Source organism: Burkholderia sp. JPY481 (assembly GCF_038900515.1).
Classification (GTDB): Bacteria; Pseudomonadota; Gammaproteobacteria; order Burkholderiales; family Burkholderiaceae; genus Paraburkholderia; species Paraburkholderia youngii.
Genome location: NZ_JAYMRT010000001.1, coordinates 1036078 through 1149418, shown reverse-complemented (window position 1 = coordinate 1149418; position 113341 = coordinate 1036078). Strand labels below are relative to the sequence as shown.

103 protein-coding genes, 1 tRNA gene, 1 other RNA gene and 1 riboswitch (1 of these 106 cut by a window edge) are annotated in these 113341 nt (G+C 65.3%); of the genes, 61 read left to right on the top strand and 44 right to left on the bottom strand.

Annotation, left to right across the window (positions count from 1 at the left end; genetic code table 11):
- Nucleotides 1-168 precede the first annotated feature (168 nt).
- Entirely contained in the window at nt 169-1317 is a 1149-nt protein-coding gene (locus tag VSR82_RS05260; RefSeq protein ID WP_429458308.1) for an exonuclease domain-containing protein, read from the top strand.
- A 38-nt stretch (nt 1318-1355) separates the two neighbouring features.
- Here VSR82_RS05260 and VSR82_RS05255 read toward each other — a convergent pair whose 3' ends face one another.
- Both VSR82_RS05255 and VSR82_RS05250 read right to left on the bottom strand, forming a co-directional pair.
- Nucleotides 1356-1952: a chorismate mutase gene (locus tag VSR82_RS05255; protein WP_368584927.1), complete on the bottom strand. Its 597-nt coding sequence runs from the start codon at nt 1950-1952 to the stop codon at nt 1356-1358.
- Nucleotides 1953-2236: 284 nt separating this feature from the next.
- A complete protein-coding gene (locus tag VSR82_RS05250; protein ID WP_008921206.1) occupies nt 2237-2386 on the bottom strand; it encodes a hypothetical protein in 150 nt (49 codons plus the stop codon).
- A 665-nt stretch (nt 2387-3051) separates the two neighbouring features.
- Here VSR82_RS05250 and VSR82_RS05245 point away from each other — a divergent pair.
- Nucleotides 3052-3249, top strand: coding sequence for a hypothetical protein (locus VSR82_RS05245; RefSeq protein ID WP_368584926.1), 198 nt, complete (start codon nt 3052-3054; stop codon nt 3247-3249).
- Between the two features lie 217 nt (nt 3250-3466).
- Here the strand turns inward: VSR82_RS05245 and VSR82_RS05240 are convergent.
- From VSR82_RS05240 to pepN, 5 genes are all read right to left on the bottom strand, one after another.
- A tRNA-Thr gene (locus tag VSR82_RS05240) sits at nt 3467-3542 on the bottom strand.
- A gap of 73 nt (nt 3543-3615) precedes the next feature.
- Nucleotides 3616-4632 carry a class 1 fructose-bisphosphatase gene (locus tag VSR82_RS05235; protein ID WP_176381236.1) on the bottom strand — a complete coding sequence of 339 codons (1017 nt, stop codon included), beginning with the start codon at nt 4630-4632 and terminating at the stop codon, nt 3616-3618.
- Between the two features lie 86 nt (nt 4633-4718).
- Complete coding sequence (locus VSR82_RS05230; protein WP_368584909.1) at nt 4719-5171, bottom strand: HigA family addiction module antitoxin; 453 nt, start codon at nt 5169-5171, stop codon at nt 4719-4721.
- A 15-nt stretch (nt 5172-5186) separates the two neighbouring features.
- On the bottom strand, nt 5187-5468 hold the full coding sequence (locus VSR82_RS05225; protein ID WP_429458311.1) for a type II toxin-antitoxin system RelE/ParE family toxin: 282 nt from the start codon (nt 5466-5468) through the stop codon (nt 5187-5189).
- A 205-nt stretch (nt 5469-5673) separates the two neighbouring features.
- Nucleotides 5674-8370 (bottom strand): aminopeptidase N, encoded by a 2697-nt coding sequence (gene pepN / locus VSR82_RS05220; protein WP_429458313.1) that lies wholly within the window; start codon nt 8368-8370, stop codon nt 5674-5676.
- A gap of 323 nt (nt 8371-8693) precedes the next feature.
- On the opposite strand from pepN, the gene VSR82_RS05215 reads away from it, so the two are divergent.
- A complete protein-coding gene (locus tag VSR82_RS05215) occupies nt 8694-9383 on the top strand; it encodes a DUF4136 domain-containing protein (RefSeq protein WP_498857511.1) in 690 nt (229 codons plus the stop codon).
- Nucleotide 9384: 1 nt separating this feature from the next.
- On the opposite strand, the gene VSR82_RS05210 is transcribed toward VSR82_RS05215, so the two are convergent.
- On the bottom strand, nt 9385-9957 hold the full coding sequence (locus tag VSR82_RS05210; protein ID WP_368584905.1) for a TMEM165/GDT1 family protein: 573 nt from the start codon (nt 9955-9957) through the stop codon (nt 9385-9387).
- 10 nt (nt 9958-9967) lie between these two features.
- A riboswitch (yybP-ykoY riboswitch) is annotated at nt 9968-10181 on the bottom strand.
- A gap of 496 nt (nt 10182-10677) precedes the next feature.
- Between VSR82_RS05210 and VSR82_RS05205 the strand changes: the two genes are divergently transcribed.
- Genes VSR82_RS05205 through VSR82_RS05125 form a run of 17 tightly spaced genes read left to right on the top strand, consistent with a single transcriptional unit; the run spans nt 10678 to nt 28148 of the window.
- A complete protein-coding gene (locus tag VSR82_RS05205; protein WP_429458316.1) occupies nt 10678-11403 on the top strand; it encodes a beta-ketoacyl synthase chain length factor in 726 nt (241 codons plus the stop codon).
- On the top strand, nt 11387-12181 hold the full coding sequence (locus VSR82_RS05200; RefSeq protein ID WP_410851915.1) for a 1-acyl-sn-glycerol-3-phosphate acyltransferase: 795 nt from the start codon (nt 11387-11389) through the stop codon (nt 12179-12181). Before VSR82_RS05205 ends, VSR82_RS05200 begins: the two co-directional genes overlap by 17 nt.
- On the top strand, nt 12156-12461 hold the full coding sequence (locus VSR82_RS05195) for a phosphopantetheine-binding protein (RefSeq protein ID WP_176105339.1): 306 nt from the start codon (nt 12156-12158) through the stop codon (nt 12459-12461). Before VSR82_RS05200 ends, VSR82_RS05195 begins: the two co-directional genes overlap by 26 nt.
- Entirely contained in the window at nt 12458-12709 is a 252-nt protein-coding gene (locus VSR82_RS05190; RefSeq protein WP_013090186.1) for an acyl carrier protein, read from the top strand. Before VSR82_RS05195 ends, VSR82_RS05190 begins: the two co-directional genes overlap by 4 nt.
- The gene (locus VSR82_RS05185; protein ID WP_429458318.1) at nt 12709-13377 is read left to right on the top strand and encodes a COG4648 family protein; all 669 of its coding nucleotides are present in this window, start codon (nt 12709-12711) and stop codon (nt 13375-13377) included. Before VSR82_RS05190 ends, VSR82_RS05185 begins: the two co-directional genes overlap by 1 nt.
- The gene (locus VSR82_RS05180) at nt 13377-15074 is read left to right on the top strand and encodes an ApeI family dehydratase (RefSeq protein WP_498857510.1); all 1698 of its coding nucleotides are present in this window, start codon (nt 13377-13379) and stop codon (nt 15072-15074) included. The genes VSR82_RS05185 and VSR82_RS05180 overlap by 1 nt, the downstream gene beginning before the upstream one ends.
- Complete coding sequence (locus VSR82_RS05175; RefSeq protein WP_429458322.1) at nt 15074-16810, top strand: glycosyltransferase family 2 protein; 1737 nt, start codon at nt 15074-15076, stop codon at nt 16808-16810. The genes VSR82_RS05180 and VSR82_RS05175 overlap by 1 nt, the downstream gene beginning before the upstream one ends.
- Nucleotides 16797-18416 carry an HAL/PAL/TAL family ammonia-lyase gene (locus VSR82_RS05170; RefSeq protein ID WP_429458324.1) on the top strand — a complete coding sequence of 540 codons (1620 nt, stop codon included), beginning with the start codon at nt 16797-16799 and terminating at the stop codon, nt 18414-18416. Before VSR82_RS05175 ends, VSR82_RS05170 begins: the two co-directional genes overlap by 14 nt.
- Complete coding sequence (locus VSR82_RS05165) at nt 18413-18853, top strand: acyl-CoA thioesterase (protein WP_368584899.1); 441 nt, start codon at nt 18413-18415, stop codon at nt 18851-18853. The genes VSR82_RS05170 and VSR82_RS05165 overlap by 4 nt, the downstream gene beginning before the upstream one ends.
- Nucleotides 18841-19524, top strand: a complete 684-nt coding sequence (locus tag VSR82_RS05160; protein WP_429458326.1) for a LolA family protein — start codon at nt 18841-18843, stop codon at nt 19522-19524. Before VSR82_RS05165 ends, VSR82_RS05160 begins: the two co-directional genes overlap by 13 nt.
- On the top strand, nt 19524-22007 hold the full coding sequence (locus VSR82_RS05155) for an MMPL family transporter (RefSeq protein ID WP_429458327.1): 2484 nt from the start codon (nt 19524-19526) through the stop codon (nt 22005-22007). The genes VSR82_RS05160 and VSR82_RS05155 overlap by 1 nt, the downstream gene beginning before the upstream one ends.
- Nucleotides 22004-23188 carry a beta-ketoacyl-[acyl-carrier-protein] synthase family protein gene (locus VSR82_RS05150; protein ID WP_429458328.1) on the top strand — a complete coding sequence of 395 codons (1185 nt, stop codon included), beginning with the start codon at nt 22004-22006 and terminating at the stop codon, nt 23186-23188. Before VSR82_RS05155 ends, VSR82_RS05150 begins: the two co-directional genes overlap by 4 nt.
- 5 nt (nt 23189-23193) lie before the next feature.
- Nucleotides 23194-23682 (top strand): hotdog family protein, encoded by a 489-nt coding sequence (locus VSR82_RS05145; RefSeq protein WP_368584895.1) that lies wholly within the window; start codon nt 23194-23196, stop codon nt 23680-23682.
- Nucleotides 23679-24404 (top strand): 3-ketoacyl-ACP reductase FabG2, encoded by a 726-nt coding sequence (locus tag VSR82_RS05140; RefSeq protein WP_013090176.1) that lies wholly within the window; start codon nt 23679-23681, stop codon nt 24402-24404. Before VSR82_RS05145 ends, VSR82_RS05140 begins: the two co-directional genes overlap by 4 nt.
- On the top strand, nt 24404-25630 hold the full coding sequence (locus VSR82_RS05135; protein WP_429458331.1) for a beta-ketoacyl-ACP synthase: 1227 nt from the start codon (nt 24404-24406) through the stop codon (nt 25628-25630). The genes VSR82_RS05140 and VSR82_RS05135 overlap by 1 nt, the downstream gene beginning before the upstream one ends.
- A complete protein-coding gene (locus tag VSR82_RS05130; protein ID WP_429458333.1) occupies nt 25627-26907 on the top strand; it encodes a beta-ketoacyl-[acyl-carrier-protein] synthase family protein in 1281 nt (426 codons plus the stop codon). The genes VSR82_RS05135 and VSR82_RS05130 overlap by 4 nt, the downstream gene beginning before the upstream one ends.
- On the top strand, nt 26904-28148 hold the full coding sequence (locus VSR82_RS05125) for an NAD(P)/FAD-dependent oxidoreductase (RefSeq protein ID WP_498857509.1): 1245 nt from the start codon (nt 26904-26906) through the stop codon (nt 28146-28148). Before VSR82_RS05130 ends, VSR82_RS05125 begins: the two co-directional genes overlap by 4 nt.
- A 35-nt stretch (nt 28149-28183) precedes the next feature.
- On the opposite strand, the gene guaD is transcribed toward VSR82_RS05125, so the two are convergent.
- From guaD to VSR82_RS05090, 7 genes are all read right to left on the bottom strand, one after another.
- Nucleotides 28184-29548: a guanine deaminase gene (gene guaD, locus VSR82_RS05120; protein WP_368584890.1), complete on the bottom strand. Its 1365-nt coding sequence runs from the start codon at nt 29546-29548 to the stop codon at nt 28184-28186.
- 145 nt (nt 29549-29693) lie between these two features.
- Entirely contained in the window at nt 29694-30743 is a 1050-nt protein-coding gene (locus VSR82_RS05115; RefSeq protein WP_429458337.1) for an adenosine deaminase, read from the bottom strand.
- 48 nt (nt 30744-30791) lie between these two features.
- Nucleotides 30792-31808: a xanthine dehydrogenase accessory protein XdhC gene (xdhC, locus tag VSR82_RS05110; protein WP_429458339.1), complete on the bottom strand. Its 1017-nt coding sequence runs from the start codon at nt 31806-31808 to the stop codon at nt 30792-30794.
- Nucleotides 31789-34278, bottom strand: coding sequence for a xanthine dehydrogenase molybdopterin binding subunit (gene xdhB / locus VSR82_RS05105; protein ID WP_429458341.1), 2490 nt, complete (start codon nt 34276-34278; stop codon nt 31789-31791). Before xdhB ends, xdhC begins: the two co-directional genes overlap by 20 nt.
- Nucleotides 34278-35816: a xanthine dehydrogenase small subunit gene (gene xdhA / locus VSR82_RS05100; protein WP_368586801.1), complete on the bottom strand. Its 1539-nt coding sequence runs from the start codon at nt 35814-35816 to the stop codon at nt 34278-34280. The genes xdhB and xdhA overlap by 1 nt, the downstream gene beginning before the upstream one ends.
- A 321-nt stretch (nt 35817-36137) precedes the next feature.
- Nucleotides 36138-36647 carry a disulfide bond formation protein B gene (locus tag VSR82_RS05095; protein WP_368586800.1) on the bottom strand — a complete coding sequence of 170 codons (510 nt, stop codon included), beginning with the start codon at nt 36645-36647 and terminating at the stop codon, nt 36138-36140.
- Between the two features lie 94 nt (nt 36648-36741).
- Entirely contained in the window at nt 36742-38121 is a 1380-nt protein-coding gene (locus tag VSR82_RS05090; RefSeq protein ID WP_429458344.1) for an amidase, read from the bottom strand.
- 208 nt (nt 38122-38329) lie between these two features.
- Here VSR82_RS05090 and VSR82_RS05085 point away from each other — a divergent pair, with 208 nt between their 5' ends.
- The gene (locus VSR82_RS05085) at nt 38330-40087 is read left to right on the top strand and encodes a cation:proton antiporter (RefSeq protein ID WP_368586798.1); all 1758 of its coding nucleotides are present in this window, start codon (nt 38330-38332) and stop codon (nt 40085-40087) included.
- A gap of 127 nt (nt 40088-40214) precedes the next feature.
- Nucleotides 40215-41666, top strand: coding sequence for a gamma-glutamyl-gamma-aminobutyrate hydrolase family protein (locus tag VSR82_RS05080; protein ID WP_429458346.1), 1452 nt, complete (start codon nt 40215-40217; stop codon nt 41664-41666).
- A 77-nt stretch (nt 41667-41743) separates the two neighbouring features.
- Here the strand turns inward: VSR82_RS05080 and VSR82_RS05075 are convergent, their stop codons facing one another.
- Nucleotides 41744-42721, bottom strand: a complete 978-nt coding sequence (locus tag VSR82_RS05075) for a hypothetical protein (RefSeq protein ID WP_429458348.1) — start codon at nt 42719-42721, stop codon at nt 41744-41746.
- 175 nt (nt 42722-42896) lie between these two features.
- Nucleotides 42897-43421, bottom strand: coding sequence for a GNAT family N-acetyltransferase (locus VSR82_RS05070; RefSeq protein ID WP_368586795.1), 525 nt, complete (start codon nt 43419-43421; stop codon nt 42897-42899).
- Nucleotides 43422-43748: 327 nt separating this feature from the next.
- Between VSR82_RS05070 and VSR82_RS05065 the strand changes: the two genes are divergently transcribed.
- Nucleotides 43749-45050, top strand: coding sequence for an MFS transporter (locus VSR82_RS05065; RefSeq protein WP_429458350.1), 1302 nt, complete (start codon nt 43749-43751; stop codon nt 45048-45050).
- An 81-nt stretch (nt 45051-45131) separates the two neighbouring features.
- Here VSR82_RS05065 and VSR82_RS05060 read toward each other — a convergent pair whose 3' ends face one another.
- Entirely contained in the window at nt 45132-46979 is a 1848-nt protein-coding gene (locus VSR82_RS05060) for a tetratricopeptide repeat protein (protein ID WP_429458352.1), read from the bottom strand.
- A 189-nt stretch (nt 46980-47168) separates the two neighbouring features.
- Between VSR82_RS05060 and VSR82_RS05055 the strand changes: the two genes are divergently transcribed.
- The gene (locus tag VSR82_RS05055) at nt 47169-48863 is read left to right on the top strand and encodes an FAD-dependent monooxygenase (RefSeq protein WP_410849624.1); all 1695 of its coding nucleotides are present in this window, start codon (nt 47169-47171) and stop codon (nt 48861-48863) included.
- 85 nt (nt 48864-48948) lie between these two features.
- On the opposite strand, the gene VSR82_RS05050 is transcribed toward VSR82_RS05055, so the two are convergent.
- From VSR82_RS05050 to VSR82_RS05035, 4 genes are read right to left on the bottom strand one after another with little or no spacing between them, the layout of a single operon-like run.
- Entirely contained in the window at nt 48949-49203 is a 255-nt protein-coding gene (locus tag VSR82_RS05050) for a formate dehydrogenase subunit delta (protein ID WP_368586791.1), read from the bottom strand.
- Between the two features lie 8 nt (nt 49204-49211).
- The gene (fdhF, locus tag VSR82_RS05045) at nt 49212-52190 is read right to left on the bottom strand and encodes a formate dehydrogenase subunit alpha (protein WP_368586790.1); all 2979 of its coding nucleotides are present in this window, start codon (nt 52188-52190) and stop codon (nt 49212-49214) included.
- Nucleotides 52191-52205: 15 nt separating this feature from the next.
- Nucleotides 52206-53780, bottom strand: a complete 1575-nt coding sequence (locus tag VSR82_RS05040) for a formate dehydrogenase beta subunit (RefSeq protein WP_429458357.1) — start codon at nt 53778-53780, stop codon at nt 52206-52208.
- The gene (locus VSR82_RS05035) at nt 53777-54262 is read right to left on the bottom strand and encodes an NAD(P)H-dependent oxidoreductase subunit E (RefSeq protein WP_368586788.1); all 486 of its coding nucleotides are present in this window, start codon (nt 54260-54262) and stop codon (nt 53777-53779) included. The genes VSR82_RS05040 and VSR82_RS05035 overlap by 4 nt, the downstream gene beginning before the upstream one ends.
- Nucleotides 54263-54397: 135 nt before the next feature.
- Here VSR82_RS05035 and VSR82_RS05030 point away from each other — a divergent pair, with 135 nt between their 5' ends.
- Together VSR82_RS05030 and VSR82_RS05025 are read left to right on the top strand one after the other, a co-directional pair.
- Entirely contained in the window at nt 54398-55477 is a 1080-nt protein-coding gene (locus tag VSR82_RS05030; protein WP_368586787.1) for a substrate-binding domain-containing protein, read from the top strand.
- A 131-nt stretch (nt 55478-55608) separates the two neighbouring features.
- Nucleotides 55609-55875 carry a hypothetical protein gene (locus tag VSR82_RS05025; RefSeq protein WP_368586786.1) on the top strand — a complete coding sequence of 89 codons (267 nt, stop codon included), beginning with the start codon at nt 55609-55611 and terminating at the stop codon, nt 55873-55875.
- A 115-nt stretch (nt 55876-55990) separates the two neighbouring features.
- Here the strand turns inward: VSR82_RS05025 and VSR82_RS05020 are convergent, their stop codons facing one another.
- The 5 genes from VSR82_RS05020 to ompA form a co-directional block, all read right to left on the bottom strand.
- Entirely contained in the window at nt 55991-56359 is a 369-nt protein-coding gene (locus VSR82_RS05020) for a COG4315 family predicted lipoprotein (RefSeq protein WP_429458361.1), read from the bottom strand.
- A 189-nt stretch (nt 56360-56548) separates the two neighbouring features.
- Nucleotides 56549-56918, bottom strand: a transfer-messenger RNA (tmRNA) gene (gene ssrA, locus VSR82_RS05015).
- Between the two features lie 87 nt (nt 56919-57005).
- The gene (gene gph, locus VSR82_RS05010; protein WP_184011034.1) at nt 57006-57719 is read right to left on the bottom strand and encodes a phosphoglycolate phosphatase; all 714 of its coding nucleotides are present in this window, start codon (nt 57717-57719) and stop codon (nt 57006-57008) included.
- A 41-nt stretch (nt 57720-57760) separates the two neighbouring features.
- Nucleotides 57761-58459, bottom strand: coding sequence for a bifunctional 2-polyprenyl-6-hydroxyphenol methylase/3-demethylubiquinol 3-O-methyltransferase UbiG (gene ubiG, locus VSR82_RS05005; protein WP_368586784.1), 699 nt, complete (start codon nt 58457-58459; stop codon nt 57761-57763).
- Nucleotides 58460-58693: 234 nt separating this feature from the next.
- Entirely contained in the window at nt 58694-59341 is a 648-nt protein-coding gene (ompA, locus tag VSR82_RS05000) for an outer membrane protein OmpA (RefSeq protein ID WP_026228725.1), read from the bottom strand.
- Nucleotides 59342-59815: 474 nt separating this feature from the next.
- Between ompA and gyrA the strand changes: the two genes are divergently transcribed.
- The 17 genes from gyrA (at nt 59816) to cysM (ending at nt 79135) form a co-directional block, all read left to right on the top strand.
- Nucleotides 59816-62446: a DNA gyrase subunit A gene (gene gyrA, locus VSR82_RS04995; protein ID WP_368586783.1), complete on the top strand. Its 2631-nt coding sequence runs from the start codon at nt 59816-59818 to the stop codon at nt 62444-62446.
- Between the two features lie 124 nt (nt 62447-62570).
- Nucleotides 62571-63176, top strand: coding sequence for a DUF2059 domain-containing protein (locus VSR82_RS04990; protein ID WP_176105377.1), 606 nt, complete (start codon nt 62571-62573; stop codon nt 63174-63176).
- Between the two features lie 206 nt (nt 63177-63382).
- Nucleotides 63383-64465 carry a 3-phosphoserine/phosphohydroxythreonine transaminase gene (gene serC, locus VSR82_RS04985; protein WP_429458364.1) on the top strand — a complete coding sequence of 361 codons (1083 nt, stop codon included), beginning with the start codon at nt 63383-63385 and terminating at the stop codon, nt 64463-64465.
- A 63-nt stretch (nt 64466-64528) separates the two neighbouring features.
- Nucleotides 64529-65608 carry a prephenate dehydratase gene (gene pheA, locus VSR82_RS04980; RefSeq protein ID WP_429458366.1) on the top strand — a complete coding sequence of 360 codons (1080 nt, stop codon included), beginning with the start codon at nt 64529-64531 and terminating at the stop codon, nt 65606-65608.
- Nucleotides 65609-65689: 81 nt separating this feature from the next.
- A complete protein-coding gene (hisC, locus tag VSR82_RS04975) occupies nt 65690-66811 on the top strand; it encodes a histidinol-phosphate transaminase (protein WP_429458368.1) in 1122 nt (373 codons plus the stop codon).
- Between the two features lie 61 nt (nt 66812-66872).
- The gene (locus tag VSR82_RS04970) at nt 66873-67814 is read left to right on the top strand and encodes a prephenate dehydrogenase (RefSeq protein WP_429458370.1); all 942 of its coding nucleotides are present in this window, start codon (nt 66873-66875) and stop codon (nt 67812-67814) included.
- An 18-nt stretch (nt 67815-67832) separates the two neighbouring features.
- The gene (gene aroA, locus VSR82_RS04965) at nt 67833-69137 is read left to right on the top strand and encodes a 3-phosphoshikimate 1-carboxyvinyltransferase (protein WP_429458372.1); all 1305 of its coding nucleotides are present in this window, start codon (nt 67833-67835) and stop codon (nt 69135-69137) included.
- 45 nt (nt 69138-69182) lie between these two features.
- Entirely contained in the window at nt 69183-69869 is a 687-nt protein-coding gene (cmk, locus tag VSR82_RS04960) for a (d)CMP kinase (protein WP_368586777.1), read from the top strand.
- 162 nt (nt 69870-70031) lie between these two features.
- Nucleotides 70032-71765: a 30S ribosomal protein S1 gene (rpsA, locus tag VSR82_RS04955; protein ID WP_008921410.1), complete on the top strand. Its 1734-nt coding sequence runs from the start codon at nt 70032-70034 to the stop codon at nt 71763-71765.
- A 21-nt stretch (nt 71766-71786) separates the two neighbouring features.
- Nucleotides 71787-72110 (top strand): integration host factor subunit beta, encoded by a 324-nt coding sequence (locus VSR82_RS04950; protein ID WP_006050255.1) that lies wholly within the window; start codon nt 71787-71789, stop codon nt 72108-72110.
- Nucleotides 72111-72408: 298 nt separating this feature from the next.
- Nucleotides 72409-72702 (top strand): LapA family protein, encoded by a 294-nt coding sequence (locus tag VSR82_RS04945; RefSeq protein WP_368586776.1) that lies wholly within the window; start codon nt 72409-72411, stop codon nt 72700-72702.
- Between the two features lie 70 nt (nt 72703-72772).
- Nucleotides 72773-73948: a lipopolysaccharide assembly protein LapB gene (gene lapB, locus VSR82_RS04940; RefSeq protein ID WP_368586775.1), complete on the top strand. Its 1176-nt coding sequence runs from the start codon at nt 72773-72775 to the stop codon at nt 73946-73948.
- A gap of 126 nt (nt 73949-74074) precedes the next feature.
- Complete coding sequence (locus tag VSR82_RS04935) at nt 74075-75478, top strand: UDP-glucose dehydrogenase family protein (RefSeq protein ID WP_410849616.1); 1404 nt, start codon at nt 74075-74077, stop codon at nt 75476-75478.
- Complete coding sequence (rfaE1, locus tag VSR82_RS04930) at nt 75444-76451, top strand: D-glycero-beta-D-manno-heptose-7-phosphate kinase (RefSeq protein ID WP_429458375.1); 1008 nt, start codon at nt 75444-75446, stop codon at nt 76449-76451. Before VSR82_RS04935 ends, rfaE1 begins: the two co-directional genes overlap by 35 nt.
- A gap of 97 nt (nt 76452-76548) precedes the next feature.
- On the top strand, nt 76549-77541 hold the full coding sequence (gene rfaD, locus VSR82_RS04925) for an ADP-glyceromanno-heptose 6-epimerase (protein ID WP_176369271.1): 993 nt from the start codon (nt 76549-76551) through the stop codon (nt 77539-77541).
- 78 nt (nt 77542-77619) lie between these two features.
- Nucleotides 77620-77994 carry a ComEA family DNA-binding protein gene (locus VSR82_RS04920; RefSeq protein ID WP_410849613.1) on the top strand — a complete coding sequence of 125 codons (375 nt, stop codon included), beginning with the start codon at nt 77620-77622 and terminating at the stop codon, nt 77992-77994.
- Nucleotides 77995-78232: 238 nt separating this feature from the next.
- Nucleotides 78233-79135 (top strand): cysteine synthase CysM, encoded by a 903-nt coding sequence (gene cysM, locus VSR82_RS04915; RefSeq protein WP_368586771.1) that lies wholly within the window; start codon nt 78233-78235, stop codon nt 79133-79135.
- Nucleotides 79136-79247: 112 nt separating this feature from the next.
- Here the strand turns inward: cysM and mltB are convergent, their stop codons facing one another.
- Nucleotides 79248-80426: a lytic murein transglycosylase B gene (mltB, locus tag VSR82_RS04910; RefSeq protein WP_429461840.1), complete on the bottom strand. Its 1179-nt coding sequence runs from the start codon at nt 80424-80426 to the stop codon at nt 79248-79250.
- Nucleotides 80427-80760: 334 nt separating this feature from the next.
- Here mltB and VSR82_RS04905 point away from each other — a divergent pair, with 334 nt between their 5' ends.
- Entirely contained in the window at nt 80761-81684 is a 924-nt protein-coding gene (locus VSR82_RS04905) for a histone deacetylase family protein (RefSeq protein ID WP_410849611.1), read from the top strand.
- 3 nt (nt 81685-81687) lie between these two features.
- Nucleotides 81688-82497, top strand: coding sequence for an enoyl-CoA hydratase (locus tag VSR82_RS04900; protein WP_368586768.1), 810 nt, complete (start codon nt 81688-81690; stop codon nt 82495-82497).
- A 27-nt stretch (nt 82498-82524) separates the two neighbouring features.
- Here VSR82_RS04900 and VSR82_RS04895 read toward each other — a convergent pair whose 3' ends face one another.
- Nucleotides 82525-83430 (bottom strand): alpha/beta hydrolase, encoded by a 906-nt coding sequence (locus VSR82_RS04895; protein WP_368586767.1) that lies wholly within the window; start codon nt 83428-83430, stop codon nt 82525-82527.
- 238 nt (nt 83431-83668) lie between these two features.
- Between VSR82_RS04895 and VSR82_RS04890 the strand changes: the two genes are divergently transcribed.
- From VSR82_RS04890 to VSR82_RS04865, 6 genes are all read left to right on the top strand, one after another.
- Nucleotides 83669-84703 carry a methionine ABC transporter ATP-binding protein gene (locus VSR82_RS04890; RefSeq protein ID WP_429458382.1) on the top strand — a complete coding sequence of 345 codons (1035 nt, stop codon included), beginning with the start codon at nt 83669-83671 and terminating at the stop codon, nt 84701-84703.
- Nucleotides 84693-85346 (top strand): methionine ABC transporter permease, encoded by a 654-nt coding sequence (locus VSR82_RS04885; RefSeq protein ID WP_008924321.1) that lies wholly within the window; start codon nt 84693-84695, stop codon nt 85344-85346. The genes VSR82_RS04890 and VSR82_RS04885 overlap by 11 nt, the downstream gene beginning before the upstream one ends.
- Before the next feature lie 48 nt (nt 85347-85394).
- A complete protein-coding gene (locus VSR82_RS04880) occupies nt 85395-86192 on the top strand; it encodes a MetQ/NlpA family ABC transporter substrate-binding protein (protein WP_368586765.1) in 798 nt (265 codons plus the stop codon).
- A 236-nt stretch (nt 86193-86428) separates the two neighbouring features.
- Entirely contained in the window at nt 86429-87178 is a 750-nt protein-coding gene (locus VSR82_RS04875; protein ID WP_368624095.1) for an electron transfer flavoprotein subunit beta/FixA family protein, read from the top strand.
- A 13-nt stretch (nt 87179-87191) separates the two neighbouring features.
- Nucleotides 87192-88139 (top strand): electron transfer flavoprotein subunit alpha/FixB family protein, encoded by a 948-nt coding sequence (locus VSR82_RS04870; RefSeq protein ID WP_368624094.1) that lies wholly within the window; start codon nt 87192-87194, stop codon nt 88137-88139.
- Between the two features lie 97 nt (nt 88140-88236).
- Nucleotides 88237-90027: an acyl-CoA dehydrogenase gene (locus tag VSR82_RS04865; protein ID WP_429458387.1), complete on the top strand. Its 1791-nt coding sequence runs from the start codon at nt 88237-88239 to the stop codon at nt 90025-90027.
- Nucleotides 90028-90167: 140 nt separating this feature from the next.
- Here the strand turns inward: VSR82_RS04865 and VSR82_RS04860 are convergent, their stop codons facing one another.
- The gene (locus VSR82_RS04860) at nt 90168-91454 is read right to left on the bottom strand and encodes a D-amino acid dehydrogenase (RefSeq protein ID WP_368586585.1); all 1287 of its coding nucleotides are present in this window, start codon (nt 91452-91454) and stop codon (nt 90168-90170) included.
- A gap of 180 nt (nt 91455-91634) precedes the next feature.
- On the opposite strand from VSR82_RS04860, the gene VSR82_RS04855 reads away from it, so the two are divergent.
- Nucleotides 91635-92123: an Lrp/AsnC ligand binding domain-containing protein gene (locus VSR82_RS04855; RefSeq protein WP_013090122.1), complete on the top strand. Its 489-nt coding sequence runs from the start codon at nt 91635-91637 to the stop codon at nt 92121-92123.
- Nucleotides 92124-92267: 144 nt separating this feature from the next.
- On the top strand, nt 92268-93419 hold the full coding sequence (locus VSR82_RS04850; protein ID WP_429458390.1) for a PA0069 family radical SAM protein: 1152 nt from the start codon (nt 92268-92270) through the stop codon (nt 93417-93419).
- A 35-nt stretch (nt 93420-93454) separates the two neighbouring features.
- Here the strand turns inward: VSR82_RS04850 and VSR82_RS04845 are convergent, their stop codons facing one another.
- The gene (locus VSR82_RS04845; protein WP_429458392.1) at nt 93455-93922 is read right to left on the bottom strand and encodes a TM2 domain-containing protein; all 468 of its coding nucleotides are present in this window, start codon (nt 93920-93922) and stop codon (nt 93455-93457) included.
- A 197-nt stretch (nt 93923-94119) separates the two neighbouring features.
- Nucleotides 94120-95304, bottom strand: coding sequence for a PQQ-dependent sugar dehydrogenase (locus VSR82_RS04840; RefSeq protein WP_429458394.1), 1185 nt, complete (start codon nt 95302-95304; stop codon nt 94120-94122).
- Between the two features lie 171 nt (nt 95305-95475).
- Here VSR82_RS04840 and rpsP point away from each other — a divergent pair, with 171 nt between their 5' ends.
- The 6 genes from rpsP (at nt 95476) to VSR82_RS04810 (ending at nt 99859) form a co-directional block, all read left to right on the top strand.
- On the top strand, nt 95476-95730 hold the full coding sequence (gene rpsP / locus VSR82_RS04835) for a 30S ribosomal protein S16 (RefSeq protein ID WP_013090118.1): 255 nt from the start codon (nt 95476-95478) through the stop codon (nt 95728-95730).
- 134 nt (nt 95731-95864) lie between these two features.
- On the top strand, nt 95865-96599 hold the full coding sequence (gene rimM / locus VSR82_RS04830) for a ribosome maturation factor RimM (protein ID WP_429458396.1): 735 nt from the start codon (nt 95865-95867) through the stop codon (nt 96597-96599).
- Nucleotides 96600-96624: 25 nt separating this feature from the next.
- Complete coding sequence (gene trmD, locus VSR82_RS04825; protein WP_429458397.1) at nt 96625-97392, top strand: tRNA (guanosine(37)-N1)-methyltransferase TrmD; 768 nt, start codon at nt 96625-96627, stop codon at nt 97390-97392.
- A gap of 146 nt (nt 97393-97538) precedes the next feature.
- Nucleotides 97539-97925, top strand: coding sequence for a 50S ribosomal protein L19 (gene rplS / locus VSR82_RS04820; RefSeq protein WP_167050256.1), 387 nt, complete (start codon nt 97539-97541; stop codon nt 97923-97925).
- Nucleotides 97926-98012: 87 nt separating this feature from the next.
- Nucleotides 98013-98771 carry an NUDIX hydrolase gene (locus tag VSR82_RS04815; RefSeq protein ID WP_429458398.1) on the top strand — a complete coding sequence of 253 codons (759 nt, stop codon included), beginning with the start codon at nt 98013-98015 and terminating at the stop codon, nt 98769-98771.
- A gap of 149 nt (nt 98772-98920) precedes the next feature.
- The gene (locus tag VSR82_RS04810; protein WP_368586578.1) at nt 98921-99859 is read left to right on the top strand and encodes a CobD/CbiB family protein; all 939 of its coding nucleotides are present in this window, start codon (nt 98921-98923) and stop codon (nt 99857-99859) included.
- A 72-nt stretch (nt 99860-99931) separates the two neighbouring features.
- On the opposite strand, the gene VSR82_RS04805 is transcribed toward VSR82_RS04810, so the two are convergent.
- From VSR82_RS04805 to VSR82_RS04795, 3 genes are read right to left on the bottom strand one after another with little or no spacing between them, the layout of a single operon-like run.
- On the bottom strand, nt 99932-100252 hold the full coding sequence (locus VSR82_RS04805) for a putative signal transducing protein (RefSeq protein ID WP_176380308.1): 321 nt from the start codon (nt 100250-100252) through the stop codon (nt 99932-99934).
- 1 nt (nt 100253) lies between these two features.
- Complete coding sequence (gene rsgA, locus VSR82_RS04800) at nt 100254-101243, bottom strand: ribosome small subunit-dependent GTPase A (RefSeq protein WP_368586577.1); 990 nt, start codon at nt 101241-101243, stop codon at nt 100254-100256.
- A complete protein-coding gene (locus VSR82_RS04795; protein ID WP_410849598.1) occupies nt 101240-102499 on the bottom strand; it encodes a M48 family metallopeptidase in 1260 nt (419 codons plus the stop codon). Before VSR82_RS04795 ends, rsgA begins: the two co-directional genes overlap by 4 nt.
- A gap of 227 nt (nt 102500-102726) precedes the next feature.
- On the opposite strand from VSR82_RS04795, the gene orn reads away from it, so the two are divergent.
- Nucleotides 102727-103338 carry an oligoribonuclease gene (gene orn, locus VSR82_RS04790; protein WP_368586575.1) on the top strand — a complete coding sequence of 204 codons (612 nt, stop codon included), beginning with the start codon at nt 102727-102729 and terminating at the stop codon, nt 103336-103338.
- Nucleotides 103339-103376: 38 nt separating this feature from the next.
- Here the strand turns inward: orn and mog are convergent, their stop codons facing one another.
- Nucleotides 103377-104018: a molybdopterin adenylyltransferase gene (gene mog / locus VSR82_RS04785; RefSeq protein ID WP_429458402.1), complete on the bottom strand. Its 642-nt coding sequence runs from the start codon at nt 104016-104018 to the stop codon at nt 103377-103379.
- Complete coding sequence (gene yjgA, locus VSR82_RS04780) at nt 103999-104607, bottom strand: ribosome biogenesis factor YjgA (protein ID WP_429458404.1); 609 nt, start codon at nt 104605-104607, stop codon at nt 103999-104001. The genes mog and yjgA overlap by 20 nt, the downstream gene beginning before the upstream one ends.
- Before the next feature lie 151 nt (nt 104608-104758).
- Here yjgA and pmbA point away from each other — a divergent pair, with 151 nt between their 5' ends.
- Complete coding sequence (gene pmbA / locus VSR82_RS04775) at nt 104759-106129, top strand: metalloprotease PmbA (protein ID WP_498857508.1); 1371 nt, start codon at nt 104759-104761, stop codon at nt 106127-106129.
- A 99-nt stretch (nt 106130-106228) separates the two neighbouring features.
- Here pmbA and VSR82_RS04770 read toward each other — a convergent pair whose 3' ends face one another.
- The 7 genes from VSR82_RS04770 to VSR82_RS04740 all read right to left on the bottom strand — a co-directional run.
- Nucleotides 106229-106729, bottom strand: coding sequence for a dihydrofolate reductase (locus VSR82_RS04770; RefSeq protein WP_410849595.1), 501 nt, complete (start codon nt 106727-106729; stop codon nt 106229-106231).
- A 93-nt stretch (nt 106730-106822) separates the two neighbouring features.
- Nucleotides 106823-108337 (bottom strand): sigma 54-interacting transcriptional regulator, encoded by a 1515-nt coding sequence (locus VSR82_RS04765; RefSeq protein ID WP_429458408.1) that lies wholly within the window; start codon nt 108335-108337, stop codon nt 106823-106825.
- Between the two features lie 24 nt (nt 108338-108361).
- On the bottom strand, nt 108362-109813 hold the full coding sequence (locus VSR82_RS04760) for a hypothetical protein (protein ID WP_429458410.1): 1452 nt from the start codon (nt 109811-109813) through the stop codon (nt 108362-108364).
- Nucleotides 109814-109907: 94 nt separating this feature from the next.
- On the bottom strand, nt 109908-110717 hold the full coding sequence (locus tag VSR82_RS04755; RefSeq protein ID WP_410849592.1) for a peptidase C39: 810 nt from the start codon (nt 110715-110717) through the stop codon (nt 109908-109910).
- A 7-nt stretch (nt 110718-110724) separates the two neighbouring features.
- Nucleotides 110725-111438 (bottom strand): C39 family peptidase, encoded by a 714-nt coding sequence (locus tag VSR82_RS04750; protein ID WP_410849591.1) that lies wholly within the window; start codon nt 111436-111438, stop codon nt 110725-110727.
- A gap of 105 nt (nt 111439-111543) precedes the next feature.
- Nucleotides 111544-112935: a FapB/FapC family functional amyloid domain-containing protein gene (locus VSR82_RS04745; RefSeq protein WP_498857507.1), complete on the bottom strand. Its 1392-nt coding sequence runs from the start codon at nt 112933-112935 to the stop codon at nt 111544-111546.
- Between the two features lie 25 nt (nt 112936-112960).
- Nucleotides 112961-113341: the 3' portion of a FapB/FapC family functional amyloid domain-containing protein gene (locus VSR82_RS04740; protein WP_410849589.1), read on the bottom strand. The gene runs 297 nt beyond the window's last position; only the last 381 of its 678 coding nucleotides appear in the window; its start codon lies off the right edge, out of view — the gene reads right to left on this strand; its stop codon occupies nt 112961-112963.

The following is a 113341-nucleotide window of genomic DNA, read 5'->3' as shown; positions in this document are numbered from 1 at the left end:
ACGGATTGGCTACTGCCGGATTATTGGTTTAAGCGTCCGCGGAATATCTGCGCAAATTGAGGGTCCCTGTCGACGCAGTTTCTGCCTGCGGACGGCGCACAGTGTGGATGCGCACCGTCCAGCTGGTGCATACTTGCCGCAAATTCACGCATCCGAATCTCTTGCCCCATGTCTGAACTGCTTTCGCCGGAACCGGCACTCGATGCACCCATCGTTTTCGTCGACCTCGAGACGACCGGCGGCTCGACGAGCGAGCACCGCATTACCGAGGTTGGCGTCGTCGAAGTCGGGCCGGCCGGCGTATCGCGGTGGAGCAGCCTGATCAACCCGCAGCAGCCCATTCCGTCGTTCATCCAGCAACTGACCGGCATCACGAACGATATGGTGCGCGGCGCACCTACGTTCGAGTCGATCGCGCCTGCGCTGTTCGAGCGCCTGAACGGCAAGCTGTTCGTCGCGCACAACGCGAGTTTCGATCGCGGATTTTTACGCGGCGAATTTCGTCGCGCCGGAATTGCGTTCGATCCGGACGTGCTTTGCACGGTACGGCTGTCGCGCGCGCTGTTTCCCGGCGAAAAGCGCCATGGTCTCGACGCGCTCGTCGAACGTCATGCGCTGGTGCCGTCCGACCGTCACCGCGCGCTCGCCGACGCCGATCTGATCTGGCAGTTCTGGCAGCGTCTACCGACGCTCGTACCGCTCGACGCGCTGCGTGCGCAGATCGAGCGCACCACGCGTCGCTACCGGCTCGCCGGCGACATCACCGAAGACCTGCTCGACACCGCGCCGGCAGGCTGTGGCGTGTATGCGTTCTATGGCGAAGGCGATGCGCCGCTGTATGTCGGCCGCAGCGTGCGCGTGCGTCAGCGGCTGCGCTCGCATCTCACCGGCGAGCGGCGTTCGTCGAAGGATATGCGGCTTGCGCAGCTGGTGCGGCGCGTCGAATGGCGCGCGACGGGCGGCGAACTCGGCGCGATGCTCGCGGAGGCGCAGTGGATCGCGACGCTGCGGCCGGGCCACAACCGTTTGCCGCGCGTGACGAAGAGCGATCCCGCGAGCGCTCCCTGGCCGTTCGACGGGCCGATCGTGTTCGAGGAGCGTGAGGACGCACAGCGCGTCTTTCACGTGGTCGATCGCTGGCGTTACCTCGGGCACGCGCCGTCGCTCGTGCAGGCGGGGCAACTGCATGCGTCGACGCTGGCGGGGGCGTTCGAATTGTCGACGTACCGTATCCTGCAAAGCCACCTGGCGCGTGGTCTGCGCGTGATGCCGTTGAGTGTGCCGCGTGACGCGCCCGAGTCGAGCATCGTCCTGTGACGCCTATGCAGTGTGCGCTCGCCGCAGCGTTGCCGGAATCAGCCGGTCGCGCCGACTCCACCGGTCTCGCACACGTGACCTAGCGCGCGCGTCATCGCGCTGGAATGCGCGGAGTCATAGCGCGTCAGCGTTTTCCAGTTAGCCAGCGATTGCGCGACGCGCGACGGACAATCGTCCGCGGCGCGCAGCGGCTGCACGCGCGCCAGGCTCGCCATCAACGATTGCGTCAGCTTGTCGAGTTGCGGTCGCGTGCTGGTTGCGAGATCGGGCGCGGGACCTTGCGGCGGCTGGGTGCTGCGCCATTTCGCGAAGAGCGCGTTCTGCACGTCTTTGCTCGCATCGATCTGATCCCGGAAGAACGCGCGGGCGAACGCCGGATCGACGTTTGCCGCCGCGGCGCGCTTTTCGACTTCGGCGAGCAGCGCGTTTTCGCGCGGCGTATCGGTGATCGGCTGATGGTTCGCCCACTTCCAGCGCGCGACCGGCTCCGCGAGCGCGAGACGCTGCGAAACCAGTGCGATCAGGTTCGTGAGCGCGGTGTCGTCACCATCGGCGAGGGCAGGGGCGGGCGAGAAAGCGACGGTGGCGGCGATGGCGAGCGCGCATGACGCGCCGAAGCGATGCAAACGATTCATGAGGTGGACGTGGCCGGGCGGCCGTTGACGGAAAAACCAAAAGAATAAATGATGCCCGGCAAACGGCGCACGTCGGGCCGCTTTACACAAGTTGACGGAGAGGTAATTGGGCGCGGGAAGGGCGCGCGTATTCGTACGCTCGAGCCGTGCGGCCCAGCGTAGCTGCTCTGATCAGGCGAGCAAACCCAGCGTCCTGACGGAGGCGTCGGACGCGTAATGACGGCGCGAAAATTCGCCGCGCATGAAATCAACGGGCGCGAATGCTGCGCCGCGCCAGTGGTCCGTTACTTCGGATCGCACGACTTGCGTTGTTCGTCGAAGAAAGCGCGAACATGCTCGGGAAGTTCGGCTCCCAAAAACTCGACGGCCACAGGTTCCGGATCCGGGTAAAAAACTTTGTCCGGGGTCGGAATCTTCGGTGGTTTGGCATCCATGATCTTTCTCCTTTGCGAACCGATTATCGGCCTCGTTCCCCGCATCGCACCAGTGTCCGATGCGCGTCATACATACTCTGTTGCTTTAACGGCACAAGCCGACACATCAGCAGAGGGATTGAATAAAATTTATCGTCTAACTATCGGTTGGGTTTCGCGATCTGCTTGATCCGCTTAATTGCCAGCGCCAAATCGTCCCAATCCCGGCTCCCTCCGCCATTCCCTTTCGCGCCTTGCCCCACCTGCGTTTGAGCACGACCGATCGATATTTCCGTGCACTGGATTTGACGTTCTTTGTGAATAACACGTGACAAATTTGTGCGTTGCCGCATTGGCAGGATTTTCGCGTTTGTGAACTGGACGTTCGTAATTTGCGGATTGCGTAACTGTCTGCCTAATACCTAGTAAACGGCACATTCCGCGCCGCGTTGACCGGACAAAACACTGTTTAAGGAATTTGTCGTTAATTAAATGCTGACAGTGGGTTGGCAAACCCATTCCCGGATTGCTGTGACAAAAGGACTGCATTTGGCGACAAGTCGAACGGAGCCCGTCGCGCCTCCTATGATGGAAGCGACTACCGATGAATCGACGTGCGTTGGCAGACGGACGCGCGACGCGCCGAGCGGATCATGACGTTCTGCATGTTTGGGAGAGAGGTCGCAATGGAAAACGCTGTGTACTGGGACGGACGTCAGGTTGGCATCGAGTGCGCCGGCAGGATCTTGTGGTTTGCGTCGGCACCCGCGCAAGCGATAGCCGCATACGGCGCGTCCGAGCAGCCGACCCCACGGGCCGATGCCGTCGTTGCGCGCAACCTTGCGATGCAACGGTCGTACGACCCGCTCCGCGTTCCAGACTAGGCTGGAACGCGCACACCGCACGCGAGAACGTGCTGCTCGTCCAATGGATCTCGAGAACGCGCTGAACTGGCTCTTCGTGTCGTAGTCGATCAGTGCCGAACGGCATTGCTTGCTACAGGCTGTTTCGGCTCGTCAAGGCGGCAGACCGGCAATGTTTCGCGCGACGGCAAAACAAAAAGCCCAGTCATGAGGACTGGGCTTTTTGCTTGAAACTTGATGGTGCCGGAAAGAGGAATCGAACCCCCGACCTTCGCATTACGAATGCGCTGCTCTACCGTCTGAGCTATTCCGGCATCAGGAGAAACGAGATTATAGGGACTACTTCAGTGACTTGGCAAGCCCCTTGATGCATTTTTTCTTTCGAGATCACTTCTTCGCTTCGAGGTGATAGCGAGTCACGCGATCGACCTCATTCTTCGAGCCGAGGAACACCGCGACGCGCTCGTGCAGGCTCTTTGGCTGGACGTCGAGAATACGCTTCTCGCCGTTGGTTGCGGCGCCGCCCGCCTGCTCGACGATGAACGCCATCGGATTGGCTTCGTACATCAGACGCAGCTTGCCCGGCTTGTCCGGCGTGCGCTTGTCGGCCGGGTACATGAAGATGCCGCCGCGATTCAGGATGCGATGCACGTCGGCGACCATCGATGCGATCCAGCGCATGTTGAAGTCAGCCTGCCGCGAACCTTCCTTGCCCGCTTTCAGTTCGCCGATGTATTGCTGAACCGGCGGATACCAGTGGCGTTCGTTCGAGGCGTTGATCGCGTACTCGCGGGTTTCGACGGGAATACGCATGTCGCTTTGCGTGAGCACCCACGAGCCGAGCTCGCGATCGAGCGTAAAGCAGTTCACACCGTTACCGGTGGTCAGCACGAGCACCGTTTGCGGGCCGTACACCGCATAGCCCGCGGCGACCTGCTCCGTGCCCGGCTGCAGAAACGATTGCTCGGTGGCCTGGTGGCCGTCCGGGCAGCGTAGCACCGAGAAGATCGTGCCGATCGACACGTTGACGTCGATGTTCGACGAGCCGTCGAGCGGATCGAACACGAGCAGATATTCGCCCTTCGGATAGTTGGCCGGAATCGGGAAGAACTGTTCCATTTCCTCGGAGGCCATGCCCGCGAGGTTGCCGCCCCATTCGTTCGCCTCGAGCAGAATTTCGTTCGACAGGATGTCGAGCTTCTTCTGCACTTCGCCCTGAACGTTTTCGCTGCCCGCCGAGCCGAGGGCATCGCCGAGCGCGCCTTTGCTGACGTGGTAGCTGATCGCCTTGCACGCGCGCGCAACGACTTCGATCAACAGGCGCAGATCGGCGGGCAGGTTGTTGGTTTCACGCTGCTGCTCGATCAGGTACTTCGTGAGAGTGGTACGACGTTGCAAAGACATTGCTGTACTCCGGGAAGGCTAGAAGAATGATGGGATTTTAACCGCTCGTGTGTGTCGGCTCCGTGCTTTTGGCCGCACGGCCGCCTTCAGGTCTTGCGGCGCGTCCTGGCCGAGATGTTGCCGCTGACGCTGGCCGCGAGCGCCGCGGCCCGCGCGTGCCCGGCGGGCACGCTGGGCAGCTTCGGGCGCTCGGCGCGCGGCATCGGTTCGATTTCCCGTTCGATCTGCTCGCCGGCGGCGGCGGTGGCGACGCGCAGATCGTAGGCGATTTGCAGATTGAGCCAGAACTGCGCGCTCGCGCCGAAGTAGCGCTCGAGCCGCAGCGCGGTATCGGCGGAAATGGCGCGGCGGCCGCGCACGACGTCGTTGATGCGTGGCGCCGGCACCCGCAATGCAAGCGCGAGCGCATTGACGGACATGCCGAGCGGCTCGAGGAACTCGCTGCGCAGAATTTCGCCAGGATGGATCTCGTCAATGGCCGCGCCCATATCGATGTCGGAGAAATCGATGTTCTTCAGCGCGGAGCGTTTGATGACCATGTCGGTCTCCAGTAGTCAGTGATAGTCGACGATCTCGACATTCAGCGCGTCCTCGCCGACGAAATGAAAACAGATGCGCCACTGCGCATTGATGCGGATGCTCCACTGCCCACAGCGCTGGCCCTGCAAGGCTTCGAGCCGGTTTCCGGGCGGCGCGTGCAAATTTGCGATCGAGCTCGCGGCGTCGATTATCAGCAGCTTGCGATGCGCTAGCGCCTGGATCGAGCGCGGCAACGTATGCACGAACCTGCCCTGGAAAATTCTTGCGGTGGCCTTGTCTGCGAATGTCGTGATCATCGAAGCGTATAACGCATTGCGTTAAATGTAAACCATTAAACGTGTGCGTATACTTTCTCCCCGCCGAGGTCCGATGAACAGTCGGCCAAATGGCTAACGGCGTGCCACGACCGGGTGAGCGCAGCCCATCAACGAAAAAGCTGCGCGAAAAAAAGCCGGCAACGCGTGCCGGCTTTCCGATGCGACTCGAGAACTCAGCGAGGCATCACGCCAACGCCTTCTCGACGATTTCGCGCACGTCGCGCGACTTGACCTGCGCGGCCACTTTCTCGAGCGCCGCACGCATGCTGTCGCGCAGCGCTGGCGTGAAGCGTCGCCACAGCTCGAGCGAACGCGCGAGGCGCGCGGCCACCTGCGGATTGAGCGCGTCGAGCGCGATCACCTGCTCGGCCCAGAATGCGTAGCCGGAGCCATCTGCCGCGTGGAACTGCGCGGGGTTCGCCGCGCAGAAGCTGAAAATCAGCGAACGTGCCCGGTTCGGGTTCTTCAGGTTGAAGGCCGGATGCGTCATCAGCTTGCGCACCGTATCGATCACCGGATGCTGTGCGCCGCCGCGCTGCGTGGCCTGCAACGCGAACCATTTGTCGATGACGAGCGGCTCTTTCTCGAAGCGTCGATAGAAGTCGTCGAGCGCGTGCTGCGCCTCGGGGCTGCCGCCTTGCGGCGCGGCCGCGTTGAGCAGCGCCGACAGCGCGGCCGCGCGGTCGGTCATGTTGTTCGCGGTTTCATATTGCGCGGAGGCAAGGCGTACGGCGTCCGCGGAATCGTCGAGCTCGGTCAGATACGACAGCGCGAGATTCTTCAGCGCGCGATGACCGGCGGCCTCCGGCGTCGCCTCATAGACGCCCGGCGTGCGATGCTGCTCGTAGACCTTGAGCCAGTCGTCACGCAGCGCATTGGCGAGGCGCTTGCGCACGAACTGCCGTGCCGCGTGCACCGCGGCCGGGTTCGACTCGGCCATCTGCTCGGCCAGATACGCTTCGGACGGCAGCATCAGCGCGAGTTCACGGAATGCCGGCGACAGCGTCTCGTCGGTCAGAACGCGCGCGAACGCGGCGACCACCGAGTCGTCGAGCTGCAGCGCCGCGCCCGTGGCCGCGCGCGTGGCCAGCGCGAGCAGCTCGCGGGTGGCGAGCCGCTGGCCGGCCTCCCAGCGGTTGAACGGATCGCTGTCGTGCGCGAGCAGGAACGCGAGCTGTTCGGCCGTGTAGTCGTATTCGACGATCACAGGTGCCGAGAAATTGCGCAGCAGCGACGGCAGCGGTTCCTGCCCGACGTTGACGAACGTGAAGGTCTGCTCGGTCTGCGCGAATTCCAGCACGCGCGTGGTCGAATCCGACGCCTTTGCCTCGCCGTCGAGCTGCAGCGGCAGATCGCGGCCGTCGTTGCCGATCAGACCGATCGCGAACGGAATCAGCAGCGGACCCTTCTGCGTTTCGCGCGCGGCGGGCACCGCGTCGCCGTAGCCTTGGCGCAGCGTCACGCTGTAGCGCTGCTGCGCGTCGTCGTAGCGCGTGCGCACCGACACGCGCGGCGTGCCGGCCTGGCTATACCAGCGCTCGAATTGCGCGAGGTCGCGGCCGTTCGCGTCGGCGAGCGCGTGACGGAAGTCGTCGCAGGTCACGGCCTGGCCGTCGTGACGCTTGAAGTACAGGTCCATGCCCTTGCGAAAGCCGTCGCGGCCGAACAGCGTCTGATACATCCGCACGACTTCCGAGCCTTTCTCGTATACGGTCATCGTGTAGAAGTTGTTGATCTCGACGTAGCTCTCCGGGCGCACCGGATGCGCCATCGGACCCGCGTCCTCGGCGAACTGCATCTGGCGCAGCACCCGCACGTCCTCGATGCGCTTGGTCGCGCGCGCGGCTTCGTCGCTGGCGCCGCCTGCCATGTCGGCCGAAAACTCCTGGTCGCGGAACACGGTCAGGCCTTCCTTCAGGCTCAGCTGGAACCAGTCGCGGCAGGTCACGCGGTTGCCGGTCCAGTTGTGGAAGTACTCGTGGCCGACCACCGCCTCGATGTTCGCGAAGTCGGTATCGGTGGCCGTTTCGGGATTCGCGAGCACGTACTTCGTGTTGAAGATGTTGAGCCCCTTGTTCTCCATCGCGCCCATGTTGAAGTCGCTGACCGCGACGATCATGAAGCGGTCCAGATCGAGTTCGAGCCCGAAGCGCTCTTCGTCCCAGCGGATCGAGTGGATCAGCGAATCCATCGCGTGACGGGTCTTGTCGAGATCATGCGGCTCGACCCACACTTGCAGCAGCTTTTCCTTGCCCGAGCCGGTCTTCACGCGTTCTTCGAGCGCGACGAGCTTGCCCGCGACGAGCGCGAACAGATAGCTCGGCTTCTTGAACGGATCTTCCCAGCGCGCGAAATGACGGCCGTCGGGCAGCTCGCCTTCTTCGAGCAGATTGCCGTTCGACAGCAGCACCGGATAGTCCGCCTTGCTCGCGCGCAGCGTGACCGTGAAGCTCGCCATTACGTCAGGGCGGTCGAGGAAGTAGGTGATGCGGCGAAAGCCTTCGGCTTCGCACTGCGTGAAGAAGTTGCCGCTCGACACGTACAGCCCCGACAGCGTGGTGTTTTCCGCGGGATTGCAGATGCTCGTGAGAGTCAGCTCGAAGCTGTCCGGCACGTTGTCGAGCAGCAGGCCGTGCTCGTGCGGATGCGCGTTCGCAAACGGCTTGCCGTCGATTTCGGCGCTGACGAACTCCAGCTGCTCACCCATCAGTTCGAGATGCGCGGCACGCGACGCATCCGGGTTGCGGCGCACGCGCATCGTGTTCCTGACGACCGTGCGTTCGGGGACCAGATCGAACTCGAGCGCGACGGTGTCGATCAGGAAGGCGGGCGGCGCGTAATCGGCGCGGCGGATCACATTGGGCGTTGCGGTATCGGCCATGGTGTTCTTTGGTGGTGTACTCGAGCGGTCGAGCGCGCAAACGGCGCGCGAGCCGGGCTTGGTCGACTCATTGTACAAAGCCTCGGGCAATCGTGCGGAGGGGAAGGGGGCCCAGTTTCGGCGCCGGGCAGCGCGTCCGGTTTCGACGGGCAGGGCAAGAACCTTTTGCTGGCTGCCGAGGTCAGCGTAATATCGGGCGCCGCGCGTGGCGGAGACCCGGCAGCGTCAGCCGGCGAGCGCTTCGCGCGACGGAATAATCGCGGCTGAAGCAGAGTTTTAACCGAAGCAGAATAGATGCAATCAGAGGCATCACGAGGCAGACCATGAATTTCGATCGATGGACCCGCCACGTCGCGTTGCTGTTCGTCGCGCTGAGCGTGCTGCTGTCCGGCTGCACGACCTACGTGACGACACAGGTCACGGCGTTCTCCGACTGGACCGGCAGCGACTCAACCCGCACCTATGCGTTCACGCGCCACGAGGATCAGAAGAACAATCTCGAACTGAGCGCCTACGAGCGGATCGTCGCAAACGAGCTCGCCGTGCACGCGTTCCGCGAAGTCCCTCACGACGACGCGCGTTATCTCGTGGAGCTCGCCTATGGCATCCGCTCGGATGTCGTGACCGTCGCGCAGCCGGTCTACTACAACCCGTGGCCCGGCCCTTACTGGGGCCGGCCGTTCGATCCGTGGGGTCCGTGGGGGCCGTTCCCGGCGACATACGTGAACCAGAGCTACCCGGTGTACACGCATCTGCTCGGCATCCGGATCACCGAGCGTGCGAGCGGCCGGGAGGTCTACAACGTGACGGCGCGCAATTTCGGCGAGGAGTCGTCGCTGGTGCGGGCGATGCCTTATCTGGCGCGTAGCGCGCTGGCGGACTTCCCGCTGGCCAACGGCGCCGTGCATACCGTGAAGATCCCGCTCGGCGGCGGCGCGGCTGCGAACGAAGTGTCTCTGCCAGCGGCGCCGCCGCCCGCAGGTCCGGCGCCGGCGCCGAAGCCGGCGCAGTAGCTCAGACCCCGACCCCGAACAAGGCCATTGCGCCCAGCACGACGAACATCACCGCGGCGATGCCGTGCACGAGCTTGGTCGGCAGACGATGCGCGAAGCGGTCGCCGAGCAGGATCGCCGGCACGTTCGCGATCATCATGCCGAGCGTCGTGCCGGCCACCACGCCGAAGAAATCGTGAAAGCGCGCGGCGAGGGCGACCGTCGCGATCTGCGTCTTGTCGCCCATCTCGGCAAGGAAGAACGTGACGACCGTGGCGCCGAACACGCCGAAGTGCGTGCGGTTCGTGTTGGCTTCCTCATCTTCGAGCTTGTCTGGCACCAGAATCCACAGCCCCATGCCGATGAACGACGCCGCCAGCGCCCAGCGCATGACGGTCGGCGTCAGCATCGAGCCGAGCCACGCGCCGAGCGCGCCGGCGCCTGCGTGATTGATCAGCGTCGCCGCGAGCACGCCGAGAATAATCGGCATCGGCTTGCGATAGCGCGCGGCGAGCACGAGCGACAGCAGTTGAGTCTTGTCGCCGATTTCGGCGAGCGCGACCGCGCCGGTCGAAATGAGAAAAGCTTGATTCACGTTGAATGGATTCCTCGGGCCGAAGATGAACGAGCGACGACCCACGACACGCCGGGCCCTGTTGCGGCGCGTGTGGATCATCGGTCTCGCCAGGCCAGAGGCTGCGACTGCCATGGCCGTGCTGGCCAAGTGTGTTGACAGGCGCCCCCGCGAGCCACACGTGCGACGCACCGGCGAAGCGGTGCGGACGTGCCGCGGGGCGGCTACTCCCCAATGAGGGGCGGAGTATAGCAGGCGCCGCAGCATCGTTGTGACGAATGTTATTCGGGCGCCGACGACGCGGCGGGGGTGTTTTCGCTCTACGACGTATTGCGCGAAAGACCAATGAAAGGTTTTTTGCTCGCTTCTGTCGGCGTTGGCACGCCAGCGCCGACGCGCGAAAACGGCCTTCCGGTGCGTCGCCGCGGCCGGCTGCGTCAAATCGTCTAACAATGTGTTGCGCGGCAGGCGCGGATACAGATGGATACGTCTTTCCTCGACGATTTGCTTCAAAATACCCGGCACTATTCGGCCACAAAAGGAGCTCGATCCGCCATCCACCGCACCGATTGTCAGGGGCGCCTGACAAATCAGGCCCGATCGCCGGTGCTGCATTCCCATGCCAGCAGACCGGTCGATCCCGGCTGGAACCCCCCGATCCGCGCGGCGCCGCTCGCTGTGACGGCTCTGTATTCCGTCAGGCGCTCGAGCCCCTTTCCCGTTTCTACGCGCGAACACCATATGCCCGATCTGCACTGGACCATTCCGGTCGGTCGCTGGTCTAGCTGGCCGGCTACCTCGCCTGCCGCACCCGATGTCGGCTTTATCGAGCCGATCGTGCGGCGGCGTCTCAGCACGCTGTCCAAGGTCGCGCTCAAGGTCGCGCACGACTGCGTCGCGCAGGAACCCGCGCGCGTGGTTTTCGCGTCGCGGCACGGGGAATTGCGGCGCACCACCGACATCCTGCGCAGCATCAGCGCGGGCGAACCGGTGTCGCCGACTGCTTTCAGTCTGTCGGTGCTGAACGCGATGACCGGCGTGTTCGGGATCGCGCGCGGCGACCGCTCGGCCGCGAGCGCGGTATCGGCTGGTGCGCAGACGCTCGGCTATGCGCTGCTCGAAGCGTACGCGCAATTCGCGGCACAACCGGACGTGCCGGTGCTGCTCGTCTATGCCGACGAACCGGCCGATCTCGCGTACGGCACGATCGAAGACGAAGTGCACGGCGGCGCGATCGCGGTGTTGCTCGACAAGGATGCGGCTGCAGGGCACGTTGTTTGCTCCCTGACCCGCACCGACGAAGCGGTGGCCGGGCAACCCGGCGAGCGGCGAACCGCACCGAGCGGCGCCACGAGCTTTCCGACCCAGAGCCAGGCGCTGCTGCACTGCCTCGAAACCGGCCAGCCCGCACGCTGGCAGCGCGCCGGCGCGCTGTGGCACTGGAGGTGGGATGAGCGCGCGGCTTGATTACGCGTGGCGTTTTTGCGCGACCGGCCTCGCCTTCGTCGCGTTCGGCGTGTGCGGCGTGCTGTTTTCGGTGCTCGTGTTTCCGCTCGCGTGGTTGTGGCCGCATCGCGCGTCCCGGCAGCGTGTCGTGACCGTCGTGATTCACCGGTTTTTCCGCGCGCTCGTCGCGGTGCTGCGGGGCCTCGGCGTGATGGAACTCGAAGTATCCGGGGCCGAGGCGTTGCGCGCGGGCGGACCGGCGATCGTCGTCGCGAATCACCCGACTTACCTCGACGTGATGGTCCTGCTGTCGCTGACGCCGCGCGCATGCTGTGTCGTCAAGCACGCGCATTGGCAAAACCCGTGTTTCTGGGGCATCGTGCGCGCGGCCGAATACGTGAGCAACGCGGACGCGATTGCGCTCGTCGAGGCGGGAGCCAGGCAGCTCGCGGCCGGTTACACGATGATCATTTTTCCCGAAGGCACGCGCAGCCCCGCGCCGAACCGGCTTCACGCGTTTTCGCGCGGTTTCGCGCACATGGCGCTGAAGGCCGGTGCGCCGATCGTGCCGGTGTTGATGGATTGCGATCCGCCCGCGTTCACGCGGCAGATGCGCTGGTACCACGTGCCGGCGCGCGCTTTCCGGATGCGCGTGAACGTGCTCGCGCCGCTTGGCGTCGCCGAGCTGGCCGCGCACGACACCACCGCGGCCATCGCGGCGCGCAGCGTGACGAATGCCGTAGAAGCCCACATTACCCAGCACCTGTTCGATTATGGATTCTTTAAAACTGGAAATTAAAAAGCTTCTGATCGAAGCCCTCGATCTCGAAGACCTGAGCCCCGCCGATATCGACGACGATGCCCCGTTGTTCGGTTCCGACGGCATCGGTCTCGATTCGATCGACGCGCTCGAAATCGGCATCGTGCTGCGCAAACAATACCAACTGACCATCGCGGCGAACGACGAACGTACCCGCGAGCACTTTCGCTCGATCAATACGCTCGCCGCGCTGGTCGCGAGCCAGCGCGAAGCGGCGCACGCTGCGAACGAAACCGCAAGGAAGGGGATTGAATCGTGACCGAGACTGAGATTCTCGAGCGCATCCGCGCGATCTTTCAGGAAAACTTCGCGATCGAGCCGCAGCGCGTGACGCCCGACGCTCATCTGTTCGAAGACCTCGATCTCGACAGCATCGACGCGGTCGATCTCGCGATCAAGCTGCAGGAGATGACCGGCCGCCGCATCAAGCCGGAGAACTTCAAATCCGTGCGCACGGTCGGCGACGTGATCGGCGCGGTCGAATCGCTGCTCGCGGCGCAAGGCTGATGCGGGCCGCGCACTCGCGCATGCAGATGCCGGAGCCACCTCACGCCGCAAGCGGGTCCGGCGCGCGGCCTCGCTGGAGCAGGACCGTCGTGCTGGTGCTGCTGAAACTCGCTTACCCCGTGCTGATCCTGTGTGCCTGGCGCTGGGATGCGCCGCGTCTGGTCGGCGGCATGCTGCTCGTGACCTTGTGGCTGCAGCGCTGGGCCGGCGGCGGTCCGCTCGCGATTCCGCTGCGGCAGCTTTCCAGACTCGACTGGAGCGTGGTGGCGATGCTGAGTTGCGCGTCGGCGACGATCGTCGTCACCGATAGCGAACTGCTGCTGCGCTTCTATCCGTTGCTCGTCAATCTCGGTTTGCTGATCGCGTTCGGCGCGACGCTCGTGCGCGGGCCGTCGATGATCGAAAAATTCGCGCGCCTCGGCAGTCCCGATCTGCCGCCCGGTGCGGTGCACTATACGCGGCGCGTGACCCAGGTGTGGTGCGCGTTCTTCGTGCTGAACGGCGCGTTCTCCGCCTATACCGCGCTCTATTGGAGCCGCGCGGCCTGGTCGCTGTACAACGGCGCGATCGCCTATGTACTGATCGGCGTGCTGCTGGCGGGCGAATACGTGTGGCGACGCCTGTTCGTGCTGCCGCGCGCCGCGCGCGCGGATTCGGAGTCGGCCTGATGATCGCGTTGCATGATCTGTTGTCGGCCGATGCCGCGCTCGCAACGCCCGCCGCACCGGTGTGCCGCGACGGCGCCGTGCTGCTCGATCGCGCGGCGTTTCGCGCGCGCGTCGCTGGCTTGATCGAACTCGTGCAAACGCACGACTCGCGGCGCTGTGCGCTTTGTATCGACGATCCGTTCGAGTTCGCGTGCGCGTTGTTCGCGCTGTTCGCGTGCGGCAAGGAGCCGGTGATTCCTGCCAGTGCAACGCCGGGCTACCTTGCCGATCTCGCTGACGCGTACGACTTCCTGCTGACGGATGCGGATCTGCCGCCGTTCGTCGCAGAGACGCATGCCGTCACGGCCAACACCGCGCTACCGATCGACCCCCGCGCGCCGCTGACGCTCTACACATCCGGCAGCAGCGGCGCGCCGAAGCCGATCCGCAAGGCGCTCGCGCAATTCAACGCCGAAGTCCACACGCTCGAACAGCAGTGGGGCGCATTGCTCGGCGACGCGACGATGCTCGCGAGCGTGCCGCATCACCACATCTACGGTCTGCTGTTTCGCGTGTTGTGGCCGCTCGCGGCGGGCCGCGCGTTCGATCGCGCAATCGGCACGGAGCCGCTGCAGCTGCAGGCGCGCATCGCGCAATGCGGCGCGACGGCGGTCGTGTCGACGCCCGCGCAACTGTCGCGCTGGCCCGCGTTGCCGGGCTTCGCCGCGCTCGCGCCCGCGCCGCGCGCGTTCTTTTCGTCGGGCGGCCCGCTCGCGGCCGACGCCGCGCAGGCCTATGCGGCGAGCTACGGCGCGGCGCCGCTCGAAATCTACGGCAGCACGGAAACCGGCGGAATCGCGTGGCGGCGTCAGGATCAGGGCGACGCGTGGCAGCCGGTCGCCGGCGCCGAGGTGCGCCGCGACGACGACGGCGCGCTGTGCGTGCGCTCGCCGCATCTCGATCACGACGGCTGGCATCGTACGGGCGATCGCATCGCGTTCGACGCCGATGGGCGCTTCCGCTTGCAAGGGCGCCTCGACCGCGTGCTGAAGCTCGGCGGCAAGCGCGTGTCGCTGCCGGAGCTGGAGGCGCGTCTCGCGTTGCATCCCTATGTCGCGCAGGCGGCGCTGGTGCCGCTCCAAGGCGCGACGCGCGAACGGGTCGGCGCAGTGGTCGCGCTGACCGAAGCGGGCGGCGCGACATTGCGTGATGAAGGCCGCGTCGCGCTCGCGAAAACACTGCGCCGGCATCTGGCCGATTACTTCGATGCGGTCGTGCTGCCGCGTCACTGGCGTTTTCGAGTGAGCCTGCCATTCGACGCGCGCGGCAAGCTGCCTGGGAGCGCGGTCGCGGCCGCGTTCGCGCCGCTCGCCGAGGGTATGGAAGTGCTGGCCGAAACGCGCGTCGGCAACACGCTGCACTTTGTGCTGCGAGTGCCGCCGTCGCTCCAGCATCTCAGCGGCCACTTCCCGGGCCTGCCGATTCTGCCGGGCGTCGTGCAGGTGGACTGGGCGGCGCGGCTCGCGGCCGGGCATTGGCCGCGGGTGCGCGCGGTGGCGTCGGTCGATCGGCTGAAGTTCATGGCGCCGGTGTTGCCCGGTGCGGTGCTCGAGCTCACGCTCGCCTACGATGCCGCGCGCCGGCGCGTGCAGTTCGCGTACCGGCTCGACGGTCGCGAATGCGCGTCGGGCGTGCTCGTGCATCGGGAGGACGCGTGATGAAGTTCGCGCCCTGCATCGTCATTCCGATCTACAACCACAAGGACGCGATCGGCGCGACCGTCGCCAATCTCGCGGTGCACGGCTTGCCGATCTTCGTCGTCGATGACGGCAGCGACGAGCCGACCCAGCAGGTACTCGCCGCGCTCGCGCTGCGATACGCGCAGCAGATGACGCTGCTGCGTCTGCCCGAAAACGGCGGCAAGGGCGCGGCGGTGATGGCGGGCCTGCGCGCGGCGCGCGCCGCGGGCTACACGCACGCGCTGCAGATCGACGCCGACGGCCAGCACGACGCGACCGACGTGCCGCGCTTTCTCGATGCCGCGCGCGCCGAACCCGACGCGGTGATTCTCGGCCGTCCCGTGTACGACGACAGCGTGCCGAAGGCACGTCTGTACGGCCGCTATCTGACCCACGTATGGGTGTGGATCGAGACGCTGTCGCTGACGATCCGCGATTCGATGTGCGGCTTTCGTCTGTATCCGCTCGCGCTCGCATGCGAGCTGATCGACAGCGTCCGGCTGCCGACACGCATGGACTTCGACATCGAGATCCTCGTGCGACTGCACTGGCGGCGCGCCGCGTTCCGCTCGATCCCGACGCGCGTGACCTACGCGGCCGACGGCGTGTCGCATTTCGACGTGCTGTGGGACAACGTGCGCATCAGCCGCAGCCATACGCGGCTCGTGTTCGGCATGCTGTGTCGTCTGCCGCTGCTGCTCGCGCACAAGCTGATGCCGCGCCGCGGCGCGCTCGCCGACACAGCGGACGAACCCGCCGGCGATCCCCGGCCCGAAGCGTGGTGGCGCATCGCCGAACGCGGCAGCCGCCTCGGCATGAGCCTGCTCGCGCTGAGCTGCAAGCTGTTCGGCCGCCGCTTCACCGCACTGTGGCTGCATCCGGTCGTCGCGTATTTTCTGCTGACCGGCCGCGCCGCGCGCGCCGCATCGGCCAACTACTTCGCGCATCTGAACGCGGTCGCGCCGTCGGCGAATACGCCGCGCCCGGGGTGGCTCTCCGCGTATCGCCATATGCTCGCGTTCGCGCAATCGGGCTTCGACAAGCTCGCCGCATGGACCGGCCGCGTCGACGACACCGACGTCACGTTCGACGATGCCGCGGCATTCGAAGCCTTGATCGCGAGCGGCAAGGGCGCGCTCGTAATCGGCGCACACCTCGGCAATCTGGAGATGATGCGTGCGCTCGCAATCCGCGGCGATCACGCGAAGGTCACGGCGGTCGTCTACACCGAACATGCGCGGCGCTTCAACGAGGTGCTGGCGGCGTCGAATCGCGAGTTCGCGCGGCATCTGCTCGAAGTCGGCGACTTCGGTCCCGAGACCGCGGTGCTGATGCAGCAGCGCATCGATGCGGGCGAGCTGCTGGTGATCGTCGGCGACCGGGTGCCGGCGCGCGAGGCGGGGCGCACCACCGACGCGCAATTTCTCGGCGCGAGCGCGCCGTTCGCGCAAGGGCCCTACGTGCTCGCGCATGCGCTCGGCTGTCCGGTCTACCTGTTCTTCTGCCTGAAGGAACGCGACGGCTATCGCATGTACTTCGAACCGTTCGCCGAGCGCATCGAGCTGCCGCGCCGCGAACGCGCGCAGCATCTGGCCGCGTGGGCGCAACGCTACGCGCTGCGCCTCGAACACTATTGCCGCAAGGCCCCATATCAATGGTTCAACTTCTTCGATTTCTGGGCCGGCTCCGAGCGAGGCGCGAATGGCCGATCATGATCTGAACGATGTGCGATCCGCACCCGTTGTAGCGAATGCCGCTTGCGCTGGCGACTGCGCGCCGGTCGTCGTCGGTGCGCGCCGACTGACGATCGAAGAGGTCGTCGCGATTGCGCGGCAGCGCGCGTGCGTCGCGCTGAGCGACGACCCCGCATGGCGTGCGCGCATCGAGCGCGGCGCGGCGTTCCTGCGTCGCCAGTTGGCCGCCGGCGCGACCGTGTACGGCGTCAACACCGGTTATGGCGACGCCTGCGTGGTCGACGTGCCGATGGCGCTCGTCGAGGCATTGCCGCTGCAACTGACGCGTTATCACGGCTGCGGCATGGGCGCGTATCTCGACGATGCGCAAACCCTCGCCGTGATCGCCGCACGTCTGAATTCGCTCGCGTATGGCTTTTCGGGCGTGCGCACGGCGCTGCTCGAACGCCTCGCGGCGTTGATCAATCATCGCGTGTTGCCGCGCATTCCGTCCGAGGGCTCGGTCGGCGCGAGCGGCGATCTGACGCCGCTGTCGTACGTGGCGGCGGCGCTCGCGGGCGAGCGCGACGTGCAGTACGCCGGCGCGTTGCGCGCGGCGCGCGACGTGTGGGCCGAGCTGGGTGTCGAGCCGCTGACGCTCGCGCCGAAGGAAGGCCTCGCGCTGATGAACGGCACCGCCGTGATGACGGGTCTCGCGTGTCTCGCGGTAGCGCGCGCGGAGCACCTGACGCGGCTGGTCGCCCGTCTGACCGCGCTGGCGACCGTCGCGCTCGACGGCCGCGCCGCGCACTTCGACGCGACGCTATTCGATGTGAAGCCGCACGCGGGCCAGGCCGAAGCGGCCGCGTGGATCCGCGCCGATCTGGCCGGCCGCGCCGACACGCCCGGGCATCGTCTGCAGGACCGCTATTCGATTCGCTGCGCGCCGCATGTGATCGGCGTCGCGCGCGATGCGCTCGGCTGGGTGCGCCGCGACGTCGAAAACGAGCTGAACAGTGCGAACGACAATCCGCTCATCGATCCCGACAACGAACGCATCTTGCACGGCGGCAACTTCTATGGCGGCCATATCGCGTTCGCGATGGATGCGCTGAAGGTCGCCGTCGCCAATCTGGCGGATCTGATGGACCGGCAGCTCGCGCTGCTGGTCGATGTCAACTTCAACAATGGCTTGCCGCGCAATCTGTCGGGCGCGGCGCCCGAACGCGCGGCGATCAATCACGGTTTCAAGGCCGTGCAGATTTCATCGTCCGCCTGGAGCGCCGAGGCGCTGAAGAACACGATGCCCGCGAGCGTGTTCTCGCGCTCGACCGAAGCGCACAATCAGGACAAGGTCAGCATGGGCACGATCGCCGCGCGCGACTGCCTGCGCGTGCTCGAATTGAGCGAGCAGGTCGCCGCCGCGCACACGCTCGCGACGGTGCAGGCCGTGCGTTTGCGCTTGCGCATCGATAGCGCGACGCCGCTGCCCGCGCCGCTGCGCGCATTCATCGACGAGATAGGCGCGCATTCGCCCTTCGTCGACGAGGACCGCGCGCTCGAAGGCGAGCTGCGCGCGCTGACCGCGCGCATTGCCGCGTGCGAACTGCTGGACATGATCGACGATCAGGAAGGAGTCAAGCTATGAGCGAGCCCGCGAAAACGCAGCACGTGCTCGCCGCGAGCGCGACCGTCGAAGTGCCGTTTCACGACGTCGACGCGATGAACGTGTGCTGGCACGGCAATTATCTGAAGTACTTCGAGTTGGGCCGCGCGGCGCTGTTGCGCGCGTTCGACTACGACTATCGCCAGATGCGGGCGTCCGGCTATCTGTGGCCGATCGTCGAGGCGCATCTGAAGTACGTGCGGGCCGCCGTGTACGGACAGAAGCTCGAAGTGCGCGCGCAACTGCTCGAATACGAAAACCGCCTGAAAATAGGCTATGAAATCGTCGATTGCGAATCGGGTGCGCGGCTCACGAAGGGCTATACGATCCAGGTCGCCGTCGATGCCGCCACCGAGGAATTGCAGTTCGTGTCGCCGCAGGTCGTATTCGACAAGCTGGAGCGCGTATGGGGACGATGAACCGACGTGCGTCCGTGTCGCGGATCGCGGGCGTGATCGGCATGATCGGCGCGCTGTGCGTGCCCGGATGGGCAGCACCGGCGCATGCGGCAACGGCTAACACTGCGCCGGCCAACGCCGCGCTCGTCTCACAGATCGCCGCGCATCTCGCGCAGCCCAAGGGCGTGCGCTCGCAATTCACGCAGACGCAGACGCTCGCCGCGATGAAGCAGCCGCTCGTCAGCAACGGCACGTTGCTGTTCTTCCGCGAGCGCGGCGTGATCTGGCAAATCGACACGCCGTACAAGGCCACCTACGTGATCACCGACGCCGGTGTCGCGCAGGTCGACGCCAGCGGCCGACGTGTGAGCACACATGGCGCACAGGGCACGCGCGGCGTCGCGCAGGTGTCGAAGATGATGCGTGCGATGCTCGGCGGCGATCTGTCGGCGCTGTACTCGCAGTTCGACGTCAGCGCCGAAGGCAGCGTCGCGCAATGGCGCATGCGCCTCACGCCGAATCAACCGCAGCTCGCGCAATCGATCAAAGGCCTCGACATGAGCGGCGGCGATTATCTGCAAAGCCTGCGCATCACGCTCGCGAACGGCGACGTGACGAAGCTCGAGTTCGCGAACAGCACGGCCGTCGCCGAGCCGACGCCGGACGAGCGCAGCCTGTTCGGAGCGCCGTGATGGAGATGCCGCAGCAGCGAGCCGCGAAACGCGCATGGGGCGTGCGCACCGCTTGGCTCGTGCTCGCGCTGCTGGCGGCGCTGTATTGCGGCTGGCGCTTCGCCGGACCGTCACCGCTCGAAACCAATCTGCTCGCGCTGCTGCCCGCGACCGAAGCGGACCCGGTCGCCGAAAAAGCGGTCGACACGCTCGCGAGCGCGCTCGGCGATCGCACCGTGCTGCTCGTCACGAGCCGCGACGATGCGCACGCGAAAGCGGCCGCGAAGCAACTGGGTGCGTCGTTGCGAAAGAGCGGCGCATTTGCGTCGGTGACGGCCGAACTGCCGCCGTTCGACCTGTCGCAGATCGCGGCGCTGTATCTGCCGTACCGCTTCGGCCTGCTCGCGCCGGCCGATCGCACCGCACTCGCGAGCGCCAGCGCGACGACGCTGCACGACATGCTCGCGCAGCGCATCTACAGCCCATTGCAAGGCGGCCTCAGCACGCAACTCGCCGACGATCCGTTCGGCTGGCTCGAACGCTGGCTCGGCGATTTGCCGCTCGCGACCACGAATCTCGAAGTCGAGGACAACCTGCTGGTGTCGCATCGTCACGACGCGCAAGGCGACACCACCGGCGTGCTGATCATCGCGACGCTGCCGGGCTCCGCTTATGAAACGAAGACGCAGCGCGCGGTGCACGCGGCGCTCGCCGACGCGGAAAATACGTTGCGCCGGGCGTTCCCCGATGTATCGGTCGCGCGCACCGGCGCCGTGTTCTACGCCGAGGCCGCGCGCAGCGCTGCCGAACGCGAGGTGCACGTGATCGGCATCGCGTCGCTATGCGGCATCGCGCTGCTGATGATGTGGGTTTTTCGCTCGCCGCGTCTGTTGCTGCTCGGCTTCGTCTCGACCGCGCTCGGCATCGTCTGCGCGCTCGCGGCGACGCTGCTGATCTTCGGCAAGCTGCATCTGTTGACGCTCGTGTTCGGCGCGAGCCTGATCGGCGAGGCCGTCGACTATTCGATCCAGTATTTCGTCGTTTATCTCGGCGCGGGCCGCGACTGGGATGCGCGGCGCGGCGCGCGCAGCGTGCGGCCCGCGCTGAGCGTGGCGCTGGCGACGAGCCTGCTCGGCTACGCGATCCTGATGTGGGTGCCGTTCCCCGCGTTGAAGCAGATCGCGTGCTTCGCGATGGTGGGCATCACGACCGCGTTCGCGTCGGTGCTGTGGCTGCTGCCCGCGCTGCTCGCGCGCGCGCCGAAGCGCAGCCCGCGACGCGTGTTCGCGGGCGCGGCGCGGCTGCTTGCGCGCTGGCAGCATGCGCTCGGCGGCAAGCGTGCGCCGCTGGTCGCCGCGCTGCTGCTGATCGCGTCGGCGCCCGGCTGGCTGCGTCTGACCAGCGACGACGACATCCATCTGCTGATCCAACGCGATGCGTCGCTGGCCGCGCAGGAAGATACGGTGCGCGCAGCGGTCGGCGTCGATAACAGCGCGCAGTTTTTCGTCGTACGCGGCGCGACCCAGGAAGCGGTGCTGCAACGCGCCGAAGCGCTCGGCGCGAAGCTCGATGCGCTGAACGGCACCGCGGATAGCGTCGGCGGCTATCAGTCGATCGCGCAGTTCGTGCCGTCCGCGCAACGTCAGAACGAAGATCGCGCGCTGCTTGCACAGCATGTGTTCGACGACACGGCCGCGTTGCGCGCGACGCTGCTGCAAGCGGGCTTCAAGGACGAAGTCGCCGAGGCGTGGCTCGCCGGCTTCGCTCAGCCGCCCGCGCCGCTGACCGTCGAGCGCTGGCTCGCGGCGCCTTGGTCGCAGCCGTATCGGCATTTGTGGCTCGGCGCGGTGGGATCGAACGACGCGAACCAGGCGCATGAAACAAGCTATGCGGCCGTCGTGATCCCGCAAGGCGTGACGCCGCGCAACGAGCCCGCGCTGATCGCGCTCGCTCAAGGCCTGCCCGGCGTCGTGTTCGTCGACAAGGCCGCGAGCGTATCGAAGCTGTTCGGCGCGTATCGCGTGGATAGCGGCTGGTGGCTCGGCGGCGCGCTCGTGCTCGTGTGCGCGCTGCTGATGCTGCGCTACGGGGCGCGCGGCGGTATCGCCACGACCTTGCCCGTGTTGTTCGCGGTCGGCGTCGCACTGGCGGTGTTCGGCTATGCGGGCGTGCCGCTCAATCTGTTCAACTGGCTCGCGCTGATGCTGGTGCTCGGCGTCGGCGCAAACTATGCGGTGTTCCTGCGCGAAGGCTGCGCGCGCGCGGACGCGGATCTCGGCGCGGTGTGGACCGGCGTGCTGCTGTCGGCGGCGACCACGTTGTTGTCGTTCGGCATGCTCGGCGTCAGTGCGATGCCCGCGCTCCGGAGTTTCGGCACCACGCTCGCGCTCGGCATCGCGGTTGCCGTGTTGCTCGCGCCTATCGGCATGCCATCGGCGCAGTCATCGGCGCAGTCATCGAATAAGTCATCGGGCAAGTCATCGGAATCACGGAGGGCGGGATGAAAGCGCCAACAGTCTATTTGCACGCGCTCGGCATGATCAACGCGCTCGGTGGCGACGTCGAACAGATCGTGCCGGCGCTCGCTGCCGCGAATTCGCCCGGCATGGGCAACGTGCATACCGGCATCGGCGACGCGTTCGTCGGCAGTGTGCTCGCGCCGCTCGAACTCGCGCCGCGGGCCGATCTCGCGCGCTACGACTGCCGCAACAACCGGCTGCTGCTCACGGCGCTCGCGCAGATCGCGCCCGCGATCGAAGCCGCGCGCGAGCGCTACGGCCCGGAGCGCATCGGCGTCGTGCTCGGCACCAGCACGTCGGGCATCGAAGCGGCCGAAACCGCGTTCGTCTATCACGCCCGGGCCGGCGAGCTGCCAGAGAGCTTCAACTACCGGCAGATGGAAATCGGCACGGCCGCGCCATTCGCGGCCGCCGCGCTCGGCGTGCAGGGACCGGCGTTTACGATTTCGACCGCGTGCACGTCAAGCGCGAAGGCGTTCGCGTCGGCGCGTCGGCTGCTGCAATTGCGGCTGTGCGATGCGGTCGTCGTCGGTGGTGTCGATTCGCTATGCGAATTGACGGTGCAGGGCTTTGCGTCGCTCGAATCGACCAGCAGCGCGCGCACCAATCCGATGAGCCGTAATCGCCGCGGCATCAACGTCGGCGAGGGCGCGGCCGTGTTCCTGATGAGCCGCGACGAAGCGGCGGTGCGGCTCGCGGGCGTCGGCGAATCGAGCGACGCGCATCATATTTCGGCGCCGGACCCGCAGGGCGTCGGCGGCGAACTCGCGCTTCGCGACGCGCTCGCGGACGCGGGCGTCGCGCCGTCGGCGGTCGGCTATGTGAATCTGCACGCGACCGCCACGCAGAAGAACGACGAAATGGAAGCGCATCTGATGGCGCGGGTCTTTCCGGACGGGGTCGCCGCGAGCGGCACCAAGCCGCTGACCGGCCATCAGCTCGGCGCGGCCGGCGCGACCGAACTCGGCTTCGCGTGGCTCACGCTCGCGCATGAGAACGCGACGCTGCCGCCGCATCTGTGGGACGGCGAAGCCGATCCCGCGCTGCCCGCGCTCGATCTCGTCGCCGGCGCGCGCCATCTGCCGCGCGGCACGGGCACGCAGTACGCGATGAGCAATTCGTTCGCGTTCGGCGGCAGCAATGTCAGCCTGATCCTCGCCCGGTAAAGCGCATGACCACTCCGCCACTCACCGTCGAGCAACTCGTGCGTCAGCCGATCGAGGCGATCATCCCGCATCGCGGCAGCATGCTGCTGCTCGATGCGATCGACACGTTCGCCGACACCACGTTGAGCGCGTTCGCCCGCGTCGATCCGCACGCATGGTATGCCGACGCCGCCGGCGCGATGCCCGCGTGGATCGGCATCGAGCTGATGGCGCAGGCGATCGCCGCGCACATCGCGCTCGTCGCGATGCGCGGCGGCGGCCATGCGCGTCACGGTGTGCTGCTCGGTTCGCGCAGCTATCAGGCGTTGCAGCCGGTGTTCCGAAGCGGCGCGCGCTTGCACGTTCACGTGAGCGAACTACTGCGCAGCGACGCAGGTCACAGCGCCTACGAATGCACGATCGACGACGGCGACGCGCGCTGCGCCGAAGCCGCGATCAAGGTGTATCAACCGCCCGATTTCCAGTCATTCATCGAAGGGAGTATCAGTACATGAGCCGGCGAGTTCTCGTTACCGGCGCAAGCCGCGGCATCGGCCGGGCGATTGCGTACAAGTTGGCCGCCGACGGTTTCGCCGTGACCGTGCATTGCCGCACCGGACGCAGCGAAGCCGACGCGGTCGCGACGGGCATCGCCGCGCAGGGCGGCACGGCGCGCGTGCTGCAATTCGACGTGCGCGAGCGCGCCGCGTGCCGCGAGGCGCTCGAAGCCGACGTCGCCGCGCACGGTCCGTACTACGGCATCGTGTGCAGCGCGGGGGTCACGCGCGACGCGGCGTTTCCGGCGCTCACCGAGGAAGACTGGGACGTCGTGATCGAAACCGGCCTCGATGCGTTCTACAACGTCGTGCATCCGCTGACGATGCCGATGGTGCGCGCGCGCCAAGGCGGCCGCATCGTCACGATCGCGTCGGTGTCGGGCGTGATGGGCAATCGCGGCCAGGTCAACTACAGCGCGGCGAAGGCGGGGCTGATCGGCGCGACCAAGGCGCTCGCGGTCGAACTGGCGTCGCGCAATATCACCGTCAATTGCGTCGCGCCGGGGCTGATCGAAACCGGCATGCTCGAACAGGTTACGGTCGACCACGCGCTGAAGACCGTACCGATGAACCGCGTCGGCCAGCCGGCGGAGGTCGCGTCGGTGGTGAGCTTTCTGATGTCGGATGGCGCGTCGTACGTGACGCGCCAGGTGATCGGCGTGAACGGCGGGATGGTCTGATGAAGCGCGTCGTCATCACCGGCATGGGTGGCGTGACCGCGTTCGGCGATAACTGGGACGCGGTCGAAGCGCGCCTGAAGCGCGGCGAGAACGCGGTGCGCCGCATGCCCGAGTGGGACTACTTCGAGTCGCTGCATACGCGCCTCGCGTGTCCGCTGCCCGGGTTCACGACCCCCGCGCATTACCCGCGCAAGAAGGTGCGCTCGATGGGCCCGGTGTCGCTGTACTCGGTGCGCGCGAGCGAACTCGCGCTCGCCGATGCAGGCCTCGCCGATGACACGACCATCGCCGACGGCCGCATGGGCGTCGCGTACGGTTCGTCGTCGGGCTCGGTGCAGCCGATCCGCGCGTTCGGCACGATGCTCGAAACCGGCTCGATGAACAACGTCACGTCGAACAGCTACGTGCAGATGATGCCGCACACGACGGCCGTCAACGTGAGCCTGTTCTGGGACCTCAAAGGCCGCATCATCCCGACTTCGTGCGCGTGCGCGTCGGGCAGCCAGGCGATCGGCTATGCGTACGAGGCGATCCAGTCCGGCAAGCAGACGCTGATGCTCGCGGGCGGCGCGGAAGAGTTGTCGGGTCCGGCAGTCGCCGTGTTCGACACGCTGTACGCGACCAGCACGCGTAACGACGAGCCGCATCTGACGCCGCGTCCGTTCGATGCCGCGCGCGATGGTCTCGTGGTCGGCGAGGGCGCGGCGACGCTGGTGCTGGAAGAGTACGAGCACGCAGTGGCGCGCGGCGCGCGGATTCATGCCGAGGTTGTCGGCTTCGGCTGCAACTCGGACGGCGCGCACATGACGCAACCGACCGCCGACACGATGGCGCTCGCGATGCGGCTCGCGCTGCGCGACGCGCGATTGCCGCCCGAGGCGATTGCCTATGTGAACGCGCACGGTACGTCGACCGATCGCGGCGACATCGCCGAAAGCCACGCGACCGCGCAGACCTTCGGCGCGCGCATGCCGATCAGCTCGCTGAAAAGCTATGTCGGCCATACGCTCGGCGCGTGCGGCGCGATCGAGGCGTGGTGGACGATCGAGATGATGAAGCGCAACTGGTACGTGCCGACGCTAAATCTCGACCACGTCGATCCGGCTTGCGCGCCGCTCGATTACATCGTCGGCGGCGCGCGCGAGATCGACGCCGAGTATGTGATGAGCAACAACTTCGCGTTCGGCGGCATCAACACGTCGCTGATTTTCCGGCGCGTTCGATGAGCGGCGGCTTGCAACGTGTGGTCGTGACCGGCATGGGCATCGTGTCGTGTCTCGGCAATACGCTCGACGAGGTCTGCGCGGCGTTGCGCGCGGGTCGCTCGCGCATCGAGCGTATCGACGCGTGGCGCGAGCGCGGATTTGCATCGCAGGTTGCCGGCGTCGCGTCGGTCGCGCAGGAGACGCCGTTCGAGCGCAAGCTCGATCGCTTCATGGGCGACACCGCGCGTTTCGCGTGCCACGCGGCGCGGCGCGCGATCGACGATGCGGGGCTCGACCTCGCTTCGTTGCAGTCGCCGCGTGCTGGAGTCGTGATCGGCTCGGGCGTCGGCACGCTCGCGAGCTACGACGCGGCACTCGCGATCGCGCAAACGCGCGGCGTCGACAAGGCGCCGCCGTACACGGTGCCGCACGCAATGAGCAGCACCGCGTCGGCGAACGTCGCGCAGATGTTCGGGCTCGAAGGCGTCAGCTATTCGCCGTCGTCGGCATGCACGACGTCGGCGCTCGCGATCGGTCAGGCGATGCAACTGATCCAGACCGGCCGCCAGCAGATCGTGCTCGCAGGCGGCAGCGAAGCGCTGCACGACAACACGACGCTGATGTTCGACGCGATGGGGGCGTTGTCGCGCCGCTTCAACGACACGCCGCTGAGCGCATCGCGTCCGTACGACACGCAGCGCGACGGCTTCGTGATCGCATCGGGCGGCGGCGTGCTGGTGCTCGAAGCGCTCGATCATGCGCTCGCACGCGGCGCGCGCATCTACGCGGAGCTGACGGGCTTCGGCGATTGCACCGATCGCGCGGGCATGGTCGCGCCGCGTGCGGCCGGCATCGCGCGTGCGATGCGCGGCGCGCTCGCGCAGGCGGGGCGGCGTCCCGACTACGTGAACACGCATGCGCCGTCGACGCCGCTCGGCGATGTCGAAGAACTGCACGCGTTGCGCGACGTGTTCGATGCATCGGCGCAAGGGGTGCCCGCGTTTTCGTCGACCAAGGGCATGACAGGACATTCGATCGGCGCGTGCGGCGCGCACGAAGCGATCTATACGCTGCTGATGATGCGCGACGGCTTTATCACCGGCACCGCGCTGGTCGATACGCCCGAGCCGCAAGTGCGCGACATGCCGCTCGTGCGCGTCACGCGCGACGCGCGCATCGACACGGCGATGTCGGTTTCATTCGGGTTCGGCGGCAGTTGCGCGAGCCTGATGTTCGAAGCATGGCGCGGCGCGCATACGGCGCGGCCGCCCATGCAAACCGTTGGAGGAGTGATTTGAACAGCGATTCTTCAAAGCCGACCGTGGTCGACGTTGCGATCATCGGCGCGGGTCCGGCCGGCGCGGTAGCTGCGGCGCTATTGCGCAAGACGGGCCGCTCGGTGCTGGTGCTGGAGCGGCAGCATTTTCCGCGCTTCTCGATCGGCGAGAGCCTGTTGCCGCAAAGCATGGCGTACCTCGAAGAGGCCGGCATGCTGCAGGCCGTCGTCGAGGCGGGTTTCCAGTACAAGAACGGCGCGCACTTTGTATATCGCGACCAGACCTCGTCGTTCGACTTCCGCGACAAGCATTCGCCTGGCTGGGGCACCACGTACCAGGTCGAACGCGCGCTGTTCGACGACGTGCTGATTCGCTGCGCGGCCGCGCAGGGCGCCGACGTGCGCTTCGGCCACACGGTGAGCGCAGTGCAGACTGGCGCGGCGCCTCTGCTCGACGTCGTCGATGAAGCGGGGCACACGTATCAGATCGAAGCGCGTTTCGTGCTCGATGCGAGCGGCTTCGGGCGCGTGCTGCCGCGCCTGCTGAAGCTGGAGACCCCGACGCGCATGCCGACGCGCGCCGCATTGTTCACACACGTGTGCGACGGCCTTGCGCTCGACGACATCGATCGCAACAAGATCTGCATCGCGACGCATCCCGAGCGTCGCGACGTGTGGTTCTGGATGATTCCGCTCGCGGGCGGCCGTTCGTCGGTGGGATGTGTGGCCGAGGCGAGTTTTCTCGACGTGCCGGAAGGAGAGCGCGAGGTGGCGCTGCGCGCGCTGATCCAGCAGGAGCCGACGCTGAACCGGCTGATCGGGCAGGCGTCGTTCCTGATGCCGGTACGGAGAATCGGCGGCTACGCGGCGAACGTCGCGAGTCTGCACGGGCCGGGCTATGCGCTGCTCGGCAATGCGGGCGAGTTTCTCGATCCAGTGTTTTCGTCGGGGGTGACGATCGCGCTGCGCTCCGCGCATCTGGCGGCGCGCGCGCTGAACCGGCAGCTCGACGGCGAGACGGTGGACTGGTCAGCCGCTTACGACGTGCCGTTGCGCAAGGGCATCGACACCTTCCGCGCGTTCGTCGAGCGCTGGTACACGGGCGAGCTGCAGGACATCATCTACTACCCGGAGCAGGTGACGCCGATCCGTCGGATGATCTGCGCGGTGCTCGCCGGTTATGCGTGGGACGAGTCGAATCCGTATGTCGCCGACCCGGTGCGGCGGCTCAACGCGTTGCACGAGGTGTGCAAGGCGGGCTGAGGCGCGCAGCGATCCGAGCCGCCTAGGTCAAATGCTCAAGCCGCGATCTTCGCGCGCCCCGGTACGTGCTGGCGCGCGTCGTCGCGGCGATGCACGCGCTTGCCGGCCGCATACGTTTCGTACACCGCGCGATCGTCGCCGAGCAGCGCGAACGCGAACAACAACTCCTCGAGCGATTCGCGCCGCGCGGTGCGGCGCGCGAGCAGCGGCGTCGCTTGCGGGTCGAGCACGACGAAGTCCGCTTCTGAGCCGTCCCGCAGCGTGCCAACCTTGTCGCCGAGATCGAGCGCATCTGCCGCGCCGGCGGTCGCCAGATAGAACATCCGCGTCGCGGTCAGATGATGGCCGCCGAGGCGCGCAACCTTGTGCGCTTCGTTCATCGTCTGCAGCATCGAGAACGACGTACCGCCGCCGACGTCGGTCGCGAGCGCGATCGGCATGCCGGCCGAGTCGGCCTTCTCGAAGTCGAACAGCCCGCTGCCGAGGAACAGGTTCGACGTCGGGCAGTGCGACGCCAGCGCGCCGGTTTGCGCCATGCGTTTGCGGTCCTCGTCGTCGAGGTAGATGCAATGGCCGTACACCGCGCGACGGCGCAACAGCCCGTAGTGATCGTAAATGTCGAGATAGCTGCGGTGGCCGGGGAACAGCTCGGCGACCCATTTCACTTCGTCGGTGTTTTCCGCGACGTGGCTCTGGATGAATACGTCCGGATGCAGTCGCGCGAGCGCGCCGCAGGCTTCGAGCTGCGCTTCGGTCGAGGTCGGCGCGAAGCGCGGCGTCAGCGCGTACATCTGACGGCCGCGGTTGTGCCAGCGGCCGATCAGCTCGGCGCTGTCGTCGTAGCCCGATTGCGCGGTGTCGCGCAGGAACTCCGGGCAGTGGCGGTCCATCAGCACCTTGCCCGCGACCATGCGCAGATTGCGTGCTTCGCTCTCGGCGAACAGGGCATCGGCGGATTCCTTGTGCACCGTGCAGTACACGAGCGCGGTCGTCGTGCCGCAGGCGAGCAGTTCGTCGACGAAAAAGCTCGCGGTGTCGCGCGCGTGGTCGATGTCGGCGAAGCGGCGCTCGGTCGGGAACGTGTACGTATCGAGCCACGGCAGCAGACCCGGCGCCGGCGACGCGATCATGTCGGTCTGCGGATAGTGGATGTGCGTATCGATGAAGCCCGGCACGATCAGCTTGTCGCGCCGCTCCACGATCTGCGTGCCGGGCGCGAGCCGCGACGCGAGCGCCGCGTACGCGTCCGCTGCGACGACGCGGCCGTCTTCGACGATCAACAGACCGTCCTCGTGAAAGACAGCGGCGTTCGGCGCGTGCGCCGGATCGCCGTTGAAGGTCAACAGCGGCGCACGGAATGCAGTTTGTGCCGCTTGCGTGGTATGAGCCGATTCAGTCATGGAAAAGCTGTCTCCGAATGTTGAAAGCTGGGCGGCGCAGGCAGCGGTTGCCCCGTTCGGGGTCTTACCGATCCCCGAACGAAGCGAATCCGCTGGCCGCCGACGTCAGTCGAGGCCGGTCAGTTGAAATCCATTGACGCGCGGCTTACTGCCGCCAGTGCGCGTCTAGCTTAGCGATCAGCATCGCGCGTTCCTCGGGCGTCACGAACGACGCCTCGAAGCCGTTGCGGATGATCGTGTAGACCTCGGCGTCGTCGAGCTTCAGCGCGTCGATCGTCGCCAGATAGTTCGCGTTCACGTAGCCGCCGAAATAGGCCGGATCGTCGGAATTGACGGTCACCGCGACGCCGCGATCGAGCAGGTCCTTCAGCGTGTGCTTGGTCAGGTCGTCGAACACGCACAGCTTCAGATTAGACAGCGGGCACACGGTGAGCGCGACGCGCGTGTCGGCGAGGCGCGTGACGAGCGCCGGGTCCTCGATGCTGCGCACGCCGTGATCGACGCGATCGACCTTCAGCACGTCGAGCGCTTCGTAGATGTAGGACGGCGGGCCTTCCTCGCCCGCATGCGCGACGAGCTTCAGACCGAGCGCGCGCGCCTTCGCGAACACGCGCTCGAACTTCGACGGCGGATGACCGCGCTCCGACGAATCGAGGCCCACGCCGATCAGCCGATGCTTGTACTGTTCGAACAGGGGCAGCGCTTCGTCGAAGGTGGCGAGCGCATCGTCCTCGGACAGATGGCGCAGGAAACACAGGATCAGCTTGCTCGTGATGCCGCGCTTCTCCGCGTCGGCGAGCGCGCGTTCGATGCCGGCCACCACCGTTGCGATCCGCACGCCGCGCTCGGTGTGCGTCTGCGGGTCGAAGAAGATTTCGCTATGCACGACGTTGTCGGCGACGCAGCGCTCGACGTAGGCCATCGTCATGTCGTAGAAGTCCTGCTCGTGCAGCAGCACGCTCGCGCCCGCGTAGTAGATGTCGAGGAACGATTGCAGATCGGTGAACGCATAGGCGGCGCGCAAGGCTTCCACCGAGTCGTACGCGAGCTTCACGCCGTTGCGCTGCGCGAGCGCGAAAATCAGCTCGGGTTCGAGCGAGCCTTCGATGTGGATATGCAGCTCGGCCTTCGGTGCGCGCGCGGTTTTGTCGGCGAGCGCAACGACGGAAGCGGGGGTAGCGGTTGTCGTATTCATGGTGATTTGGAATTGTGTAATGGGGTAGTGAGCGGCGCGGCTCGCGAATCAGACCGCCTGCGTCGCGTGGCGCGCGCCCGCGTTCGCCTCGACCGCCTGCAACACCTGCGCGGCCGCCGAGATCGCGATGACCTCGGGCGACTTGTCGACGATGCCGTCGACGCCGAGCGGACACTTCATCCGCGCGATCCGCGCCGGATCGATGCCGTGCGCCGCTAGCCGGTGCTCGAACTGCTTGCGCTTGGTGTGCGAGCCGATCATGCCGAAGAACGCGAAGTCGCCGCGCCGCAGGATGCGCTGGGCGAGGTCGAGATCGCGCGCGTGGTTGTGCGTCATCACGATGAAGTACGTGTTCGGCGCGGCCTGATCGATCGCTTCGTCGGGGGCGTCGTTCGCGTCGATCGTCACGTTCGGCGCGTGCAGAGTATCGAGCGGCGGAAACTGCGCGTCGCGCTCGTCGACCCAGCGCACCGAGCAGGGCAGCGTCGCGAGCACGCGCACGAGCGCCGCGCCGACGTGGCCGGCGCCGAACAGCACGACTGCGAATTCGCCCGGCGCGATGGTTTCGGTCAAGAGCGCGCTGCTGTCGTCGAAACCGGCGCCGTCCCACAGCAGGCAGTCGGCGGCGTCGATGCCGGGCTCGGGCTCGGACAGCATCACCGCATCCGGCGCGGGGCCGAATGATACGCTACGCACCGTCGATTGCCCCGCCGCGAGGCGCTTGGCGAGCGACGCGAGCCAGCCGAGATCGCCGACGTCGAGCCGCTCGAATGCGAGGATCACCGCGCCGCCGCAGCACTGCCCGAGGCTCGGCCCCAGCGCGAAGCGTTCGAGCCGCCGCATGTGCGGTGCGCGCATGCCGTCGCGCAGCACCTGGCGCGCGGTCTCGATCGCCTTCCATTCGAGGTGGCCGCCGCCGATCGTATGCTTGGCCGCGTCGCGCGTGACGATCATCTTCGTGCCGGCTTCGCGCGGCGCCGAACCTTCGACGCGCGCGACCGTCACCAGCACGGCGGCGTCGCCATGTGCGAGCAGATGTTGCAGGTCAGTGAGCCAGGCTTGCATCCGGCGATTCTCCTTGCGGGGCCGCGTCGGGTGTCGGCGCGGCGGGTGGCGTGGGGGTGTCGGCGCCGTCGGGATGCGCGGCGGCTGCGGTCGGATCTGCGTGCTGCGAAGCGTTCGACGCACTCAACGCATCCAGCGCGTCGAGTATCGCCTCGGGCGTCGCCGGCGCACGCAATGGCGGAGCATGTCGTGCGCCCGGCACCGCGGCTGCGATCGCGTCGCGAATCGCAAGAAACACCGAGAACGGCAGCAGCAACGGCGGCTCGCCGACGGCCTTCGAGCGGAATACGGTCGGCTCGGCATTGCTGTTGTCGTAGAGCCGCACGTGGAATGCGGCGGGCGTATCGCTGACCGCGGGAATCTTGTACGTCGACGGCGCGTGCGTCATCAGGCGGCCGTCGCGGTTCCACCACAGCTCTTCGGTGGTGAGCCAGCCCATGCCCTGAATGAAGCCGCCTTCGATCTGGCCGAGATCGATCGCCGGATTGATCGATTGGCCCGCGTCGTGCAACACGTCGGCGCGCACGAGCTTCCATTCGCCGGTCAGCGTATCGACGACGACCTCCGATACCGCCGCGCCATACGCAAAGTAATAGAACGGATGACCGGTCAGCGTCTTCGCATCCCAATGCACTTTCGGGGTCGCATAGAAGCCGTCCGACCACAACTGCACGCGCGCGAGATACGCGGCGTTGACGAGCTGTTCGAACGGCAGTGCACCGCCGTTCACCGCTACGCTGCCGCGCGCGAACTGCACGTCGTTTGCGTCGCCGCCGAGCTGGCGCGCTGCGACTTCGGCGAGGCGGGCGCGGATCGTCTGCGCGGCGGCAACGGCTGCCATGCCGTTCAGATCGCTGCCGGTGGAAGCCGCGGTCGCGGAGGTGTTGGCGATTTTCGACGTATCCGTCGCGGTCACCCGGACGCGCGATAGCGGCAAGCCGAACTGATTCGCGACCACTTGCGCGACTTTCGTGTTGAGCCCCTGGCCCATCTCAGTGCCGCCGTGATTGACGAGCACGGAGCCGTCCTTGTACACGTGCACGAGCGCGCCGGCCTGATTCAGGAACGGCACGTTGAACGAGATGCCGAACTTGACCGGCGAAAACGCGAGGCCGCGTTTGAGTACGGGACTCTTCGCATTGAATTCGGCGAGCGCCGCGCGCCGCGCGCGGTAGTCGCTCGAATCGAGCAGCGCGTCGGTCAGCGGCGCGATGATGTTGTCTTCGACGCGCTGTCCGTATGGCGTCGTATCGCGTTCGCCGACGCCGTAGTAATTCGCGAGCCGCACGTCGAGCGGATCTAGCCGCAACTCGCGCGCGATGCCGTCGAGCAGCACCTCCATCACGAGCGCGCCCTGTGGTCCGCCGAAGCCGCGAAACGCGGTGTTCGACTGCGTATTGGTCTTGCAGCACAGTGCGACGATATCGACGTCGGGCAGGGAGTACGCGTTGTCGAAGTGGCATACCGCGCGCGTCGCGACCGCGCCGGACAGATCCGCCGAATAGCCGGCGCGCAGCGCGATTTCGACGCGTACGCCAAGCAGGCGGCCTTGATCGTCGAAACCCGCGTCGTATTCGTAGACCGCGTCGTGGCGCTTGCCGGTGATCAGGAAGTCGTCGTCGCGATCGGCGCGCAGCTTGACCGGCCGACGCAAGCGTTGCGCCGCGAGCGCGGCCACGCACGCGAATAGCGCCGATTGCGATTCCTTGCCGCCGAAACCGCCGCCCATGCGCCGGCATTCGCACACGACGTTATGCGCGGGCCAGTCGAGCATATGCGCGACCACTTGCTGCATTTCGCTCGGATGCTGCGTCGAACTGTAGACGAGCAAGCCGTCCATCTCCTTGGGCACCGCATAGGCGATCTGGCCTTCGAGATAGAACTGCTCCTGGCCGCCGACCTCGAACGTGCCGGCGAGCCGATGCGGCGCGGCGGCGATCTTCGCGTCCGGATCGCCGCGCCGCAGATGCAGCGGCGGCAGCACGAACTGCTTCGCGGCTTTGGCATCGGCGGCGGTGAGGATCGCGTCGAGCGGCTCGTAGCGGATCACGTCGTCGCTTTTCGCGAGCGCGGCCGCGCGGCGGGCGAGTTCGTGAGTTTCGGCGATCACCGCGAAGACGGGCTGGCCGAGGTACAGCACTTCGCCGTCGGCGAGGATCGGGTCGTCGTGCAGCACCGGGCCGCAATTATTTTCGCCGGGGATGTCGTCGGCGCTCAGCACCGCGATCACGCCGGGCGCGTTTCTGACCGCGTCGAGATCCATCGACACGATCCGCGCATGCGCATGGCGCGACAGGCCGAGCGCCGCGTGCAGCGTGCCGTGCAGCTCGGCGATATCGTCGGTGTAAGTCGCTTCGCCGCTCACGTGCAGCGCGGCGGATTCGTGCGGTAGCGGCACGCCGATCGACGCGTCGTCGCGATGCTCGGCACGCTCACCCGCGCGTTCGATAAAGGCATCGGTGCGGTTCATCACGGCGACTCCTTCGCGACGGTTGCGTCGGGCTCGAACGCGAACGCGTTGACGTCGCACAGCGCGAGCGGCGCGTCGTCGCGCGTTTCGAGGTAGAAGCGCCACAGCAGATTGCGCGCGACCTTCAGCCGATACGCGCTCGACGCGCGCATGTCGGTGAGCGGCTGGTAATCGGCGGCGAGCGCGTCCATCGCGCGGCGGGCCGTCTCATCGTTCCACGCCGCGCCGTCGAGCACGGCTTCGGCATGCGCGGCGCGCTTCGGTGTCGCCGCCATGCCGCCGAACGCGACGCGGGCCGCGCGGATCGTGCCGTCTTGCGCGACGTGCAACGCAAACGCCGCGCACACCGCCGAGATGTCCTGGTCGTAACGCTTCGCCACCTTATAGGTGCGAAACCGCAGTGCGCCGGCCGGACGCGGCACGCGCAGCGCGCTGACGAATTCACCGGCCGCGAGCGCGGTCTTCTGATAGCCGAGGTAGAACGCATCGAGCGGCAGCGTGCGGGTCGTGCGATCGCGGCGCAGCTCGACCTCGGCGCCGAGCGCGAGCAGTGCCGGCATCGAATCGCCGATCGGCGAGCCGTTCGCGACGTTGCCACCGAGCGTGCCCGCATTGCGGATCGGCAGCGATGCGAAGCGGGTCCATAGTTCGGCGAGCTCGGGATAGTCGGCGGTGAGCGCCGCGTACGCGTCTTCGAGCGAGACCGCCGCGCCGATGGTCAGCGTTTGCGCGTCGCGCGCGATCGTTTTCAACTCGGCGACGTTGCCGATGTACAGCAGGTCGCCGAGATCGCGAAACTGCTTGGTGACCCACAAGCCGACGTCGGTGCTGCCCGCGACGATGCGCGCGTCCGGATGCTGCGCGCGCAGCGTCGCGAACGCGTCGGGCGTGAGCGGGGCGTGGAAGGTGGGTGAGCCGAATGTGGCGCCACGGCTGTCGGGCGCGCTGTATTCGAACGTGTCTTTGCGTTGCAGCGTGCGCAGCGTGGCGGCGATCGCATCGCGATCGAGCGAGACGCGCGGATGCTGCGCGTAGTCGAACATCTTCTGCGCGGCATCGATGATCGGCCGGTAGCCGGTGCAGCGGCACAGATTGCCGGACAGCGCGGCGTCGATTTCGTCGCGGGTCGGCAGGCCGGCGCTGGCGGGCTGGTTTTCGTAGAGCGCCCACATCGACATCACGAAGCCGGGCGTGCAGAAGCCGCATTGCGAACCGTGACAGTCGACTAGCGCCTGCTGCACCGGATGCAGCGCGCCGTTCGCGGCGCGCAGGTCTTCGACGGTGAAGAGGGCGCGGCCGTCGAGCGTCGGCAGGAACTGGATGCAGGCGTTGATCGCCTTCAGCGCGAGTTCGCCGCGCGCGTCGAGTTCGCCGATCACGACCGTGCACGCGCCGCAGTCGCCTTCCGCGCAGCCTTCCTTGGTGCCGGTGCAGCGTAAGTCCTCGCGCAGGTGCTGCAGCACGGTGCGCGTCGCCGGAACGCCCGCGACCTCGCGGACGGACCCCTGGTGATAGAAGCGGATGGTTTGCGTTGTCATGGCGAATCGGAAGACAGTGCGGACCGGGCGCGCGTTACGCATGGGGTCGCAAAAGCCGGCCTCGCGCACGTAGATCGCCATCCATACCCGAAGATAGCACTACGCCGGCTCGAAAATATTTCCCGCGTCGCATGAAGCTCATGCGGCGGCGATCATGATCCTGGTACGATTCGCGCGGCAGCGAGAAGTTGCGCGCGCGGGGCGGCGGGCGACCACAATGGTGCGCGATCGGTGAACATCACGCAGAAAAAAACGCCGGACTTCGGTGGCCCGAGCATGGGCGACACGAAGTCCGGCGTCATAGGCAAAGCGGATCGGTCGTCAGGACACCCGATGGCGATTGCGTACCAGGCTCAGCATCAGCGCGGCGAACGCGACGATAAACGCGACCCCCGACCACATCGGCAGCGTGAGCCCGAGAATCGGCGGATACGCGGTTTCGCACAGGCCCGCCACCTTGAACACGCTCGGCAGCCAGTGGGCGGGCGGCAGGCTGTCGACGATCGGCTGCAGCGCGTCGAAGCCGCAGCTGAAGCCAGGATTCGCCTGGATATACACATGGCGCGCGGCGGTGGCGATGCCGGCGAGCGCCGACAGCGCAGCCATCACTTCGAGCAGGCGCACGCCGCGCCAGTTCTTGAAGCGCGCGCCGAGGAACGCGAAGATCGCGATCAGCAGAAAGAAATAGCGCTGGATGATGCACAGCGGGCACGGGTCTTCGCGCAGGCCGAACTGCAGGTACAGCGCACCGCCTACGAGGGCGAGACAGATCAGGCCGAGCAGATTCAGCAGGGTGCGCTCGCGGCGCAGCATCGCGGAGTCGTTAGTCATGGATCTTCGATTGGTCTGGAGACGATAGAGCGGGTGCCGGCGATTCTAGCGCGAACGCCTTTCGCGCCGCTTATCGCCTGACGATTGCCGCGCTTTAACGGATCGCGTTCAACACCGCCTCGGCCGCGCGGCCGATTGCAAGCAGCGCGTCGTCGGCGTGCGGCGCGCCCGCCAGCATCAGGCCGACCGGCGCGTCGCCGCGCAGATGGCACGGCAGCGACAGCGCGCAGCTATCGAGGAAGTTGAACGCGCTCGGGTTGCGCAGGATCAGCGCGTTAGTGTGGCCGAACGTGTCGTCGTCGTGCAGCAGGTCGGCGAGGCGCGGCGGCACGACCGGCGCCGTCGGCGCGACGACCGCGTCGAAACGCTGCCACAGCGTGCGCGCGGCTTCATCGAGCATCGCGGCGCGCTCGGCGAGCAAGTCCAGGTAGTCGACCGCGGTGGCCGGCTGTCCTTTCATGATGCGCACGAGCACGCGCGGGTCGTACTGCTCGCGATGCCTGTCGAGCAGCGGGCGATGCCACGCATATGCCTCGATCGGCGAAAAGCCGAAGCGGTTGATTTCCGGCAGGCGGTCGAGCGGGGCGAAGCGCACCTCGCTGACGATCGCGCCAGCCGCCTCCAGGTGTTTGAGCGCGGTGTCGATCGCGCGCGCGACTTCGGGCTCGACGCCGTCGGTCACGAAATTGGTCAGCACGCCGAGGCGCACGCCTTCGAGCGGCCGCGCGGCCGGGATGCGTGGCTCGAGCCCGGCGAGCATCCGGTCGACCAGCGCGCAGCAGGCGACCGATACGCCGATCGGCCCGAACGAATCGAGCGTCGACGACAGCGGCACGCCGCCTTGCTTCGGGATGCGCGCGGCGGTCGGCTTGAAGCCGGTCAGCCCGCATAGCGCGGCCGGAATGCGGATCGAGCCGCCGGTGTCGGTGCCGAGCGCGACCGCGGCCATCCCGTCGGCGACCGACGCCGCCGCGCCCGACGACGAGCCGCCCGAAACCCGCTCGTCGCCCTTCACCCCGCGCCGGTACGGCGACAACGGATGGCCGTAGTGCGGATTCAGTCCGAGCCCGGAAAACGCGAACTCGCTCATGTTGGTGCGCCCGACGATCACCGCGCCGGCCCGCTTCAGCCGCGCAACCGCGACCGCGTCGGCTTTCGCGGGTGGCGCATCGGCGAGCACGACCGAACCCGCGCGGGTCCGCTGGCCTTCGATGTCGAACAGGTCCTTGACCGATACCGGAATCCCGGCGAGCGGCGACAGCACGGTGCCGGCCGCGCGCAGGCGGTCGTGCGCGTCGGCGGCGGCGCGCGCGGCATCGGCGTCGACGTGCATGAAGACGGCGGCGCCCTGGCCGGCAGGATCGGCGATTCGCTCGAGCGCGGTTTCGACGAGCGCACGGCTGGTGGTGCGGCCGGCGGCGAGATCGGCGGCGAGCTGGGCAAGCGGCGGGAACGGGGGGAAGTCAGTGGCCATGATGTCGGTAGAGATCCAGTTGAGCGCGGCTCGGGCGCGTGAGCGGGGCGGTGTCGAGCCAACGGAAAGGTCCGTCCGCATTGTAGAGCAAGGTTTTGCGGCCGAGCGGCCTGCTAGGGCCGGCGCGGCGCGCGAATTCGCCAAAAACATCGCCGGCCCGTTTGTTACACTGCGCCTTCCGAGATTACCGTTTGTAAGGAAAGCGCTCATGCACCATGGCATTGGCTTCATCCAGGATCTGGCCGTCGTGATGGCGCTGGCGGGCGTCGTCACCGTGCTGTTCCATCGCCTGAAGCAGCCGGTGGTGCTCGGCTATATCGTGGCCGGCGTGATCATCGGACCGTACACGCCGCCGTTCCAGCTGATCCATGACGAACAGACGATTCAGACGCTCGGCGAGCTGGGCGTCGTGTTCCTGATGTTTTCGCTGGGCCTCGAATTCAGCCTGCGCAAGCTGTTCAAGGTCGGCGCGACCGCGATCGTCGCCGCGCTGTCCGAGATCGTGCTGATGCTGTGGATCGGCTACGCGATCGGCAATGCATTCGGCTGGAGCCCGATGGATTCGCTGTTCCTCGGCGCAATCCTCGCGATCTCGTCGACGACGATCATCGTGAAGGCACTGTCCGACCTCGGACTTAAACGCGAAAGCTTCGCGCAACTCGTGTTCGGCATTCTGATCGTCGAGGACATTCTCGGCATCGCGATGCTCGTGCTGCTGACCGGCATCGCGCAGACCGGGCAGTTGTCGGCCGGGCTCGCGGCCGTCACGCTCGGCAAGCTGCTGCTGTTCATGACGGTGTCGCTGCTGGTCGGCGTGCTGCTCGTGCCGCGCGCGCTGAACTACGTCGCGCGCACCGGCAGCAGCGAGATGATGCTCGTGTCCGTGCTCGGCTTCTGCTTCGGCTTCTGTCTGCTGGTCGTCAAGCTCGATTACAGCATCGCGCTCGGCGCGTTTCTGATCGGCGCGATCATGGCGGAGTCGCGCCATCTGCATCGGATCGAGCATCTGATCGCGCCGCTGCGCGACGCGTTTTCCGCGATCTTCTTCGTGACGATCGGACTGATGCTGAACCCGGCCGTGATACTCGACTATGGATGGCCGATCGCCGTGATCACGCTCGCGGTGATCGTCGGCAAGATCGTGTCGTGCGGGCTCGGCGCGTTTCTGTCGGGGCAGGACGGGCGCACGTCGATGCGCGTCGGCATGACCGTGTCGCAGATCGGCGAGTTCTCGTTCATCATCGCGACGCTCGGCTTGACGTTGAAGGTGACGAGCGGGTTTCTGTATCCGATCGCGGTCGCCGTGTCGGCGTTGACCACGCTGACGACACCCTATCTGATCCGCGTCGCCGATCCGCTGACGCGTCGCATCGCCAACGCGATGCCCGCCACCTTATCCAACGCGTTCGGCATGTACGGGCAATGGCTGCGCAGTTTGATCGCGGCGCGCGGCGAGCCGACGCTGATCAGCATGACGCGGCGCATCGTATTGCAGATCGCGGTGAATCTCGCGCTCGTCGCGGCGATTTTCCTCGTCGTGTCGTATAGCGCGCCGCATAGCGGCCGGCTGCTCGCGCACTGGCTCGACGAGGAGCCCTTGCAACGCGTCGTGCAGTGGAGTGTCGCGCTGCTGGTGTCGCTGCCGTTCCTCGTGGCCGTGTATCGCAAGACCAAGTCGCTCGCGCTGCTGCTCGCCGAAGTCAGCGTGCAGCAGACTACCGCAGGGCGCTTCACCAGCGCGTTGCGTCACGCGATCGCCGATCTCGTGCCGATTGTGTCGATGATCGGCGTGTTTCTGCTGGTGGCGGCGTTGTCTGGCAGCATCCTGCCGCCGACGGGCCTGCTCGTCGCGGTGCTCGTGTGCGCCGCGCTGCTGCTCACGCTCGTGTGGCGATGGTGCGTGAAGATTCACGCGTCGATGCAGATCGCGTTGCGGGAGACTTTCGACGAGCGGCCAGACCCTTGATTCAGAGGGTTTGTGTAAGGCCTCGCAACAATGTGAGTAATTGTTTGCGGGTTTGCCGGGCCTGCTGCACTGACGGATAATCAGGGCATATTCATTCGTTCGCGCGGAAGGCGCCCGTCCGACAGTCATGAGCGACAAACCCGAAAACGCCGGCACGACCGGCAGTCCACAGCCGAGCTCGCCCGCGCCGAGCGGCACGCCGGCGGCACCGGCCCCCTCGCTTCCTCCGTCGCATGAAGATGCCACCCAGTCGGCCGCCAAAGATACGAGTCCGGCCGCCGAGGAGGCGACCGCGCGGTCGTCGACCGACGATCCGATCAGCGCATCGTCAGTCACTCGCGAAGATCCGCGCACGGCGCGGCTGCGCGACGCGGTGGAGGCACGCAGCGCCGCCGCCGAATCGACCGCGCGCCAGGAAGCCGCGGTGCACGAGCGCGAAGCGCGGCGCGCCGGTAAGCATGCCGGCGGCGCGACCCCGGTGAAACCCGAGCCAGCCGTCAAACCGACGCCAGCCGCCGGCGCGCCCCAAGTGGGTGGCGGCCTCAGCGCCGCGGACGTCGCCACCGACGGCGAAATCGCCACCGAGGAAGCCGCCGCGCCCGCGGCGCGGGCGCCCGGCTCGCCGCCGCCCGGATTCGGCGCGGCACCCGATTTCAGCGCCACCAATCCGCCGCCGCCCAATGCGCTTCCGCCGTCGCCGCCGCGTTATCTGAAGCAGAGCGATTCGGCGTGGAGTGTGTTCGGCCGTATCATCGCGGCGCGCGCGCGGCAGCTGTTCGATCGCGCGGGACAGCGGATCACGCAGCGCACGCTGCGCATCGGCGTGTCGGCGCGCATCTTCCACCCGGAACCGGGCGCGAAGGGCTTGCGCGGCAAGACGCTGCAGTATCTGGAGGAGTCGATCGCGCACTGGGTGATGTCGCGCGACGTGCTGGTGTTCATGATCCCGACCGTCGGTCATCAGGGCATGCTGCACCCGAGCAACATCCGTCTGCGCGACTACGCGAAGCATCTCGACGGCCTGCTGCTGCAAGGCGGCGCCGACGTGTCGCCGCAGACCTATGCGGAAACTGCGACGAGCCACGAATGGCCCGGTGACCGCGTGCGCGACATGTACGAGCTCGAACTGCTGCACGAGTTCGTCGAATCGGGCAAGCCGGTGCTCGGCGTGTGCCGCGGTTGCCAACTGATCAACGTCGCGTTCGGCGGCACGCTGTACCAGGACATCGCGACCGATGTGCCTACCGCGAACGCCCACGTCAACGAGAACTACGATCAGCACCGGCACGGCGTGCATTTTCCCGATGGCTCGACGCTGCTGAACATGTTCCCCGGCCGCCGCGACGCGATCGTCAACTCGATCCACCATCAGGCGGTGAAGACGCTGGGCCGCGATCTGAATATCGAGGCGGTGTCGGCGTCGGACGGCATCATCGAGGCCGTGCGCTATCGGCGCGCGCCGTTCGTGATGGGCGTGCAGTGGCATCCGGAGTTTCATCGCGCGGGCGGGCCGGAGCTGCTCGATTGCACGCCGCTGCTCGATACGTTCCTGCGGGTCGCGCGGGAGACGCGGTTTTAAGCAGGGCGGGTTCGCGTTGGCCCGACGGGGCCATCCCATCCATCTGACGCACTGCCACGCTATATGGCAGGCGGCGATCATTGCGCGAATTGTTCCGGGATTTCGGTGACGCGTCTCTGCGATATGTGATTCATCCACTCGGTGCTGTCCGCCGGCCGATTGTTCGACACGGTGGAGCGCGGCAGGGTCGCGGCGTCGCGTGAAGACATCATCGCGAAGGTCGTCACATCAGCGTATTCGTCCTCGCCGAACCGGGTTCGAACGCGCGCTTCATGCGATGACTCATTCGCGGCACGGCGATTTACCGAAAGCGGATGCGTTTGCGCGTGAAGCGCACGACGCGCACGATGCGCAGGTGACGAGTGAATCGCATCACGCGGCGTGCGCACATGTCGCGTGGTGGTGCGCTCAGGCAATGCCGCTATGCGCGCGGGGGCGGCGGCCACGTCGACAGGTAATGGTGGAAGCAAAGGCGCCGCTGTGACGGCCTCGGCAATCACCGGCGCATCACGACGCGGCATCAAAGCTTGCGCCGACTTCAGCATGCCAGATGCGATGTGCTGCGGCGGCAGAGGCTGATCGACGATCCACCACACTAGCGCCGCGACACAGCCGATTACCCCGGCACTCGCCGCGACCGTACGTCGATTCCACACTGAGCGCCGCTGCGCGATTCGCGGCGAGCGGGCCTTGAGCGCAATACGCATTGGACCCTGAGGCACCTTCCGTTGCATAGCGGGACGCGCCACCGTCGCCGTATGCGCCGCTTCCGCGGCGTGCTGCGTGGCGTCCGCGACAGGCGCCTCGGCCGGACGTTTCACGCCGCTCAGCGCGCCGTCGATCGACACCCTCTGCCCATACGACAGCAACGGCTGATCCCTGATGCAGACGGTGCGCAGCAGCGCGGCATACAGCGAATCGAATCCGGCTCGCCAGCACTGAGTGTCCGGCAGCAACGCCCAATCGCGGCCGAACGGTTCGGACAGTTGATTGAGCGGACGGAGAGGGGGAAGGGCGAATGCGCCTTCGATCGAGGTGAGCGGCGTGCTGGTCATCGGTTTCTTCCGGTGCCTCGTGACAAGGACGACCGGTGAGGCAGTGACGGAATCTGTATGGGACCGATGAAGCCATCGGCGACAGAAAATCGTGCCTCGAAACTACCTTGTCCAACCTTCAGATGACTCCGAAAACGGGGACATCACAGGCTGCACGCACACTCGACTTCTATGTTCAGGGCTTCAACCGGTACACGTAGCGCAGCGCGGTGATATCGACGCCGCCCATATGGTCGGGCTCTGCGCCGACCAACTGCCAGCCGTGCCGCTCGTAAAAGCCGATCGCCGCCGTATTGCCTTCGAGCACGTACAGATATAGCTGGGCCTCGCCTTGCGCGCGGGTCCAGTCAACGGCTGCGTGCATCAGCGTTTTGCCGACGCCAATGCCCTGATAACCGGGCAGTGCATGCAGGTTGTCGAGCAGCACGCCCCATGCGGACTCGGGCTGTCGCTCGACACACACGAAGCCGATCGGCTCGCCGGCCAATTCGGCGATCAGCACGATGCGGCGCTCGCTGCCCGGCGCGCCGAGACGCGCTTCCCAATAGGCGGCGCGCTCGCGCGTGACTTCGCCATCGAGGAACGCGTCGGGCAACAGACCGCGATAGGTCGCCTGCCAGCTGGCGCTGTGGATCGACGCGATCAGCGCGGCGTCCTCGAGCGTGGCGGGGCGCAGGGAAAGAGCAGGGGTGGTTTGCATCGGAGTAGTCAACTGAATGGCCTCGCGCGGACAGTCTACCGCCGCCCGCCGGAGTCGCGCGTAAGCAAACTGTATGCGTTTCGCGTCGATCTTATCAGCAGTAACATTACGTGGCATCGGCCCCGCATCAAGCTCAGCGTTTACCCTCACCCCGGATGAACGCCGTGGGCAGCAGAATGCGGCGCCCCCGGGCGCGCTTCGCAAATCGATAACCGCGTGTCCGCCTGTGGGATCCGCTTGCCAATCGCAGTGGATCGTTCCAACTGCCCGCTCGTCACCGTCCACGTCGATCCGTGCGACTGGGCGGCGGGCCTCTCCGAGACCGTCATGTCTACCGCGACCCACGCCGCTTCCAAAACCGAAGAATCCAAGGTCAAGACAGTGTTCCGCGTCGTCAGCGGCAACTTTCTTGAGATGTACGACTTCATGGTCTACGGCTATTACGCTTCCGCGATCGCCAAGACCTACTTCCCGAGCGGCAGCGATTTCGCGTCGCTGATGCTGTCGCTGTCCGTGTTCGGCGCGGGCTTCCTGATGCGTCCACTCGGTGCGATCGTGCTCGGCGCCTACATCGACCATCACGGCCGTCGCAAAGGCCTGATCCTCACGCTGAGCCTGATGGCGCTCGGCACGCTGACGGTCGCGACGATACCGGGCTACGCGACCATCGGGCTCGTGGCGCCCGTGCTCGTGCTGTTCGGGCGACTGCTGCAAGGTTTCTCGGCTGGCGCCGAGCTCGGCGGCGTGTCGGTGTATCTGTCGGAGATCGCGACGAAGGGCAACAAGGGCTTTTATTGCTCGTGGCAGTCGGGCAGCCAGCAGGTCGCGGTGGTATTCGCCGCGCTGATCGGCGTGATGCTCAACAAGATTCTGCCCGCCGACCAGATGTTCGCGTGGGGCTGGCGCGTGCCGTTCCTGATCGGCTGTCTGATCGTGCCGTTCCTGTTCATCATCCGCCGCTCGCTGCAGGAGACCGAGGAGTTCGCGGCGCGCAAGCATCGTCCGGGCATGGGCGAGATCCTGAAGTCGATGGCCGCGAACTATTCCGTAGTGCTGGGCGGCATGGGCATGGTCGTCATGACGACCGTGTCGTTTTACATGATCACGGCTTACACGCCGACCTTTGGCAAGGAGGTGCTGAAGCTGACGGCCATCGACGCGCTGGTCGTCACCGTCTGCGTCGGTATCTCGAATCTGATCTGGCTGCCGGTGTCCGGCGCGTTGTCGGATCGCATCGGCCGCCGTCCGGTGCTGCTTGCGTTCACGATCCTGACGATCCTCACCGCGTATCCGGCGCTGCAATGGCTCGTCGCCGAACCGTCGTTCGCGCGTCTGTTGGTCGTGCAGCTGTGGCTGTCGTTCCTGTACGGCTGCTACAACGGCGCGATGGTCGTCGCGCTGACCGAAGTGATGCCGGTCGAAGTGCGGACCGCCGGCTTCTCGCTCGCGTACAGTCTCGCGACGACGATCGGCGGCTTCACGCCGGCCATCGCCACGCTGCTGATCCACGTGACCAACAACAAGGCGGCGCCGGGCCTGGTTCTAGGCGTGGCGGCGATCTGCGGTCTGCTCGCGACGCTGTTCCTGTATCGCACGCCGGAGTCGCGGAATCAGTATCGGGCGGCCTGACGGGTTCGCTTCGTGTTCTGAGAACAGAAAACCCCGCGAAAGCGGGGTTTTCTGTTTTTGCTGGCGGCGCGTGGTCCGTCGCTAGCCGTGCCGCAATTCCTTGGCGACCGCCTCGACGACTTGATCCCACGCGCCCGGCCGCGGCTGACGCACCAGCGTCGCGCCCGGATACCACGGGCTGCGCGTGTCGCCGTCGAACCAGCGCCAGTCGGCGGCGAACGGCAGCATCAGCCACAGCGGCTTGCGCAGCGCGCCGGCGAGGTGCGCGATCGACGTGTCGATCGACACCACCGCGTCGAGCCGCTCGACGATCGCCGCGGTATCCGCAAAGTCGCCGATGCGTTGGTCGAAGCGATGGATCGCGGCCGCGCGCGGATGCGCATCGAGCGCGGCGCGTTCGTCGTCGGACAGATCGGGCTGCAGCACGATCCAGTCGATGCCGTGGAGCGCGAACAGCGGCTCCAGCGCGGCGAGCGGCATCGTGCGGGTTTCGTTGCGCTGGATGCGCCCAGACCAGGCGAGCCCGATCTTGCGCTTCGCCTGACCGCCGAGCGAGCCGCGCCATTTGCGGCGATAGGCCGGCGGCACGCTCAGATAGGGCGTGCGTGCTTCGATCGTGTCGTAGCGCGTGCCGAGCGCGAGCGGCAGGCTCAGCAGCGGAATTTGCAGATCGGCGGCGGGACGCGGCTGGCCCTGCGCGATCAGCGAGACGCGCCATGCCTGCGCGACGGGCGCGAGCAGCGGCACCAGCTGCGGCTGCACTTCGAGCACGACGCGCGCGGCGCGTTGTGTGGCGAGCGGCACGAAGCGCACGAACTGCAGCGTGTCGCCGAAACCCTGTTCGGCATGGATCAGCAGCGTGTACTCGTCGATCGGCTCGCCGTGCCAGCGCGGCAGCGTCTGGATCGCCGGTTGCGCGACGGTTTGCAGCCGCCATTCGTATTCGGGCAGACCGCGCTCGAAGTCGCGCATCGCGAGCCACGCGAGCGCACGGTTCATATGCGCGGACGGGAGGTCGGGGCGCAGCCGCAACGCCTGATCGAGCGCGCGCACCGCGGCAGCGTGCGCGCCGAGCGCCTGGTGCGCGGTGCCGAGCGCGAGCCACGCGAGCGCGAATTGCGGATCGAGCCCGACCGCGCGCTCCAGATACGGCAACGCCTGTTCGGCCCGGCCGAGCGCCGCGAGTGCGTTGCCCATGCCGTAGATCGCGGGCGGCAGGTTCGGCTGCAGCCGCAGCGCCGCTTCGAATGACGCGACTGCCTGCGCATGTCGGCCGGTCGCATCGAACGTGTTCGCGAGGTTGAAGTGCGCGGCGACGAAGCGCGGCTCGGCGGCCAGCGCGGCCTCGAAGCAGGGCACCGCCTCGTCCGGCCGATCGAGCGCGTTCAGCGACATGCCCATGTTGTTCAGCGCGCCCGCGTGACCGGGGCGCAGTTCGAGCGCGCGCCGGAACGACGCGATCGCGTCCGCGTGACGCCCGAGCGCGTGCAGCGCATTGCCGAGATTGTTGTGCGACGACGCGTCGTCCGGCTGCAGGCGCAGCGAGCGTTCGAACGCATCGGCGGCGTCTTCGTGACGGCCCAGCGACGCGTAGGCGTTGCCGAGGTTGTAGTGCGCCATCGGGAACGTCGGTGCGAGCGTCAGCGCGTTGCGGAACTGCTCGATCGCGGCGTCGATCTGGCCGAGCGCCTTCAGCGCATTGCCGAGGTTCAGCTGCAGCGCCGCGTCTTCGGGGCGCAGGTCGACCGCGCGCCTCACGAGCGCCGCGGCTTCGGCGTGCTGGCCCTGCTGGTGGCGCAGCACGCCGAGCAGATGCAGCGCATCGACATGGCTGGGGTCGTGGTCGAGCGTGGCGCGGTAGCCGCGTTCGGCGTCGTCGAGGCGGCCGTCACGATGCGCCGCGAACGCGCGGTCAAATACAGGTTGCATGACGGGGAGGGCATTCGGATCAATCAGACTGGGCCGCATTTTCCCATACTTGCGCAAGGGGCCCCGATTTGCGCGGCTCGCGGGCGCCTCTGGAGCGACGGGGCGTCCCCTCCGCGATTGATGCAGCGCACCGCTGTGCGCGAGAGCGGCGGCGTACACTAGAACGCAATGTTGCCTCCGGAGTTCCGCATGGACGCTGCCGCCTACGACGCGTCGCCGGTGCTGATCGTCGGGGCCGGTCCCACCGGACTTGCCGCAGCGATGAGTCTCGCGCGTGCTCACATCCCCGTGCGTCTGATCGACAAGGCGCCGCAGCCGAACCCTTATTCGCGCGCGATCGGCATTCAGGCACGCACGCTCGAGCTGCTCGAGCAGCATCGGCTGATCGAGCCGTTTCTCGAACTCGGCCATCGCGCGCGCGTCGCGAATCTGTTTTCGAACGGCATGCGGCTTGCGCAGCTCGATTTTGACGCGCTGCACACGCGCTATCCCTATCTGCTGTTTCTCGACCAGTCGGTGACCGAGCGGCTTCTGACCGAGCATCTTGCGACGCTCGGCGTGAAGGTCGAGCGCGGCGTCGAACTGATGGCGTTCATGCAGGGCTCAGCGAGCATTCAGGCGACCTTGCGCCGCGCGGACGGCCGGACGGAAGGCATGCGCCCGTCATATATGATCGCGGCCGACGGCGCGCATAGTTCGATTCGCCATCGCCTCGGGCTGAATTTCGAGGGCAAGACCTTCGAGCAGACCTTCCTGCTCGCCGACCTGCACGCGGAAACCGACTGGCCCGACGACGAATTCCATATCTTCGCGTCGGGCGACGGTCTCGTCGCGCTGTTCCCGATGGGCCACGGCCGTCATCGACTGATCGCCGATCACGCGGTCGAGCCGTCCGGCAGCGCCGCGCCGCCGGCCACACCCGCAGCGCCGTCGCTAGAACAATGCAAGGCGCTGATCGCGCGGCGCGTGCGCGAGCGCGTCGACGTGTCGGATCTCGCGTGGTCGGCGTATTTCCACGTGAACAGCCGGATGGTCGATCGGCTACGCGTAGGCCGCATCTTCCTCGCCGGCGATGCCGCGCACGTGCACAGCCCCGCGGCCGCGCAAGGCATGAACACCGGCATCCAGGAAGCGCTCAATCTCGGCTGGAAGCTCGCGCGCGTGGTCGGCGGCGCGGCGCCGGATCGCCTGCTCGACACGTACCACGCGGAACGGCATCCGATCGAGCGCGAGGTGCTGCGCCAGACCGGGTTCATCACGCAGATGGCCGAGGCCGATCACGGTCCGCTGAAGCTGCTGCGCGAGCGCGTGATGCCGGTACTGGCCGCGCTCGGCCCGCTGCGCGATGCCGCGCGCGCGACGATCAGCGAGCTGTCGATCCAGTACCGGCGCAGTCCGCTCACGCTCGAACGCGTGCTCGACGGCGGCCCGCGCGCGGGCGAGCGCGCGCCGGATGCGCTGGTGCATGTCGTCGACGGTCCGCTCGGGCGCGCGCCGGGCGTCGGCTGCATTTTCGATCTGCACGATCCGGCGTTCTTCTCGCTGTTTCTGCTGGTGCCGCCGCTGCCCGTCGACGGCACGCCGCTCGATCCGGCTGCGAAGCATGCGGCGCCGCCGGACCCGGAGCTGGAAAAGCTCGCCGCCGAGGTCGAGCGGCTGCTGCCGAACGCGGTGCGGATCTGGCGCGTCACCGATACGACCGGCGACCGCGGCCCGGCGCTGTCCGAATCGTATGGGCGCACGCGGCCGTCGTTTTATCTGGTGCGGCCCGACGGCTATATCAGCGCGCGCGGACGCACCGGCTCGGACCTGCACGGTCTCGTACGGCACTGCGAGGCGTGGTTTGCGGTGGGGGGAGAGATCCACGAGCAGGCGACGCTGTGATCAGGGTCGCCTGTTGCGCGGCGCGGGCGCGGCAGCGGATCGCGCCGCCGCGCCACGGTGGGGTGGTTGAGGAAATGGCCTGAGCCTAAGCCGCCGACGCCTGGGCCGGCGTCAACTTCTCGCGATACCTGACGATCGCCTCGCGCGTGAAGTTCGTTAGCGCGATGTCATAGGTGTCCGGCGCTTCGTCGAGCGTTGCGAGCAGCGCGCGCCGCATGCGCGGCTCCCAGAAGCGGCGGATGTGTTCGGCGACGCCGCTCAGCGCTTCCTCATGGTCGGGCATCGACTCGAAGAAGTCGCCGATCCGGTTCGCCATGTCGATCAGATTCCGATTGTCCATCGCTCGCCTCACTTGCCCGCGGTAACGGCCGCGGCCGAATCGGCCTGCTCGCGCCGCTTGAGCAGTTCGAGCTGTTCGCTACTGAAGCGCGAATAGTCCTTCTGCCATTGCGACGGCTGCTCGACCGGCATCACCTGCACCGCGGTCACTTTGTATTCGGGGCAGTTGGTCGCCCAGTCGGAGCTGTCGGTCGTGATCACGTTCGCGCCCGATTCGGGGAAGTGGAACGTCGTATAGACGACGCCCGGCTGCATCCGCTCCGTCACCTTCGCGCGCAACACGGTCTGCCCCGCGCGCGATTCGATGCCGACCCAGTCGCCGGTCTTGATCCCGCGTTCCTCCGCATCGTCCGGATGCAGTTCGAGCCGGTCTTCGTCATGCCAGAGCGAGTTGTCGGTGCGGCGCGTCTGCGCGCCGACGTTGTACTGCGTCAGGATGCGCCCGGTCGTCAGCAGCAGCGGATACTTGCGCGTGACCTTCTCCGGCGATGCGATGAACTTCGTGATCACGAACCTGCCCTTGCCGCGCACGAAGGTACCGACGTGCATCGTCGGCGTGCCGTCGGGCGCGTCCTCGTTGCACGGCCACTGGATGCTGCCCATTTCGTCGATCTTCTGGAACGACACGCCGTGGAAGGTCGGCGTGAGCCGTGCGATTTCGTCCATGATCTCGGACGGATGCGTGTAGTCCATCTCGTAGCCGAGCGCGCGCGACAGCAGCTGCGTGACTTCCCAGTCCGCGTAACCGCCGAGCGGCGGCATCACCTTGCGCACGCGCGAGATGCGGCGCTCGGCGTTGGTGAACGTGCCGTCCTTTTCGAGGAACGACGAGCCCGGCAGCAGCACGTGGGCGTACTTGGCGGTCTCGTTCAGGAAGATGTCCTGCACCACGATGCATTCCATCGACGACAGCGCCGCCGCCACATGATGCGTGTTCGGGTCCGACTGCACGATGTCCTCGCCCTGGCAGTACAGGCCCTTGAAGGTGCCGTGCAGCGCGGCGTCGAACATGTTCGGAATGCGCAGGCCCGGTTCCGGTTGCAGCGTGACGTTCCAGGCGTTTTCGAACTGCGTGCGCACGAGCGGATCGCCGATGTGCCGATAGCCGGGCAGCTCGTGCGGGAACGAGCCCATGTCGCAAGAGCCCTGCACGTTGTTCTGGCCGCGCAGCGGATTCACGCCGACACCTTCGCGGCCGATGTTGCCGGTCGCCATCGCGAGGTTCGCGATGCCGATCACCATCGTCGAGCCTTGCGCGTGTTCGGTGACGCCCAGGCCGTAGTAGATCGCGGCGTTGCCGCCGGTCGCGTAAATGCGGGCGGCTTCGCGTACTTGTTGTGCGGGCACGCCGGTTGCCGCTTCGGTCGCTTCGGGCGAGTTCTCAGGCAGCGCGACGAAATCGCGCCACTGCTCGAACGCGCGCGTTTCGCAGCGCTCGGCGATGAACGCTTCGTCGAGCAGGCCTTCGGTGACGATCACATGCGCGAGCGCGTTGACGATCGCGACGTTGGTGCCGGGCCGCAATTGCAGATGGTGCGACGCCTTCACGTGCGGCGTATCGACGATATCGATGCGGCGCGGATCGACGACGATCAGCTTTGCGCCCTCGCGCACGCGGCGCTTCAGCCGCGAGCCGAACACCGGGTGGCCGTCGGTCGGATTTGCGCCGATCACCATGATGACGTCGGCCTTATCGACCGATGCGAACGTCTGCGTGCCGGCCGATTCGCCGATCGTCGTCTTCAGGCCGTAGCCGGTCGGCGAATGGCAGACGCGCGCGCAGGTGTCGACGTTGTTGTTGCCGAATGCGGCGCGCACGAGCTTCTGCACGAGGTACGTTTCTTCGTTCGTGCAGCGCGACGACGTGATGCCGCCGATCGAATCGCGCCCATGCTTCGCCTGGATACGGCGGAACTCCGATGCCGCGTACGAGATCGCTTCGTCCCAGCTGACTTCGCGCCACGGGTCGGTGATCTTCGCGCGGATCATCGGCTTGGTGATGCGGTCCTTGTGCGTCGCGTAGCCCCACGCGAAGCGGCCCTTCACGCACGCATGGCCTTCGTTGGCCTGGCCGTTCTTGTGCGGCACCATCCGCACGACCTGGTTGCCTTTCATCTCGGCCTTGAACGAGCAGCCGACGCCGCAATACGCGCAGGTGGTGACGACCGAGTGCTCAGGCTGGCCGAGCATCACGACGGTCTTTTCCTGAAGGGTCGCGGTCGGGCACGCGGCCACGCACGCGCCGCACGACACGCACTCCGATTCCATGAACGGCTGGTTCTCGCTCGCCGCGACGCGCGATTCGAAGCCGCGTCCGGTGATCGTCAGCGCGAACGTGCCCTGGGTTTCCTCGCACGCGCGCACGCAGCGATTGCAGACGATGCACTTCGACGGGTCGTACGTGAAGTACGGATTCGATTCGTCCTTCTTGTCCTTCAGGTGATTCTCGCCGTCGAAGCCGTAGCGCACTTCGCGCAGGCCGGTCACGCCCGCCATGTCCTGCAGTTCGCAGTCGCCGTTGGCGGGGCAGGTCAGGCAATCGAGCGGATGGTCGGAGATGTACAGTTCCATCACGTTGCGACGCAGCGTCTGCAGACGGTCGGTCTGCGTGCGCACCTTCATGCCGGCTTCGACCGGCGTCGTGCACGAGGCCGGATAGCCGCGCCGTCCTTCGATTTCGACCAGACACAGACGGCATGAGCCGAACGGCTCGAGCGAATCGGTCGCGCACAGCTTCGGCACGTTGACGCCGGCTTCGGCCGCCGCGCGCATCACCGACGTGCCGGCGGGTACGGTCACCGCCTGGCCGTCGATTTCGAGCGTCACGTCGACGTCCGAGTGACGGGCGGGGGTGCCGTAGTCGGTGTCGTCGGCGAATGGGTTGGCGGCGCGTGCCATGGCTTGCGACTTGCACGCGCAGTTGCCTGAGCCGCAGCCGCCCCCCTCGGGGAGTTCCTTCAGGGAGCGGGAGTTGAACTGATCGGACATAGTGAACTCCTGGTGTCAGGCCGCGGCCGCTTTGGTGGCGTGGTCGGCAGTGGGATCGGCGGCGAGACCGAAGTCTTCTGGGAAATGATCGAGCGCGGACAGCACCGGGAACGGCGTCATGCCGCCCATCGCGCACAGCGAACCGGACACCATCGTATCGCACAGATCGCGCAGCAATTGCACCTGACGCGTCGACGTATCGCCGTTACGGATCCGCGCGATCACCTCGACGCCGCGCGTCGAGCCGATGCGGCACGGTGTGCATTTGCCGCACGATTCGAGCGCGCAGAAGTGCATCGCGTATTGCGCGAGCTCGGCAAGGTTCGACGTGTCGTCATGCACGACGAGACCGCCGTGGCCGATCACCGCGCCGACTGCCGCGTACGCTTCGTAGTCCATCGGGATGTCCCACTGGCTTTCCGGCAAATAGGTGCCGAGCGGACCGCCGACCTGCACCGCGCGCGCCGGCCGGCCACTCGCGGTGCCGCCGCCGAAGTCGTCGAGCAGTTGGCGCAATGTCACGCCGAACGCGAGTTCGACGAGGCCGCCTCGCTTGATGTTGCCGGCCAGTTGGAACGGCAGTGTGCCGCGCGAGCGGCCCATGCCGAAGTCCTTATAGAACGCCGCGCCGCGCGCGAAGATGATCGGCACCGTGGCGAGCGTGATCACGTTGTTGATCACGGTGGGCTGGCCGTAGAGACCCACGAGGGCGGGCACCGGTGGCTTCGCGCGGACGATGCCGCGCTTGCCTTCGAGCGATTCCAGCATCGCGGTTTCTTCGCCGCACACATACGAGCCCGCGCCTTTCGCAACGAACAGCTCGAAGCGCTGCCCGCTCGAAAGCACGCTGTCGCCGAGCCAGCCGGCTGTGCGCGCGCGGGCGATGGCCGCTTCGAGCGTCGCGATCGAGTGCGGGTATTCGCTGCGCACGTAGATATAGCCGACGGTCGCGCCAGTCACGACACCCGCGATGATCATGCCTTCGATCAGCCCGTACGGATCGCTTTCCATCACCAGACGATCGGAGAAGGTGCCCGAGTCACCTTCGTCGGCATTGCAGACCACGTACTTCTGCGCAGCCTTTGCGCCGCGCACCGTGCGCCACTTGATGCCTGCGGGGAAGGCCGCGCCGCCGCGGCCGCGCAGGCCGGATTGGATCAACTCTTCGCAGGCGGCATCGCCGTCGGTTTGCAGCGCGTTGCGTAGGCCTTCGAGGCCGCCGTGCGCGATGTAGTCGTCGATGGACAGCGGGTCGGTGATGCCGATCCGCGCGAAGGTCAGCCGCTGCTGCTTCTTCAGATACGGAATCTCGTCGACCACGCCGACGCGTCGCGCATGCTCGCCGCCATCGACGAAGCCCGCGTCGAACAACGCAGCGACGTCTTCCACGTCGACATTCGCATAGCCGATGCGGCCTTCGGGCGTCGCGACTTCGACCAGCGGTTCGAGCCACAGCAACCCGCGTGAACCGTTGCGGATCAGTTCGATCGCGATGCCGCGGCGCGCGGCTTCGCTGGCGATGGCTTCGGCCAGCGCATCGGCGCCGAGCGCGAGCGCCGACGAATCTCGCGGAACATAGATGCGCGTCATGCCGGCACCTCCACGCGTTTGCTGGCTGCGGCGAGCAGCGCGTCGAATTTCTGTGGCGTAACGCGTGCGTGCAGCGTGCCGTTGAGCATCATCGCCGGCGACAGCGCGCATTGGCCGAGGCAGTACACCGATTCGAGCTCTACCGTTGCGCCGTCATGGTGACCCGCGTCGAAGCGGCAACCCGTGTGCGCCTCGATGTGCTGGGCGAGCGCCTCGGTGCCCATGCTGCGGCATGCTTCGGCGCGGCACAGCTGTACCGTGACGGGCGCGGCCGGCGTGGTGCGAAAGTGATGGTAGTAGGTGATGACGCCGTGCACTTCCGCGCGCGACAGGTTCAACGCGCGGGCGAGCGGTCCGACTGCGGCGGGTGGCACAAAGCCGAGTTCGTCCTGGATCGCGTGCAGGATCGTCATCAGTGTGCGGCCCGGTTGCGCGTGTCGTTGCACGAGCTGATCCGGCGCCGTGGCGAGAGAATCGTCCAAAGTGGGGGCTCCTCCAAAGCGATATATGCACTTGTTATTCATAATACGTGCACGTATGCTTCGCTTATTCGATGTGGTATAGCCGAAAGATAGGCGGGCCAACCGGCGCGCGCAATAGGAAACAGTCAAACATATATGGTCAGGATCGAATGTCAGGTCGAGCTGGTCGTGAAGGGTGCGGACGGCCGCGAGGCCAGCCTGTCCGACGTGGTGCCGTTACTCGCGCTTGTCGATGAATCTGGCAGCATTGCCCAGGCCGCGGCGCTTAAGGGTTTGTCCTACCGGCACGCGTGGGGTTTGCTGCGCAGCATCGAGGAGCGGCTTGGCGGTCCGCTGATCGCAAAAGAGCGTGGGCGCGGCTCGGTTTTGTCCGACCTCGGACACGCGGTGCTGCGTGGACAACGGCTCTGCGGTGAGCGGCTCGACGGCAATCTGCAGGCGCTCGCGAGCGAAGTGGCGAGCGATCTGAACCGCTGGCTCGCGCCCCCCACCGATAACGTGCGCATCCACGCGTCGCACGGTTATGCGGTGGCCGCGCTCGTGACGGCACTGGTCGCCAACGATCTGCCGGTCGAGATCAAGTACCGCGACGGCGCCGACGCGGTCAGCGCGCTCGCGCGCGGCGAGTGCGATCTGGCGGGCTTTCACCTGCCGCTCGGCGAGTTTCGCGCGGTGTGCGCCGATACCTACCGGCGCTGGCTCGATCCGCAACGCCACGTGCTCGTGCATCTGACCCGGCGCAAGCAAGGACTCTTCATCGGCAAGGGCAATCCCAAGGGAATCGGCGGGCTCGGCGATCTGGCGCGCGACGACATCCGTTTCGTCAACCGCCAACCGGGCTCGGGTACGCGGATGCTGCTCGATCTTTCGTTGCGACAGATCGGGGTGGACCCGGACCGCGTGAACGGCTATGCGTCGACCGAGCTGACGCACTCCGCGATCGCGGCGTTCGTCGCGAGCGGCATGGCCGACATAGGCTTCGGCGTGCAGCCCGCCGCGCATCATTTCGGGCTCGACTTCATTCCGATCGTCGACGAGGACTATTACTTCGCATGCGACCGCGCGCACCTGTCACGCGCACCGCTCGCGACGGTGATCAATCTGTTGCGCGGCAGCGCGTTTCACCATCGTGTCGAGCAGCTCGCCGGCTACGATCCGTGCGACTGCGGCAGGCTCGTCGATCTGGACGAGGGACTCGGCGGCGCGCTAGCTTAATGGTGGGCGTAAGAGCCCGTAATCAGAAACGCGATGGCGCTCGGCGCCCGCTGCTGCGCGGCAAGCCGGTTTCGGCTACTCTCTTGGCTTCGTATCCGCTCTAACCCCGCGGCAAGCCGCGCCGAACCAACATGAAAGCTCTTTTCCACGCATGTGCCGCCGCTGTCGCGGCTGGTGTGCTCTGTGCCACCGTCTCCGTCGCTTACGCGCAAAACTCGCCTGGCGTGCCGGGCGGCATCCTGAACGATGAATTCCGCCTCAACGAGCATCCGCAGATGCCGTTCGCCGCGTCCGCGCCGTCGGACAAGTATCAGCACGGCAAACGATCGGCAGCGCGCAAGCGCGGTGACATGGGCGATCCAAATGGCTGCAATCTGCAGTGCCCGAAGGACGAATGAGGATCGGCTCGGGCTTCGCTCGAGCTTCGAGGTTTGACACAGCGCCGGCCCTTGGGCCGGCGTTGTGCTTTGTGGCGGATGCGATGGTCGCGCAGTTGCCGGGCGGACCGCATTGTTATGGCCTGGCGATGTGCCAGATGTCCTTGAAACCGTCCCCCTTTACATCGCCTGCCTGCTTGTCAGCCGAGTAGTGATACAGCGGATGGCCCTTGTACGCCCATTGCTGCTTGCCGTCCGCGCTCGGGATTAGTGACCAGTCGCCCGACGGCTTGTCGGTCGGCGTCGCGGTGGCCGCCGGCCAGTTGCTCATGCAGCCGCCGGTGCAGGCGCTGACGCCATGGGTGGTGTCCTTGTCGAACGTGTAGAGCGTCATGCCGTCGGCAGTGACGAAGCGGCCGTCGGACAGTTTTGGCGGGTCGGCGAGGGCGCTGGCGTGCAGCACGGCGAGTCCGAGCGGGGCAAGCAATGCGATGGTCTTGCACATGACGCGGGCTCCTGTTCTGGCGACGCGGTTGACGGGCGACGACGCGCCTCGCGCTACGAGTATAGGCAGCGGCTGTGGATCTGCCGGGTCCTGTTGTGGGTCGCGCACGGTGCCTAAAATAAAAAACCCCGGCAGCGTCAAGCTACCGGGGTTTTTCGGGGCCGTTCGTTGCGAACGTGCCCTTGTGTTTGGTGGAGGCGGCGGGAATCGAACCCGCGTCCAGAAGTCCTCTACGACCAGTTCTACATGTTTAGTTCTGTCTTTTGATTTAACCGCAGCGACGCGGACGAACACGCTGCGCTACGGCGATTCACTAGATTTTCGACCCGAACGTCGTGACGCCGCCAAGGCTTAACTGACGTATATGACCTCTGTCGGTATTGCTACCGGTCTTGCGACACTAGCCCGTCAGTGAACTAGGCAGAGGACGGCGGCCCTTAGGCTGCCAGTGCGAACGTATCGTCGTTTGCAGTTACGTTTTTCCCATTGATTAACGAGGTGACGGGTCCTCGACATGCCCTAGCCGCTTCGCAACCCCTGTCGAAACCAGGTCGCCCCCGCGGTTCGTTGCTCACATATATGAGCCAAACGGGATTTTACAATAGATCGACGGCACGCGTGGCACGCATTGGGTGGCAGGACTTTCTCAGCCAATGTCGCGCAGCAGCGTCTGCAACTCGGCCGTCGACTCCACCACGTGTTGCGCATGCCACCGTGTCGGCGGAATGTCATTGCCGCAATAGCCGTAAGCCGCGGCGACGGTCTTCATGCCGGCGGCAAAACCGGCCTGCACGTCGCGCAGATCGTCGCCGATATAGACGACGCGCTCCGGCGCGATGTCCAGCTCACGCGCCGCGTGCAGCAGCGGCGCGGGGTGCGGTTTCGAATGCGGAGTCGTGTCGCCGCTCACCACGCAGCCGGCGCGCTCCTCGAGCCCGAGTTGCGCGACGAGGGGCTCGGTGAGCCGCGCGACCTTGTTCGTGACGATGCCCCAGCGCACGCCGCGCGCGTCGAGTTCATCGAGCACTTCCGCGATGCCCGGAAAGAGCGTCGTCTCGATGCACAGGTCCGCTTCGTAGTTCGCGAGAAACTCCTCGCGCATCGATGCGAATTCGTGATGATCGGGCCCGATGCCAAACGCGCCGCAGATCAGTCCGCGCGCCCCGGCCGAAGCGAGCGGGCGCAGCTTCTCGAGCGGCACCATCTCGAGTCCCCGGTCGTGGCGCATCTTGTTGACGGCGGCCGCGAGGTCGGGCGCCGTGTCGGCAAGCGTGCCGTCGAGGTCGAAAAGCACGGCGAGGCAAAAGCCGAGCGTGTCGTCGTTGTCTTCGCGTTGCGGCAGGGGAGTCGGGTCGCTCATTGTTCGTTTCGGATACGGCGGATCGGGGCGGTTCTGGCAGGTCAGGCGTCGCGGCGACAGGCGAGCATATAGTTGACGCTCGTGTCGGACGACAGCGCGAAGTGCTTGCTGAGCGGGTTGTACACGATGCCCTTGATGTCGGCCGTACGCAGATCGGCGGCGCGCACGAAGCCGGCGAGTTCCGACGGGCGGATGAAGCGCGCGTAGTCGTGCGTGCCCTTCGGCAGCATGCGCGCGATGTATTCGGCGCCGATCACCGCGAACAGGTACGACTTCACGTTGCGGTTCAGTGTGGAGAAAAACACCCAGCCGCCCGGCTTCACGAGATTCTTGCAGGCCTCGACGATCGCGGCCGGCTTGGGGACGTGCTCGAGCATTTCCATGCAGGTGACCACGTCATAGGTGCCCGGTTCGCGCGCGGCCAGTGCCTCGGCGGCGATTTCTTCGTAATCGACGGTTACACCGCTTTCAAGACTGTGAAGATCGGCGACGCCGAGTGCCTGAGTCGACAGGTCGATGCCCTTCACATGCGCGCCCAAGCCTGCCATCGATTCCGACAGGATGCCGCCGCCGCAACCGATATCGAGCACCTTTTTGCCGGCGAGATGCGCGTGCGCGTCGATCCAGCGCAGGCGAATCGGATTCAGTTCGTGCAGTGGTTTGAATTCGGCGTTCGGGTCCCACCAACGATGCGCGAGGTCGCTGAATTTCTGTAGTTCGTGGGGATCGGCGTTGGTCATGGCGAAGGCTGCCTCGATGAAAGCGGTGAGCGGACGCTCGAGGATAAACTCTGAGTATATAGGGCAAGAGAAAGAGCGGCAAAAGCGCACCAGCGAGCGGCTGCCAATTCGAGCTTCGAGCCGCTCGTAGCGGAGCGGGGTGTTCCTCCGTCGCGCATCAGACCACGTCGCGGCACCCGCACATAAAAAAAGCCCCGCCGAAGCGGGGCTTTCGATACTGCGGTAATTTCCAGCTTACTGCTTCGGCGTACCGACAACTTCGACTTCCACGCGGCGGTCCGGTGCGAGGCAGGCGATGAGTTGCTTGCGGTTCTTCTGGTTGCAACCGGTGGTAACCGGGTTGCGGCGGCCCTTGCCTTCCGTGTAGATACGGTTGGCTTCGACGCCCTTGCTGACCAGGAAGGCCTTCACAGCTTGAGCACGACGCAGCGACAGACGGTCGTTGTAAGCGTCCGAACCGATGCGGTCGGTGTGGCCCGTAGCGACGACGACTTCGAGGTTGATGCCCTGGATCTTCGATGCCAGTTCGCTCAGACGTTCCTTGCCAGCCGGCTTCAGGATTGCCTTGTCGAAGTCGAACAGCGCATCAGCTTGATACGTAATCTTTTCGCTGGAGATAGCCGGGGCCGGAGCGACCGGTGCCGGCGGGGTCGGAGCCTGAGCAACCAGAGCGCCGTCGCACTTGGCGTTAGCCGTTGCGGGCGTCCAGAATGCATCGCGCCAGCAAAGCTCGTTCGTGCCGTTCATCCACACGTATTCGCCAGTACCATTCACCCAGTTGTCGTTGGTAGCTTGTCGCGACGCCGGCACCGACTGCGCCATGGCGGATGCAGCCATAACTGCGGTAGCTGCAATGAACGCGAGCTTTGAAAGTTTATTCATATTTCTCCTCTCGAAATTGAGATTACCGCAGGTTTACTGCGAGCCTGTTGACGGATGACCAGTCATACATTGCTCGAAGTATAACATTGGTGCGGAACAAAAACCGGCTGTGTAGACTTCGAGCAGTGTCTGACTCTTTGTGCGTTGGCATTTTGCCATATCGTTCCCTTCCGACGAAAAAAAAATCTGCCCCCATTCAAATCCCCCTCCAATTGTGGTGCATGAGCAACAAATGTTTTCGTCTGAGCGGTCCGCGGGCTGGCTAAGCGGCGAATTGGCCCCACGCAGGAATCGAGCCTGGTGAGCTCGAAATTGTGCGATCGGCGAGGTGTTGGCGGGTGCCCCTCTAATATGTATACGTACCTGCGTCGGGCGCGGATGCGTGGCATGTTAGAATCGCGTGATGCGTTGCGCCTGCAATGCTTACGCGAAGTTGCGGCGAACCCCCGCTTTCGCACGTAAAAGATACGGATAATGGATCAATTCGCCAAAGAGACTCTGCCAATCTCCCTTGAGGAGGAAATGCGCCGTTCGTATCTCGATTACGCGATGAGCGTAATCGTAGGGCGAGCGCTTCCCGATGTCCGCGATGGGCTGAAGCCGGTGCACCGGCGCGTGCTGTACGCGATGCACGAGCTGAACAACGACTGGAACCGCGCCTACAAGAAGTCGGCGCGTATCGTCGGCGACGTCATCGGTAAATACCATCCGCACGGCGACACTGCCGTCTACGACACGATCGTACGGATGGCGCAAGACTTCTCGCTGCGCTACATGCTCGTCGACGGCCAGGGGAACTTCGGTTCGGTCGACGGCGACAACGCCGCGGCGATGCGTTACACCGAAATCCGCATGGCGAAGATCGGCCACGAGCTGCTGGCCGACATCGACAAGGAAACGGTCGACTTCGTGCCGAACTACGACGGCAGCGAAAACGAGCCGGCCATCCTGCCTGCGCGCATCCCTAATCTGCTGATCAATGGCTCGTCCGGCATCGCGGTCGGCATGGCGACCAACATCCCGCCGCACAACCTCAACGAAGTCGTCGACGCGTGTCAGCATCTGCTGAAAAACCCGGAAGCGACGATCGACGAGCTGATCGAGATCATCCCCGCACCCGACTTCCCGACCGCCGGCATCATCTACGGCGTGGCCGGCGTGCGCGACGGCTATCGCACCGGTCGCGGCCGCGTCGTGATGCGCGCGCTGACGCACTTCGAGGAAATCGACCGCGGGCAGCGCATGGCGATCATCGTCGACGAATTGCCGTATCAGGTGAACAAGCGCTCGCTGCTCGAGCGTATCGCCGAACTCGTCAACGAGAAGAAGCTCGAAGGCATCTCCGACATCCGCGACGAATCCGACAAGAGCGGCATGCGTGTCGTGATCGAGCTCAAGCGCGGCGAGGTGCCCGAGGTCGTGCTGAACAATCTGTACAAGGCGACCCAGCTTCAGGACACGTTCGGCATGAACATGGTCGCGCTCGTCGACGGTCAGCCGAAGCTCCTGAACCTGAAGGAAATGCTGACGTGCTTCCTGTCGCATCGCCGGGAAGTGCTGACGCGGCGCACCGTCTACGAGCTGCGCAAGGCGCGCGAACGTGGCCATGTGCTCGAAGGTCTGGCGGTTGCGCTCGCGAACATCGACGAATTCATCGCGCTCATCAAGGCCGCGCCGACGCCGCCTATCGCCAAGCAGGAACTGATGTCGCGCTCGTGGGATTCGTCGCTCGTGCGCGAAATGCTGTCGCGCGCCGAGGCGGATAACGCGTCGGCGGGCGGTCGCGAAGCATATCGTCCGGAGGGGCTGAACCCTTCGTTCGGCATGCAGGCCGACGGCCTCTACCGCTTGTCCGATACCCAGGCGCAGGAAATCCTGCAGATGCGTCTGCAGCGCCTGACCGGTCTCGAGCAGGACAAGATCATTGGCGAATACCGCGATGTGATGGCGCAGATCGCTGACCTGCTGGACATTCTGGCTCGCCCGGAACGCATTTCGGCGATCATCGTCGACGAACTTACGTCGATCAAGGCCGAATTCGGCGATGCGCGTCGCTCGAAGATCGAGTTGAACGCAACCGAACTGAACACCGAAGACCTGATCACGCCGCAAGAAATGGTCGTGACGATGTCGCACGCGGGCTACGTGAAATCGCAGCCGCTGTCCGAATATCGGGCCCAGAAGCGCGGTGGTCGTGGCAAGCAGGCCACTTCCATGAAGGAAGACGATTGGATCGACACGCTGTTCATCGCCAATACGCACGACCACATCCTGTGCTTCTCGAATCGCGGCCGTGTGTACTGGGTCAAGGTCTACGAGGTGCCGCAGGGCTCGCGCAATTCGCGCGGCCGGCCGATCGTCAATATGTTCCCGCTGCAGGAAGGCGAAAAGATTACGGTCGTGCTGCCGGTCAAGGAGTTCTCGGCCGACAAGTTCGTATTCATGGCGACCGCGCTAGGAACGGTAAAGAAGACGCCGCTCGAGGCATTCAGCCGGCCGCTGCGCAAAGGTATTATTGCGGTCGGTCTCGATGAGGGTGATTACCTGATCGGCGCCGCGATCACCGATGGCCAGCACGACGTAATGCTGTTCTCTGATTCGGGCAAGGCAGTCCGCTTCGACGAAAACGACGTGCGTCCGATGGGTCGCGAGGCGCGCGGCGTGCGCGGCATGCAGCTCGAGGACGGCCAGAACGTGATCGCGTTGCTGGTGGCCGGCGACGAGCAGCAGTCGGTGCTCACCGCAACCGAGAACGGCTTCGGCAAGCGCACCCCGATCACCGAGTACACGCGTCACGGCCGCGGCACGAAGGGCATGATCGCGATCCAGACGTCTGAGCGCAATGGCAGGGTCGTTGCCGCGACGCTCGTGGACTCGGAAGCGCAGATCATGCTCATTACCACGACGGGCGTGCTGATCCGCACGCGCGTGTCGGAAATTCGTGAAATGGGACGCGCAACGCAAGGTGTTACACTCATCAGCCTTGACGAAGGGACCAAGCTGTCCGGTCTGCAACAGGTAGCTGAGGCCGAGGGCGAGTCGGAAAGCGATTCCGACGGCTCCGCTGAAGGTGATAACGGCGGTGAGGGCGGCGGCGCGGCTTGATCCTTGCCAGCGGCTTTCAGTCTCAGTTAATACGTTGAAGCTACGCTCCGGGTCAACGCGTATCGGGCCGGTACGCTTTCCCGTGCGGCGTGCGGTTCAAGTTAATTTCTCTTAGGGAGTAATGATGCAAAAACGATTCAAACAACTGATGTTGCTGGCTGCCATCGTGCCGACCTTCGCCATGGCTCAAGCGCTGCAGAACCAGGCGCCCGCAGCTCCGGCTGCCGCAGCAGCACCGGTTGATCCGGCCAAGCAAGCTGCCATCAAGGACCTGCTCGACGCCATCGACGCGCAGAAGCTGGTTGGCGCAATCGGCAACAGCGCGCAGATGCAGGCCAAGCAGCTCGTTCCGGCAATCCTGTCGGACGCGCTGACCGAGAACAAGACGATGACGGACAAGCAGAAGCAGGCCGCCGTGCCGACGCTGCAGAAGAACGCGGTGCCGAAGCTGGTGGACGCGGCAGGTCAGGTCTTCGCAACCGACGGTTTCCGTCAGGACGCGATGCAAGCTCAGTACGATGCGTACGCGAAGTACTACAGCGTGTCGGAAATCAAGGACCTGACCACGTTCTACAAGAGCCCGACCGGCCGCAAGTTCATCCAGGTGCAAGACCAGGTTGGCCGCGACGTCGTGAACGGTCTGATGCAGAAGTACATGCCGGAATCGATCAAGGCAACGCGTGACCAGGCCGACAAGGAAGTCGCATCGGTCAAGCCGGCGGCCAAGTAAGTTCCGCTCGCAGGCCGCGCTAATCAGCCGGCCTGTCGCCGCGCCCGCTGGGACACCCGGCGTGGCGGGTTGGCGGCGACAATGCGATAATGGTCGTTTGCGCACTGGCGCAGACGGCCATTTTCTTTTTCGGCGAGCCATTTCGCAGTTCTTTTCGCCGATTCCCGCGCGACTTCGTTACTTCGCGCGCGCTTCCAGGACCTCACATGCGCGTTTTTAATTTCTCCGCCGGCCCGGCGGCCATGCCCGAAGAAGTGCTGCGCCAGGCAGCCGACGAGATGCTGAACTGGCAAGGCAGTGGTATGAGCGTGATGGAAATGAGCCATCGCGGCAAGGAATTCATGTCGATCCACGAAGCAGCGCTGACCGATCTGCGCGAGTTGCTTCACGTGCCGGCAAGCCATCGGATCCTGTTCCTGCAGGGCGGCGGGCTCGGCGAGAACGCGATCGTGCCGATGAACCTGCTCGGCTCGAAACCGCGGGCGGATTTCGTCGTCACCGGCTCGTGGTCGCAGAAGTCGTTCAAGGAAGCGGAAAAATACGGCAGCGTGCATCTGGCCGCAACCGGCAAGACGGCCGAGGGCTATACCCGCGCGCCGGCGCGTGAGGAATGGCAACTGTCGGACGATCCGGCCTACGTGCACCTGTGCACGAACGAGACCATCCATGGAGTCGAAACCTTCGAGATTCCCGACCTCGGCGATATTCCGCTCGTGGCGGACGCGTCGTCGCATATCCTGTCGCGCCCAATGGACATCGCCAAATACGGCGTGCTGTTCGGCGGCGCGCAGAAGAACATCGGCATGGCGGGCGTGACGGTCGTGATCGTGCGTGAGGACATGCTCGATCGCGCGATGCCGATTTGCCCATCGGCGTTCGAATGGAAGACCGTCGCCGAGAACAACTCGATGTACAACACGCCGCCCACCTATGCGATCTATATCGCCGGGCTCGTGTTCAAGTGGTTGAAGAAGCAGGGCGGCCTCCAGGCGATGGAGGCGCGCAACCTCGAAAAATCGAAGCTGCTATACGACACGATCGACTCGAGCAGCTTCTATCTGAACAAGGTCGAACGTGGCTCGCGCTCGCGGATGAACGTACCGTTCTTCCTCGCCGACGAGTCGCGCAACGAAGATTTCCTGTCCGGCGCGAAAGCGCGGGGATTGGTGCAGCTAAAGGGCCACAAGTCCGTCGGCGGCATGCGGGCGTCGATTTATAACGCCGTCCCGCTCGAAGGCGTCAAAGCGCTTGTCGAATACATGAAGGAATTCGAACAGCGCAGCGCCTGAGTCACACTGACTGGCAGGCGTGCGCATCTTTTCCAGCAGTTACCCGGCAGAGCCGTTTTACGCATGGACGACGAACTGAATACACGACTCAAACCTCTGCGCGATCGCATCGACGCGCTCGACGCGCAGCTGATCGCGCTCCTGAACCAGCGCGCGGCGGTCGCGCTCGAAGTGGGCGAGGTCAAGAAGCATTTCAACGCTCCGGTGTTCCGGCCCGAGCGCGAGATGCAGGTGATCGCGCGCCTGCAGGAAATGAGCGCCGGGCCGCTCGCCGACGAGCACATCAGCGCGATCTGGCGCGAGATCATGGCCGCGAGCCGCGCGCTAGAAAAGAGCATCAAGGCCGCGTACCTCGGGCCGGTCGGCACCTATAGCGAACAGGCGATGCACGAGTACTTCGGTCAGTCGATCGAAGGGCTGCCGTGCCCGTCGATCGACGAAGTATTCCGCTCGGTCGAGGCGGGCGCCGCCGACTACGGCGTCGTGCCGGTCGAGAACTCGACCGAAGGCGCGGTGTCGCGCACGCTGGATCTGCTGCTGCAAACCCAGCTGACCATCGGCGGCGAACTCGCATTGCCGATCCATCACAACCTGCTCACGCAAAACGGGCTCGCTGGCGTCACGCGCGTATGCGCGCATGCGCAGGCGCTCGCGCAGTGCCAGCGCTGGCTGTCGACCAATGCGCCGCATCTCGAGCGCCAGGCGGTGTCGAGTAATGCGGAAGCTGCACGGATGGCGGCCGAAGATTCGACCGTTGCGGCCATCGCCGGCGATCGCGCCGCGATCCACTACGGCCTGCAGGTCACCAACGCGCTGATCCAGGACGATCCGCACAACCGCACGCGCTTCGTCATGATCGGCAAGGAGCTGACCGGTCCGAGCGGCTACGACCAGACCTCGCTGATCGTGTCGGTCGCGAACGAGCCGGGCGCGATGGTCAAGCTGCTCGAGCCGCTCGCGCGCCACGGCGTGTCGATGACGCGTTTCGAATCGCGTCCGGCGCGCGTCGGAACGTGGGAGTACTACTTCTATATCGATGTCGAAGGCCATCGCGACGATCCGGCTGTGGCTGCCGCGCTCGCCGGTCTCGGCGAGAAGGCCGCGTTCCTGAAAATACTCGGCTCGTATCCGCGCGCCCGCTAAGGGCTGGCAGCGCAGTCCGGGCGGCGCCGCGTGCGTTGCCCGAAAGCAGGTTTCACTATCCATCGTCGTTCGGAGATTTTCATGACAGCGTCTTTCGGCCCTTCCTATGTGCGCGCGATCGCGCCGTACATCGCCGGCAAGCCGATTTCGGAAGTGGCCCGCGAGTTCGGTCTCGACGAGGCGAGCATCGTGAAGCTGGCATCGAACGAGAATCCGCTCGGCATGCCGGAATCCGCGCAGCACGCGATGGCGCAGGCGATCGCCGATCTCGGCCGCTATCCGGACTCGAACGGTTTCGAGCTGAAGGCGGCGCTCGCCGCGCGCTACGGCGTGCCGGCTGAGTGGATCACCCTCGGCAACGGCAGCAACGACATCCTCGAACTGGCCGCGCACGCGTTCGTCGAAAAGGGCCAGGCGGTCGTGTTCTCGCAGTATTCGTTCGCGGTCTATGCGCTCGCGACGCAAGGCGTCGGCGCGCGCGCGATCGTCGTGCCCGCGCTGCACTATGGTCACGACCTCGACGCGATGCTCGGCGCAATCGACGACGACACGCGTCTCGTGTTCGTCGCGAATCCGAACAATCCGACCGGCACGTTCGTCGACGGCCCGACGCTCGAGGCGTTTCTCGACAAGGTACCGCGCCACGTGGTCGTCGTGCTCGACGAGGCGTACACCGAGTATCTGTCGGCGGACAAGCGCTACGACTCCATCGACTGGGTGCGCCGCTATCCGAACCTGCTGGTTTCGCGTACGTTCTCGAAGGCGTTCGGGCTTGCGGGCTTGCGCATCGGCTTCGCGATCGCGCAGCCCGGGTTGACCGATTTGCTGAATCGACTGCGTCAACCGTTTAACGTCAATACGCTCGCGCAAGCCGCGGCGATTGCGGCACTGAACGACAGCGCGTTCCTGCAGAAAAGCGCGGCCCTGAACGCGCAGGGCTATACGCTTCTGACGGAGGCGTTCGACAAGCTCGGCCTCGAATACGTGCCGTCCGAAGGCAACTTCGTGCTCGTGCGCGTTGGCAGCGACGACAAAGCCGGCGCCCGGGTGAACCTCGCGCTGCTGAAGCAGGCCGTGATCGTGCGACCGGTCGACAACTACGGCTTGCCGCAGTGGCTGCGCATCACGATCGGCTTGCCGGAGGAAAACGCAGCGTTCCTCGCGGCGCTCGAGAAGACGCTTGCCGAGACTGACGCAGCGTAAGCCTTGATTCTTGATCCCGCGCGTCGACCGTCAGGAGCGGCGCGCTTAATGTCCGTATTGTGTGAGCGACGTGGCCGCGTTTTCTTTTAACAAGCTGGTGATTTTCGGTGTCGGCCTGATCGGCGGATCGCTCGCGCGCGCGTTGCGTGAACGCGGCGAGGCTGGCGGGGCGCGCACGGTGGTTGGGGTCGGACGGTCGTCGGCTTCGAGCGAAAAGGCGTTAGCGCTCGGGGTGATCGACGGTGCCGCGGCACTCACCGACGACGCCGCGCTGCGCGACGCCCTCGCGGGCGCGGACTTCGTGCTGCTCGCGGCGCCGGTCGCGCAGACCCAGCCGCTGCTCGAGCGCATCGCGCCGCATCTCGACGCCAACACGATCGTCACCGATGCGGGCAGCACCAAATCCGACGTGGTCGCCGCCGCCCGCGCGGCGCTCGGCGCGCGGATAGGCCAGTTCGTGCCGGGCCATCCGATCGCCGGTCGCGAGTCGAGCGGCGTCGATGCGGCGTTGCCCGATCTGTACGTGAACCGCAACGTCGTGCTGTGCCCGCTGCCGGAGAATACGCCGGACACGGTCGAGCGCGTCGCGGCGATGTGGCGCGCCACTGGCGCCTTGGTGCGGGACATGACGCCGCAGCAGCACGATCGCGTGTTCGCGTCGGTCAGTCATTTACCGCACGTGCTGTCGTTCGCGCTCGTCGAGCAGATCCTCAATTCGCCCGACGCTGCGTTGAAGTTCTCGTTCGCGGCGGGCGGTTTTCGCGACTTCACGCGCATCGCTGCGTCGAGTCCGGAGATGTGGCGCGACGTCTGCGTCGCCAATCGCGTAGCGCTGCTCGATGAGCTCGACGCGTACACCGCGGTGCTCGTGCGCCTGCGCACGGCGATCGAAGCCGGCGACGGCGCCGCGCTCGAAGCCGTGTTCGCGCGCTCGCGCGTCGCACGCAGTCAGTGGCAGGAGCAGCGCGCGGCTGGCGTGGCCAGCGGCGACGCGTCGAAATAACCGGAAACTGGACACATCATGGAATTCCTCGATCTCGGACCTTTTTCCCGTGCGTCCGGCACGGTTCGTCTGCCCGGCTCGAAGAGCATCTCGAACCGCGTGCTGCTGCTCGCTGCGCTCGCCGAAGGCGAGACGACGATCACGAACCTGCTTGACTCCGACGACACCCGCGTGATGCTCGACGCGCTCGAAAAGCTCGGCGTACGTTTGAAGCGCGACGGCGACACCTGCGTCGTGACCGGCACGCGCGGCGCGTTCACCGCGCGCACGGCCGACCTGTTCCTCGGCAACGCGGGCACAGCAGTGCGCCCGCTGACCGCGGCGCTCGCCGTGAACGGTGGCGACTACCGGATTCACGGCGTGCCACGCATGCACGAACGGCCGATCGGCGATCTCGTCGACGGGCTGCGCCAGATAGGCGCGAAGATCGACTACGAGCAGAACGAAGGCTATCCGCCGCTGCGCATCCGTCCCGCCCAGATCACGGCCGACGCGCCGATCCGCGTGCGCGGCGACGTGTCGAGCCAGTTCCTGACCTCGCTGCTGATGACGCTGCCGCTGCTGCGCACCGCGAGCGGCGTCACCACCGTGCAGGTCGACGGCGAGCTGATCTCGAAGCCGTACATCGAGATCACGATCAAGCTGATGGCGCGCTTCGGCATCGAGGTCGAGCGCCACGGCTGGCACCAGTTCGTGGTGCCGGCGGGGCAGCGGTATCAGTCGCCGGGCACGATCATGGTGGAAGGGGATGCGTCGTCGGCGTCGTATTTCCTCGCCGCGGGCGCGCTCGGCGGTGGGCCGCTAAGAGTGGAAGGCGTGGGCCGCGCGAGCATCCAGGGCGACGTCGGATTTGCCGATGCGCTGATCAAGATGGGCGCGAACCTGCAGATGGGCGACGACTGGATCGAAGTGCGTGGCGTCGGCAACGACCACGGCAAGCTCGATCCGATCGACATGGACTTCAACCTGATCCCCGATGCCGCGATGACGATCGCGGTCGCCGCGCTGTTCGCGGACGGCACGAGCACGCTGCGCAACATCGCGAGCTGGCGCGTGAAGGAAACCGACCGCATCGCCGCAATGGCGACCGAGCTGCGCAAAGTCGGTGCGAAGGTGCAGGAAGGCGAAGATTTCCTCGTCGTCACGCCGCCCAAAAAGCTGATCCCGAATGCCGCGATCGACACCTACGACGACCACCGCATGGCGATGTGCTTCTCGCTCGTGAGCCTGGGCGGCGTGCCGATCCGCATCAACGACCCGAAGTGCGTCGGCAAAACATTCCCCGATTATTTCCAGCGCTTCACCGCGCTCACACAACCCTGATGCAACCCGGATTTGCGTGCAATCCCCGATGTGCGACATTTTTAGATGAAACCGACCCGTCCCTTTCACCAGACGCCCGTCATTGCGATCGACGGCCCTAGCGCCTCCGGCAAAGGCACAGTGGCCGCGATGGTGGCCGCCAACCTCGGCTTTCACCTGCTCGACAGCGGCGCGCTGTATCGGCTCGCTGCGCTCGCGAGCCTGCGCTATGGCATTGCAGCGGACGACGTCGACGCACTTGTCAAACTGATCGACGACCTCCACATCACGTTTCGCGAGGGGCTCGCGCAGCTGGACGGGGTCGATGTATCGACGGAAATCCGCGCCGAGGATGTGGGCAGCCGCGCCTCGGCAATCGCCGTGCACGCGCCGGTGCGAACCGCGCTGGTGGCGCGCCAGCGGGCGTTTCGCAAGGAACCGGGGCTGGTCGCCGACGGCCGCGACATGGGCACTGTGATCTTCCAGGACGCCGCGCTGAAGGTGTTCATGACCGCGAGCGTCGAGGCCCGCGCGATGCGCCGGCATAAGCAATTGATCCAAAAAGGATTTTCTGCTAATATAGATGACTTGCTCCGGGATTTGCGTGAGCGCGACGAGCGTGACAGTCAGCGCGCAGCCGCGCCGCTCAAGCCCGCGGCGGATGCAAAGCTGCTTGATACCTCCGCATTGTCGGTCGACCAGGCGGTCGAGCAGGTGGTGCAATGGTATGAAGCGCTGGTCCCACATGCGTAACTGAAAACGGTCGCGCAAAAGTGGCCAGCAGCGGCAGTCCCGTTGTTGGTAGGTGCTTCGCGATGGTCGCGAAGCGTTGTTTTTAACCCTTTAACCCCGCGTGGCGTTCGCGTATTTGCCGCAGTTGCTGACCGATCCGGTGAGCCAGGCGTTGCGAAGACCATGCAAACTCTGATTTTTATGTCCGACCTGCAAACCTCTACCCCGAATACCGAATCTTTTGCGGCTCTGTTCGAAGAGTCGCTGACCAAGCAGGACATGCGCGCTGGCGAAGTGATCTCCGCCGAAGTCGTGCGTGTCGACCACAACTTCGTGGTCGTGAACGCTGGTCTGAAGTCCGAAGCCTACATCCCGCTCGAAGAGTTCCTGAACGACGCGGGCGAGGTAGAAGTGCAGGCGGGCGACTTCGTTTCCGTCGCGATCGACGCGCTGGAGAACGGCTATGGCGACACCATCCTGTCGCGTGACAAGGCGAAGCGTCTGGCTTCGTGGCTGTCGCTGGAAAAGGCGCTGGACAACAACGAACTCGTGACCGGCACTATTACGGGCAAGGTCAAGGGCGGTATGACCGTGATGGTCAACGGCATCCGCGCGTTCCTGCCGGGTTCGCTGGTTGATACGCGTCCGGTCAAGGACACGACCCCGTACGAAGGCAAGACCCTCGAATTCCGCGTCATCAAGCTCGACCGCAAGCGTAACAACGTCGTGCTGTCGCGCCGCGCTGTCATTGAGGCAACGCAAGGCGAAGAGCGCGCGAAGCTGCTCGAAACGCTGAAGGAAGGCGCGATCGTCGAAGGCGTGGTCAAGAACATCACCGACTACGGCGCGTTCGTGGACCTCGGCGGTATCGACGGCCTGCTGCACATCACCGACATCGCATGGCGTCGCGTGCGTCACCCGAGCGAAGTTCTGTCGGTTGGCCAGGAAGTCACCGCGAAGATCCTCAAGTTCGACCAGGAAAAGAACCGCGTTTCGCTCGGTATCAAGCAACTGGGCGACGATCCGTGGGAAGGCATCTCGCGCCGTTACCCGTCGGGCACGCGTCTGTTCGGTAAGGTCACTAACATCACCGACTACGGCGCATTCGTCGAAGTGGAATCGGGCATCGAAGGCCTCGTTCACGTGTCGGAAATGGACTGGACCAACAAGAACGTTGCTCCGTCGAAGGTGGTCCAGCTGGGCGACGAAGTCGAAGTCATGGTTCTCGAAATCGACGAAGACCGCCGCCGTATCAGCCTCGGCATGAAGCAGTGCAAGCCGAACCCGTGGGACGACTTCAGCCGCAACTTCAAGAAGGGCGACAAGATCAGCGGCGCCATCAAGTCGATCACCGACTTCGGCGTGTTCATCGGTCTGCCGGGCGGCATCGACGGTCTGGTTCACCTGTCGGATCTGTCGTGGAGCGAAACCGGCGAGGAAGCCGTTCGCAAGTACAAGAAGGGCGACGAAGTGGAAGCGATCGTTCTCGGCATCGACGTCGAGAAGGAACGTATTTCGCTGGGTATCAAGCAGCTCGAAGGCGACCCGTTCAGCAACTACGTTGCAATGAACGACAAGGGTTCGGTCGTCGACGGTACCGTCAAGTCGGTCGACGCGAAGGGTGCTGTGGTCCAGCTGTCGGGTGAAGTCGAAGGCTACCTGCGGGCTTCGGAAATCGCCCAAGACCGCGTGGAAGACGCTCGCAACGTGCTGAAGGAAGGCGACAAGGTCAACGCGATGATCATCAACATCGATCGCAAGTCGCGCGGCATCAACCTGTCGATCAAGGCGAAGGATTCGGCTGAGCAGCAGGAAGCCATCCGCGGTCTCGCTGCTTCGGATTCGAGCGCAGCTGCTACCGGCACGACGAACCTCGGTGCGCTGCTGAAGGCCAAGCTCGACGGCCAGAACCAGTAAGCCTGAGAGGTCTGCTGCAGTATGACCAAATCGGAATTGGTCGCCCAGCTGGCTACGCGATTTCCGCAACTTGTTCTCAAGGATGCGGATTTCGCGGTGAAGACGATGCTTGATGCGATGTCGGAGGCGCTCGCCAAAGGTCATCGCATCGAAATTCGTGGCTTCGGCAGCTTCGGCCTCAACCGCCGTCCCTCCCGCGTCGGACGCAATCCGAAGTCGGGCGAGAAGGTGCTGGTACCGGAGAAGTACGTACCGCACTTCAAGCCGGGCAAGGAATTGCGCGAGCGGGTGGATCGTCGCGCGGGCGAGCCGCTGAAGGCCGAGGAGCCGGATGACGACCTTTAATGACTCCGCTGTGTGTCTTGCAGCGTGGCATAGCTAGCGTCAGCGGCCAAAGCCAGTAGGCAAAAGACCAGGAAAAGCGCCTTCGGGCGCTTTTTTTTCGTCCATCATTTAAGAAGTGGCGCCTTCCGCTGCGGCCTTTTGCATTTCGCGAATTGCCCGTAAGTCCTGCATTCCGTCACTTGCTGCCCAGCCGCAAGGGCATCCATTACAATACGGGTCACTTCGGCGCGGGCAACACCGTGGCGCGACGCGTCATCAAGCCGGCGTCCCCCCGCAACTGCCGTGAAGAGATCTATTCATGAAATTTATCGTCTGGCTGCTACGTGTGCTGGTGTTCGTGCTGCTGCTCGTGCTCGCGCTCTCCAACACGCAACCCGCTACGCTGAATTTCCTCGCCGGCTACGTCTGGTCGGCGCCTCTGATTCTGATCGGCCTCGCGTTTTTCGTGATCGGCTTGCTCGCGGGGCTCGTGTCGGCGATGCCGGCCGTCGTGCGTCTGCGCATGGAGAACGGCCGGCTCAGGCGGGAATTGCGCGTGGCGCGCGAAACTCCCGCCGTGGTAGAGCAGCCGCCGATGCCGCCGCTAATCTGAGCTGTCTTGCGCCGCGCGGCTCTGAACGCGGCTTTTCGTTTTCGCTTTTCCGCACATTTGCATTAATCGCATGGATCTAGACTTCTGGTGGCTGCTGGTCATACCCGTCGCGTTCGCGTTCGGCTGGATGGCGGCGCGCTACGACCTCAAGACGCTGCTGTCCGAAAGCGCCAACCTGCCGCGGTCGTATTTTCGCGGTCTGAACTTTCTGCTCAACGAGCAGCCCGACCAGGCGATCGACGCATTCATCGAAGTCGTCAAGCTCGACCCTGAAACCGTCGAATTGCATTTCGCGCTCGGCAATCTGTTCCGTCGGCGCGGTGAAACTGACCGCGCGATTCGCGTGCATCAAAATCTGCTGAGCCGCGCGGACCTGCCGGTCAACGAGCGCGATCACGCGCTGTACGAACTCGGCCAGGACTTCCTGAAAGCGGGTCTGCTCGACCGTGCCGAAGAAACTTTCCGCTCGCTGCAGGCGGGCGATTACGCACTGGGTGCTCAACGCGCGCTGTTGACGATCTACGAGATCGAGAAGGACTGGGTCAAGTCGATCGATACTGCGCGGCACCTCGAAACGATGGGCGCACCGTCGCTCGACAAGGAAATCGCACAGTTCCACTGCGAACTTGCGCAGGAAGCGCTGCAGCAGAAGAAGCCGGACGAAGCGCGTCATCAGCTCAGCCTCGCGCTGCAGGCGAGCCCGACCAACGTGCGTGCGACGATCCTGTTCGGCGATGTCGACGCGGCCGGCGGCGCGCCGGAAGCGGCGATCGGGCAATGGCGCCGCGTGGAGGAGCAGAACCCCGCGTATCTTCCGCTCGTCGCCGAGAAGATCATGAAGGCGTATGAAGCGCTCGGCCGCGCGCACGAGGGCGCCGATCTGCTAACCACGTGGGTCGATCGTCATCCGAGCAACGATCTGCTCGACGTTGCGTATCAGCACGTCGCGTCGCTGCGCGGCGCCGATGCTGCGCATGCGCTCGCCCGCACGCAGATGCAGAAGTCGCCGAATCTGGCCGGCATGACGCGTCTGCTCGAAGCGCAGCAGGCCGTTGCCGAAGAGCCGCGACGCAGCGAGCTCGAACTGATGCGCACACTGATCCGCCAGCGCACCAAAAATCTGCCACGCTATACGTGCCAGAATTGTGGTTTCAGGGCCCGGCTTTTCTACTGGCAGTGCCCGGGATGCAGCGGTTGGGAAACCTATGCGCCGCGCCGCGTCGAGCCGATTGCCGCGTCGAACTGACGCCGCACGGGCGGCTGTGGCCGCGTCGGCGTTGATTGCCGCGCAAGCGCCCCGCGAATTTCGCAACGAGTTTATCGCCGGCCTCATGAGCGGCATTCATCACCGGAACCATCTACCGGACAGCGTATGAAAATCACCATTATCGGCACCGGCTATGTGGGCCTTGTCACCGGCGCGTGTCTCGCCGAAATCGGCAACGACGTCTTCTGTCTCGACGTCGATCAGCGCAAGATCGACATCCTCAACAAAGGCGGCGTGCCGATTCACGAACCCGGCTTGCAGGAGATGATCGCCCGCACGCGCGCGGCCGGCCGCATCACGTTCTCGACCGATGTCGCGGCGAGCGTCGCGCACGGCGACGTGCAGTTCATCGCGGTCGGCACGCCGCCCGACGAAGACGGCTCCGCCGACCTGCAATACGTGCTGGAAGCCGCACGCAACATCGGCCGCACGATGAACGGCTTCAAGGTGATCGTCGACAAATCGACGGTGCCGGTCGGCACCGCACAACGCGTGCGCGCCGTGATCAACGAAGAACTCGCGAAGCGCGGGCTCGCCGGCAGCGCGCAGCATCGCTTCTCGGTCGTGTCGAACCCCGAGTTCCTGAAGGAAGGGGCGGCCGTCGACGACTTCATGCGCCCCGACCGTATCGTGATCGGTATCGACGAAGACGAAGCGGGCGCACGCGCGCGCGAAATGATGAAGCGTCTGTACGCGCCGTTCAACCGCAATCACGAACGCACGCTGTACATGGACGTGCGCTCGGCCGAGTTCACCAAGTACGCGGCCAACGCGATGCTCGCCACGCGCATCTCGTTCATGAACGAGATGTCGAATCTCGCCGACAAGGTCGGCGCCGACATCGAGGCGGTGCGCCGCGGCATCGGTTCCGATCCGCGCATCGGCTATCACTTCCTGTACGCGGGCTGCGGCTACGGCGGCTCCTGCTTCCCGAAGGACGTGCAGGCGCTGATCCGCACCGCGAGCGAGAGCGGCCACAACTTGCGCATTCTCGAGGCGGTCGAGGAAGTGAACGACCAGCAGAAGGACGTGCTCGTGAACAAGATCGCCGCAAAGCTCGGCGAGGATCTGAGCGGCCGCACGTTCGCGGTGTGGGGCCTCGCGTTCAAGCCGAATACCGACGACATGCGCGAGGCGCCGAGCCGTCGCGTGATCGGCGAGCTGCTCGCGCGCGGCGCGAACGTGCGCGCGTACGATCCGGTCGCCGTGACCGAGGCGCAGCGCGTCTTCGCGATGGATCTGCACGCGGCGCCCGAGCAGCTCGCACGTCTCACGTTCACGAACACTCAGGATGAAACGCTGACCGGCGCCGACGCGCTCGTCATCGTGACCGAATGGAAGGAGTTCAAGAGTCCTGATTTCGGGCACCTGAAATCGGTGCTGAAGACACCGCTGATTTTCGACGGCCGCAATCTATACGAGCCGGACGCGATGATCGAGCTCGGGATCGACTACCACGCTATTGGACGCCCCTATGCCCAACCCTCTGAACTTCCGGCCGATGCCTGAGGCCATGCCCGCGGCGCCCGCGTCCACCACGGCGCAGAAGCTCACGGTCGTGCCGCGCGGGCAGCTCAACGCGGCGCGCGTGCTGGTGGTCGGCGACGTGATGCTCGACCGATACTGGTTCGGCGACGTCAACCGCATCTCTCCGGAGGCGCCCGTGCCGGTCGTGCACGTGCAGCGCCAGGAAGATCGCTTGGGCGGCGCGGCGAACGTCGCGCGCAACGCGGTCGCGCTCGGCGCGCAAGCGGGTCTGCTGTGCGTGGTCGGTCACGACGAACCCGGCGAGCGCATCGTGCAGCTGCTCGACGAAAGCGGCGTGACGCCGCATCTCGAACGCGATCCGGCCTTGCTGACGACGATCAAGCTGCGCGTGCTGTCGCGTCAGCAGCAATTGCTGCGCGTCGATTTCGAAAACTCGCCGGCGCATGAAGTGCTGCTCGCTGGGCTTGCGCGTTTCGACGAGCTGTTGCCGTCGCACGACGTGATCCTGATGTCCGACTACGCGAAGGGCGGCCTCACGCACGTTACGCAAATGATCGCGAAGGCGCACGCGGCTGGAAAACCGGTGCTCGTCGATCCGAAGGGCGACGACTGGGAGCGCTATCGCGGCGCGACGCTGATCACGCCGAATCGCGCGGAATTGCGCGAGGTCGTCGGGCAGTGGAAGTCCGAGGAAGACCTGATCGCGCGCGTCACGAAGCTGCGTGCCGAACTCCAGTTCAAGGCGCTGCTGCTGACGCGCTCAGAGGAGGGCATGACACTCTTCGCCGACGATGGCATCCTGCACGCGTCGGCCGTTGCACGCGAAGTGTATGATGTCTCGGGCGCGGGCGACACCGTGATCGCGACGCTTGCCGCGATGCTCGGCGCGGGTCTTTCGCTCGTCGACGCGGTCGGACTCGCGAATCGCGCGGCCGGCATCGTGGTCGGCAAACTGGGCACCGCCACCGTCGACTACGACGAACTCTTCTCCTGATGCAGCCCGCGGGGCGCCGTCGTCCGACGGACCAGCGAACCCCGCGCGGTGTTGACTGAACGAAGCTCACTACAAAGCTCACTACGGCAGGATCATCATGACCGTCATCGTCACCGGCGCGGCCGGTTTTATCGGCAGCAATCTCGTGAAGGCGCTCAACGAGCGCGGCGAACAACGCATCATCGCGGTCGACAACCTCACGCGCGCGGACAAGTTCAGGAATCTGGTCGACTGCGAAATCGACGACTATCTCGACAAAACCGAATTCGTCGAGCGCTTCAGGCGCGGCGACTTCGGCAAAGTGCGCGCGATCTTCCACGAAGGCGCCTGCTCGGACACGATGGAAACCGACGGCCGCTACATGATGGACAACAACTACCGCTATAGCCGCGACGTGCTCGACATCTGCCTCGCGCAAGACGTCCAGTTCCTGTATGCGTCGTCGGCAGCGACGTATGGCGGTTCGAGCCGCTTCGTCGAGGAGCGCGAGGTCGAGCAGCCGCTCAACGTGTACGGTTATTCGAAGTTCCTGTTCGACCAGGTGATTCGCCGCGTGCTGCCCACGGCCAAAAGCCAGATCGTGGGCTTCCGCTATTTCAACGTGTACGGTCCGCGCGAAACGCATAAGGCGCGCATGGCATCGGTCGCGTTTCACAACTTCAACCAGTTCCGCGCCGAGGGCAAGGTCAAGCTGTTCGGCGAATACAACGGCTATGCGGCCGGTGAGCAGACACGCGATTTCATCTCCGTCGAAGACGTCGTCAAGGTCAATCTGTTCTTCTTCGATCATCCGGAGAAGTCCGGCATTTTCAATCTCGGCACCGGCCGCGCACAGCCGTTCAACGACATCGCGAGCACCGTGGTCAACACGCTGCGCGCGCTGAACAACGAGCCGGCGCTGTCGCTCGCGGATCAGGTGCAACGCGGGCTGATCGAATACATTCCGTTCCCCGACGCGCTGCGCGGCAAGTATCAGTGCTTCACGCAGGCCGATCAGTCGAAGCTGCGCGCGGCCGGCTACGACGCGCCGTTTCTGAGTGTGCAGGAAGGTGTCGATCGTTACGTGCGTTGGCTGTTCGGCCAGGTGTAATTAGTACGCCGTCCTCTTTAAACTGGAATCTCCTGTCCGGTGATGGTCGCCGGCCAGTGGCAACAGGGAGATTCCAATATGTTTCGAAAAGTACTGGTTACCGCGGCGATGCTCGCCGCTTTCGGCCACGCGTATGCGGCGGTCGACGTCAACACGGCTAACGAAGACGCGCTGCGCGGCATCAAGGGCATCGGTCCGGCAAAAGCCAAAGCGATCGTCGACGAACGTAATGCGCACGGCCCGTTCAAGGACGCGGCCGATCTCGGCAAGCGCGTTAAGGGCATGGGCGGGCACACCATCGAGCGCCTGCAAGCGGAGGGTCTCGCTGTCGGACCGGCTGGCGCGGCTGCTAGCACGCAGGTTGCGGCAGCTGCAGCGGGCAGGGAGCCGGCCGCTGCGGCCGCGCCCGCCGCCGCGCAGAAGGGCGCCGCCGCAGTGGCGGTGAAGAAGTAAGCGGCCGCGAGCCTTGCGCGTGCGATGCTGACGAGCGGCTTGCGGCGCGCAGGGTCCGCGAACATCCCATTGCTTCGATTTGCACACATCACGTCCCGCGGCTCGCAGCCGCGGGCTTTTTGCGCAGCAAGCGGCATGCATCCATGCGGACAGAAGGGCTGCAGGGCAGCGCCGGAGATCGTGGTTTAGAATCGATGGATTAAAGACACTCTTTCGCGCATCGATCGCTAGACCCCATATGGCATACAAAACGATTGAAGACACGGTCGGCAACACGCCGCTCGTACAACTCGTCCGGCTTCCAGACGACGAGATCCGCAGCCGCAACAATGTGATCCTCGCGAAGCTCGAGGGCAACAATCCGGCGGGTTCGGTGAAGGACCGTCCGGCATTGTCGATGATCAAGAAGGCCGAGGCGCGCGGGCGCATCAAGCCGGGCGACAAGCTGATCGAGTCGACCAGCGGCAATACCGGCATTGCACTCGCAATGGCAGCGGCGGTCCGCGGCTACAAGATGGTGCTCATCATGCCGGAAGATCTGTCGGTGGAGCGCCGTCAGAGCATGGCCGCCTACGGTGCGGAAATCATTCTGACGCCGGTCAAAGGCGGCATGGAGTACGCGCGCGATCTCGCGGAGCAGATGCAGCGCGAAGGCAAGGGCATCATCCTCGATCAGTTCGCGAACCCGGACAATCCGGCTTCTCACATCGAAGGCACCGGCCCGGAAATCTGGCGTGACACGGAAGGACGCATCACGCACTTCGTGTCGTCGATGGGCACGACCGGCACGATCATGGGCGTATCCACGTATCTGAAAACGCAGAATCAGCAGATCGAAATCATCGGCGCGCAGCCGGAAGAGGGCTCGCGTATCCCGGGTATTCGCAAGTGGCCGGAAGCGTATCTGCCGAAAATCTTCGACCGTAGCCGCGTCGACCGTGTGGAGAACGTCAGCCAATCCGCGGCCGAGGCAATGGCGCGCCGCCTGGCATCGGTCGAAGGCATCTTTGCGGGCATTTCGTCGGGTGGTGCGTGCGAAGTCGCACTTCGCATCGCGCGTCAGGTCGAGAACGCGACCATCGTTTTCATCGTCTGCGATCGCGGCGACCGGTATCTGTCCACGGGGGTATTTCCCGCGTAAGCGGGTCGGCGGGCGCCTTCGGGGGCGCACGAGCCAATAAAAAGCGCCGGTCGAGCCGGCGCTTTTTTTACGTCTTTCAATGCGAGGCGCGCACGGCGACTCGCGGCGCGACTCACTGCGAATTCGAGTTCGACTGATCCGCCCCACCTTGCGACGCGCCGCCATTGTTGGCCGCTTTCGCGGCATTCGCCGTGTCGATCGCTTCCATCTGCGCCTTGACCTTCTGACCGAGCTGATACACCGCGAGCGCATAGAAGAAGCTGCGGTTGTAGCGGGTGAGCACGTAGAAGTTCTTCAGGCCGAGCACGAACTCGGTGCCGCGCCCCGGCGTCGGCAGATCGACCACCGTGACCGGCGTACCCGCTTCGGAAGCAATGTCGACGTTCGGCTCGTTCAGCACGAGGCCGGCGCGCAGCAACTGGTCGAGCGGCCAGTGCGGCTCCGGCTGCCCAGTGGCCGCCGCCTGCGCGACACCGAGGCTGCCCGCGTCCGAGCCGATTCGCCATACCACCGGCCGGCCGCTTTCCCAGCCGTTCTGGCGCAGATAGTTCGCGACGCTGCCGATCGCGTCGGCATCACTCGTGCGCAGATCGATGTGCTTGTTGCCCTCGTAGTCGACCGCGTACTGGACGATGCTGCTCGGCAGGAACTGCGGAATGCCGATCGCGCCCGTGTACGAGCCGAGCACCGTGTTCGGGTCGATCTGCGCATCGCGCGTCCACACCAGGTAGTCTTCGAGATTCTTGCGGAAGGTCGCCTGGCGGTCCGCGCGATTCGCGGTGTTCGGATAGTCGAAGCTCAGCGTGGTCAGCGCATCGAGCACGCGGAAATTACCCATGTAGCGCCCGTAGATCGTCTCGACGCCGATGATGCCGACGACCATCTCCGGCGGCACGCCGAACTCCTGATACGCGCGCTGCAGCGTGGCCCGGTTCTCGCGCCAGAACTGCACGCCGGCGTTGATGCGCACCGGGTCGAGGAAGCGCGCCTGATACGAGCGCCAGTTCTTGACCGACGGAGTCAGCGACGGCGTGACCAGCTTCACCGCGGTCGCCGAGTAGCTGACGCTGGCGAACAACGCGTGCAGCGACGCTTCGTCGAAATCGTAGCGCGCGACCATCTCGTTGATGAACGCATCGACGTTCGCGTTGTTCGCATAGCGCTGCGGAATGATCTCTTCCTCAAACGTTTGCCCTTGCGGTACCGGCTGTTGCGGCTGGCTCTGCGCGAGCTGCACCGAGGCTTTGCGCGCGGCGCTTTGTGCGCTCGCGGGATTTGCTGCGATGAACATGCACGATGCGACGGTCAGTGAGGCGGCGAGGGTGTTGAGGCGAAGCCGGTTGCGTGGGGATCCTGCGGACAGAGCAAGCTTGACGGTCATGGTGAGCAGTGAGCGCGATGCGTGAAAGGCTGGAAGCAGTCGGAAAGCGGCAGGAACGAAACGGCGAATAACGGGTCGGGGAAGTATACCCGACGGCTCCCGCAAAACCGTGCTGAATCGGCGACAGCGGCGTCGTGTGGTAACTTGACGAATGTAGGCGCGCGGGGGCGCGCGCCGCTCGACGGAGACACGCCGCGCGCGCAGTTGATGCGCCGCGCCGTAGAAGAGACGCACAACACGAACTATGGCAACAGGTTTCTATTCCCACCCCGACTGTCTGCTGCACGACATGGGACAGTGGCATCCCGAGTGCCCCGCGCGGCTGCAGGCGATCGAGGATCAGCTGATCGCGAGCCGCATCGACGCGTTGATCGAGCGCGAGCCGGCGCCGCTCGTCGACGAGGCCGCGCTGCTGCGCGTGCACACGCAGGCGCACGTCGACTACATCCGCGGTCGCTCGCCGCTCGAGGGCGTCGCCGAAATCGATCCCGACACGACGATGAATCCGCACACGTTGCGGGCCGCGTTGCGCGCGGCGGGCGCGGCGGTCGCCGCCACCGACGCGGTGATCGAAGGCCGCTACGACAACGCGTTCTGCAGCGTGCGCCCGCCCGGCCATCACGCGGAGCCGGCGCGCGCGATGGGCTTCTGCTTCTTCAACAATGTCGCGATCGCCGCCCGCCACGCGCTCGACGTGCATGGTCTCGCGCGGGTCGCCATCATCGACTTCGACGTGCATCACGGCAACGGTACCGAGGCCGCATTCGCGGGCGACCCGCGCGTGCTGATGTGCAGCATCTTTCAGCACCCGTTCTATCCGTTCACCGGCGCCGACAATCAGGCGTCCAACATGTGCAACGTGCCGATGCCGGCACGCTCGAACGGCATGGCCGTGCGCGAAGCGGTCGATATGCTGTGGTTGCCGCGCCTGCACGAGTTCAGGCCGGAGATGCTGTTCATCTCGGCCGGCTTCGACGCGCATCGCGAGGACGACCTCGGCAACATGGGCCTCGTCGAAGACGATTACGCGTGGATTACGGGCCAGGTGTGCGAGATCGCGCGGCGCTATGCGCGCGGGCGCATCGTCAGTTGTCTCGAGGGCGGCTACAACCTGTCGGCGCTCGGGCGCAGCGTGGTCGCGCACGTGCGCTCGCTCGCGGAGATCTGAGCCATGAAAGTCAACCCCGTCAATAGCGGCGACGCGTCGCTGGTCACGATCGAACGCGACGCGTATCAGGTACCGGGCGTCGTGCGCGTAACGATGAACCGGCCCGATGCGTTCAACGCGCTGTCCGAAGCGCTGCTCGAAGAGCTTCAGCAGACGCTGACCGACATCGCGAAGACCGATGCTCGCGTGGTCGTGATCGCCGGCGCGGGCCGCGCGTTCTGTGCGGGGCACGATCTGAAGGAAATGCGCGCGGCGCCGTCGCTCGCGTACTACCAGCAGCTGTTCGCGCGCTGCACGAAGCTAATGCTGACCATCCAGCGTATGCCGCAGCCGGTGATCGCGCGCGTGCACGGCATCGCGACCGCGGCCGGCTGCCAGCTCGTCGCCATGTGCGATCTCGCGGTCGCCGCGGATACCGCGCGCTTCGCCGTTTCGGGCGTGAACCTCGGATTGTTCTGTGCGACACCATCGGTGCCGCTGTCGCGCAACCTGTCGCGCAAGGCCGCGCTCGAAATGCTGCTGACCGGCGATTTCATCGACGCTGCCGAAGCCCGCAAGCAGGGGCTCCTGAACCGCGTCGCCCCAGCCGATGCGCTCGACGACGAAGTCGCGCGGCTCGCCGCGAGCATCTGCGCGAAGCCGGTCGAAGCGGTCAGCGCGGGCAAGGGCCTGTTCTACCGCCAGCTCGAAATGGGCATCGAGGCCGCGTACCAGCTCGCCGGGCAGACGATGGCCTGCAACATGATGGACGACTCGGCGCTCGAAGGCGTGCAGGCTTTCATCGACAAACGCGCGCCGGAATGGAAGCGCTAGCCGACGGCTATCCGGCGCCGCATCTTTTCAACTTCGTCCCACCGACCGTCTTTCGATCCAATCGACCAACGCCGCGATCACCCGATCGCGGTCGAGGTCGTTCATCGTCTCGTGATAGCTGCCTTCGTGCAGCGTGAGCGTCTTGTCAGGCGAGCCCGCGTGCTCGCCGAACGCGCGGCTGCCGTCGGGCTCGGTCAATTTGTCTTCGGTGCCATGAAACACGAGCAGCGGCATGCGCAGCCCCGCGCGGCCACGTTCGATGCGCGCCATCGCGAGCAGCAGCTCGGCGCCCGTGCGCGCCGGAATCGCGTCGTGATGCACGAGCGGATCGTTGAGATTGGCTTTGACCACCGGCTGAAGGCGCGACAGCAGCGCCGGGTCGATCTTCATCGCCGGGAAGCCCGGATAGACGCGGCTGATCACCTGGCTCAGCGCGAGCATCCATTTCGGCACGTCGCGCCCCGGCGCAAGCGCGGGGCTCGACAGGATCAGACCACTCAGGCGCCGCCCGCTCGCGTCGAGACGTTCGATCGCGTACAGCGCGGCCACCGCGCCACCCATGCTGTGACCCATCAGGAATAGCGGCGCGCAGCTTTGCGCGGCGGCGTCGAGCAGCGCCTGCGCATCGAGCAGGTAGTCGTCGAAGCGTTTCACATAAACGCGCCTGCCGGGCGCGTGGCCGTGGCCGCGCAGATCGATCGCGACGAGTTCGATGCCCGCCGCGTTGAGCCGGTCCGCTACGGCCGCGTAACGGCCGGCATGCTCGGCGAGACCGTGCAGCAGCGCGACCGTCGCCCGTATCGGCCCGTTCGGCTGCCAGCGATACAGTGGCAACTCGATGCCATCGCCGGTCGTGACCGACGCGCGCTGCGGCGCGTCTTTATTAAGACTGCCGGCGCTCGCGCGCACGGTGTGGCTCGGGGAAGTCTGCATGGCGGCAGCCTGTGCGGAAGGGGGTGGCCCGATCATAGTCGCAGCGGCGCGATGCGCGCGAGCTTTGTGCATAACACGCGGCTCTAATGCCCTGTGGTTATGAAAAGATCGGAATTGATTATTAAACGGTATGTCGCCGCTGCGGTAGAATGGCGACCTTAAATCCCAATAAAAGAAACGGCGGCCGCTTGTCGGGAGCACGACGCTCGCCGGCAGCCTCCGCCGTTTTCGTTTGTCCATGATCGAAATACGCAATGTTTCCCAGCGGTTCGCCGGACCCCGGGGCTGGGTCGAGGCGCTGCACAACGTCAATCTGACAATTCCGGCAGGCGAGGTGTTCGGCATCATCGGCCGCAGCGGCGCCGGCAAGAGCACGCTCGTGCGCACGATCAACCTGCTGACGCGCCCATCCGAGGGCAACATCCTCGTCAACGGCCGCGATCTGACGACGCTGCCCGCCGCGCAACTGCGCGACGCGCGTCGCGAGATCGGCATGATCTTCCAGCACTTCAATCTGTTGTCGTCGCGCACCGTGTACGAGAACGTCGCGCTGCCGCTCGAACTGGCGGGCCTGAAGCGCGACGAAATCGAGGCGAACGTGCTGCCGCTGCTCGAGCTCGTCGGTCTGTCGGCGCAGAAAGACCGCTATCCGGCGCAGATCAGCGGCGGGCAGAAGCAGCGTGTGGGTATCGCGCGGGCGCTCGCGAGCAAGCCGAAGGTGCTGCTGTCGGACGAGGCGACCTCCGCGCTCGATCCCGAAACCACGCGCGCCATTCTTGATCTGCTGAAGCGCATCAACCGCGAACTGAACCTGACGGTCGTGCTGATCACTCACCAGATGGACGTGATCAAGCAGGTCTGCGATCGCGTCGCGGTGCTCGACGCGGGCCGCGTCGTCGAACAGGGCAAGGTGATCGACGTGTTCCTGCAGCCGCACCACGAAGTCACGCGCGCGCTGATCGGCGACGTGATTGCGCAAGATTTGCCGCCCGCCATGAAGGCGCGCGTCGCACAGCGCCTGAAGACCGGCAGCGGCCATCTGCTGCGTCTCGCGTTCACCGGTTCGGGCGTCGATCAGCCGATCCTGTCGGAGACGATTCGCCGTTACGAACTCGACTTCAATATCCTGCACGGCCAGATCGACGAGATCCAGGGGCAGGCGTTCGGCTCGCTCGCGGTTCTGGCGGGCGGCGATCCGGCCAAGGTCGCGCAGGCGATCACGTTTCTGCGCGAGCAGGGTGTCGTAGTGGAGGAGCTCACGCATGTTGAGTGAAATGTTCGATATGTTCGTCCAGTCGTTCTGGGAGACGCTGATCATGGTCGGCATCTCCGGACTGATTGGCGCCGTGGTTGGCGTTCCGCTCGGCGTGCTGCTGTATCTGACCGACCGCCAGGGCGTGCTCGAAAACGTCGCGGTGAATCGCGTGATGGGCGTGATCGTCAATGCGGTGCGCTCCACACCGTTCATCATCCTGCTGGTCGCGGTGATTCCGTTTACGCGGCTCGTCGTCGGGTCGTCGATCGGCACCGCGGCCGCGATCGTGCCGCTGACCATCGCCGCGGCGCCGTTCATCGCGCGTCTGGTCGAGACGGCGCTGCGCGAGGTCGATCGCGGGCTCATCGAGGCGGCCCAGGCGATGGGCGCGACCACCAGCCAGATCGTCTTCAAGGTGCTGCTGCCGGAATCGCTGCCGGGCGTAGTCGCCGGGTTGACGATCACGTTCGTATCGCTGGTCGGCTATTCGGCGATGGCGGGCGCGATCGGCGGCGGTGGTCTTGGCGACCTCGGCATCCGCTACGGCTATCAGCGCTTCCTGCCGGAAGTGATGCTCGCGGTCGTGCTGATCCTGATCGTGTTCGTGCAACTGGTGCAGTCGTTTGGGGATTGGCTCGTGCGTCGTTTGAGCCATAAATAAACAAGGGTGTTCGGAAGCCCGCTAATAGAGATTCGGAAAAGGTCCATCATGCAACGTCGCTTCATTCTCAAGCTGGCTGCCGCGCTCGGCGCGGCAACGCTTTTCGCCACCACCGCGGCGCATGCCGACGACACGATCAAGGTCGGCGTCACCGGCGGCCCGCACGCGCAGATCATGGACGTCGTGAAGACGGTCGCCGCGAAGAACGGCCTCACCATCAAGATCGTCGAATTTTCCGATTACGTGCAGCCGAACGCGGCGCTCGCAAGCGGCGATCTGGACGCGAACAGCTATCAGCACGACCCGTACTTGCAGGCGCAGGTGAAGGACCGTGGCTACAAGCTGATCCGTATCGCCGATACGGTCACGTTCCCGATGGGCATCTACTCGAAGAAGGTGAAGTCGCTCGCCGAACTGCAGCCGGGCGCGAAGATCGCCGTGCCGAACGACCCGACCAACGGCGGCCGCGCGCTTCTGTTGCTGCAGAAGCAGGGCTTGCTGAAGCTGCGCGCCGATGCCGGCCTGAAGGCGACGCCGCTCGACATCGTCGACAATCCGAAGAGGCTGAAGATCGTCGAGCTCGATGCGGCGCAGATTCCGCGTTCGCTGGGCGACGTCGATGCCGCCGCGATCAACACCAACTTCGCGATGGAAGCAGGCCTCAAGCCGAAGCAGGACGCGATCGCCATCGAAGACCCCAAGGGTCCGTACGTGAACGTGATCGCGATTCGCGAAGCGGACAAGAACAAGCCGTGGGTCGCGAAGCTCGTCGCGGCGTACCACTCGCCGGAAGTGAAGCAGTTCGTCGACAGCAAATTCGGCGGCTCGGTGATCACTTCCTGGTGATGCGATGGTCCACGGACCTGGCAGAACACGACGGCAATGCGAAATTAGAGGTCGGAGTCGGAACCCGGGGTTGTCTCCCGGGTTTTTTGGAGATTAAAATAGAACGATCGTTCGATATTGTCGTCAAGCCGCGGAGGAGCGATATCCTTCCGCAAAGCGCCCGCGACACGGCTGCCATGAGGGCAGTCGCTATAATGTTTGTCGGGTTGACGTATTCGTAACTTTGGAGCGTGTGCATGAAAATTCTGGTGCCAGTGAAAAGAGTGGTCGACTACAACGTGAAGGTCCGCGTGAAATCGGACGGTACGGGCGTCGATATTGCGAACGTGAAAATGTCGATGAATCCGTTCGACGAAATCGCGGTTGAAGAAGCCGTGCGTCTGAAGGAAGCGGGCGTCGCGACCGAGGTGATCGCCGTGTCGGCCGGTGTGACGCAATCGCAGGAAACGCTGCGCACCGCGCTCGCGATCGGCGCGGACCGCGCGATCCTGATCGAATCGAACGAAGACCTGCAGCCGCTGGCCGTTGCCAAGCTGCTCAAGGCGCTGGTCGACAAGGAACAGCCGCAGCTGGTAATCCTCGGCAAACAGGCCATCGACGACGACTCCAACCAGACCGGCCAGATGCTCGCCGCGCTCGCGAACCTGCCGCAGGCGACGTTCGCGTCGAAGGTGGTCGTGGCGGATGGCAAGGCAACGGTGTCGCGCGAAGTGGATGGCGGCGCGGAAACGCTGTCGCTGACGCTGCCGGCCGTGGTGACGACCGATCTGCGCCTGAACGAGCCGCGCTACGTCACGCTGCCGAACATCATGAAGGCCAAGAAAAAGCCGCTCGAAACGGTGAAGCCCGAAGACCTCGGCGTGGATGTCACGCCGCGTCTGAAGACGCTGAAAGTCGCCGAGCCTCCGAAGCGCTCCGCCGGTGTGAAGGTGCCGGACGTGAAGACGCTGGTCGAGAAGCTGAAGAACGAAGCCAAGGTGCTGTGAGGAGACGCAAGAAATGACGAATCTGGTAATTGCAGAACACGACAATGCGTCGATCAAGGCCGCGACGCTGAATACGATCGCAGCAGCACAGAAGATCGGCGGTGAGATTCACGTGCTGGTCGCGGGTCACAACGCGCAAGCCGCGGCCGATGCCGCAGCGAAGATCGCCGGCGTCAGCAAGGTACTGCTCGCCGACGCGCCGCAACTCGAAGCGGGTCTCGCAGAAAACGTCGAAGCGACGGTGCTGACGCTTGTGCAGGATGCGGCCAGGAACTACACGCACATCCTCGCGCCGGCTACCGCGTACGGCAAGAACGTCGCGCCGCGTATCGCCGCAAAGCTCGACGTCGCGCAGATCAGCGACATCACCGCGGTGGACAGCGCCGACACGTTCGAGCGTCCGATCTACGCGGGCAACGCCATTGCGATCGTGCAATCGGCTGATCCGATCAAGGTCATCACCGTGCGCTCGACCGGTTTCGACGCCGTCGCGGCCGAAGGCGGCAGCGCAGCGGTCGAAAAGATCGAAGCCGCAGCCGACGCCGGCATCTCGCAGTTCGTGAGCCGGGAAGTGACGAAGCTCGATCGGCCGGAACTGACGAGCGCGAAGATCATCGTGTCGGGTGGCCGGGGTCTCGGCAATGGCGAGAACTACACGAAGGTGCTCGAGCCGCTGGCCGACAAGCTCGGCGCGGCACTGGGCGCATCGCGCGCAGCCGTCGACGCGGGCTTCGTGCCGAACGACTATCAGGTCGGCCAGACCGGCAAGATCGTCGCGCCGCAACTGTACGTCGCGGTCGGCATCTCGGGTGCGATCCAGCATCTCGCCGGCATGAAGGACTCGAAGGTCATCGTCGCGATCAACAAGGACGAAGAAGCGCCGATCTTTAGCGTGGCCGACTACGGCCTCGTCGGCGATCTGTTCGCCCTCGTGCCGGAACTCGTGAAGGAACTCGGCTAAGCGCCGCGGCGGCTGAACAGGCCGCCGAAAATAAGCGAAGGGCGCAGGACCGACCGAGTCCCGCGCCCTTTTTGCATATCAAGGGAGGAGAACCGAAATGAGCTATACGGCGCCCATCAAGGACATGCTGTTCGTGATGAAAGAACTGGCCGGACTCGAAGACATCGCGAAGCTGCCCGGCTTCGAAGACGCAAACCTCGACACGGCGCGGGCCGTGCTCGGCGAGTCGGCGAAACTGTGCGGCGAAGTGCTGGCGCCGTTGAACGTCGACGGCGATCGCAACCCTAGCAGCTGGAAGGATGGCGTCGTCACCGCGACGCCCGGTTTCAGGGACGCGTTCTGCCAGTTCACCGAAGGCGGCTGGCAGGGTGTGCAGCATCCGCTCGACTATGAAGGGCAGGGGCTGCCGAAGCTGATCGGGACGCCATGCGTCGAAATGCTCAACGCGTCGAATCTGTCGTTCGCGTTGTGTCCTTTGCTGACCGACGGCGCGATCGAAGCACTCTTGACCGCCGGCAGCGAAGCGCAGAAACAGACCTTCGTGCCGAAGCTGATCTCGGGCGAATGGACCGGCACGATGAACCTGACCGAGCCTCAGGCGGGCTCGGATCTCGCGCTCGTGCGCACGCGCGCCGAGCCGCAGGCCGACGGTTCGTTCAAGCTGTTCGGCACGAAGATTTTCATTACCTGGGGCGAGCACGACATGGCGAAGAACATCGTCCATCTCGTCCTTGCGCGCACGCCCAACGCGCCCGATGGTGTAAAGGGCATTTCGCTGTTCCTCGTGCCGAAGTTTCTCGTCAACCTGGACGGCTCGCTCGGTGAGCGCAACGATGTGCATTGCGTGTCGATCGAGCACAAGCTCGGCATCAAGGCGAGCCCGACCGCGGTGCTGCAGTTCGGCGATCACGGCGGCGCGCTCGGCCAGCTGATCGGTGAAGAGAATCGCGGCCTCGAATACATGTTCATCATGATGAATGCCGCGCGTTTCGCGGTCGGCATGCAAGGGGTCGCGATCTCGGATCGCGCGTATCAGAAGGCGGTCGCGTATGCGAAGGAGCGCGTGCAGAGCCGTCCCGTCGATGGCTCCGCGAAGCAGTCGGTCGCGATCATCCAGCACCCGGACGTGCGCCGCATGCTGTCGACGATGCGCAGCCTTACCGAGGCGTCGCGCGCGCTCGCGTACGTCGCGGCCGCGCATTGCGATATCGCGCATCGTCATCCCGACGAAGCGACGCGCGCGAAGCATCAGGCGATCTACGAATACCTGGTGCCGATCGTGAAGGGCTGGAGCACGGAGCTGTCGATCGACGTGACGAGCCTCGGCGTGCAGGTGCATGGCGGCATGGGCTTCATCGAGGAAACCGGCGCCGCGCAGTACTACCGCGACGCGCGCATTCTGCCGATCTACGAAGGCACGACCGCGATTCAGGCCAACGACCTGATCGGTCGCAAGACGCTGCGCGACGGCGGCAAGGTCGCGAAGGAACTGCTCGCTGGCATCGCGGAAACGGTTGAAGCGCTCGGCGCGCAGCAGGGCGCGGCGTTCGCGTCGATGCGGACGCAACTCGCTGAGGGTCATCGTGCGCTCGGCTCGGTCGTCGATTTCGTCGTCGCGAATGCGAAGGGCGATCCGAATGCGGTGTTCGCGGGCAGCGTGCCCTATCTGAAGCTCGCCGGCATCGTGTTGGGCGGCTGGCAGATGGCCCGTGCGCAGCTTGCCGCGGCGGCGAGGCGCGACGAGGATCCCGCGTTTCATGACGCGAAGATCGCGACCGCGCGGTTTTACGCCGAGCATGTGCTGCCACAGGCGGCGGCGCTCGAAGTGGCGATCGTCAGCGCGAAGGGTGGCGAGGGCGTGCTGGCTTTGTCGGAAGACCAGTTCTGAGCATGCCTCGATGCCTGCCGCGATTGCGGCGACACCTTGAAAAACAAACGGCGCCTCGCAAGGCGCCGTTTGTTTTTGCAACTGCTGTTTGTTGCCGCGTGCGCTTGCGGCCAATGCCGCGTTAGCGCACGCGCTAGAACTCACGCATACGCCGGCCGATGTTCGCCCGCCGTCTCGCCGAGATAGCGATGCACCGACAGATCGTCCGCGCGAATCGCCGGTTGCTTGCCTGACATCAGGTCGGCGAGCAACTGGCCCGAGCCGCACGACATCGTCCAGCCGAGCGTGCCGTGGCCGGTGTTCAGGAACAGGTTCGGCACCGGCGTGCGGCCGACGATCGGAGTGCTGTCCGGCGTCATCGGCCGCAGACCGGTCCAGAACGTTGCCTTCGACGTGTCGCCGCCGCCCGGGAACAGGTCGTTCACCGAAAGCTCGAGCGTCTTGCGGCGCGCCTCGCGCAGTGATTTGTCGAAGCCGACGACCTCAGCCATGCCGCCGACGCGAATCCGGTCATCGAAGCGCGTGATCGCGATCTTGTAGGTCTCGTCCAGCACGGTCGACACCGGCGCGGCAGCCGAGTCGACGATCGGCGCGGTGATCGAATAACCCTTCAGCGGATAGACCGGAATCTTCACGATGCCGTCGAGGAAGCGCGTCGAGTACGAGCCGAGCGCGACCACGAACGAATCCGCGCGCACCAGTTCGCCGCCGCACTGCACGCCGGCGATGCGGCCGCCCGTCATCGCGAGTGCGTCGATCGGCGTGTTGTAGCGGAACTTGACGCCCAGCTGCTCGGCGAGCGCCGCGAGGCGCGTCGTGAACATCTGGCAGTCGCCGGTTTCGTCGCCCGGCAGGCGCAGGCCGCCGGTGAGCTTGTGCGACACCGCGGCGAGCGCCGGTTCGGCCTTGCCGAGTTGGTCGGCGCTCAGCAGTTCGTACGGCACGTTGGCTTCCTGCAGCACGGCGATGTCTTTCGCTGCGCCGTCGAACTGCTGCTGCGTGCGAAATACCTGCAGCGTGCCGCCGGTGCGGCCTTCGTACTGGATGCCGGTGTCGGCGCGCAGCGCCTGCAGGCAGTCGCGGCTGTATTCGGCGAGCCGCACCATGCGGCCCTTGTTCACCGCATAGCGCGGCGCCGTGCAGTTCTGCAGCATCTGCCACATCCATTGCAGCTGGAATGCGGTGCCGTCGAGGCGGATCGCGAGCGGCGCGTGCTTCTGGAACATCCACTTGACGGCCTTCAGCGGCACGCCCGGCGCGGCCCACGGCGACGCGTAGCCCGGCGAGATCTGGCCCGCGTTGGCAAAGCTGGTTTCGAGCGCCGGGCCGGCCTCGCGATCGATGACGGTCACTTCGTGACCGGCGCGCGCGAGGTAGTACGCGCTCGTTACACCGACGACGCCACTGCCCAAAACGACGACTCGCATAGCTGCTCCAGATATCCAAGAATTGAGTGAGGGCAACGCGCGCTTCGATGGATTCGATCTGATTCGATTCAACGAGCTGCAACGTGAGGTGAAATGCCGTCTGCCCAGTGTTAACCGCTATACTATTAACAGTGAGGCAGGTTTTGTTATCGTATTTTCTTCATTTTCAGCAAAAACACCATGCGTACCCAGCGCCATCCCGTGCGGGCTCTCGATAAGCTCGATCACAAGATCCTGCGGCTCCTGCAGCAAGACGGCCGTATGGCGATGAAGGACCTGGCGGAACGGGTCGGTTTGTCGGTGACGCCGTGCATCGAGCGCGTCAAGCGGATGGAGCGCGACGGCGTGATCACCGGCTACTACGCGCGCGTGAACCCGGCCGAGCTGGGCGCGGCGCTGCTGGTGTTCGTCGAGATCACGCTCGATCACAAGAGCGGCAACATGTTCGACCAGTTCCGGCGCGAGGTGCAGAAGATCCCCGAGGTGCTCGAGTGCCACCTCGTATCGGGCGATTTCGACTATCTGATCAAGGCGCGCATCGGCGAAATGGCCGATTACCGCAAGCTGCTCGGCGACATCCTGCTGCAGTTGCCGGGGGCGGTGCAGTCGAAGAGCTATGTGGTGATGGAGGAAATCAAGGAGACGCTGACGATCGCGGTGACCGACTAGGTGGCCGATCGCTGACGGGATTGGCCGCGCATCTCGCGGGCAACGAAGTGCTCGACAAACGGCGTAAACACTGTATATTTATACAGGTGTTTGCGCCGTTTTCCTTTTGCACTTCCAGTTTGCGTTTGCTCTGCGTGGCCCGCCGTGGATGATCCCGACACCCCTGACATTCCCGAATTTCTGATCGCGCCGCCGGCGCCTCGCAAGGGGCGTGGTGCGGTCACGAACCTGCAAGGCCGCTATGAAGTCGACCAGCGCGAGGCCGTCGACGACGGCTGGCAGGCGGCCGGCGAAGACGGTGAGCCGAAAGTGCTGCGCACGCAGGTGTTCGAGGAGCGCGCGAAAACCATCCTCACACGCAACGCGTCGCCGGACATTCCGTTCAATGTGTCGCTGAATCCGTATCGCGGTTGCGAGCACGGCTGCATCTATTGCTTCGCGCGGCCCACGCACAGCTACCTCGGGTTGTCGCCGGGGCTCGATTTCGAGAGCCGCATCTACGCGAAGATCAACGCGCCCGAACTGCTCGAGCGGGAACTGTCGAAGAAATCATATGTGCCCGAGCCGATTGCGCTCGGCGTCGCGACAGATGCATGGCAGCCGGCCGAACGCGACTTGCGGCTTACGCGGCGGGTGATCGAGGTGCTCAGCGAGCGCAATCACCCGTTCGCGGCGATCACCAAGTCGTCGCTGATCGAGCGCGACATCGACCTGCTCGCGCCGATGGCGGAGCGCGGCCAATTCATGGCGGCGATCACCATCACCACGCTGGACGCCGACATCGCGCGCACGCTCGAACCGCGTGCAGCCACGCCGTCGCGCCGGCTACGCACGATCCGTACCCTCAGCGAGGCGGGTATTCCGGTCGGCGTCAGCATCGCGCCGGTGATCCCGTTCGTCACCGAACCGGACATGGAGCGCGTGCTCGAGGCATGCGCGGAAGCGGGCGCCAGCAACGCGAGCTATATCGTGCTGCGATTGCCGTGGGAGGTCGCGCCGCTGTTCAAGGATTGGCTGAGCGCACACTTCCCGGATCGGGCCGAGCGCGTGATGCACCGTGTGCACGACATGCGGGGCGGCAAGGATTACGACTCGTCGTTCTCGACCCGCATGAAGGGAGAGGGCTTATGGGCCGATCTGCTCAAGCAGCGATTTCACAAGGCCGCGCGCCGGTTGGGGCTGAGCGGACGTGACCGCGGCATTCTCGACATGTCGCAGTTTCGCCGGATCGAGTCGCCGCGCGCCGAGCAGGCAAGCGAACCGGCTCGCGACAATCCGCAACTGAGGCTTTTCTAGCGTGCGGGAATACCTGCTGGTCCCGCTACGGTGCGTTACTGCGAAATTGCTTTGGCCGCTTCGACCTGGCTTTCGAAGTAGGTCTGAAATGCGAGCGCGAGACCGGTCATCAGCAGAAACGCACCGATCAGCAGCGAAAAGATCACGACGAAAATAACGGTCCAGCCGGAGCGGCTTTTGCGTTGCGTGTGGGCGTTGAATTGCGCATCCCATTTCCGATCCGGGCGTAGCCCGTAGACGAGCGCGGCCAGAAACGCGGCGAACAGCGAAACCGCGCCGATCGACGCGAGCACCCAGCCGAGGATCGACGCGCGCTCGGTCGCGATCAGCAGCATCACGCCGGGAGTGCCGATCAGCGTGCCGAGCAGATGGGCCCAGCCGAAGATGTCCCGCATGCCATGCAGATAGAAGCGGTGGGCGCCAAGGCTGCCGAACAGGAACGCCAGCGCGGCGGTGAGCGTCTTGGATCTGAAGCGCGGGGAGGTCGAGGCAATGGTGGACATGAACGCGTGGGCAGAGTGACAGGCGGTCGAAAGGAGCGGCGCGCCGCAGGACGTGGACCGACGCGCATTCTACGCCTGCGGCGGGCGGGTGGTCACGTTGAGGGCGAGCGCCCGCGCTGAAAGCGCGGTGGCGAAACGCGCCGGACCTGGCTGAAGACTGGTGCAGCCTCTCAGCCACACGCGCATGCATCCGCGCGCTACGGCGTCGAATATGTGACGCGATAGATCGCGCCGGCGGTATCGTCGCTGATCAGTAGCGAACCGTCCGGCAGCGGCAGCACGTCGGCGGGACGGCCCCACACCGATTCGCCGGGTTGCAGCCAGCCTTCGGCAAAGACTTGCTGGCGTGCGTGGCTGCCGTCAGGGTCGGTGATCACGCGCACCACGCGGTAGCCGACCTTCTTGCTGCGGTTCCAAGAGCCGTGCTGGGCGATGAAGATGTTGTTGCGGTAGTCGGCCGGAAACATCGGGCCGTCGTAGAAGCGCATGCCAAGCGCCGCCACGTGCGCGCCAAGCTTGACCACGGGCGGCGTGAATTCGCTGCATGGATGATCCTTGCCGAACTCGGGGTCGGGCGTGTCGCCGCCGTGACAGTACGGAAAGCCGAAGTTCATTCCGACTCGTGACGCGCGGCTGAGCTTGTCGCTCGGAATGTCGTCGCCGAGAAGGTCGCGACCGTTATCGGTGAACCACAGTTCGTGGGTGACCGGATGCCACGCGAAGCCGACCGAATTGCGGATGCCGCGCGCGACGACCTCGTAGTGGCTACCGTCCGGGTCCATGCGGCCAATCAGCGCGAAGCGGTCCGGATCTCTCTGGCAAATGTTGCACGGCGCGCCTTGCGGCACGTACAGCTTGCCATCGGGGCCGAACGCGATGAATTTCCAGCCGTGATGCGTGTCGGTCGGCAGCTTGTCGGTGACGACGACCGGTTTTGGCGGATCGTCCAGGTGCGAGTCGATCGCATCGAAGCGCACGATTTTCGACACGGCCGACACGTACAGCGCGCCATCGTGCCACGCTACGCCGGTTGGCATCTGCAGCCCGGACGCGATCACGTGGCGGCCCGTCACGCGGCCGTTTCGCAGTTCCAGCGCATAGACGTGCCCATCCTCGCTGCCCACGTACAGAATGCCCTTGGGCGAGAACGTCATCGCGCGTGCGCTCGGCACGTCGTCCGACAACACCTCGATGTGAAAGCCCGGCGGCAGTTTGATTTTTTCGATGGGTAGCGCGGCGTTTGCGGTCAACGCCTGCGCGGTGAGCAACGTGGCCGCCGCCACGCGTAGAATCCGGCTGCGCGGGGTGCGCGAAAGTCCAGCAAAGCGCACGAAAAAGGCAAAAAAGGCGAATCGAAACAGGAGGTTCGGCTGGCGTTGCACACGCGCTCCTTCAGATAATTCGGGCGTTTGAGCGGGGTCGCGCACCTCTTGTAGAAGGCCGGTGCGGCCCGGTTGCTCAGTTTATCCCGGTAAGTGTTTGTTATGGCGTCGGTTTCCCGCTATAATCGCGTGTTTCAGTCGTTCCGAACCCCGGTTTTCAAGGATTCTAGTATGGTCATCATCCGCTTGGCTCGTGGCGGCTCCAAGAAGCGCCCGTTCTACAACATCGTCGCCACCGACTCGCGTAGCCGTCGTGACGGCCGCTTCATCGAGCGCGTCGGTTTCTACAACCCGGTCGCTACGAAGGGCGAATCCCTGCGTATCGCTCAGGATCGCCTGACGTACTGGCAAGGTGTTGGCGCGCAACTGTCGCCGACCGTCGAGCGTCTCGTGAAGGAAGCCCAAAAGGCCCAGCCGGCTGCTTGATATGGCGGCCCGCAGGCGTATCGTCGTCGGTTCAGCCGGCGGCTCGCGCAACTCGCGTGAGCAGTCCGATGCGCGATTTGTTTTACTGAAGCAGACGCCAAAGCAGGCTGCGAAGTTGTCGTCGAGGTTATTCGATGTCTGAGCGTGATTCCGGCAGTTCTGGTACCGCCAAGGCAGCTTCGCGCGCAAAGGCGTCTGGTCAGGCGTCGTTCGGTGCATTCGTCCGCAAGCCGGTCGAACGAACCGACGGCAAGGCGAAAGAGGCGCAAGCCAACGTCGCGAACGCTGGTTCCGAAGCTGCAGAAATGCGTATCGAAACGGCGGCGAGCTGGCCGGCCGATGCGGTCGAGGTGGGCGCGATCGTCGACGCCTATGGTCTCAAAGGATGGGTCAAGGTAGCCGCGCACGCGGATGCCGGGCAGGGCGGAGACGCCTTGCTGAGCGCGCAGCGCTGGTGGTTGCTGAAAGGCCAGGAGCGCAAATCGACGCCGTCCTTGCAGGCCAAAACGCATAGCGACAGCGTGGTCGCCCGTCTGGGTGGTGTCGCTGACCGCGATGTAGCGCTGGCTTTGCGCGGCTCTCGCGTGTACATCAGCCGTAGCGAATTTCCGGCGCTCGAAGCAGATGAATTCTACTGGGTCGATTTGATCGGCCTGGACGTGGTGAATCTCGCTGGGCTCAGCCTCGGCAAGGTCGCCAGCATGATCGACAACGGCGCGCAGTCGGTGCTGCGCATCGAGTATCCGGCTACCGATAAAAGCGGCAAGCCGATCGCAGGCGAGCGTTTGATCCCGTTCGTCGGCGTCTTTGTCAAAACTGTGGACCAGACGGCTAAGCAGATCGTCGTCGACTGGGAAGCAGACTATTGAAATCTATCGTTGAGTGGGGAGAGCGATGCAGTTCGATGTCGTGACGCTCTTTCCAGAAATGTTCCGCGCGCTGACTGACTGGGGTATCACCAGCCGGGCCGCGAAGCAGCTGCGTTATGGGTTGCGTACGTGGAATCCGCGCGATTTCACGACCGACAACTACCGCACGATCGACGATCGCCCGTACGGCGGAGGCCCCGGCATGGTCATGTTGGCTCGGCCCCTCGAAGATGCGATCACGGCCGCGAAAGCGGCGCAGTCGGAGCAGGGCATCGGTGCGTCGCGCGTCGTTATGATGTCTCCGCAAGGCGCGACGCTGAATCACGAGCGCGTGATGAAGTTCGCGGCCGAACCCGGTCTGATCCTGTTGTGCGGGCGTTACGAAGCGATCGACCAGCGTTTGCTCGACCGTGTCGTCGACGAAGAAGTCAGCCTTGGCGACTTCGTGTTATCGGGCGGCGAGCTGCCCGCGATGGCGTTGATGGATGCGGTCGTGCGTCAGTTGCCCGGTGTGCTGAACGACTCGCAGTCGGCGGTGCAGGATAGTTTCGTCGAAGTGCTGCTCGATTGTCCGCACTACACACGTCCCGAGGAATACGAGGGCGTGCGGGTGCCCGATGTGCTGCTCGGCGGCCATCATGCGGAAATCGAGGCGTGGCGGCGGCGCGAAGCACTGCGCAACACGTTGAACAAACGGCCCGATCTGATCGTGAAGGCCAGAAAGAACAGAATGCTGAGCCGTGCCGACGAGGCGTGGCTCGCAAGTCTCGCGAAGGAAGAGCCGAAGGCCTGAGGCTCCGGTCTTTCGAGCGGACAAGAGGCGGTGCCGTACATGCGTGTGCGGTGCCAGATGTGAACCCATCCTCTATCGGGGCCGTAGCCCAACGCAGTAAGCGCGGGCAGGTACGAACGCCGACAAGATGGATCTAGGAGTCAGTGATGAATCTGATTGCAAAACTCGAGCAGGAAGAAATCGCGCGCGTTCTCGGCGAAAAGACCATTCCGGATTTTGGTCCGGGCGATACGGTCATCGTCAGCGTGAACGTGGTTGAAGGCACGCGTAAGCGTGTGCAGGCTTACGAAGGCGTCGTGATCGCCAAGCGTAACCGTGGTCTGAATTCGTCGTTCATCGTCCGCAAGATTTCGTCGGGCGAAGGCGTCGAGCGTACGTTCCAGACGTATTCGCCGCTGCTGGCAAGCATCGTCGTCAAGCGTCGCGGCGATGTGCGTCGTGCGAAGCTGTACTATCTGCGCGAGCGTTCGGGCAAGTCGGCTCGAATCAAGGAAAAGCTGGTCTCGAAGGACCGCGCTGCTTCCGAAGCGTAAATGCTGTAAGAAAAAGCACCCCTCGCGGGTGCTTTTTTGTTGGCCAGGTCAAAATAGCGGCATGTCCCCGCTCATCAGAGAGACCCGTTGATCCGCCCCGTCTTTGAGCCCGAAACTCTGCCTGTCATCGCGACGGGCGCCGATCTGCCACCGGTCACGGGCGAGCGTCTGACGCCCGATGCACTGCGGGCGCGCTTCGATCGGCAACTTGCCTGGACTCCTGAGAAGATCGCCGATGCGCCGTGGCGCAACACCGACCTCGATCCACGCGTGGCCGCGGTGCTGGTGCCGCTCGTCATGCGCGCGCGAGGCGTTACCGTGTTGCTCACGCAGCGCGCGGACCATCTGAGCGATCACGCCGGCCAGGTGAGTTTTCCCGGCGGCCGCCAGGAACCGTTCGACGCCGATGCGACTGCCACGGCGCTGCGCGAAGCGCGCGAAGAGGTGGGTCTCGACGCTTCGCGCGTCGAAGTTCTCGGCGCGTTGCCCGACTATCTGACTGGCACCGGCTTTCGCGTGTCACCGATCATCGCTCTCGTGCACCCGCCGTTCACCCTGGAGATCGATCCGCTCGAAGTGGCCGAGGTTTTCGAAGTGCCGCTCGCGTTCCTGATGGACCCGTCCAACCATGAAGAGCGGCTGTTCCGCTACGAGGGCGGGGAGCGCCGCTTCTTCGCGATGCCGTATCCGCGCGGCGAATTGACGGTGGCTCCGGAAGCCGCCGAGCAGCACGGCCCGCAACACGCGCAGACGGTCACGCCAGCGGCCGTGCAAAGCGGCCAGCATTTCATTTGGGGCGCGACGGCTGCGATGCTGCGCAACCTGTATCGGTTCCTCGCCGCATGATTGATATGACCCGCATCGACGCGCCGACGATGCGAGTTGCGCGGACGACGCACTTGTCGGCGCTTTGTCAGCGTCCGCGTTCAGACTCATCCGACCCTGTGCTATCGTTATAAAACAATCGTAAAAACTTAAAAAGCACGGCGCATCGCATGACTTTTTTCTCCGTATTGCTGGCTCTGATCATTGAACAGGTACGCGCGCTCTCGCCGAACAATCCGGTGTCCGCGTTGCTTCAATACCATGCGGAGTCGGCGGCGCACGGATTCGATGCCGGCAAGCAACGTCACGGTCTGCTCGCGTGGCTCGTCGTGGTGGTGCCCTGGACGCTGGCGGTCGCGCTCGTCTACTACGTGCTGTATCACATTCACTTCATGCTCGCGTTCCTGTGGAACGTCGTGGTGCTTTACTTCACGCTCGGCTTTCGGCAGTTCAGCCATTACTTCACCGACATCCATCTCGCGTTGAACAACGATGACGTGCCGCACGCGCGCGAAATTCTCAACGAATGGACCGGGCTCGAAACTGTCGACATGCCGGTCAGCGAAATCGTGCGTCACACGCTGATTCACGCGGTGGTCGCGTCGCATCGCCACGTGTTCGGCGTGTTCTTCTGGTTCCTGATTCCGGTCGGTCCTGCCGGCGCGGTGCTGTACCGTTGCGCGGAATACCTCGCGCGCGCATGGGCGCGGCCGGCCGACGACCGCACCGTCGCGTTTTCGAGCTTCGCGCAGCGTGCGTTCTTCGTGATCGACTGGGTGCCGGCGCGGCTGACGTCGCTGGGCTTTGCGATCGTCGGCAATTTCGAGGATGCGATTTACGCGTGGCGCAATCATGCGCGGCAGTGGCCCGATACGAACGACGGCGTGTTGCTCGCCGCGGGCAGCGGGGCGCTCGGCGCGCGCCTGGCCGGGCCGCTCGCGGAGCCGTCGAGCCTCGACGCGCTCGCCACTGGCGATGGCGGTCCGATGCAAGTCGGCGACGACTGCACGCCGCGCACGCTGCAATCGGCGGTGGGCCTCGTGTGGCGCGCGGTCGTGCTGTGGATGATCCTGCTGTTGATGCTGACCATCGCGGTGTGGCTCGCCTGAAGCGGCCCACGCACGCGCGCAGCGCAAGAAAAAGCCGGGCATTGCCCGGCTTTTTCAATTCCCGACGACGCTTCACCCCTTCAACGGATCGCGCACAGTCCCGCACTGCCAGCATACGGTGAACTGCGCCTCGAGCATCTCGCCGCACTGCTGACATTGCCATTGCGGCGCGCCTGGCGCCGGTCCTCGCGACGCCGCTTCGATCAGCCGCCGCGCGACCGCCTCATCGCGTTCATCGACCAGCCACAGCTCCGGGGCGCATTGATCGGCCGGAATCTCGCCGAGCGCGCCGTTCAGATAGCGGTTATGCAGCTCGCACGCGATGCCCGCGGTCTCCAGCACATTGACCCAATGCTGTCCGATGATCAGGTTCGGCGCGCGCATCAGTTTCATGTCAGCGGACTATCTGGCTCGCCTCGTGCACGAGTTGCGCATAAAGCGCATGCCGTTCGCGGCGGATCCGGCCGTCGGCGACTGCTTCGAGGATCGCGCAGCCAGGCTCGTGCAGATGATGGCAGTTGTAGAAACGGCAGTTCGGCAGCAGCGGCCGGAACTCGGGGAACGCGCGTTCGAGCCGGCCTTCGGTCAGATGGTGCAGGCCGAATTCCTGGAAGCCCGGCGAGTCGATCAGCGCACCGGCCGCGCCGTTGACGTGATTCACATCGGCCGTACCCGCCGACGGAGGCAGCGGATAAAGACGCGTGAACGTCGTCGTATGGCGCCCGCTGTTCAACGCGGTCGAGATCTCGCGCGTCGCCACTTCGGCATCGGGAATCAGCAGGTTCACGAGCGTCGATTTGCCCATGCCGGACTGACCGAGCAACAGCGTCGCGTGACCGTGCAGATGCTCGGTCAGCGTGGCGCGGGCCGCCTCGGGCTGCATGCGGATCGACACTTCGAGCACCGGATAGCCGAGCGCGCGATACGGCTCGAGCCGCTTGCGCGCGCCGTCCAGAGCAGCGGTAACGTCGATCTTGTTCAGCACGATCAGCGGCTTCAGTTCGTTCGCCTCGGCGGCGACGAGCGCGCGGCCGAGCAGATCCTCGCTGAAATGCGGCTCGGTCGCGAGCACGATCAGCAGCTGATCCAGGTTCGCGGCGAACAACTTCGACTTGTACTGGTCCGAGCGATACAGCAGATTGCGCCGCTCGCCGATCTCGACGATCACGCCTTGATCCGCGGAAGTCGGCTCGTAGATCACGCGATCGCCGACCGCGACCTCGCTGCGCTTGCCGCGTGGGAAACATTGCAGCAGCGCGCCGCCGTCTTCAGGCGCGACCAGATAGTGGCGGCCGTGCGCGGCCACCACGAGGCCGCCCGTGCGCGCGCCGTGCATGCCGGACCCGGCACCGCGCGCCGCTTTTTTCGGAGCGCGGCCGCTCATGCGTGCTGCAGCAGTCGGTCGATCCGCTGCGAGGCCGGCGGATGCGAATAGTAGAACGCGGTGTAGAGCGGATCGGGCGTCAATGTCGACGCGTTGTCCTCATACAGCTTGACGAGCGCGTTGATCAGATCGTGCGCGTCGGTTTGCGACGCGGCGAACGCGTCGGCTTCGAACTCGTGCTTGCGCGAGCTGAGGCTGCCGAGCGGCGTGACGAAGAACATGAACACCGGCAGCGCGAGGAAGAACAGCACGAGCGCGAGTCCGCTGTTGCCGCCAATGAGCGACGGCCGCACGCCGAGCCCTTCGTAGAACCACACGCATTGCGTCAGCCAGCCGAGCAGCGCGAGCATCGCGAGGCTGATTGCGAACGTGACGAGCATGCGCTTCATCACGTGACGACGCTTGAAGTGGCCGAGCTCGTGCGCGAGCACCGCCTCGATCTCGCGGCCGGACAGCCGCGCGAGCAGTGTGTCGAAGAACACGATGCGCTTGCTCGCGCCGAAGCCGGTGAAGTACGCGTTGCCGTGCGCCGAACGGCGGCTGCCGTCCATCACGAACAGCCCCTTCGCGGCGAAGCCGCAGCGCTTCATCAGCGCCTCGATGCGGGTCACGAGAGCTTCATCTTTCAGCGGCTCGAACTTGTTGAAGAGCGGCGCGATGAAGGTCGGGAAAATCAGCAGGCCGAACATCTGGAACGCGACCCACACGACCCATGCCCACAGCCACCACAGGTTGCCCGCGCGGTTCATCAGCCACAGCACGACGAACAGCAGCGGCAGGCCGAACGCGATGCCGAGCAGCGCGCCCTTCAGGCGGTCGAAGAAGAACAGGCTCTTGCTCATGCGATTGAAGCCGAAGCGCTGCTCGACAACGAACTGCCGGTAGTAGTCGAACGGCAGGTCGATCGCGCTCGTGATCGCGATCACGGCGGCAACCAGCACGATCTGGCCGACGTAGCCGCGGCCGAGCCAGTCGGAGATCGCGAGATCGAGCATCTGCACGCCGCCGAGCAGCGTGAGCCAGATCAGCACGGCCGCGCCGACGACGATCTCGACCATCGCGAGCCGCGTGCGCTCGACGGTGTAGTCGGCCGCGCGCTGATGCGCAGTGAGCGCGATGGTGTTCACGAACTGGCTGGGCACCTGTTCGCGATGCGCGACGACGAAGCGGATCTGCCGCGATGCGAGCCAGAGTTTGGTGCCGACCATCGCGACGACGGCGACGATGAAGAGGGCGGTGAAGTACAGGGTAGGCATCCGAGGATTCCGTGGTATCTATGCGAGAATTATATGTTTCTTCCCGCCTCAGGGCGGAGATACGGTTTAACGCGACGGTTTAACGCATTAGCTCCGGGCAGCAGTTCAAGGCGGCGCTTCGGCGCGGCCGGCCCGGCTCGAACCGCGCGAATCCATTTCAAATGAACACATGCCGCGCCGCGCGGGTTTGCAGCGAACCCCGCGGCGCGGCCCTCAGGGTTGCCTTCATGACTGACATCCTCGCATCCACCGAACAGCCGCCGCTCGTGCGCAGCGACATGAATCTCGTCTGGCTGGACATGGAAATGACCGGGCTCGAGCCCGACTCCGACCGCATCATCGAGATCGCGGTGGTGGTGACGAATTCGACGCTCGACAGGATGGTCGAAGGTCCGGTGCTTGCGATTCATCAGAGCGATGAGACGCTCGCGAAGATGGACGAGTGGAATCAGAACACGCATGGCCGCTCGGGGCTGATCGATCGCGTGAAGGCGTCGACGGTCAGCGAGGCCGATGCGACCGCGCAGATTCGCGAATTCCTCGGCCAGTACGTGCCGCCGGGCAAGTCGCCGATGTGCGGCAACTCGATCTGCCAGGACCGCCGCTTCATGGCGCGCTGGATGCCGGACCTGGAGAGCTTCTTCCACTACCGCAACCTCGACGTGAGCACGCTGAAGGAGCTGTGCCGGCGCTGGCAGCCGGTGATCTACAAGGGCTTCCAGAAGCGCGCGATGCACACCGCCCTGGCCGATATTCACGAGTCGATCGACGAACTGAAGTACTACCGCGAGCATTTCCTCGTGCCGTCGGCGCCCGACGCCGCCGCGAGCGGCAAATAAAGCGCGGGCCTGCACCGGCAGGCCCTGATCCTCGAACCTCAGTCCTGCCGCGGCGCGCGTTGCGCGCTTTTCGGCCGGAACGCCTTCACGACGTCGGCGTTGGTTTCCACGTAAGGCCCGCCGATCAGGTCGATACAGTAGGGCACCGCCGCGAAAATCCCCGGCACCTTGACCACGCCGTCATCGCGCAGGCCTTCCAGCGTTTCCCGGATCGATTTCGGCTGGCCGGGCAGGTTGATGATCAGCGCGGCGTGCTGCGCCGTTTCGCGGATCACCGCGACCTGGCGTGACAGGATCGCGGTCGGCACGAAATTCAGGCTGATCTGCCGCATCTGCTCGCCGAAGCCGGGCATCTCCTTCGTCGCCACCGCGAGCGTCGCCTCGGGCGTCACGTCGCGGAGCGACGGGCCGGTGCCGCCAGTCGTCAGCACCAGATCGCAGCCCACTTCGTCGACCAGTTCGATCAGCGTCGCCGAAATGGTCGGCGCGTCATCGGCGATCAGCCGCGTGACGACTTGCCACGGCGAGCTCAAGGCCGCGCCGAGCCATTCCTGCAGCGCCGGAATGCCCTTGTCCTCGTACACGCCCGTCGACGCGCGGTCGCTGATCGACACGAGGCCGATCACGATTTCGTCGGGGTGGTTACGTTGCTTATGTTGATCAGGCGTCGCGGTCGTCATCGTCGTGTTCCGGGGCGAGGTCAGCGTCTTCGGCTCCGTCGCCGGCGCCGGCTGCGTTCTTGATCCACTGGAACAGCTCGCGGAAATAGCGCGGCGGCTTGCTCTGCTGCGCTTCCTTGCGCGCGTTGCGGATCAGCGTGCGACCCTGCTGCGGGTCGGCGGCCGGGTGCTGGCGGATGAACTCGGTCAGTGCGGCGTCGTCGGCAAGCAGCTTTTCGCGGGTGCGTTCGATCCAGTGGAGCTTCGCCGTTTCCGTCTTGTTGACGCCGTTGTAGGTGTCGAGCGCGGTACGCAGCGCGGCGGTGTCGGTATCGAGCAGCGAGCGCATCACGCGGCCGACGTACTGGATCTGGCGGCGCTTGCCTTCATGATCGGTGATGCGGCGCGCTTCGCGCACGGCTTCGTCGAGCTTTTCGGGCATCGGCATGCGCTTGAGCGCGTCTTTCGGCAGCGCGACGAGCGCCGCGCCCAGATCCTGCAACGCCTGCATTTCGCGTTTGACCTGGGACTTGCTCGGACGATCGTAGCCGTTTTCGTCGACTTCCGTGACGACGGATTCGATCGGTTGAATGCGGGTTTTGCGTGTCATGGCGGTATTGTAACTTGCCGCGCCGGCCCGACCCGCGGCGGCGCGTACCTTGCTATGATCGCGGGATGCATTTATCCCGCACCCGCGCGCCTCGCGCCGAACACGGTGCGCATACCCTGGGCCGCGCGGCCCCAACAGGACGGCAACCACAATGGCAGCAGACATGGACGTCAAGCAGCGCTTTTTTCCGCATACCCAGGATGAGCTGAAGGAAATCGCCTCGGACATCCTCCGTCACGCGAAGGCGCTCGGCGGTACCGACGCCGCAACCGAAATCTCCGAGGGCGACGGCCTGTCCGTCTCCGTGCGGCGCGGCGAAGTCGAGACGATCGAGCACAACCGCGACAAGATGGTCGGCGTGACGGTGTTCATCGGCAACAAGCGCGGCAACGCGAGCACCTCGGACTTCTCGCCGCAGGCGTTGAAGGACACGGTCGCGGCCGCGTACAACATCGCGCGCTTCACCGCCGAAGACGATTGCGCGGGCCTCGCCGAAGCCGAACTGCTCGAAACCGCGCCGCGCGACCTCGATCTGTATCACCCATGGAATCTGTCGGCCGACGAAGCCGTCGAAATCGCGCGCCGCGCCGAAGACGCCGCGTTCGCGACCGATCCGCAGATCAAGAACTCCGAAGGCGCGAGCGTGTCGGCGCAGCACTCGCAGTTCGTGCTGGCGACCTCGCGCGGCTTCCTCGCCGGCTATCCGTATTCGCGCCACTACATCGCGTGCGCGCCGATCGCCGGCAGCGGCCGCAACATGCAGCGCGACGACTGGTACACGTCGACGCGCAGCGCCGGCGAACTCGCCGATCCCGAGGCAGTGGGCCGTTACGCGGCGCAGCGTGCGCTCGCGCGCATCGGCGCGCGCGGCCTCGATACGCGCAAGGTGCCGGTGCTGTTCGAAGCGCCGCTCGCGGCGGGCCTGCTCGGCGCGTTCGTGCAGGCGACGAGCGGCGGCGCGCTGTATCGCAAGACTTCATTTCTGGTCGACAGCCTCGGCAAGCCGGTGTTCGCGCCGCACGTGCAGGTGGTCGAAGATCCGCACGTCGCGCGCGCGATGGGCAGCGCGCCGTTCGACGAGGAAGGCGTGCGCACGCACCAGCGATCGGTCGTGAAGGACGGCGTCGTCGAGGGTTACTTCCTGTCCACCTACTCGGCGCGCAAGCTCGGCATGAAGACCACCGGCAACGCGGGCGGCTCGCACAACCTGTCGCTGCTCAGCTCGAACACGCGTCCCGAGGACGACTTCGAGGCGATGCTGAAGAAGCTCGGCACCGGTCTCTTGCTGACCGAGCTGATGGGGCAGGGCGTCAACTACGTGACGGGCGACTACTCGCGCGGCGCGTCGGGCTTCTGGGTCGAGAACGGCAAGATCCAGTACCCGGTCGAGGAGATCACGGTCGCGAGCACGCTGCAGGAGATGTTCCGCCATATCGTCGCGATCGGCGCGGATACGATCACGCGCGGCACCAAGCAGACCGGCTCGGTGTTGATCGAACGGATGACGATCGCGGGGCAGTAAGCCGGGCGGCGCGTTTCGGCGCCGCCCCGTATCAAACGAAAACGCCACGCAGCTCAACGTTGCGTGGCGTTTTTTTATTGCATGCCGTGGCGCGTGCCGTCAGACGTCCTTGCGTTGATAGGTGACGAACGCGTAATCGAAGTCGTTCGGCGCATTCGAGTGATGCGCTTCACGCGCGATTTCTTCCCACACGTGCGGGTCGATCGCAGGGAAGGTCGCATCGCCGGGGAAGTCGGCGGCGATTTCGGTGACGATCAGCTTGTCCGCGTGGCGCAGCCCTTCGTCGTACAACTCCGCGCCGCCGATCAGAAACGCCTGCGGCGCCTGGTCCTGCGCGGCGAGCGCGAGCGCTTCGTCGAGATTGGTCGCGGTGTCGCAGCCCTGAAAACGCCGCGAGCCATCGCGTGTGACGACGATGTTGCGGCGTCCGGGCAGCGGCCGGCCGATCGATTCATGCGTCTTGCGGCCCATGATGATGGGCGCGCCCATCGTCGTGCGCTTGAAGAACTTGAGGTCTTCGGGCAGTCGCCAGGGCAACTGGTTGTCGCGGCCGATCACGCCGTTGCTGGCGCGAGCGACGATCAGGGTGAGCGTCGTCATCGAATGGAAAGAGGAGGGTAACCGGGCGATTCTACCCGACGCTCCGATGCGCACCGATGCCCGCCCGCCGCTCAGCCGCCGTTCAGCCGCCGCTCACCCTCCCGCCGGCCCGTCCGTGGCGAGCCCTTCCTTGTCATCGGCGCCGCCCGGTTCGCGCAAACCGTGCACGCCCATCAGCCGATACAGCGTCACGCGCGAAATGTTCAGATCCACCGCCGCCTCGTTCAAGCGGTGCCGGTGGCGCAGCAGCGCGGCCTCGATCGCGCGCTTCTCGGCGGCCTCGCGCGCCTGCGTGAGCGTCATGCTTTGCTGTTCGGTAAAACCGGCGAGGTCGAGATCGTCGGCTGAGATCAGCTTGTTCTCGGCCATCACGATCGCGCGGCGCACGCGGTTGATCAGCTCGCGCACGTTGCCGGGCCAGTTGTAGTTGTAGAGCGCCTCGATCGCCGACGGCGTGAAGCCGCGAATCTTGCGCGCGTTGTCGGTCTTGAACTTGTGCAGGATGTGGTACGCGAGAATCTCGATGTCCCGCGCACGCGCGCGCAGCGGCGGCTCGTCGACGCGCAGCACGCACAGGCGATGAAACAGGTCCGCGCGGAACTGGCCGTCGCGCATCGCGCCGTCGAGATCGACGTGGGTCGCCGAGATGATGCGCACGTCGACCGGAATCGATTCGCGTCCGCCGAGCCGCTCGATCTTGCCTTCCTGCAGAAAGCGCAGCAGGCTGGCCTGGCTTTCGAGCGGCAGGTCGCCGATCTCGTCGAGAAACAGCGTGCCGCCGTCGGCCGCTTCGACTCGGCCGATCTTGCGCTGATTCGCGCCGGTAAAGGCGCCGCGCTCGTAGCCGAACAGTTCGGATTGAAGAAGGTGATGCGGAATCGCGCCGCAGTTGATCGGCATGAACGGCGCCTTGCGGCGCGGCGAGCGCTCGTGGATCGCCAGCGCGGTCAGCTCCTTGCCGGTGCCCGATTCGCCCGCGATGAACACGCTCGCGTCGGTGTTCGCGACCTTGCGGATTGTGCGAAAGAGCTGCTGCATCGCCTCGCAGGTGCCGACCATTTCCTCGTCGCCTGCTTCGCCGGCGGGCGGCGGGAATTCCGGGTCGCACAGCGTGACCATGCCGAACGCGTGGCCGGCCAGATAGTCGATCGTCGCGTGCGCGACCGGCAGCTTCACGAAGTCGAAGCAGTAGTGGCGCACGAGGCGTCGCACCAGCGGATCGTTGAGCCGCTCGTTGCTCGCGAGCGCGATCCAGCCGATCTGCTGCTGACGCAGGCTCGCCTCGAGTCCGCCGATGTCGCGCGGCGCGAAGCTCGCCAGATCGACGATGCCCGCGCACGCGAGGTCCGGCTTTAAAAGCCGCCCGAGTTCGTGCGCCGAGCGCGCGGCCGCGACCTGCCAGCCGCGGCCTTTCAGATGTGCGATCAGAGTTTCGTCAGGAGTGCGCGCGACGTATAGCAGCTGTCGCGCGACGCCTGGCATCGCGGCGCTCGCTTGGGCGCCGGTTTCATTGCTCGCCGGTGGAGCGGCTGCCGGCACCGCGAGCGGCAGATGCGATCCCGCTGCCGCGACGGAAGTCACACTGCTCAGATGAGGTGATTCACGCACGTTCGACCTCGTATCGTTGGCACGTCAGAAGGTGTACGGAAAGCGCACGCCGACCACGAAGTTCGGCGCGTCGGGTGTGAGTCCGATCGATACCGAGCCGTTGATGGTCAGGTGCTTGTTCACGACGTGGTTCAGGCCAAAATTCATCGCCGCGGCCGTGGTCTCGCTGCCCGGCACCTTCTGGTAGCTGCCGCCCGGCGCCTTGGTCTGCGACTCGGGTTCGAGCGCCATCGTGAACGCCACGCTGGCCGAATCCTTGTCGGAGAACGCGAGCGCGACGCCGCCGCCGAACTGGACGATATCGCCGAGCTTGACCGTCGCCGGTTCGGTTTGTCCCTGCACCGACGAAATGTCCGCGAACGAACGCGCGAGGTTGTAGGTGTAGGAAACGCTGCCGAACAGCACGACCGGGTCGTAGGTCTTCAGCACCGACAGACCCGCGGTGATGTTCCAGAAACCGGTGCCGGTCGGCAGTCGGGTCGGCGCGACGAGGTTGGTGTTGTCCGCGTCGACCTGCACGACTTTTTCGCCGAACGGCGAGCTGCCGGTCGGCGCCTTCACGCGCAGACTGCCGACCACGTCCGGCAGCGCGTTGGTTTCCCTGACGAACTGATAGTAGATGCCGAAATTCACGTCGCCGATGTCGTGGCTCGACACCGTCGCGTCCGACAGCGTGCTCGCCGCGCCGCCCGCGCCGCCGACGATGAAGGTGCTGCGCCGGTACACGTACGGCACGTCGACGTCGACGTTGATGCGGTCGGACACGCCGTAGCGCGTGTCGAGGTCTGCCATCACCTGATGCGACTTGGTCTGGCCGAGGTTGATGTTGCCGAGGAAGATCGCATCGAGCGCGAGGAAGCCCGACAACTGCAACTGGCGACGGTCGTAGTAGGTGTCGCTGATGCCGAAGTCCATCGTCAGCTTGTGGTCGAACAGTGGCGCATGCTCGCGCTGCACGACCGCCTGCTCGGCCTGGGTGCGCACCGGTTCGTTCGCGCGCTGGGTCTGGCCGACCGCGCCGCTGCCGTCGGTGGCGGCGGGCAGGCCGCCGGCGCTGGCGTTGCCCGCGTTGCTGCCGTCCGGTGTCGGCGGATTGACCGGCACGCCGGTCGCGGTGCCGGTGGTGCCCGCCGGCGCGGGCGCGCCAGGCGCGATCTGCGCGAGCGGCGGCAGCGGCACCGGCAGGCGGTCGGCGCCGGGCTGCTCGGCCACCGTGCCGCTGCCCGCCGGAGCGCCGGCGCCCGGCACGCCGCGGCCGCGTTGCGCCATCTCGAGTTCGGTGACCTGGCGTTCGAGCGAATGGATTTGCCGCTGCTGCTCGTTGACGACGCGCATCAGCGTATTCAGACGGTCCTCCACGGATTGACCGGCGAGCGCCTGCGCGCTCGCCGGCTGAGAAAGAGCCCAAAGCATGACGGCGGCCGGAATGGCCGCGAGAGCCATGCGCGGCGCCCTGGTCGATGACACTTTTTTCATTTTTTGCTCCCCCGGTGGTCCGGCCGCGCGGTGCTGCCTGCGCGGCCTTCTCTTCACTGCTTGTGGTCCAACTGGCGGGTGGCGGCCCGCGCCGTTATCTCCTGTTTTGCAGTGCCTGCAGTACGCCCAACTGACGAAGCATCGAAGCCGACATCTGCTGGGTTTGCAGATGCAGTTGCAGGGCGTTGGCGACTTGCTGGTTATTGCCTGCGATCTGCAGCAACTGGGCGATCTGCCCGTTGCTCGGCGCGATGGTCTGGGTGGCGAGCCCAGCGGGTGTCTGCAGCGCGACGTTCACGCCGTTGCTGCCGAACGAAATGCCGGCTTTCACGGAGCCGGTCGAATTGCTGGCCGTCGCCGACGGCGCGTTGGCGGAGCCCGTCAGCGTCGCGGCGCTGTTATTGAAGTCGATCAGCGCGGAGTTGGTGCCGCTGTTGCGATCGCCCGCGACCTGGGTAACCTGCGACACGCCGTTGACGCCGATGCTCTGGCCGCCGCGCGCCTGCGCATTCGGGTTGGCGCCCGAATCACCTGCATGGCCGTGCGTGCCGCCGCTCACGCTCGCGAACGTGCTGACGGAACTCGTGAGTTGGCCGCCACCGTTCTGTACCGCGCTCAGCGAGCCTTGAGCGAGCGCGCTCGCGCCGTTGGGCAAGCGCCATTGCGAAATGACGTTCAGCACGAAGCCGGAGATCATCGTCGCGCCGGCGTATTTGCCGGTCTGGGTCGCGAGCACATCGTCGCCGACCAGTTGCACTCGCAGCGGCTCGGCGCCTGGCTCGGACCGTATCGAAAGTTCGGGAGCCGGTGGCGAGGCGGCGCCCTCCGAAGCATGGGCAACGCTGCTTGCGCCATAGGCGACGGCACAGAGCACTAACCCAAGCGGTGTGAGGTGTGACTTCATGGCGGGATCAGAACATGTCTGCCTTGTTCAAGCCGTACTCGAAAAAGGGCGTCGCCGCGCTGCCGGCCGCCAGCGCGGCGGCGCGCAGCTTCAGCGCGAGCGACTCGTTGTCCTGCAACAGCGGTGAATCCTCCCTGAAGGGTTTGCCGAGGACCGCGAACACGAGGCCGTTCCAGGTCTTCGCGAAGTCGTCTTCGAGCACGATGCGATTGCCGAGCGCCGGGTCCGCGATGAACACGCGGCCGTCCTGCGCATGCTTGACGATCACGAAATGCTCGTAGCCGTCGATGTTCATCAGGACCATCACGGGGATCTGAAGATGGTGGAGCGCGTCGACGTTGACGCGAAAGCCGCGGCCGCGCAGTCCGATGGTCTCGACGAAATGCTTCATGTCGAGCATCGAGAAGCCGTTCTTGACGACGACTTCGGGCGTAGAAAAAACCATCATCCGGCGGATCAGTTCGGTTTCCGGAATATCGATGCCGTAGCCGTACTTGAGGAGGGTGGCGAGCGCCGCCGCGCCGCAGCTGTAGTCGAACTGTTGATTGACGATGTGGTTGTAGCGCAGGTCCTTCATCGAACGGACCGTTTTCGTCAATGGCACGCCGACGAACGTGGACGTGTCGATGCTCGACTGTGCGGCGGCGTGATCCGCGCACAGCACATAGCCTGCCAGCGCTACGGCGAGCGGTAGCGCCGGGAACCCCTTAAACCCGGTCATGCTGGTCTCCTGCCCGATCCGCGCCGGCAGCTTCTATGGCTGCCGGCGCGCCCTTCCGACTGCTTTGTGCTTCTTCTGCTGGCCCGCGGTCGTCGCGTCGTCGGCTTACTTGCCGCTGTTCAGCGCCGCGATGGCAAGTCCGTTGTGCTGCAGATTGCCCGCGCCGCCGGCGATGTTCACGCCGATGTTGCCGGAGGCGCCTTTCAACGTATCGGCCCCGAGACTCGCGGTGCCCTGGAACTGCCCGTGAACGACCATCGTGGCGGATTGCGAGTTGTCATCCGTTGCGTCCTTCGCGGTGGTCAGCGCCTTGCCCGGCGAGGTCGTCGTCACCGCGCCGGCGAGCGCGTTGTCCTGCGCGTTGCCGATGCCGGAAGCGATGTTCACGCCGACGTTGCCTGTCACACCCGACAGCGACCCGTTGCCGACCGACGCGTTCAGATTGAAGTTATGGATCGCCGCGCTGCCGCTCGAGGACTGCACGTTGAAGTCCTGCGCGTTGCCGAACACGTTGCCGACGTCGACCGACGCGAGCGACACGTCGTTGCTCTGCGCGTTGTCGATGCCTTCCGCGATGTTGATGCCGAGGTTGCCCGACACGTTGCTGGCCGCGTTGGTGCCGGTGGTCGCGTTCAGCGTGGCGGCCGCTTCGTTGTTGATGTGCTGCGTGATCGAGCCGCGCGTCGTCACATCGGTCGTCGTCATGCCTTCGTCGATGCCCCACAAGGCGCCGTACGCGTTGGTCGACGAAGAGCTGCTGCGCGAGTAGCTCGACGATTGCTCGCCGATCCTCGCAAAGCCGGAGCCTTCGCTCGCCTTGAAGCCCCACGAACGGCTTTGTCCGGACGCTTCGCTCGCTTCGAAGGCGCCGGCGACGCCCGACGAGTTCGAGTAGCTCGATTCGCGATAACCGGCGTGCAGGCCGCCGTGGGCGCTGAACGAGCCGCTGCCGTGCGAGGGCGTGTTGTGGTCCTGATAGCTGTAGCTGCCGCCGATCGAGCCGCCCGCCGAGAGATGGCCGCCCGAGTTCTGACTCGTGTGCGAGAAGCTGCCCGCGATGCCGGCTGCCTGCTGGCTGGTTTCATAGCCGCTCTTCGTCACGCTCGCGCTCTGGCTGCCGTACGCATAGCTGCCCGAAGCTTCGAAGCCCTGCGCGTTCGAACTCGACGAGGTATGGCTTTGCGTCGTGAACGCGAATGCCGCGCCACCGCCTCTGAGCGAGCTCCTGTTGTTGTTGATGGTCGTGGTCACGGTGCCGGTGGTGTAGGTCTGCGCCTGCGGATCGAGCGTCGCGTTCACGTTGACCATCTGGTTGTTGTTGATCACCGCGTTAGCCGTGCTGGAGACATACACGCAGCCAAACAGTCCGACCATACCCTCGACGCCGACCATCTCGCCGACGACCGTCGTATTGAACAGGTAGGCCTTCTGCGGCGCGGCAAGCACGCTGCCGGACGCGGCAACGAGAACGGCCGTGGCAATAAGAGTGCGCTTCATGATTCGCTCCGATACTTAAGTGTGGTCAGTTAAAAAAAGTGCCCGCCGGGGGACGGAGCACAAAACTGTTTGCCGTGGCATTACCGGCGCCGGCTGCCTGGTTGATCTGCACGATTCCGCTCGCGTTACGGAAGGCATCGCTGGAAATGCTTGCCTCGCGCACGCCGTGAATCGTGTTCGACTGCCCCGGACTGCCGTTTTTCGGGGCCGTCGCGGATAGCTCCCCATCCGAGACAGTCTCGACTCCGAGCGCCGCAGTCCCGATCTGGGTGCTGTTGCGCTGCAGATTCCCTGCTCCGGCCGACTGGTTCACCAGCACCGCGCCGGAGGTGTTCGAAAACGCATGGGCCTCGATCGACGCTTGTGCGCGCGGCACGTTCGCGACCACCGACGCGCTTTGCAGGCT

Excerpts from the sequence above, each read along its gene's own strand:
- VSR82_RS04880 (WP_368586765.1), top strand. The coding sequence starts at position 85,395 with ATGCAACGTCGCTTCATTCTCAAGCTGGCTGCCGCGCTCGGCGCGGCA.
- gph (WP_184011034.1), bottom strand. The coding sequence starts at position 57,719 with ATGAGCGACCCGACTCCCCTGCCGCAACGCGAAGACAACGACGACACG.
- ubiG (WP_368586784.1), bottom strand. The coding sequence starts at position 58,459 with ATGACCAACGCCGATCCCCACGAACTACAGAAATTCAGCGACCTCGCG.
- VSR82_RS05215 (WP_498857511.1), top strand. The coding sequence starts at position 8,694 with ATGAATTTCGATCGATGGACCCGCCACGTCGCGTTGCTGTTCGTCGCG.
- VSR82_RS05030 (WP_368586787.1), top strand. The coding sequence starts at position 54,398 with ATGGTCAGGATCGAATGTCAGGTCGAGCTGGTCGTGAAGGGTGCGGAC.
- VSR82_RS05070 (WP_368586795.1), bottom strand. The coding sequence starts at position 43,421 with ATGCAAACCACCCCTGCTCTTTCCCTGCGCCCCGCCACGCTCGAGGAC.
- VSR82_RS04905 (WP_410849611.1), top strand. The coding sequence starts at position 80,761 with ATGGCAACAGGTTTCTATTCCCACCCCGACTGTCTGCTGCACGACATG.
- VSR82_RS04860 (WP_368586585.1), bottom strand. The coding sequence starts at position 91,454 with ATGCGAGTCGTCGTTTTGGGCAGTGGCGTCGTCGGTGTAACGAGCGCG.
- pheA (WP_429458366.1), top strand. The coding sequence starts at position 64,529 with ATGGACGACGAACTGAATACACGACTCAAACCTCTGCGCGATCGCATC.
- xdhC (WP_429458339.1), bottom strand. The coding sequence starts at position 31,808 with ATGCAAGCCTGGCTCACTGACCTGCAACATCTGCTCGCACATGGCGAC.
- VSR82_RS04945 (WP_368586776.1), top strand. The coding sequence starts at position 72,409 with ATGAAATTTATCGTCTGGCTGCTACGTGTGCTGGTGTTCGTGCTGCTG.
- mog (WP_429458402.1), bottom strand. The coding sequence starts at position 104,018 with ATGACGACCGCGACGCCTGATCAACATAAGCAACGTAACCACCCCGAC.
- VSR82_RS05135 (WP_429458331.1), top strand. The coding sequence starts at position 24,404 with ATGAAGCGCGTCGTCATCACCGGCATGGGTGGCGTGACCGCGTTCGGC.
- VSR82_RS05250 (WP_008921206.1), bottom strand. The coding sequence starts at position 2,386 with ATGGATGCCAAACCACCGAAGATTCCGACCCCGGACAAAGTTTTTTAC.
- VSR82_RS05130 (WP_429458333.1), top strand. The coding sequence starts at position 25,627 with ATGAGCGGCGGCTTGCAACGTGTGGTCGTGACCGGCATGGGCATCGTG.
- VSR82_RS04935 (WP_410849616.1), top strand. The coding sequence starts at position 74,075 with ATGAAAATCACCATTATCGGCACCGGCTATGTGGGCCTTGTCACCGGC.
- VSR82_RS04875 (WP_368624095.1), top strand. The coding sequence starts at position 86,429 with ATGAAAATTCTGGTGCCAGTGAAAAGAGTGGTCGACTACAACGTGAAG.
- VSR82_RS04900 (WP_368586768.1), top strand. The coding sequence starts at position 81,688 with ATGAAAGTCAACCCCGTCAATAGCGGCGACGCGTCGCTGGTCACGATC.
- VSR82_RS04805 (WP_176380308.1), bottom strand. The coding sequence starts at position 100,252 with ATGAAACTGATGCGCGCGCCGAACCTGATCATCGGACAGCATTGGGTC.
- VSR82_RS04890 (WP_429458382.1), top strand. The coding sequence starts at position 83,669 with ATGATCGAAATACGCAATGTTTCCCAGCGGTTCGCCGGACCCCGGGGC.
- VSR82_RS04865 (WP_429458387.1), top strand. The coding sequence starts at position 88,237 with ATGAGCTATACGGCGCCCATCAAGGACATGCTGTTCGTGATGAAAGAA.
- orn (WP_368586575.1), top strand. The coding sequence starts at position 102,727 with ATGACTGACATCCTCGCATCCACCGAACAGCCGCCGCTCGTGCGCAGC.
- VSR82_RS04810 (WP_368586578.1), top strand. The coding sequence starts at position 98,921 with ATGACTTTTTTCTCCGTATTGCTGGCTCTGATCATTGAACAGGTACGC.
- VSR82_RS05060 (WP_429458352.1), bottom strand. The coding sequence starts at position 46,979 with ATGCAACCTGTATTTGACCGCGCGTTCGCGGCGCATCGTGACGGCCGC.
- pepN (WP_429458313.1), bottom strand. The coding sequence starts at position 8,370 with ATGGCCGATACCGCAACGCCCAATGTGATCCGCCGCGCCGATTACGCG.
- VSR82_RS05115 (WP_429458337.1), bottom strand. The coding sequence starts at position 30,743 with ATGAATACGACAACCGCTACCCCCGCTTCCGTCGTTGCGCTCGCCGAC.
- VSR82_RS05175 (WP_429458322.1), top strand. The coding sequence starts at position 15,074 with ATGAAGTTCGCGCCCTGCATCGTCATTCCGATCTACAACCACAAGGAC.
- VSR82_RS05205 (WP_429458316.1), top strand. The coding sequence starts at position 10,678 with ATGCCCGATCTGCACTGGACCATTCCGGTCGGTCGCTGGTCTAGCTGG.
- VSR82_RS04895 (WP_368586767.1), bottom strand. The coding sequence starts at position 83,430 with ATGCAGACTTCCCCGAGCCACACCGTGCGCGCGAGCGCCGGCAGTCTT.
- VSR82_RS05085 (WP_368586798.1), top strand. The coding sequence starts at position 38,330 with ATGCACCATGGCATTGGCTTCATCCAGGATCTGGCCGTCGTGATGGCG.
- VSR82_RS05090 (WP_429458344.1), bottom strand. The coding sequence starts at position 38,121 with ATGGCCACTGACTTCCCCCCGTTCCCGCCGCTTGCCCAGCTCGCCGCC.
- rfaE1 (WP_429458375.1), top strand. The coding sequence starts at position 75,444 with ATGCCCAACCCTCTGAACTTCCGGCCGATGCCTGAGGCCATGCCCGCG.
- VSR82_RS04885 (WP_008924321.1), top strand. The coding sequence starts at position 84,693 with ATGTTGAGTGAAATGTTCGATATGTTCGTCCAGTCGTTCTGGGAGACG.
- VSR82_RS05260 (WP_429458308.1), top strand. The coding sequence starts at position 169 with ATGTCTGAACTGCTTTCGCCGGAACCGGCACTCGATGCACCCATCGTT.
- VSR82_RS05165 (WP_368584899.1), top strand. The coding sequence starts at position 18,413 with ATGAGCGAGCCCGCGAAAACGCAGCACGTGCTCGCCGCGAGCGCGACC.
- VSR82_RS04855 (WP_013090122.1), top strand. The coding sequence starts at position 91,635 with ATGCGTACCCAGCGCCATCCCGTGCGGGCTCTCGATAAGCTCGATCAC.
- VSR82_RS04920 (WP_410849613.1), top strand. The coding sequence starts at position 77,620 with ATGTTTCGAAAAGTACTGGTTACCGCGGCGATGCTCGCCGCTTTCGGC.
- VSR82_RS05150 (WP_429458328.1), top strand. The coding sequence starts at position 22,004 with ATGAAAGCGCCAACAGTCTATTTGCACGCGCTCGGCATGATCAACGCG.
- VSR82_RS05075 (WP_429458348.1), bottom strand. The coding sequence starts at position 42,721 with ATGACCAGCACGCCGCTCACCTCGATCGAAGGCGCATTCGCCCTTCCC.
- VSR82_RS05050 (WP_368586791.1), bottom strand. The coding sequence starts at position 49,203 with ATGGACAATCGGAATCTGATCGACATGGCGAACCGGATCGGCGACTTC.
- VSR82_RS05170 (WP_429458324.1), top strand. The coding sequence starts at position 16,797 with ATGGCCGATCATGATCTGAACGATGTGCGATCCGCACCCGTTGTAGCG.
- rsgA (WP_368586577.1), bottom strand. The coding sequence starts at position 101,243 with ATGAGCGGCCGCGCTCCGAAAAAAGCGGCGCGCGGTGCCGGGTCCGGC.
- yjgA (WP_429458404.1), bottom strand. The coding sequence starts at position 104,607 with ATGACACGCAAAACCCGCATTCAACCGATCGAATCCGTCGTCACGGAA.
- VSR82_RS05155 (WP_429458327.1), top strand. The coding sequence starts at position 19,524 with ATGGAGATGCCGCAGCAGCGAGCCGCGAAACGCGCATGGGGCGTGCGC.
- VSR82_RS05145 (WP_368584895.1), top strand. The coding sequence starts at position 23,194 with ATGACCACTCCGCCACTCACCGTCGAGCAACTCGTGCGTCAGCCGATC.
- VSR82_RS05255 (WP_368584927.1), bottom strand. The coding sequence starts at position 1,952 with ATGAATCGTTTGCATCGCTTCGGCGCGTCATGCGCGCTCGCCATCGCC.
- VSR82_RS05040 (WP_429458357.1), bottom strand. The coding sequence starts at position 53,780 with ATGACGCGCATCTATGTTCCGCGAGATTCGTCGGCGCTCGCGCTCGGC.
- VSR82_RS05185 (WP_429458318.1), top strand. The coding sequence starts at position 12,709 with ATGCGGGCCGCGCACTCGCGCATGCAGATGCCGGAGCCACCTCACGCC.
- rpsA (WP_008921410.1), top strand. The coding sequence starts at position 70,032 with ATGCAAACTCTGATTTTTATGTCCGACCTGCAAACCTCTACCCCGAAT.
- VSR82_RS05180 (WP_498857510.1), top strand. The coding sequence starts at position 13,377 with ATGATCGCGTTGCATGATCTGTTGTCGGCCGATGCCGCGCTCGCAACG.
- VSR82_RS05230 (WP_368584909.1), bottom strand. The coding sequence starts at position 5,171 with ATGGTCATCAAACGCTCCGCGCTGAAGAACATCGATTTCTCCGACATC.
- VSR82_RS04990 (WP_176105377.1), top strand. The coding sequence starts at position 62,571 with ATGCAAAAACGATTCAAACAACTGATGTTGCTGGCTGCCATCGTGCCG.
- VSR82_RS05080 (WP_429458346.1), top strand. The coding sequence starts at position 40,215 with ATGAGCGACAAACCCGAAAACGCCGGCACGACCGGCAGTCCACAGCCG.
- fdhF (WP_368586790.1), bottom strand. The coding sequence starts at position 52,190 with ATGTCCGATCAGTTCAACTCCCGCTCCCTGAAGGAACTCCCCGAGGGG.
- xdhA (WP_368586801.1), bottom strand. The coding sequence starts at position 35,816 with ATGACAACGCAAACCATCCGCTTCTATCACCAGGGGTCCGTCCGCGAG.
- VSR82_RS05020 (WP_429458361.1), bottom strand. The coding sequence starts at position 56,359 with ATGTGCAAGACCATCGCATTGCTTGCCCCGCTCGGACTCGCCGTGCTG.
- ompA (WP_026228725.1), bottom strand. The coding sequence starts at position 59,341 with ATGAATAAACTTTCAAAGCTCGCGTTCATTGCAGCTACCGCAGTTATG.
- VSR82_RS05245 (WP_368584926.1), top strand. The coding sequence starts at position 3,052 with ATGGAAAACGCTGTGTACTGGGACGGACGTCAGGTTGGCATCGAGTGC.
- rimM (WP_429458396.1), top strand. The coding sequence starts at position 95,865 with ATGTCTGAGCGTGATTCCGGCAGTTCTGGTACCGCCAAGGCAGCTTCG.
- serC (WP_429458364.1), top strand. The coding sequence starts at position 63,383 with ATGCGCGTTTTTAATTTCTCCGCCGGCCCGGCGGCCATGCCCGAAGAA.
- VSR82_RS05055 (WP_410849624.1), top strand. The coding sequence starts at position 47,169 with ATGGACGCTGCCGCCTACGACGCGTCGCCGGTGCTGATCGTCGGGGCC.
- VSR82_RS05140 (WP_013090176.1), top strand. The coding sequence starts at position 23,679 with ATGAGCCGGCGAGTTCTCGTTACCGGCGCAAGCCGCGGCATCGGCCGG.
- aroA (WP_429458372.1), top strand. The coding sequence starts at position 67,833 with ATGGAATTCCTCGATCTCGGACCTTTTTCCCGTGCGTCCGGCACGGTT.
- xdhB (WP_429458341.1), bottom strand. The coding sequence starts at position 34,278 with ATGAACCGCACCGATGCCTTTATCGAACGCGCGGGTGAGCGTGCCGAG.
- lapB (WP_368586775.1), top strand. The coding sequence starts at position 72,773 with ATGGATCTAGACTTCTGGTGGCTGCTGGTCATACCCGTCGCGTTCGCG.
- VSR82_RS04755 (WP_410849592.1), bottom strand. The coding sequence starts at position 110,717 with ATGAAGTCACACCTCACACCGCTTGGGTTAGTGCTCTGTGCCGTCGCC.
- VSR82_RS05025 (WP_368586786.1), top strand. The coding sequence starts at position 55,609 with ATGAAAGCTCTTTTCCACGCATGTGCCGCCGCTGTCGCGGCTGGTGTG.
- VSR82_RS04845 (WP_429458392.1), bottom strand. The coding sequence starts at position 93,922 with ATGTCCACCATTGCCTCGACCTCCCCGCGCTTCAGATCCAAGACGCTC.
- trmD (WP_429458397.1), top strand. The coding sequence starts at position 96,625 with ATGCAGTTCGATGTCGTGACGCTCTTTCCAGAAATGTTCCGCGCGCTG.
- VSR82_RS04760 (WP_429458410.1), bottom strand. The coding sequence starts at position 109,813 with ATGAAAAAAGTGTCATCGACCAGGGCGCCGCGCATGGCTCTCGCGGCC.
- rpsP (WP_013090118.1), top strand. The coding sequence starts at position 95,476 with ATGGTCATCATCCGCTTGGCTCGTGGCGGCTCCAAGAAGCGCCCGTTC.
- mltB (WP_429461840.1), bottom strand. The coding sequence starts at position 80,426 with ATGTTCATCGCAGCAAATCCCGCGAGCGCACAAAGCGCCGCGCGCAAA.
- VSR82_RS05195 (WP_176105339.1), top strand. The coding sequence starts at position 12,156 with ATGGATTCTTTAAAACTGGAAATTAAAAAGCTTCTGATCGAAGCCCTC.
- VSR82_RS05225 (WP_429458311.1), bottom strand. The coding sequence starts at position 5,468 with ATGATCACGACATTCGCAGACAAGGCCACCGCAAGAATTTTCCAGGGC.
- VSR82_RS04745 (WP_498857507.1), bottom strand. The coding sequence starts at position 112,935 with ATGAAGCGCACTCTTATTGCCACGGCCGTTCTCGTTGCCGCGTCCGGC.
- cmk (WP_368586777.1), top strand. The coding sequence starts at position 69,183 with ATGAAACCGACCCGTCCCTTTCACCAGACGCCCGTCATTGCGATCGAC.
- pmbA (WP_498857508.1), top strand. The coding sequence starts at position 104,759 with ATGGCAGCAGACATGGACGTCAAGCAGCGCTTTTTTCCGCATACCCAG.
- hisC (WP_429458368.1), top strand. The coding sequence starts at position 65,690 with ATGACAGCGTCTTTCGGCCCTTCCTATGTGCGCGCGATCGCGCCGTAC.
- VSR82_RS05200 (WP_410851915.1), top strand. The coding sequence starts at position 11,387 with ATGAGCGCGCGGCTTGATTACGCGTGGCGTTTTTGCGCGACCGGCCTC.
- guaD (WP_368584890.1), bottom strand. The coding sequence starts at position 29,548 with ATGACTGAATCGGCTCATACCACGCAAGCGGCACAAACTGCATTCCGT.
- VSR82_RS04795 (WP_410849598.1), bottom strand. The coding sequence starts at position 102,499 with ATGCCTACCCTGTACTTCACCGCCCTCTTCATCGTCGCCGTCGTCGCG.
- VSR82_RS04770 (WP_410849595.1), bottom strand. The coding sequence starts at position 106,729 with ATGACGACGCTCACCCTGATCGTCGCTCGCGCCAGCAACGGCGTGATC.
- VSR82_RS04950 (WP_006050255.1), top strand. The coding sequence starts at position 71,787 with ATGACCAAATCGGAATTGGTCGCCCAGCTGGCTACGCGATTTCCGCAA.
- VSR82_RS05160 (WP_429458326.1), top strand. The coding sequence starts at position 18,841 with ATGGGGACGATGAACCGACGTGCGTCCGTGTCGCGGATCGCGGGCGTG.
- VSR82_RS05095 (WP_368586800.1), bottom strand. The coding sequence starts at position 36,647 with ATGACTAACGACTCCGCGATGCTGCGCCGCGAGCGCACCCTGCTGAAT.
- VSR82_RS05065 (WP_429458350.1), top strand. The coding sequence starts at position 43,749 with ATGTCTACCGCGACCCACGCCGCTTCCAAAACCGAAGAATCCAAGGTC.
- gyrA (WP_368586783.1), top strand. The coding sequence starts at position 59,816 with ATGGATCAATTCGCCAAAGAGACTCTGCCAATCTCCCTTGAGGAGGAA.
- cysM (WP_368586771.1), top strand. The coding sequence starts at position 78,233 with ATGGCATACAAAACGATTGAAGACACGGTCGGCAACACGCCGCTCGTA.
- VSR82_RS04750 (WP_410849591.1), bottom strand. The coding sequence starts at position 111,438 with ATGACCGGGTTTAAGGGGTTCCCGGCGCTACCGCTCGCCGTAGCGCTG.
- VSR82_RS05235 (WP_176381236.1), bottom strand. The coding sequence starts at position 4,632 with ATGTCTTTGCAACGTCGTACCACTCTCACGAAGTACCTGATCGAGCAG.
- VSR82_RS04870 (WP_368624094.1), top strand. The coding sequence starts at position 87,192 with ATGACGAATCTGGTAATTGCAGAACACGACAATGCGTCGATCAAGGCC.
- rplS (WP_167050256.1), top strand. The coding sequence starts at position 97,539 with ATGAATCTGATTGCAAAACTCGAGCAGGAAGAAATCGCGCGCGTTCTC.
- rfaD (WP_176369271.1), top strand. The coding sequence starts at position 76,549 with ATGACCGTCATCGTCACCGGCGCGGCCGGTTTTATCGGCAGCAATCTC.